Annotated in this window: 87 protein-coding genes and 4 pseudogenes; 43 read left to right on the forward strand and 48 right to left on the reverse strand. The window is 58.5% G+C overall.

The window, feature by feature from the left end; translation table 11 throughout:
• Positions 1-571 precede the first annotated feature (571 nt).
• The 11 genes and pseudogenes from FH08_RS0109425 (at position 572) to FH08_RS48265 (ending at position 12,202) form a co-directional block, all read left to right on the forward strand.
• On the forward strand, positions 572-1,321 hold the full coding sequence (locus FH08_RS0109425; RefSeq protein WP_031358087.1) for an electron transfer flavoprotein subunit beta/FixA family protein: 750 nt from the start codon (positions 572-574) through the stop codon (positions 1,319-1,321).
• Positions 1,322-1,334: 13 nt separating this feature from the next.
• On the forward strand, positions 1,335-2,267 hold the full coding sequence (locus FH08_RS0109430) for an electron transfer flavoprotein subunit alpha/FixB family protein (RefSeq protein WP_031358088.1): 933 nt from the start codon (positions 1,335-1,337) through the stop codon (positions 2,265-2,267).
• Positions 2,268-2,284: 17 nt separating this feature from the next.
• Positions 2,285-2,431, forward strand: coding sequence for a hypothetical protein (locus tag FH08_RS52505; protein WP_160172449.1), 147 nt, complete (start codon positions 2,285-2,287; stop codon positions 2,429-2,431).
• 25 nt (positions 2,432-2,456) lie between these two features.
• Positions 2,457-3,476 carry a biotin synthase BioB gene (bioB, locus tag FH08_RS0109440; protein WP_031358089.1) on the forward strand — a complete coding sequence of 340 codons (1,020 nt, stop codon included), beginning with the start codon at positions 2,457-2,459 and terminating at the stop codon, positions 3,474-3,476.
• Positions 3,476-4,771, forward strand: a complete 1,296-nt coding sequence (locus tag FH08_RS0109445; RefSeq protein ID WP_051888015.1) for a cytochrome P450 — start codon at positions 3,476-3,478, stop codon at positions 4,769-4,771. Before bioB ends, FH08_RS0109445 begins: the two co-directional genes overlap by 1 nt.
• 286 nt (positions 4,772-5,057) lie before the next feature.
• Positions 5,058-5,891 carry a pantoate--beta-alanine ligase gene (gene panC, locus FH08_RS0109455; RefSeq protein WP_031358092.1) on the forward strand — a complete coding sequence of 278 codons (834 nt, stop codon included), beginning with the start codon at positions 5,058-5,060 and terminating at the stop codon, positions 5,889-5,891.
• Positions 5,892-6,339: 448 nt separating this feature from the next.
• Complete coding sequence (locus FH08_RS0109460; RefSeq protein WP_031358093.1) at positions 6,340-7,353, forward strand: DUF2889 domain-containing protein; 1,014 nt, start codon at positions 6,340-6,342, stop codon at positions 7,351-7,353.
• Positions 7,354-8,414: 1,061 nt separating this feature from the next.
• A pseudogene (locus FH08_RS0109475) lies at positions 8,415-8,651 on the forward strand (3-oxoadipyl-CoA thiolase); the annotation flags it as partial.
• Between the two features lie 7 nt (positions 8,652-8,658).
• Complete coding sequence (locus tag FH08_RS0109480) at positions 8,659-10,185, forward strand: 3-hydroxyacyl-CoA dehydrogenase (protein WP_031358096.1); 1,527 nt, start codon at positions 8,659-8,661, stop codon at positions 10,183-10,185.
• A 601-nt stretch (positions 10,186-10,786) separates the two neighbouring features.
• Positions 10,787-11,722: a LysR family transcriptional regulator gene (locus FH08_RS0109490; RefSeq protein ID WP_326928946.1), complete on the forward strand. Its 936-nt coding sequence runs from the start codon at positions 10,787-10,789 to the stop codon at positions 11,720-11,722.
• Positions 11,723-12,202 (forward strand): DUF2889 domain-containing protein, encoded by a 480-nt coding sequence (locus tag FH08_RS48265; RefSeq protein ID WP_152602774.1) that lies wholly within the window; start codon positions 11,723-11,725, stop codon positions 12,200-12,202. It abuts the gene before it with no gap.
• Here FH08_RS48265 and FH08_RS0109500 read toward each other — a convergent pair.
• Positions 12,193-13,038 carry an SDR family NAD(P)-dependent oxidoreductase gene (locus FH08_RS0109500; protein ID WP_160172450.1) on the reverse strand — a complete coding sequence of 282 codons (846 nt, stop codon included), beginning with the start codon at positions 13,036-13,038 and terminating at the stop codon, positions 12,193-12,195. The two genes, FH08_RS48265 and FH08_RS0109500, sit on opposite strands and share 10 nt — an antisense overlap.
• Before the next feature lie 653 nt (positions 13,039-13,691).
• On the opposite strand from FH08_RS0109500, the gene bioA reads away from it, so the two are divergent.
• Positions 13,692-14,849 (forward strand): adenosylmethionine--8-amino-7-oxononanoate transaminase, encoded by a 1,158-nt coding sequence (bioA, locus tag FH08_RS0109505; protein WP_081889417.1) that lies wholly within the window; start codon positions 13,692-13,694, stop codon positions 14,847-14,849.
• A gap of 31 nt (positions 14,850-14,880) precedes the next feature.
• Here bioA and FH08_RS49365 read toward each other — a convergent pair whose 3' ends face one another.
• Complete coding sequence (locus tag FH08_RS49365; protein WP_051888025.1) at positions 14,881-16,341, reverse strand: ISKra4 family transposase; 1,461 nt, start codon at positions 16,339-16,341, stop codon at positions 14,881-14,883.
• 80 nt (positions 16,342-16,421) lie between these two features.
• Between FH08_RS49365 and FH08_RS0109515 the strand changes: the two genes are divergently transcribed.
• The 3 genes from FH08_RS0109515 to FH08_RS0109525 all read left to right on the forward strand — a co-directional run bounded on the left by FH08_RS0109515 (position 16,422) and on the right by FH08_RS0109525 (position 19,220).
• Entirely contained in the window at positions 16,422-17,258 is an 837-nt protein-coding gene (locus FH08_RS0109515) for an Ldh family oxidoreductase (RefSeq protein WP_268810823.1), read from the forward strand.
• 55 nt (positions 17,259-17,313) lie between these two features.
• Positions 17,314-18,522, forward strand: coding sequence for an MFS transporter (locus FH08_RS0109520; protein WP_051888027.1), 1,209 nt, complete (start codon positions 17,314-17,316; stop codon positions 18,520-18,522).
• A 284-nt stretch (positions 18,523-18,806) separates the two neighbouring features.
• The gene (locus FH08_RS0109525) at positions 18,807-19,220 is read left to right on the forward strand and encodes a VOC family protein (protein WP_031358104.1); all 414 of its coding nucleotides are present in this window, start codon (positions 18,807-18,809) and stop codon (positions 19,218-19,220) included.
• Between the two features lie 40 nt (positions 19,221-19,260).
• Here the strand turns inward: FH08_RS0109525 and FH08_RS0109530 are convergent, their stop codons facing one another.
• The 10 genes from FH08_RS0109530 to FH08_RS0109585 all read right to left on the reverse strand — a co-directional run bounded on the left by FH08_RS0109530 (position 19,261) and on the right by FH08_RS0109585 (position 30,312).
• On the reverse strand, positions 19,261-20,436 hold the full coding sequence (locus FH08_RS0109530) for a porin (RefSeq protein WP_031358105.1): 1,176 nt from the start codon (positions 20,434-20,436) through the stop codon (positions 19,261-19,263).
• A 636-nt stretch (positions 20,437-21,072) separates the two neighbouring features.
• Complete coding sequence (locus tag FH08_RS49370; protein WP_051888029.1) at positions 21,073-22,173, reverse strand: nuclear transport factor 2 family protein; 1,101 nt, start codon at positions 22,171-22,173, stop codon at positions 21,073-21,075.
• Positions 22,170-23,414, reverse strand: a complete 1,245-nt coding sequence (locus FH08_RS0109540) for an MFS transporter (RefSeq protein WP_031358107.1) — start codon at positions 23,412-23,414, stop codon at positions 22,170-22,172. Before FH08_RS0109540 ends, FH08_RS49370 begins: the two co-directional genes overlap by 4 nt.
• An 83-nt stretch (positions 23,415-23,497) precedes the next feature.
• Positions 23,498-24,502 (reverse strand): VOC family protein, encoded by a 1,005-nt coding sequence (locus tag FH08_RS0109545; RefSeq protein ID WP_235210317.1) that lies wholly within the window; start codon positions 24,500-24,502, stop codon positions 23,498-23,500.
• Between the two features lie 18 nt (positions 24,503-24,520).
• Positions 24,521-25,108, reverse strand: coding sequence for a cupin domain-containing protein (locus tag FH08_RS0109550; RefSeq protein ID WP_031358109.1), 588 nt, complete (start codon positions 25,106-25,108; stop codon positions 24,521-24,523).
• Positions 25,105-25,659 (reverse strand): nuclear transport factor 2 family protein, encoded by a 555-nt coding sequence (locus tag FH08_RS0109555; RefSeq protein WP_051888030.1) that lies wholly within the window; start codon positions 25,657-25,659, stop codon positions 25,105-25,107. Before FH08_RS0109555 ends, FH08_RS0109550 begins: the two co-directional genes overlap by 4 nt.
• 136 nt (positions 25,660-25,795) lie before the next feature.
• Positions 25,796-26,500, reverse strand: coding sequence for a porin (locus tag FH08_RS49375; protein WP_051888032.1), 705 nt, complete (start codon positions 26,498-26,500; stop codon positions 25,796-25,798).
• Between the two features lie 71 nt (positions 26,501-26,571).
• Positions 26,572-27,429, reverse strand: coding sequence for a fumarylacetoacetate hydrolase family protein (locus FH08_RS0109570; protein ID WP_031358112.1), 858 nt, complete (start codon positions 27,427-27,429; stop codon positions 26,572-26,574).
• A gap of 5 nt (positions 27,430-27,434) precedes the next feature.
• Positions 27,435-28,745 carry an alpha/beta hydrolase gene (locus FH08_RS0109575; RefSeq protein WP_235210318.1) on the reverse strand — a complete coding sequence of 437 codons (1,311 nt, stop codon included), beginning with the start codon at positions 28,743-28,745 and terminating at the stop codon, positions 27,435-27,437.
• 4 nt (positions 28,746-28,749) lie between these two features.
• The gene (locus tag FH08_RS0109585; protein ID WP_268810824.1) at positions 28,750-30,312 is read right to left on the reverse strand and encodes an FAD-dependent oxidoreductase; all 1,563 of its coding nucleotides are present in this window, start codon (positions 30,310-30,312) and stop codon (positions 28,750-28,752) included.
• Positions 30,313-31,051: 739 nt separating this feature from the next.
• Between FH08_RS0109585 and FH08_RS0109590 the strand changes: the two genes are divergently transcribed.
• Entirely contained in the window at positions 31,052-32,026 is a 975-nt protein-coding gene (locus FH08_RS0109590; protein ID WP_031358116.1) for a LysR family transcriptional regulator, read from the forward strand.
• Positions 32,027-32,206: 180 nt separating this feature from the next.
• Here FH08_RS0109590 and FH08_RS51740 read toward each other — a convergent pair whose 3' ends face one another.
• From FH08_RS51740 to FH08_RS0109655, 13 genes are all read right to left on the reverse strand, one after another.
• Positions 32,207-32,512, reverse strand: a complete 306-nt coding sequence (locus tag FH08_RS51740) for an FAD-dependent oxidoreductase (protein ID WP_075583311.1) — start codon at positions 32,510-32,512, stop codon at positions 32,207-32,209.
• Positions 32,484-33,332: an oxidoreductase gene (locus FH08_RS0109600; RefSeq protein ID WP_031358117.1), complete on the reverse strand. Its 849-nt coding sequence runs from the start codon at positions 33,330-33,332 to the stop codon at positions 32,484-32,486. Before FH08_RS0109600 ends, FH08_RS51740 begins: the two co-directional genes overlap by 29 nt.
• A gap of 111 nt (positions 33,333-33,443) precedes the next feature.
• The gene (locus FH08_RS0109605) at positions 33,444-34,142 is read right to left on the reverse strand and encodes a dienelactone hydrolase family protein (RefSeq protein WP_031358118.1); all 699 of its coding nucleotides are present in this window, start codon (positions 34,140-34,142) and stop codon (positions 33,444-33,446) included.
• A 245-nt stretch (positions 34,143-34,387) separates the two neighbouring features.
• Complete coding sequence (locus FH08_RS0109610) at positions 34,388-35,518, reverse strand: porin (RefSeq protein ID WP_031358119.1); 1,131 nt, start codon at positions 35,516-35,518, stop codon at positions 34,388-34,390.
• A 185-nt stretch (positions 35,519-35,703) separates the two neighbouring features.
• Positions 35,704-36,849 (reverse strand): branched-chain amino acid ABC transporter substrate-binding protein, encoded by a 1,146-nt coding sequence (locus FH08_RS0109615; protein WP_031358120.1) that lies wholly within the window; start codon positions 36,847-36,849, stop codon positions 35,704-35,706.
• A gap of 106 nt (positions 36,850-36,955) precedes the next feature.
• Complete coding sequence (locus tag FH08_RS0109620) at positions 36,956-37,609, reverse strand: glutathione S-transferase family protein (RefSeq protein WP_031358121.1); 654 nt, start codon at positions 37,607-37,609, stop codon at positions 36,956-36,958.
• Between the two features lie 139 nt (positions 37,610-37,748).
• Positions 37,749-38,129: a RidA family protein gene (locus FH08_RS0109625; RefSeq protein WP_035565803.1), complete on the reverse strand. Its 381-nt coding sequence runs from the start codon at positions 38,127-38,129 to the stop codon at positions 37,749-37,751.
• A gap of 31 nt (positions 38,130-38,160) precedes the next feature.
• Entirely contained in the window at positions 38,161-38,508 is a 348-nt protein-coding gene (locus FH08_RS0109630; RefSeq protein ID WP_031358123.1) for a RidA family protein, read from the reverse strand.
• A 90-nt stretch (positions 38,509-38,598) separates the two neighbouring features.
• Complete coding sequence (locus tag FH08_RS0109635) at positions 38,599-39,951, reverse strand: NAD(P)/FAD-dependent oxidoreductase (protein ID WP_031358124.1); 1,353 nt, start codon at positions 39,949-39,951, stop codon at positions 38,599-38,601.
• On the reverse strand, positions 39,948-41,162 hold the full coding sequence (locus FH08_RS0109640) for a pyridoxal phosphate-dependent aminotransferase (RefSeq protein ID WP_031358125.1): 1,215 nt from the start codon (positions 41,160-41,162) through the stop codon (positions 39,948-39,950). The genes FH08_RS0109635 and FH08_RS0109640 overlap by 4 nt, the downstream gene beginning before the upstream one ends.
• 21 nt (positions 41,163-41,183) lie before the next feature.
• Complete coding sequence (locus tag FH08_RS48270) at positions 41,184-42,122, reverse strand: fumarylacetoacetate hydrolase family protein (protein WP_051888036.1); 939 nt, start codon at positions 42,120-42,122, stop codon at positions 41,184-41,186.
• 23 nt (positions 42,123-42,145) lie between these two features.
• The gene (locus FH08_RS0109650) at positions 42,146-43,831 is read right to left on the reverse strand and encodes a hydantoinase B/oxoprolinase family protein (RefSeq protein WP_031358127.1); all 1,686 of its coding nucleotides are present in this window, start codon (positions 43,829-43,831) and stop codon (positions 42,146-42,148) included.
• A gap of 1 nt (position 43,832) precedes the next feature.
• The gene (locus tag FH08_RS0109655) at positions 43,833-45,899 is read right to left on the reverse strand and encodes a hydantoinase/oxoprolinase family protein (RefSeq protein WP_035565853.1); all 2,067 of its coding nucleotides are present in this window, start codon (positions 45,897-45,899) and stop codon (positions 43,833-43,835) included.
• Between the two features lie 227 nt (positions 45,900-46,126).
• On the opposite strand from FH08_RS0109655, the gene FH08_RS0109660 reads away from it, so the two are divergent.
• The 3 genes from FH08_RS0109660 to FH08_RS0109670 all read left to right on the forward strand — a co-directional run bounded on the left by FH08_RS0109660 (position 46,127) and on the right by FH08_RS0109670 (position 49,226).
• Positions 46,127-46,897, forward strand: coding sequence for an SDR family NAD(P)-dependent oxidoreductase (locus tag FH08_RS0109660; protein WP_031358129.1), 771 nt, complete (start codon positions 46,127-46,129; stop codon positions 46,895-46,897).
• Positions 46,898-47,179: 282 nt separating this feature from the next.
• Complete coding sequence (locus tag FH08_RS0109665; protein WP_031358130.1) at positions 47,180-47,941, forward strand: IclR family transcriptional regulator; 762 nt, start codon at positions 47,180-47,182, stop codon at positions 47,939-47,941.
• Positions 47,942-48,011: 70 nt separating this feature from the next.
• Positions 48,012-49,226: a diaminopropionate ammonia-lyase gene (locus tag FH08_RS0109670; RefSeq protein WP_031358131.1), complete on the forward strand. Its 1,215-nt coding sequence runs from the start codon at positions 48,012-48,014 to the stop codon at positions 49,224-49,226.
• Between the two features lie 47 nt (positions 49,227-49,273).
• On the opposite strand, the gene FH08_RS0109675 is transcribed toward FH08_RS0109670, so the two are convergent.
• The 4 genes from FH08_RS0109675 to FH08_RS0109695 form a co-directional block, all read right to left on the reverse strand.
• The gene (locus tag FH08_RS0109675) at positions 49,274-50,248 is read right to left on the reverse strand and encodes a PDR/VanB family oxidoreductase (RefSeq protein ID WP_051888038.1); all 975 of its coding nucleotides are present in this window, start codon (positions 50,246-50,248) and stop codon (positions 49,274-49,276) included.
• A 210-nt stretch (positions 50,249-50,458) separates the two neighbouring features.
• Complete coding sequence (locus FH08_RS0109680; RefSeq protein ID WP_051888040.1) at positions 50,459-51,820, reverse strand: Rieske 2Fe-2S domain-containing protein; 1,362 nt, start codon at positions 51,818-51,820, stop codon at positions 50,459-50,461.
• Between the two features lie 116 nt (positions 51,821-51,936).
• A complete protein-coding gene (locus FH08_RS0109685; RefSeq protein ID WP_031358134.1) occupies positions 51,937-53,112 on the reverse strand; it encodes a Gfo/Idh/MocA family protein in 1,176 nt (391 codons plus the stop codon).
• A gap of 680 nt (positions 53,113-53,792) precedes the next feature.
• Positions 53,793-54,518: a GntR family transcriptional regulator gene (locus tag FH08_RS0109695; RefSeq protein WP_031358136.1), complete on the reverse strand. Its 726-nt coding sequence runs from the start codon at positions 54,516-54,518 to the stop codon at positions 53,793-53,795.
• A 468-nt stretch (positions 54,519-54,986) separates the two neighbouring features.
• Here FH08_RS0109695 and FH08_RS0109700 point away from each other — a divergent pair, with 468 nt between their 5' ends.
• The 7 genes from FH08_RS0109700 (at position 54,987) to FH08_RS0109735 (ending at position 62,576) form a co-directional block, all read left to right on the forward strand.
• Positions 54,987-56,099, forward strand: a complete 1,113-nt coding sequence (locus tag FH08_RS0109700) for a hypothetical protein (protein WP_031358137.1) — start codon at positions 54,987-54,989, stop codon at positions 56,097-56,099.
• A 40-nt stretch (positions 56,100-56,139) separates the two neighbouring features.
• Positions 56,140-56,631 (forward strand): RidA family protein, encoded by a 492-nt coding sequence (locus FH08_RS0109705; protein WP_051888041.1) that lies wholly within the window; start codon positions 56,140-56,142, stop codon positions 56,629-56,631.
• 113 nt (positions 56,632-56,744) lie between these two features.
• Positions 56,745-58,448: a gamma-glutamyltransferase family protein gene (locus FH08_RS0109710; RefSeq protein ID WP_031358139.1), complete on the forward strand. Its 1,704-nt coding sequence runs from the start codon at positions 56,745-56,747 to the stop codon at positions 58,446-58,448.
• A 308-nt stretch (positions 58,449-58,756) separates the two neighbouring features.
• Positions 58,757-59,584 (forward strand): transporter substrate-binding domain-containing protein, encoded by an 828-nt coding sequence (locus tag FH08_RS0109720; protein WP_051888042.1) that lies wholly within the window; start codon positions 58,757-58,759, stop codon positions 59,582-59,584.
• A gap of 51 nt (positions 59,585-59,635) precedes the next feature.
• A complete protein-coding gene (locus FH08_RS0109725) occupies positions 59,636-61,231 on the forward strand; it encodes an amino acid ABC transporter permease/ATP-binding protein (protein ID WP_063771184.1) in 1,596 nt (531 codons plus the stop codon).
• A 36-nt stretch (positions 61,232-61,267) separates the two neighbouring features.
• On the forward strand, positions 61,268-62,122 hold the full coding sequence (locus FH08_RS0109730; RefSeq protein WP_031358142.1) for a fumarylacetoacetate hydrolase family protein: 855 nt from the start codon (positions 61,268-61,270) through the stop codon (positions 62,120-62,122).
• 115 nt (positions 62,123-62,237) lie between these two features.
• The gene (locus FH08_RS0109735) at positions 62,238-62,576 is read left to right on the forward strand and encodes an EamA family transporter (RefSeq protein WP_031358143.1); all 339 of its coding nucleotides are present in this window, start codon (positions 62,238-62,240) and stop codon (positions 62,574-62,576) included.
• Between the two features lie 40 nt (positions 62,577-62,616).
• Here the strand turns inward: FH08_RS0109735 and FH08_RS0109740 are convergent, their stop codons facing one another.
• Positions 62,617-63,522, reverse strand: coding sequence for a LysR family transcriptional regulator (locus FH08_RS0109740; RefSeq protein ID WP_031358144.1), 906 nt, complete (start codon positions 63,520-63,522; stop codon positions 62,617-62,619).
• Positions 63,523-63,856: 334 nt separating this feature from the next.
• Between FH08_RS0109740 and FH08_RS0109745 the strand changes: the two genes are divergently transcribed.
• From FH08_RS0109745 to FH08_RS0109755, 3 genes are all read left to right on the forward strand, one after another.
• Positions 63,857-64,990, forward strand: a complete 1,134-nt coding sequence (locus FH08_RS0109745; protein ID WP_031358145.1) for a C45 family autoproteolytic acyltransferase/hydolase — start codon at positions 63,857-63,859, stop codon at positions 64,988-64,990.
• 41 nt (positions 64,991-65,031) lie between these two features.
• A complete protein-coding gene (locus FH08_RS0109750; RefSeq protein ID WP_063771185.1) occupies positions 65,032-66,426 on the forward strand; it encodes an MFS transporter in 1,395 nt (464 codons plus the stop codon).
• Between the two features lie 102 nt (positions 66,427-66,528).
• The gene (locus tag FH08_RS0109755) at positions 66,529-67,674 is read left to right on the forward strand and encodes a trans-sulfuration enzyme family protein (protein ID WP_031358147.1); all 1,146 of its coding nucleotides are present in this window, start codon (positions 66,529-66,531) and stop codon (positions 67,672-67,674) included.
• 376 nt (positions 67,675-68,050) lie between these two features.
• On the opposite strand, the pseudogene FH08_RS48275 reads toward FH08_RS0109755, so the two are convergent.
• Positions 68,051-68,719 (reverse strand): annotated as a pseudogene (locus tag FH08_RS48275) (tyrosine-type recombinase/integrase); the annotation flags it as partial.
• Between the two features lie 504 nt (positions 68,720-69,223).
• On the opposite strand from FH08_RS48275, the gene FH08_RS48280 reads away from it, so the two are divergent.
• The 3 genes from FH08_RS48280 to FH08_RS0109775 are packed head-to-tail and all read left to right on the forward strand — an operon-like array spanning position 69,224 to position 72,469.
• Positions 69,224-70,489: a site-specific integrase gene (locus FH08_RS48280; protein ID WP_035565806.1), complete on the forward strand. Its 1,266-nt coding sequence runs from the start codon at positions 69,224-69,226 to the stop codon at positions 70,487-70,489.
• A 40-nt stretch (positions 70,490-70,529) separates the two neighbouring features.
• Positions 70,530-71,462 carry a tyrosine-type recombinase/integrase gene (locus FH08_RS0109770; protein ID WP_235210319.1) on the forward strand — a complete coding sequence of 311 codons (933 nt, stop codon included), beginning with the start codon at positions 70,530-70,532 and terminating at the stop codon, positions 71,460-71,462.
• The gene (locus FH08_RS0109775) at positions 71,459-72,469 is read left to right on the forward strand and encodes a site-specific integrase (RefSeq protein WP_031358150.1); all 1,011 of its coding nucleotides are present in this window, start codon (positions 71,459-71,461) and stop codon (positions 72,467-72,469) included. The genes FH08_RS0109770 and FH08_RS0109775 overlap by 4 nt, the downstream gene beginning before the upstream one ends.
• Positions 72,470-72,562: 93 nt before the next feature.
• On the opposite strand, the gene FH08_RS0109780 is transcribed toward FH08_RS0109775, so the two are convergent.
• Positions 72,563-73,750 (reverse strand): tyrosine-type recombinase/integrase, encoded by a 1,188-nt coding sequence (locus FH08_RS0109780; RefSeq protein WP_081889421.1) that lies wholly within the window; start codon positions 73,748-73,750, stop codon positions 72,563-72,565.
• 453 nt (positions 73,751-74,203) lie between these two features.
• Here FH08_RS0109780 and FH08_RS0109785 point away from each other — a divergent pair, with 453 nt between their 5' ends.
• Positions 74,204-75,238: a DNA-binding protein gene (locus FH08_RS0109785; RefSeq protein WP_051888051.1), complete on the forward strand. Its 1,035-nt coding sequence runs from the start codon at positions 74,204-74,206 to the stop codon at positions 75,236-75,238.
• Positions 75,239-75,867: 629 nt separating this feature from the next.
• On the forward strand, positions 75,868-81,000 hold the full coding sequence (locus FH08_RS51295; RefSeq protein WP_235210320.1) for an ATP-binding protein: 5,133 nt from the start codon (positions 75,868-75,870) through the stop codon (positions 80,998-81,000).
• 321 nt (positions 81,001-81,321) lie between these two features.
• Here the strand turns inward: FH08_RS51295 and FH08_RS49380 are convergent, their stop codons facing one another.
• From FH08_RS49380 to FH08_RS0109805, 3 genes are all read right to left on the reverse strand, one after another.
• Positions 81,322-85,065, reverse strand: coding sequence for a DEAD/DEAH box helicase (locus FH08_RS49380; protein ID WP_031358154.1), 3,744 nt, complete (start codon positions 85,063-85,065; stop codon positions 81,322-81,324).
• A 230-nt stretch (positions 85,066-85,295) separates the two neighbouring features.
• Positions 85,296-85,505, reverse strand: coding sequence for a hypothetical protein (locus FH08_RS53280; RefSeq protein ID WP_051888053.1), 210 nt, complete (start codon positions 85,503-85,505; stop codon positions 85,296-85,298).
• Positions 85,506-85,700: 195 nt separating this feature from the next.
• Positions 85,701-89,807 (reverse strand): hypothetical protein, encoded by a 4,107-nt coding sequence (locus FH08_RS0109805; protein WP_031358156.1) that lies wholly within the window; start codon positions 89,805-89,807, stop codon positions 85,701-85,703.
• A gap of 396 nt (positions 89,808-90,203) precedes the next feature.
• Between FH08_RS0109805 and FH08_RS51745 the strand changes: the two genes are divergently transcribed.
• The gene (locus tag FH08_RS51745) at positions 90,204-90,566 is read left to right on the forward strand and encodes a hypothetical protein (protein ID WP_152602777.1); all 363 of its coding nucleotides are present in this window, start codon (positions 90,204-90,206) and stop codon (positions 90,564-90,566) included.
• A gap of 910 nt (positions 90,567-91,476) precedes the next feature.
• Here the strand turns inward: FH08_RS51745 and FH08_RS48290 are convergent.
• Positions 91,477-93,987, reverse strand: a complete 2,511-nt coding sequence (locus tag FH08_RS48290; protein ID WP_235210321.1) for a Tn3 family transposase — start codon at positions 93,985-93,987, stop codon at positions 91,477-91,479.
• The gene (locus FH08_RS53285) at positions 93,942-94,400 is read right to left on the reverse strand and encodes a DUF4158 domain-containing protein (protein WP_235210322.1); all 459 of its coding nucleotides are present in this window, start codon (positions 94,398-94,400) and stop codon (positions 93,942-93,944) included. The genes FH08_RS48290 and FH08_RS53285 overlap by 46 nt, the downstream gene beginning before the upstream one ends.
• Positions 94,401-95,195: 795 nt before the next feature.
• Between FH08_RS53285 and FH08_RS0109830 the strand changes: the two genes are divergently transcribed.
• From FH08_RS0109830 to FH08_RS0109855, 3 genes are all read left to right on the forward strand, one after another.
• On the forward strand, positions 95,196-95,591 hold the full coding sequence (locus FH08_RS0109830; RefSeq protein ID WP_031358159.1) for a hypothetical protein: 396 nt from the start codon (positions 95,196-95,198) through the stop codon (positions 95,589-95,591).
• Positions 95,592-97,144 (forward strand): IS3 family transposase gene (locus FH08_RS0109840; RefSeq protein ID WP_235210323.1). Its coding sequence is split into 2 segments (ribosomal slippage): positions 95,592-96,054 and positions 96,054-97,144, totalling 1,554 coding nucleotides; the frame shifts between segments, so codons are not numbered across the junction. It begins immediately after the preceding gene.
• Between the two features lie 689 nt (positions 97,145-97,833).
• The gene (locus tag FH08_RS0109855; RefSeq protein WP_152602778.1) at positions 97,834-98,874 is read left to right on the forward strand and encodes a glycoside hydrolase family 75 protein; all 1,041 of its coding nucleotides are present in this window, start codon (positions 97,834-97,836) and stop codon (positions 98,872-98,874) included.
• A gap of 531 nt (positions 98,875-99,405) precedes the next feature.
• Here FH08_RS0109855 and FH08_RS0109860 read toward each other — a convergent pair.
• The 8 genes and pseudogenes from FH08_RS0109860 to FH08_RS50330 form a co-directional block, all read right to left on the reverse strand.
• A complete protein-coding gene (locus FH08_RS0109860) occupies positions 99,406-100,599 on the reverse strand; it encodes a hypothetical protein (RefSeq protein ID WP_031358165.1) in 1,194 nt (397 codons plus the stop codon).
• Between the two features lie 569 nt (positions 100,600-101,168).
• Positions 101,169-102,305 (reverse strand): hypothetical protein, encoded by a 1,137-nt coding sequence (locus FH08_RS0109870; RefSeq protein WP_152602779.1) that lies wholly within the window; start codon positions 102,303-102,305, stop codon positions 101,169-101,171.
• Positions 102,302-103,294, reverse strand: coding sequence for a hypothetical protein (locus FH08_RS0109875; protein ID WP_152602780.1), 993 nt, complete (start codon positions 103,292-103,294; stop codon positions 102,302-102,304). The genes FH08_RS0109870 and FH08_RS0109875 overlap by 4 nt, the downstream gene beginning before the upstream one ends.
• Entirely contained in the window at positions 103,270-103,611 is a 342-nt protein-coding gene (locus FH08_RS0109880) for a hypothetical protein (RefSeq protein WP_031358168.1), read from the reverse strand. The genes FH08_RS0109875 and FH08_RS0109880 overlap by 25 nt, the downstream gene beginning before the upstream one ends.
• A 61-nt stretch (positions 103,612-103,672) precedes the next feature.
• Positions 103,673-105,118: a hypothetical protein gene (locus tag FH08_RS0109885; RefSeq protein WP_031358169.1), complete on the reverse strand. Its 1,446-nt coding sequence runs from the start codon at positions 105,116-105,118 to the stop codon at positions 103,673-103,675.
• A 664-nt stretch (positions 105,119-105,782) separates the two neighbouring features.
• Positions 105,783-106,700 (reverse strand): hypothetical protein, encoded by a 918-nt coding sequence (locus FH08_RS0109895; protein WP_152602781.1) that lies wholly within the window; start codon positions 106,698-106,700, stop codon positions 105,783-105,785.
• A gap of 32 nt (positions 106,701-106,732) precedes the next feature.
• Entirely contained in the window at positions 106,733-107,578 is an 846-nt protein-coding gene (locus FH08_RS0109900; RefSeq protein ID WP_031358171.1) for a glucosaminidase domain-containing protein, read from the reverse strand.
• 169 nt (positions 107,579-107,747) lie between these two features.
• Positions 107,748-108,086: pseudogene (locus tag FH08_RS50330) on the reverse strand (transposase); the annotation flags it as partial.
• 1,105 nt (positions 108,087-109,191) lie between these two features.
• Here FH08_RS50330 and FH08_RS51300 point away from each other — a divergent pair.
• Both FH08_RS51300 and FH08_RS0109920 read left to right on the forward strand, forming a co-directional pair.
• Positions 109,192-109,533, forward strand: a complete 342-nt coding sequence (locus FH08_RS51300) for a hypothetical protein (RefSeq protein ID WP_031358172.1) — start codon at positions 109,192-109,194, stop codon at positions 109,531-109,533.
• Position 109,534: 1 nt separating this feature from the next.
• Entirely contained in the window at positions 109,535-110,188 is a 654-nt protein-coding gene (locus FH08_RS0109920; RefSeq protein ID WP_051888055.1) for a hypothetical protein, read from the forward strand.
• Positions 110,189-110,407: 219 nt separating this feature from the next.
• Here FH08_RS0109920 and FH08_RS51750 read toward each other — a convergent pair whose 3' ends face one another.
• The 3 genes and pseudogenes from FH08_RS51750 to FH08_RS0109935 all read right to left on the reverse strand — a co-directional run bounded on the left by FH08_RS51750 (position 110,408) and on the right by FH08_RS0109935 (position 112,247).
• Positions 110,408-110,788 carry a hypothetical protein gene (locus FH08_RS51750; protein ID WP_152602782.1) on the reverse strand — a complete coding sequence of 127 codons (381 nt, stop codon included), beginning with the start codon at positions 110,786-110,788 and terminating at the stop codon, positions 110,408-110,410.
• A 74-nt stretch (positions 110,789-110,862) separates the two neighbouring features.
• Positions 110,863-111,078 (reverse strand): annotated as a pseudogene (locus tag FH08_RS0109930) (IS5/IS1182 family transposase); the annotation flags it as partial.
• A gap of 425 nt (positions 111,079-111,503) precedes the next feature.
• The gene (locus FH08_RS0109935; RefSeq protein WP_031358175.1) at positions 111,504-112,247 is read right to left on the reverse strand and encodes a helix-turn-helix domain-containing protein; all 744 of its coding nucleotides are present in this window, start codon (positions 112,245-112,247) and stop codon (positions 111,504-111,506) included.
• 54 nt (positions 112,248-112,301) lie between these two features.
• Here FH08_RS0109935 and FH08_RS0109940 point away from each other — a divergent pair, with 54 nt between their 5' ends.
• From FH08_RS0109940 to FH08_RS0109950, 3 genes are all read left to right on the forward strand, one after another.
• A complete protein-coding gene (locus tag FH08_RS0109940) occupies positions 112,302-113,069 on the forward strand; it encodes a YebB family permuted papain-like enzyme (protein ID WP_235210324.1) in 768 nt (255 codons plus the stop codon).
• A gap of 23 nt (positions 113,070-113,092) precedes the next feature.
• Positions 113,093-113,842: a sterol desaturase family protein gene (locus FH08_RS0109945; protein WP_031358177.1), complete on the forward strand. Its 750-nt coding sequence runs from the start codon at positions 113,093-113,095 to the stop codon at positions 113,840-113,842.
• Positions 113,843-114,665: 823 nt separating this feature from the next.
• Complete coding sequence (locus tag FH08_RS0109950; protein ID WP_152602783.1) at positions 114,666-115,322, forward strand: hypothetical protein; 657 nt, start codon at positions 114,666-114,668, stop codon at positions 115,320-115,322.
• Positions 115,323-115,343 lie beyond the last annotated feature (21 nt).

Genomic DNA, 115,343 nt, shown 5'->3' on the forward strand with positions numbered 1-115,343 from the left:
CCACGAAATGGGCATCGAGACAGGCATCGATCTCGACGCTCTGCTCGAGGCGGCACAAGTCGCGGAGCGCGTGTTTGACCGGCCGCTTGCGGGCAAACTCATGCATGCGGGGCGCCCGAATCGGCACTGAATTGAGAGAGCCTCATGATCTCAGCTCATACGGTGCGAGCGCAAACTGTTATCAAGTGTACCCATGCATCTGCCTCCCTCCCGCCTATAAACGAATTGGGTTATGTCTCAGTAACGTCTCAGTAACCCGGAAGAGGTGAAATTCAAAGCTGACTAACGCTCCGGACTCCAGTTCCAGGAAGTCCACTTCTGAATGGCGTCGGGTTGATGTACGTGATCAAAAATGGGCTGGGAAAGGTGCCGGCAGAAATGCGATATCTGCACAACCACCGTTTTCACTCATTGATGACATAAGTAATCCCAACCATACGATCTTTTCCAGGGTCGCCATATTGCTATAGAACCGCTGGCAGTCGGTGCCCAGCTTGGGATGATTGCAATCACTATCGCCGAACCCTGATGATTCGTCGGTTCGAGTCCGTTTTAGAGTCAAGGAGAAAATGTGAAGATATTGGTCCCGGTCAAACGCGTGGTCGACTACAACGTCAAAATTCAGGTCAAGTCAGACCGCACAGGCGTGGACATCGCCAACGTTAAGATGAGCATGAATCCCTTTGACGAGATTGCCGTCGAAGAGGCTGTGCGCCTGAAGGAAAAGGGTGTGGCGACGGAAGTCGTAGTCGTTTCCTGCGGGCTCGTCCAGTGTGAGGAAACGCTGCGCACCGCGCTGGCAATTGGCGCCGATCGCGGCATCCTGGTCGAATCCACCGGGGAACTCCAGCCGCTGGCGGTGGCGAAACTGCTTAAGGTTCTGGTGGATCGGGAGCAGCCAGGCCTTGTCATCCTCGGCAAGCAGGCGATTGACGACGATTGCAACCAGACCGGTCAGATGCTTGCCGCGCTCGCCGATCTGCCGCAGGCTACCTTCGCCTCCAAGGTCGAGCTCGTCGACGGCAAGGCTCAAGTCACGCGCGAAGTCGATGGTGGCCTGGAAACGCTGTCCTTCACTCTACCGGCGGTCGTCACTACCGACTTGCGCCTCAACGAGCCGCGCTACGTGACGCTGCCCAACATCATGAAGGCCAAGAAGAAGCCGCTGGAACGTCTGAGGCCGGAAGACCTTGGTATCGACATTACCCCGCGCATCAAGACCCTGAAAGTCTCCGAACCACCGAAGCGCGGAGCCGGCATCAAGGTTCCGGATGTGGCCGCGTTGGTGGACAAGCTCAAAAACGAAGCGAAAGTGATCTGAGGAGTTGCATCGTATGGTTGCACTTGTTATCGCGGAACACGACCACAAGGTCGTCAAGGTGGCCACGCTCAATGCAGTCACCGCTGCTCTGGCGTGTGGTGGCGAAGTCCATGTTCTTGTGGCCGGCGCCGATGCCGGGGAGGTCGCCCAAGCCGCAGCCCAAATTGCGGGCGTGACCAGAGTGATCCACGCCGACAGCGAAAGCTTCGCGCACGGGCTTGCTGAAAACGTGGCGGCGCAGGTGCTCGACATCGCCCACAACTACAGCCACATCCTCTTTGCCGCCACGGCCAGCGGCAAGAATATCGCGCCGCGCGTGGCGGCCAGTCTGGACGTGGCCCAGATCAGCGAGATCATTCGAGTCGAGAGCGACGACGTGTTCGACCGTCCTATCTATGTCGGGAATGCGGTTGCAACGGTGCAAAGTGGCGATGCTACGAAAGTGATCACCGTACGTACCACCGGCTTCGCCGCGGCCGCGGCCTCCGGTGGTTGTGCCGTGGTCGAAGCAGTCACCCCGGCGCGTGACAGTGGCAAATCGCACTTCGTTGGCAGCCAGATCGTCAAGAGCGACCGTCCGGAACTAGCTGCGGCGAAGATCGTCGTCTCAGGCGGCCGTGCTCTAGGCAGCGCCAACAAATTCGATGAAGTAATCAAGCCGCTGGCTGACAAACTGGGTGCCGCGGTGGGGGCGAGCCGGGCGGCCGTGGATGCGGGCTATGCACCGAACGACCCGCAAGTCGGGCAGACCGGCAAGATCGTGGCCCCTGAGTTGTACATCGCTATTGGCATATCGGGGGCGATCCAGCATCTCGCCGGAATGAAGGATTCGAAGGTGATCGTGGCGATCAATAAGGATGCCGAAGCGCCAATTTTTAGCGTGGCCGACTATGGCCTGGAGGCTGATCTTTTTGTCGCTGTGCCAGAACTGGTCGCGGCGCTTTAAGTAATCGGGAGGCGCAGATGAAGCCATTGATCCTTTCCGAGCAGAAGTTCGATATCCGGAGGCTCTTTCGCAGTAAGGCAAGCGGCCGCTGCTACGACTTGGTGGCGCTTACTGCGACTGCAGCTAACTATCTCAATCTCGCTGTCATCCAGGCGGCGCTGTGACTTCTCACCTAGCAAGCGAGCGATAATGAATACTACTGCCGTTATCTCAGTTGCATCATTACGTGGTGAGAGACCGCGTGCCCAATCGAGCACAGCCAACCAACCAGCACGGTGGCAAACGGAAGCGATCGAAGCGCTCTACGCGCTGCCCTTCATGGATCTGCTGTTTCGCGCTCAAGAGGTCCATCGCAGTCATTTTGATGTGAATGAAGTCCAATTGTCGACGCTCCTTTCTATCAAGACAGGCGGGTGTGCGGAGAATTGCGGCTACTGTCCGCAATCAGCGCATTTTGATACAGGCGTCGAGGCGAGCAAACTCATGCCCCTCGGCGAAGTTGTAGAAGCTGCTCAGGCGGCGAAGGAACGAGGAGCCACGCGCTTTTGCATGGGCGCCGCGTGGCGTAGTCCGAAGGATCGCGATATTGAACGCGTCGCAGCCATGATTCGCGAAGTGAAAGCGATTGGGTTGGAGACGTGCGTAACGCTGGGCATGCTCGAGGTGAATCAGGCTTATTCCCTAAAAAAGGCAGGGTTAGACTACTACAATCATAACCTCGACACTTCGCCCGAGCACTATGCCAAAATTGTCAGCACACGGACTTATCAAGATCGTCTCGATACGCTGTCGAACGTTCGCGACGCAGGCATTAAGGTCTGTTGCGGCGGCATCGTGGGTTTAGGCGAATCGCGTAGTGAGCGGGCTGGCTTGATCGCACAACTTGCGAATCTGGATCCCTACCCGGAATCGGTTCCGATTAATAACCTTGTGCCCGTCGTGGGCACGCCGCTCGCCAATACCGATCCCATCGATCCTTTTGAATTTGTGCGCACAATTGCCGTCGCCCGAATCACCATGCCACGAACCATGGTGCGCCTGTCGGCCGGCCGTGAAGACATGGACGAAGCCTTGCAGGCCCTGTGTTTCCTGGCTGGCGCGAACTCAATTTTCTACGGCGACAAGCTGTTGACCACTAGCAATCCGCAGATCGAGCGCGACCAGTTGTTGTTCGTCCGCTTGGGATTGCGCGCGCAGGGACGGATGTGATGAGTGCCGTGCTCGCGCCGACAAAGGGTTTGCCGCTTGGTCGACCGATGGTCGACGCTGCCTTCCTGCAGGATCCCTATCCCACCTACCGGGTGCTTCGGGAGGCGGGCCCAATCCACTGGGCCGATGAATTCTTCGGCGGCGCCTGGATCTTGACGCGTCACGAGGACGTTGCCGCCGTGCTGCGTGATCCTTCCTACTCGGCGCGCCGTACCGGTGGCTGGGTGATGCGTGGTCGAGAAGGGGAGCGCGAGGAGCTTTGCCCGTTCCAACGGCTCTTTAGCCGTGCCCTACTATTTCTCGATGCCCCGGATCACACGCGCTTGCGTCAGGTGCTCAATGCGGGGTTCCGCCCGCAGGCGTTGAGTTTGTACGCAGTACATATCAAAAAGTATGTGACCGATCTGATTGAGTCGCTCGACAATTTGTCCGAGTTCGATTTTATCGAGAAAGTCGCGAAACCCCTGCCAGCGCGAGTTATCGCTAAAATCCTTGGTATGGATGGCGATGAGCGGTCAGAATTCATTGAGTGGTCTGATGACCTGGCAGCTTTTATTGGCGCACCGCAGCCGACTCATGAACTGACCCGACGTGCGCAGATCAGCCTGCTGAAAATGAGCGCCTGCTTTGAACAATTGTTGGCAACCCGCCGGCGCGGCGAGGCGGGAAATGATCTGATCGGTCAACTCCTGGAGGCGGAACGTGCTGGCAAAATCGGAACCGGAGAGGAGCTGCTGGCGCAATGCGCAATGTTGTTGTTCGCCGGCCAGGAGACGACAAGAAATTTACTGGGTAACGGCCTGTATGCATTGCTCAGCCATCCGGCACAATGGCGTCGCTTACAGGAAGAGCCGGCATTGTTGCCGAACGCCCTACGTGAGTTGCTCCGCTATGACAGTCCCGTTCAGTATACGGGGCGCCGCGTGGCAACAGACCGAGTGCTTCATGGACGTAAGCTTGAGCGCGGTCAGCTGGTTATCGCGTTGATCGGAGCGGCCAATCGTGACCCAACGCGTTATAGCGATCCAGATCAATTGGACGTTACACGACAGCAAGGCTCGCATCTCTCATTTGGCCACGGACCGCACGTCTGCATTGGGGCAGCGCTGACATTGATGGAAGCGGCGATCACCTTTCGCGCATTGTTGGAAAGGTCGCCCCGACTCACACTTGCCGAAGCTGCGCCGGTATGGAGCGGCAACCCTGTTTATCGCGGGCTGCGTACGCTGCCAGTCAGAAACGCGTCGAAGAAACCAACCGGAACGGTGGCAACTCCAGTTCATGTAGAGGTATAGATGGAAGCTGTGCGAACGTCGCTACGTGTTGTCGCCGAAACCTGGTTCGTTCCGAATCGAGCCATTCCGGTCCGAGTCCGGTCATTCAGGAAAGCGGGGTCGAGAAACGGGCGTTATGTGCAGGTCGAAGCGTCGGCTCCGACCGGTTGCGTAAAGATCTATTTCTTCCGCCACGACGATGGCGCGTGGCGCGTATTTCCTCCTGCTGCGATGTCCGGCGATGAATCTTGCGTAATTCGTTAAGTGGTTTTGAGAATCGAATTGCAGCAGCTAGATCTGGCAAACCATGAAAATTGTCCGTTCAATCCATGAACTGCGTGACCAGTTGCGCGGCCAGAACAGAACCGCCTTCGTCCCGACGATGGGCAACCTGCACGAAGGGCATTTCTCGCTGATGCGGCTGGCGAGCCAGCACGGCGATCCGGTGGTCGCGAGCATTTTCGTGAACCGGCTGCAGTTCGGGCCGAACGAAGACTTTGACAAATATCCGCGTACGCTGCAGCACGACATCGAGAAGTTGCAGAAAGAAAACGTATACGTGCTGTTCGCGCCGACGGAAACGGATCTGTACCCTCAGCCGCAGGAGTACCGCGTGGATCCGCCGCAGGATCTCGGCGGCATTCTTGAAGGCGAGTTCCGGCCGGATTTTTTCCAGGGAGTATGCACGGTCGTGATGAAGCTGATGTCGTGCGTGCAGCCGCGCGTCGTAGTGTTCGGCAAGAAAGACTACCAGCAGTTGATGATCGTGCGGCAAATGTGTAACCAGTTCGCGCTGCCGACGGAAGTAGTCGCTGCCAAGACCGTACGCGACACTGACGGCCTCGCACTCAGCTCGCGCAACCGGTTTCTCTCTGCCGCCGAGCGCGCTGAAGCGCCCATGCTTGCCAGGACCTTGAATCGCGTGCGCGGTGCGGTGCTAGCCGGCAACCGAGACCTCGCGTCGATCGAAAAGGAGGCGCTGGACTCACTCGTCCAGCGCGGCTGGAAACCCGACTACGTGGCCGTTCGGAGGCGCTCAAACCTGCTTCCACCCGACCTTGCCGGCACCGACGTGCCGCTCGTCGTGCTCGCCGCGGCCAGGCTCGGCACTACGCGCCTCATCGACAACCTCGAGATTTGAGAGACGAAGGACATGCAGCGAACCATGCTGAAATCGAAGAGATCAAGGCTGCCGAGCAGCAGTCGCTGCAATCTTTTCATCGTATGCGGAAGTGGCTCATTCACGAGCGGAGATCGAAATGGAAGCAGATGAGACGCAGGTTTGCAGAAGAGGGTTTCATCTTTCCGGTGGGACCTTATAGAGTTAAGATGGGGAATCGTTGCTCTAGACAACAACTCCGAAGTACCGATCACCCTCATACTCGGAGGGTTCGAATCAGCGTACCTCGGACAGCTAACAGCCACCGCGTCGAGAAGTCCGAATTGCAAAAACGGGGGTGGTCATAGATTGAATCTGGCCTCTACATGTTTCTTGGCTTTCTTCCTCAAGACTGTACGATCAAAGTGACGGACGTTAGCGCTGAGATCGCCTGAGGCGAGCGGTCATTTACAACGACAGGATTTCCCCGATGCCCACCTTCCTCCCTCCTGCCCCGCGCGCTTCGACCGGGCACGCTCCGTTGCGCCGCGCAGGTTCTGTGCGCCGCACCTCGACCATCGACGTCAGCTGGCCCTTCGGTCGAGGACAGATGAGCTTCGACGCCCGTGCCCGCGATCTGCTGACACCCGCGAACGCAGACGCCGCACGCGTGCTGGTCTGGGACCAGGTCCAAGCGAGGCTGTCCGCCGACCGCACTGTTGAGGCGATTACATGCCAGCCCGTGCGGCCCGGACTTCAGCAACTCGTGGGCGCGCGTGGCGGAGGTCATCTTCGCAGAGCGCTCGACGATGCGCTGCCTGAAGAGCGCGCAGCCGGCAGCCCCCTCTACCTTCTGGTTGACGACTTTGCCGGCGTGAGCCTCGTCGCGCCTTGGGCATGGCAGCACTGGCCTGAACTAACGAACGACGCCGCCGGGCCGCCGCTCGACCCCGAGCGTGTTGTGCGGGCACAGCGTGACGGGCCGGTGGAGGGTGTCTGCATCGGCTTTCGACCGGGCTCTTCAGCTCTGCAAAGCAATCCTCGTGCGCTACAGAATTGCGCCGACGTGCTGCCGCTTCCTAATCCCGCGGATTCCTTCAGTTGGCACGAACTGCCGCTGTTTGAAGGCATGTCGATGCGTCGCTCGCGACGTATCGACGTGTGGCGCGACGGCGATCAAATCTGCGTCGATGCGATGTTCCAGGACAGCGCCAGCACACCGGCTGGCACGCGCAAAGCCGTCCACGAGTACAGCCTCGAAGTCAGCGCCAATGCGCACTCGCTGAGACTCACTCGCGTGCATGCCACGCCGCGCATCCTGCCATTCCCGGAATGCCCCTCGGCCGTGCAAAACACCGACCGGCTAATTGGCGTGCCGCTACGCGAGCTTCGCGCAGCTGTGCTCGAACATCTGCCGAAGACGCTCGGCTGTACTCACTTGAACGACGCATTACGCGCGCTGGCCGAGGTGCCGATGATGTTCGATGCACTAAACGCAGCGTGAACTGAAATCCAAGCATCTACGCAGGGCACCGCTGCTCACGGCGCTTCGCGCTGCGACTATGCTCCATGCCGCTCAGACAAGGAGGGCGATTGGTAAAGTGCTAGAGAAATACCGATCGTTGGAATGGGGTTGGTTCCCGATCTCGCCGCTGCCCGGCTCAATCTAATGAACCTGCATCACGGTCTTCGCGATAGCTGACCATTGGGAGGGATCGGTCGTCAGGCTGAGCAGCTCCGCGATCGCAATCCTGTGAAACGGAAAAGTCAGTTTGCGATGCTGTTGCTCTTTCCGCGCTTGAATGAACATGGAACTAAGCAGGAGAAGAACAAGCCCTCGGCCGGTCGCGGTGCCGAGGAGAGCGGCAGTCGCTGCCTTAATGCTTCCGCTGCCGTCACGCTTCGCCGGCCGCTGACTTGGGGCCAAAGTGCGGGATGTCTCAGCAAGCCCAACTGTGGGGCTTTTGAGGGACCGGCCCGGAACTAGTCTGCGGCCCTTAGGAGGCAGCCTCGCTCACTTGCAAACCATACCCAGAACCTTCGGAGCCAGATATGTCGACGACTAATCATGAACAATTGCGCCTTCAGGCTGCCAGACGTGCCAACGAGGAAGACGCCTCTCTGTGGCGCTGGTTTTGCGAGCTATACGATGAGGGCCGAATAAGATGGTGCAAGGCGGCTAAGGGTTGGCTGGTGAGCGTGGACCACAAGCACCTTTCGACGGAACAGGAATTCGATGCTGCTATCAGAGTCGCGCGGCAACGTTACTTCTCCGGAGGTCGGCAACGATTGTCAAATTCCTCTCGCTTTCTCAACGGTGACATGGCTCCCGAGTTGGCCACTGAGAGCCACGAGAAACGCCGATGCACGGACTAGGGCGACGGTCTCAGGAATATAGCCGCATCCACGCGAGATCAGACTAGCCGAACTTGTTCTTGCTGCGCATCTCATCCGCTTTTCGAACTGATTATTGAGGATAACATGGTCAATGTTTTCATTTGCGACGCGATTCGTACCTCGATCGGCCGCCATGCCGGCGCGCTCTCGGCAGTCCGCGCCGACGAGGAAGCCTACGCGGCGCAAGGTCTCGCGGTGCGGCGCCTGCTCGGCGTCCCCGACGATGATCCTCCCGTGAATCCAAACGGCGGCGCGATCGCGCTCGGGCACCCGCTCGGTATGAGCGGCGCGCCTCTTGTCACCGCAGCCAGCTACCAGCTCCGGCGCAGCGGCGGCCGCTTTGCGCCCGGCACGATGTGCATCGGCGTGGGGCACGGTATCGCGATCGCGATCGAACGAGTCTGAGGTCAAAATGAAGAACGTCCAAGCCGCAAAGATTGGAATCGTAGGGGCTGGAGCCATGGGGCAGGGCATTGCCCAGATCGCTGCGGTTGCGGGCCTGGAAGTCCGGCTGATGGACATCGATACCGCAGCATCAGCACGCGCGATTACCGCGATCAGCACCATACTCGACAAGCTTGTAGCCAAAGGCAAACTCAGCCCGGAGCAGGTGCAAACAGCACTGCGACGCATTCATCCGGAGAGTTCCGTCGGCGGACTCGCCGATTGTGATCTGGTGATCGAGGCGATTGTCGAGAAGCTGGAAGTGAAGCAGGCGCTGTTTTCTCAACTTGAGGAAGTCGTGCGCGATGACGCGGTGCTCGCGTCGAACACGTCGTCATTGTCTATCACGGCGATTGCCGTGAATTGTCGTCATCCGGAGCGGGTTGCAGGCTATCACTTCTTCAACCCGGTGCCACTTATGAAAGTCGTGGAAGTGGTGCGCGGACTGCGTAGCAGCGATGCCACGATCGACTGGCTTGCCTCGCTCGCGGCGCAACTGGGACATAAGGCGGTCCGCTGCCGCGATATGCCGGGGTTCATCGTGAATCATGCAGGGCGTGCGCTCAACACCGAAGGGTTGCGCATCGTTCAGGAAGGTGTGACCGACGAGCCCACCGTGGACGCCATCGTGCGTGAGCAAATGGGTTTTCGAATGGGACCCTTTGAACTGCTGGATCTGACCGGGCTAGACGTGTCGCATCCCGTGATGGAGTCGATCTATCGACAGTTCTATGACGAACCGCGGTTTCGGCCGTCTCCAATTACAGCCATCCGTCTTGCCGGGGGGATGCTGGGGCGCAAGAGCGGCACGGGCTTCTATGAGTATGAGGGTGGAACGAGGGTGTCGAAGCCGGTCGTCGCTCAGGAGAGGGCTGCATGGCAGCCCGCGGCAGTTTGGGTGAGTTCTCGTCATCGGGAGGAAACGAAGCGTGTGCTGGACTTGCTGCAAGCGTTGGATGTCAAAGTAGAGACGAGCATTGCGCCCAGTGACGAGGCCTTGATCATCGTCACGCCGCTCGGCGAGGACGCGACAACGTGTGCGATTGCAGAATCGCTTGACGCCACACGCGTGGTGGCCGTGGATACATTTTTTGGATTCGCCAGATCCCTACGGCGTGTGATCATGCCCAGTCCCGCTACACGTGTGGACGTGCTTGCGCGTGCTCAGGCGCTTTTCGCGATTGACGGCGTACGCGTGTCCACGATCCGCGACTCGGGCGGTTTCGTAGGTCAACGGATGATTGCCAGTATTGTTAACACGGCCTGCGAAATCGCGCAGCAGCGGATTGCGACGCCAGAAGACATTGATGCTGCTGTGCGGCTTGGACTCGGTTATCCGCTAGGGCCGCTGGCGTTGGGCGATCGCTTCGGCGCGAAGCGAATTGCTGCAGTGCTGAAGGGGATGGTTGATGTTTACGGCGATCCGCGCTACCGCACCGGGGTTTGGTTGGCTCGCCGGGCTGCCCTGGGTCTGCCGTTAGGTGTTCCGGACTGATGGGAGCAGCAACATCGCCGACTGCACGGCAGCTATCGTCTCAAGTAGGCGGAGATAGCGCTTTGCCGCAGTTGCTTTTACCGCGAGCTTTTACCGCGAGGCAGTCTGCACGGCACTCGGAATCAGTAAGACGACGCCATGGGGAAAATTGAACGGGGCTGCAAGTCGCAAGTAAAAGTGAAAAGACACGGGGATTTCCGGGCAACTTCCGGCGGCGCGAGTTCACGTCGGGACGACATCGACGGCGTGATCGTGCAGATCGCGCAGCGAGATCAACAGGCAAAGAAACGGCAGCGCAAACCTCGCCAGCGGTCTGTGATAGTCAGTTAAACGAACGGACATCCAGTGCCGGTTCGCCGCGTTCGCGCAGGTCGATGAGGCGGGGTGGGAGGCGGACCTCGCGTTCGTCGATGAAAAAGGCAGTTCGCGGATTACGTGTCGACCCAGACCCGGGCTTTGATTGCTGCAGGGGCAGCGGTCAGGGCGTCAATGCGGATCGCCTTGTCTACAGGCAGTTGGCGCGGCTTATTCGGGCAGGCAGGCTTTGTAAAACAGCAGTAACTGAGGCCATATCTGGCTATACATGGACACATTGGATTGCATGCAACTGTTCGTTCGGGTCGTGGAGACCGGCAGTTTCACCAAGGCAGCAGAGCGCGCGTCGGTCACCACTCCACAGGTGTCGCGGGCGGTCGGCGAACTGGAGTCCCGGCTGCGCACGCGGCTTTTAAACCGAACAACACGGCGCGTTTCATTGACCGAAGCAGGACAACGCTACTTCGAACGCTCAGTCGCGATTCTGTCTTATGTGGAAGAGGCCGAAGCGGAGGCGGCCGACGCCCGGACAAAACCTTGGGGAAAGCTACGGATTCACGCGACGTTAAGCTTCGGCCAGCACTATTTGCCACCGCTGATCGCCGAATATCATCAGCGGTTCCCGGACGTGGCGACACAGCTCGTCCTCGCGCAACGGACACCCGACATCGTCGAAGAAGGCTACGACATCTCAGTAGCGGTCACGCGGCAATTGCCGGATTCATCGCTGATCGCGAACCGCATCGGCACCACTCATATTATTCTTTGCGCTTCGCCGGAATACCTCGCGCAGCGCGGGGCGCCTGGTGGTGTCGAGGACCTGCGGCAGCATACGTGCTTGCACCTGACGTTGCCGGACGTTCCGGCCAGCCATTGGCCGCTGGAAGGACCTGACGGCATTGTCGTTCACCAGTTCGAACAGACGCCGTTCCAGGTCAATGCAGCAGAAGCACTCGAGGGCGCGATTGGCGCCGGCATGGGCATCGGCCCGCTGCCGGTGGCAGTTGCATTGCCCGGCCTGCGTGGAGGAACGCTCAGGCAGGTTCTGCCTGATTATCGGTTGTCAGGCAATCATATCTATGCGATTTTCGCGTCGAGACACTACGTGGATGCGAAGATCCGGACGCTGGTCGAACTTCTCAAAGAGGCTGTCCCGCTTGCACTGAAGAAGCATGATCTCGAAGTGAAAATGCTGAGCGAGAAGAACGGCATAAATCGGTAAGTGTCGGAGTACGACCACACCCTGATCGAGTGCGCGGGCCGATTAGAAGCTACGCCTTTTGCCCTCGGCGTCCTCACACGTTACCGAATTGCGCCGAAGTGCTGCCGCTTACTAATCCCTCAGATCCCTTTTGGCTGGTACGAACTGCCGCTGTATGGAGGCATGTCGATGCGTCGCTCGCGACGTATCGACGTGTGGCGCGACGGCGATCAAATCTGCGTCGATGCGATGTTCCAGCACAGCGCCATCACACCGGCTGGCACGCGCAAAGCCGTCCACGGGTACAGCCTTGAGGTCAGCGCGGATGCGCACTCGTTGAATCTCACTCTCGTGCTCGCAACACCGCGCATCCTACTATTCCCGGAATGCCCTTCAGCTGTGGAAAATACCAACCGGCTAATTGGCGTGCCGCTACGCGAGTTTCGCGCAGCCGAGCTCGAACATCTGCCGAAAACATTCGGACTTAATCGTTATGCCTGAAGCATTCCGCCATCGACGGTGATCGCTTGGCCAGTCAATCCTCCGGCCTGTGACGAAACCAAGTATGCCGCCATCGCGGCGATCTCGTCTGGTTCAATCAAGCGGCCAATAGGGATGCGTTTTAGCATCCCGGACTTGACCGCGTCAATCGATGTGCCAGCCAGCGCAGCCTGGGTTTCCCAGAGCCCTGCCAGCATCTCCGTCCGCACAGGCCCAGGACAAATGGCGTTCACTGTAACTCCAGTTTTAGCAAACTCCATTGCGACACAGCGGGTAACGCCAATCACCGCGTGTTTCGACACGCTATATGCGCTCTGATTGGCGCCCCCTCTTTTACCTGCGGTGGATGCAAGGTTTACTATACGTCCGTACTGGCGCGCGAGCATTCCGGGTAACGCCGCTTGCATAAGATTCACGGTGCCAAATAGGTTCACGTCCAGCAGCCGCTGGAAATCCTCAGTGCATAGCGTCAAAAAAGGGGCGGACATATAGAGTCCTGCCGCGTTTACTACGATATCCGTCTTCCCAAACTCTGAGTTCACGCGTTCGATAGCAGCGAAGCACTGCTCACTGCTGGTCACATCAAGAGAGAGCGTAGCTGATCCCGAGCCAACCTCGGCCAGTTTGCCTAAAGTATCACCCAAAGCCGCTGCGTCACGATCGGTCGCCATCACGCGTGCCCCTTGGCGGCCCAATTCGATTGCAATCGCGGCTCCAATGCCCCGCGCGGCTCCGGTTACGAGTGCAGTCATGCCAAGTAGGGGGCTTGCGATGCTGCTCGGCGAAGTTTCGGACCGCGGATGCGTTTCGGCATCTGACTTTTTAACATTGTTCATGTAATCGTCCTCTCGTTCAAAGCGCCACATAGTTAATAGCGCTAGCGCGGCAAGGCCACACTTTCGATAAATCTTCCTTAGCTTCACAGTCGTCCATAAGAACTCGACCGGGACATCACCATCTTCCGGGATGGTAGCGGAACTCAACTGGTTGGAGCGCTCAAGAAGCGATATGCAAACACCAGCTCGTACCAGGTTGCGATCGGGGGCGCCACGTACAAGTTTGGCTCTGTACCTACCAGAGTATCTTACGCTAGTGTGGAGTACGGCAGCGTAAGTGCGTTAGCAGGTGCGACGGCACGGTTCAGCAATGTCAATGGCGGCGCTTGATGGTTGTTGACGACAAAGACACTCGTCGGCGCGGCTTATGATATGCAAAAAAGGAAGCAGCGTGACGACTGAAAATGGATCCAGCATTTAGTACTTCATTTAGATTAGTCTTATTGTGGACTACATCCTTCGAAAGCGCACCGACTTATACGTCGACGGTGCGTTCCAGGAGGGCGGGTACTTCGCAGTGGGCGCTATGGTTCGACGCAGTGCGTGGCCGCAGTCGCGACGAGCCCGCGTATATCTTTTTGTGGAGAAACGCAAGCTTTTGCGGCTTGCGTGAGGTCGTCGGCATTCGCGTGTGCGCACGTCAAGGAATTGTTATGAACGCAAGAGCTAATGAAGACTGGGTCGCGCGATCACTCGCCGCCATATGGCACCCATGTACTCAGATGAAACATCACGAGCGCGTGCCGCTCGTGCCCATCGCGCGTGGCAAGGGCGCATGGCTGTATGACCATGAAGGACGCCGCTATCTCGACGGGATCAGTTCGTGGTGGGTCAACCTGTTCGGCCACTCGAATCCAAGTATCAATGCGGCGCTCAAGGATCAGCTCGACACACTCGAACATGCGATGCTCGCCGGCTGCACCCATGAACCGGCGGTGCTGCTTGCGGAGCGTCTCTCCGCGTTGACCAGGCATACGCTGGGCAATGCATTTTATGCGTCCGATGGCGCGTCGGCAGTCGAGATCGCGCTGAAGATGAGCTTTCACTATTGGCGCAATCGCTGGCAGTCTGATAAGAGCGAGTTCGTGTGCCTCGCGAACAGCTATCACGGAGAAACGATCGGCGCGCTCGGCGTGACCGATGTCGCATTGTTCAAGGACGCCTACGATCCGCTGATTCGTCACGCGCATGTGGTCACGTCGCCGGATGCAAGGAAGAGTGCCGATGCCGTGCAACAGGCGCTCGCGGACATGCGCGCGCTCTTCGAAGTGCGATCGCAACATCTCGCGGCGGTGATCGTCGAGCCGCTGGTGCAGTGCGCGGCCGGCATGGCGATGCACGATCCGTCGTATCTGACGGGACTTCGCACACTCTGCGACGAGTTCAGCGTGCATCTGATCGCCGATGAAATCGCCGTCGGCGGTGGTCGGACCGGCACTTTCTTCGCGTGCGAGCAGGCTGCGATCTGGCCGGACTTCGTCTGCCTGTCGAAGGGCATCAGCGGAGGCTACCTGCCGCTGTCGATCGTGCTCACGCGCAACGAAATCTACGGCGCGTTCTACGACGATGACCTCACGCGCGGCTTCCTGCATTCGCATTCGTACACGGGCAATCCGCTCGCGTGCCGCGCGGCGCTCGCGACGCTCGATCTTTTCAAAAGCGCGGATGTATTCAACGAGAACCGCCGCAAAGCATCGCTGCTACGCACCGCGTTGCATCCCTTGACCGATCATCCGAACGTGCGGAACCTGCGCGAGCGCGGCACTATCTTCGCCTTTGATGCGGTGATCGACAACCCCGCGCAAGCGTAAACGAGAGTGAACCAAACCGTGGGAGGTCAATTCATGCCGCGCGGCGTGCACTCGGCGAGTTTTCAGCTGCAGAAGTCTTGTTCAACACGGCAAGTTTCTCAACCGAGAATTCTTCGTTGAGAACAGCAACTCTGACCTGTGCCAGGCAGTGCGCTCCCTCGTCGGTCCATCGCATTTGTTGCTTCTTCGCCATGCGATGGCTGACCATTAGGTTCACTGCGGACTCTGCAATGCTGCTGCTGATCGGTAGCCCCTTGTGATAGCGCATTCGATAGTTCACCAGCGTACCGGCGTTGTTCTCGATGTAGAAGTATAGGCGGCCCAGGTTCCAGTACAACGTCGAGTGCTCATAGCCTTCCTTCTCCAACAGTGTGGCATCCAGGGACTTGATGCGGGACGCCGATCGCCGGCTCTTTCCATGCCAAACCAGCCACTTGGCGTGATCGATCTCTGTCTCTACAGCGATTCGCTCTTCGGGCTCAATCGCCCGGCTTCCTAACACCGAGTTCTTGGCAGCCTTGAACTTCATCGCGATGTGAAACCAGTCCAGGATCCTTCCCCGAGCGAGCTGGCTGCCGTCCACAGCCTTGCCAAATTCGCCAGCGTCATCGCTGATCACGGTGACTCGCTCGTCTGGAGCCACGCCGCTTGCAAAGAGAAATTGGTCCAGCCGCGCGGGCGCCGATGGCACCAGCTTATGCACGTACGCGAAGAGACGCGGGGTGCGATCAGCAAGAGTTGCACGGCCCGCAACGATGCTGACATGTCGATCCCGCGGCAAGTTTTGCGCCCAAGGCGATTTCAGCTCCGCAAGGTCGCGCGCCGCTTTGCGGCTCTTGGGGCTGCTGCTGAAGCTCAGCCACGCCGAGTCGACGCTCACGCAGCCGACGGTGGTCGATTCGCGAAGCTGCTCTGCGCTGACCGCTTTTGGTCCAGAGGCGATATCGCGCTCGATCTGCGCGTCCAGCGCCCTACCGATGGCGAGGATCCGACGGCGAGTACTACCGAAGGAAATCCCTTTGTCCAGCGGAAGGACCTCTCGAAGCAGCTCAGTGGCCTGACGGTAGGGTAGATGGGCGGCCCATTTGGCCTGCAGGTACTCCAATTCCGGGGTCACACGCCGGTGAACGGCCTTGCACAGCGGACTCACGGAGCGGCGCGGTTGCCCTTGCTTTGCTGCGCAGCTACACGCCCACAGCCTCGGACTCGGCACGTCGACCTTGCCAAACACGGTTCGCACCACGATTGAGCGGGCATCCTTGTGCGCCAGCATCGAGCCACAACGATCGCAAGCCAATTGACGTTCCATCCACCCAGCAGTCTGCTCTGACACCAGTAACGATTGAACCTCAGCGAGCAAGGCGCGACCTTCGGCAAGTGTGAGTCCCAGGTCGGCGACGCTCCGGTCCTTTCGTTCCACAACAGCAACGGTCGTCGCTTCAGTCCCACTCGTTTCCCCACCTTCCAGGCGGGCCTCGATGATCAGTCGCATGGCAACTCCGATCGTTTGGCAACGTCGGCAGCATAGCTGATACAGCGAGCGTACCGGGCGGCCTTGCTGGGCTCTTCTCGTTGGAAACTTCGCAGACTCCAAGCGGCGTATCCCATCGGGTACGGCGTCGTCTCGTCGTCTATGACGGCGGTCAAGTCGACGGAAATAGCCTCCCACGGTTTGGTTCACTCTCTTCGGACTGTAAGCAAAAATGTCACTGCAACGGCGCATCGGCCCGATATTTCGAGGCTCCGTCGGTGACACATTTAATTTGGTCTACGTCCGGCGCGCATACGAAAGCGGTCGCGCCATTTGGCGGCAAACAAGGGCTTTTTAGTCCAAACCCGTTCGCCTTTGCGTTCCCGACCACGCAGTTCCCTGTGCTTGTCGATACCTGCGCGTCCATCACGACGGTATCAATGACCCGACAAAAGACTGCCGCCGGCGAGCTTTTTGATCACCCCTGGCTGCTTGATGCCGATGGCAGGCCTACGCGCGACCCGAGCGTCATGGAGAGACCGACCGAGCGGGGCAGCCTGATGTTGCTCGGCGGCGCCGAGTCGGGTCACAAAGGGTTTGGGCTGGCGCTGATGGTTGAGGCGCTGACGCAGGGACTGTCCGGCTTTGGCCGACGCGATGCGCCAACGCGCTGGGGCGCAAATGTTTATCTGCAACTCATCGATCCCGATGCGTTTGCGGGTCGTGCCGCCGCGCTCGAACAGATGGACTTTCTCGCAGAACAATGTCACGCGAACGAGCCAATCGACCCGAGTAATCCGGTGAGGCTTCCCGGTGAGCAGGCTTCGCGCAATATAGAGAGGCATCGCCGCGACGGGGTTCCTGTTTCTGCCTCGACAGTCGCGACGTTGCGACACTGGGCCGAAAAACTTGGCGTATCAGATAGTTTGTTATCCTGAATAAATATAATTGTATCGGAAGAGACGAAGAGCCATAAATAATAGGAGACGCGTCGTGAAGGAGAATCTAATCGTCAGTGCGATACCGATTGGCATTGCTGCGACAAAACGAAAGACCAACGTGCGTTGGTTGATGCTTGGGTTGGTGTTTGTCGGGACGATCGTGAATTACCTCGACCGCACGAATATGTCCATTGTCGCGCCACTCATTTCGAAAGAGTTTGCGATTAGTCCCGTGGCGATGGGTTTCCTCTTCTCCGCGTTCTCCTGGGCATTCGCTGTCGCGACGTTGCCTGGCGGCTACTTCCTCGATCGTTTTGGCACAAAAATAACCTACGGCGTGTGCCTGGCTGGCTGGTCGCTCATGACTGCCGTCCTGTCTCTTGCGGGCGGGTTCACGTCGCTCTTCGGCCTGCGCCTGGGCGTCGGCGCCGCGGAGGCGCCGGCATTCCCCGCCAACAACAAGCTTGTTACGGCGTGGTTCCCGCAGAAGGAACGCGGGGTGGCGGGCAGTGTCTGCTCGATGGGTGTCTACCTGGGCTCGGCTTTCCTTACGCCCGTCGAGTTCATCGTCGCATCGTCGTTCGGGTGGCGCGCCGTGTTTTTGCTGTCCGGCGCACTGGGTCTTGTCTGGGCGATCGTCTGGTTTATTGCTTATCGGGAACCGAGTGGTAGCCGGCGGGCAAACAAGGAGGAGCTTGCCTACATTCGCGAGGGGGGCGGTGTTGTCAGCAGTCCCGCGAAGGGCGAGCCGTTTCGCTGGGACCATTTTCGCAAGCTGGTCACTTTTCGTCAGATATGGGGCGTATGCATTGGGAAGTTTGCGGCGACCACCACGCTCTATTTCTTTCTGACCTGGTTTCCGACTTACCTGATTCAGGCACGAGGCATGACCATGCTGCACGCGGGTGCTGCATCGATCGGCCCCTATCTAGCCGCAGCTGTCGGCGTGATGTTTGGCGGCTGGTGGGGCGACTGGATGATCGGGCGTGGCATCAGCGTGAATTTTGCGCGCAAGGCGCCGATGGTCATCGGGCTGCTGCTGACCGGTGCAATCGTGCTGGCGAATTTCACCAGTTCGAACCTCCTGGTGATTGTTATATTGTGCTTCGCATTTTTTGCACAGGGGATGTCATCGACAAACTGGGTGGTGGTGTCGGAAATTGCCCCACACAATCTCGTCGGGATGACCGGGAGCGTAGTGAGTTTCGCAGGCAATCTCGCCGGCATCATCACACCGATCACAATCGGGTACATCGTGTAAAAGACCGGCTCGTTCGAATCGTCGAACGAAAGTAACGTACTTAGGGCGATGCGACTTGTTTTCGATGAGTTCCGCGTCGTCGTTGAACCAGGAGGAGCGGTCGGGCTGGCAAGTCTGCTGGCTAACCCTGAAATGTTACGAGGCAGAAGCGCCGTAGTAATAGCGTCAGGCGGAAACGTTGACCCGCAGCTATTCATCCGTGCGCTTCAGGAAACCTAGTGTGTTTTGCCGAACGGTCTGAAGTAGCCAAAACCTGAGTTAATCATCCAGATAGGGGGGCACTAATGCCATTGCCATTTCATTTCGCATTTCACGTGGTCGATCTCAACGCGTCACGAGAATTTTACTGCAACGTCATTGGATGCACCGAAGGGCGAAGCACAGCGACCTGGGTTGACATAGATTTTTTTGGACACCAATTGTCACTTCATCTTGGTCAGCCGTTTCAAACCTCGAATACAGGGGAGGTCGGTTCGCATAGGGTGCCGATGCCTCACTTCGGGGCGATTCTTCCCATGCAGGAGTGGCACGTTCTCGCGGAGCGGCTAAGGAAGCATCATGTTTCGTTCGTTCTTGAACCGAGCATTCGTTTCGCGGGAGAGCCCGGGGAGCAAGCCACCATGTTCTTCCTGGACCCGTCCGGAAATCCGATCGAGCTTAAGGGGTTCAACGAAATGGGCTCGGTCTTCTCGGTTTGAGTTGGGACGTTGCCCTGCCTCCTTAGCGCGACAGAACCCTCTAGAACCGGTGACGTATCCCGACCACCGCGAGCGCCTGCTCGCGACTCGTACCGTAGAAGCCTTCGTCACTCACCGAGGCCGTTGCCGGCACCAGATTGTCCTGGTTACTGAGCGTGTTGCCGCTGGCTCTCTGATAGACCGCGCTTAGGTAGATATCGGTTCTCTTGGAGAGGAGGTAATCCGCCCCGAGGGATACCTGGTTGTAGCTTGCCGATGCGCCTTCGCCCGTTGCTTTCGTATAGTTGTAGCCGGCGGCCAGGAAGAGCGCCGGATTCACCGCGTAGTGGAGAAATCCCGAGCCGCTATTAAACGTTAGGGTCGCGTTGGAACCGAACTGATGGAACTTCGAGTTGCTATATGCTGCACCTACGATCCAGGAACCAAACACGTAGTTCGCGCCGATCCGTCCAATCTCATTGGACGTAATGCCTTCAAACTGGACCACAGGGTTGTTATATAGAAGATTGTCAGCGCTGGTCGACGCAGTCATCGAGGGAGCGCCGTTGACCAGCGCTGCGGTGTTCTCGACTTTGCTGATAGAGTAACCGCCGGCCACAGAGAACCCACCGTTCGTGTAAGAGGCGGCAAGACCGTAGAACCCGCCTGCCGAAACCGATCCGGCTATGCCGTTGAGCGCGGCCATTGCTTGGAACTGAAGGCCTGCGAAAGTCGGACTGACGTACTTTATCGAGTTGTTGATACGCAGGACGGCGTCATAGTTATCGACATTGCCGACTGTTGCGAAAAACGCGCCGAAGTAGATATCGGCGGTCAGCGGTCCCAGTAATTCCGTGACGGGGTCGTATTGTCGACCGACCGTCAGCGTTCCATACCGAGCGCTGGACAGTCCTACGTAGGCTTGATGGCCAAACTCGACGCCCGACGGGGACATGCTCCCCGTGCTCGGGTTGATGCTACTCTGAAGATTGAATATGGCACTCAGATCTCCGCCAAGCGCTTCTGTCCCCTTCACGCCCCAGCCACTTGTTTGAATATTGTTATTGAGAAACCCCACCCGGTTGGTGCTCGTGGTCCCACCAGCGTTGGTCACAAAACCTATGGCCGTATCGATGACGCCATAGAGCGTCACGCTGCTTTGCGCGTGGCAGACACCCGGCACGATGGTTGTCGAAAGAACAACGCAGGGCAAGACTGCGGCTTTAAAATTCTTCATGACTAGTCTCCTTGAGTGGATATTGATTTATTGAGATTTACTAAAAAACATTTCATGCAACGAGGTGTGCATGAGAAGCGGACACGATAGGCACGAGCTTCCATCAGAAGAATCGCACTACTAAAAGTAATCGTTTTTCATACACGAGCCGTACAGCTACTGCACTATCTTCGATCGCTTCGGGTTTCACCGGGGACGTCGGATAACGTCTCCAGATAGCATCGTCGCGACGTCAGAATCGTTTCGGTATCCAAAATTACCGCGGACTGTGAAAAATCCGAATAATCCGGCAAATCTATACAACGCTGCGGCTTATGATAGAAATTCGCGCTTACCGAGTCCGCTGTCCATACTCCGCTCAAACCTGCGCCAGTTTTCTTTCTGCACGACAGCCAAGTACAACTTCGTCCCGCCGGGTGGCAGAAAGTCGGCCGAAGCCGTCGTTCATAGTGCAATTCGAGAACGACAGAAAAACTGTGCAAAAGCCGCCAATCGGAAACAAAATGCGAAGGTCACATTTGAATACGCTTGTGCTCACCTTGCATCAAGCGACTCGACGAATTCGCGACCTCCAACTGACTTACCTTACCAAAACATTGGACCCATACGCATGCGCGTCGACGGGTTTATGACATATCAGCCGCCCCGGCCGATATAACCATAGAGCGGATCATTTGCGCCGCGTTGACCACGCAGGAACTTCGCGGCCGGATACTTTTCCCAGTACTTGAAGGTTTCCGGATCCATACGGCTCGCATCGAAGATCACGTCGCGATGAACGATGGCCCAGCGGCCTTCGCGCTTCTCGAACTTGTCCAGATACCGGCCAACGATGGTGGCGTCCATGCCGTCCGTCATCTGACACCAGGCGATGTGATACGTCTCGACGAAGGCGTGTTCGGCATCGCCAAACTCGCACAGGATGTTGCTGATGAAGTGCATCATGCCCTTGATCGGCGAGCCGGGTTTCGGGCGCGTGAACGAGACGACGTCGATGAACTCGGTGGCGAGGCCATCGAACATCCCGTGCCTCTCGGTCGCACCCGGGTGATAGCAGCCGTGAGCCAGTTCCGCATCCGCACGGTCGCCGGCGCGGGCGCGGCGGTACAGGACTTCTGCTATTTCCTGCTTGTCGAGCAGTTGCTGGACAGCTTCCGTACTCGATCTATCCGACGGATCCGGCACACCGGCCACACTCGGCAAGCGGCCGCGCACAGCGCCGCCGAGCACATAGAGCGGGTCTCCCGGCGTGCGGTTGCCCATCAGTGCAACCGGCTGGGTCTGCGAGTCCCCAAACGGCTGCGTGGCGGGCATCACGCGCGACCAGTCATAGACGATGTCCCGGTGCTGTATCAGCCAGCGCCCGTCGCAACAGCGGAAGGTGTCGAGATAGCGTCCGCCGATGTGGAAGAAGACGCGTCCATCGCCTTCTGCATAGGTCTCGTGAGCCACGTGGTAGCTCTCGACAAAGACATCGCCATTGTCGAGAAATTCGAACAGCGCATTCCCAATGATGTGGAGCTTGCCGAAGCATTCGGGGCCTTTGAGCCGGGCGACTTCAAGGCCGTCGATGAAACCGTGCATGGGCCCCTGGTAAGTGCCGTGATTGTCCGTGCCGTCCTCGGGATGGCAGCCCTTCATCAGAACGGAATCGTAGCGATCGGCACCACGCGCCCGCGCATGGAGCAAGTCGATGATTTCCCGCTTTACCAGATAGTGTTCGAGTGCTTCGTTCATTTGCGCGGCTCCGCGAGGACTTTGATTTCAGTCAGGGTTTCGGTTTGTGCTTTCGCGTAGCGACGCGGGTCCGGCATCATGAGCAGGATCGCTGCGCCAGCAAGGGTTCCGACGGTGGATACCCCCAGGGCGGTGGAATAGCTGCCTCCATCGGCAATCCGGCTGATCATCACGGGGCTCGCACCGGCCGAGAGAACGAGGCAGCCGTAGGCTAGGCCGTAGAGTTTCCCAAAGCTCGCCAGGCCAAAGTAACGCGAGATGCAATAGGCCATGATGTCCAGTTCGGCTCCGATCGTCAGGCCGATACCGAAGGCCGCAATCGCTATCAATGCCGGATTGGACTGAATCAGCAACGCACAGCCCATGCCGGAAATCGCAAAGGCGAATGCAGCAACACGGGGTGCGGCGAAGCGGTCCAACGCAACACCCGAGCCGAGACGACCGGTGAGTACCGCCAGACCGATCAGGGACTGGACTTGTGCTGCACCTGCGGGTGTGAAACCCCGCTCACGCAACAGAATGATCAGGTGAAGCAGATAGCCGCCGCTGAAGAAGGGAGGCATAAGAAAACCGAGCAACATGATCCAGAAGAGCGGGCGGCGAAACGCCGAGAAGTCACCGCCGGCCCTTCTGGAGCCGCCTTGGGCCGCCCCTGAGTCGCCACGATCACTGCGGATGAGCAACAGGCCGCTGCCACCAAGGATGACGACCAGCGCGGCCATCACCCGATAGCCACCACGCCATCCCAGATACCCGATCGCCCATGTGGCCCAGATCGGCCCGGTGATCGCCATCAGGCCGAGCCCGCTGATCATGATGCCCAGGGCCAGGCCACGAGCGCGATCGAAACGCGCCGTCACCATCCGTGCAAATCCCGGCGGCGTCGTACCGACACCGAGAACTGCGAGCAGCGCGATGCACCCGGCGTAGACACTGTAATCAACCGGTACGGTGCTAAGGAGCGCGAACGCGAGTGCCTCCCCGAATATCGAGAAGGCGACGACGCGAAACGCGCCGAAACGATCCATCATGGCACCTGCGATCGGTGCACAAACCGCGACGCTGGCCGACAGGATCAAAGTGGCTTGTGCCAGCTGATCCCGCGTGAAACCCACGTCGGTCAGCGTGTGAACAAATGCGCCACTCGTGTAGGCATAGAGGCCGATCGTGCCGGTCGCGGCGGCGATGGTGCATCCGGCCAGGGTCCGCCAATGATGGCGAAACTCATGTAGGGTGGTCATTCATTTGTCTCCTGTGTCGATTGGAGTTAGCGCTTTAGCGAATACTCCGATCCCATGCAAGATGGTTGCTGTAGATTATTTATTTAAACGTCGTGCCCGTGACGTTGACGATCAGATGAAAGCATCGGCGTAGCCTGTTCGAAGTTCGTAACGAAGTCATTGGGGACTTCCGGCCCCCAGACGTAAAACGAATCCTCCGGGGGGTGGTCGGCCGCGGGCCATTCAAGGTCATGCGGTATGAAGTCGATATCGAACGAGTACTCGGCGTAGCTGCCCCACGGGTCCCGGACGTAAAAGAAATAGTTCGACCCCAGCACGTGGCGCCCCACACCCCACCCACGGGCATAGCCTGCGGTGCGCATTTGCTCGCTACCGCTTCCGACTTCGTCGACGCTACCCACGTCCCAACTGGTGTGGTGCAGCCCGGGCGCGTCCGACCTGGCGAAAGCGATGAGATGATGGTCGCTGCCGTGCGGTCCGTGTATGAATGCGATGCCATCGCCGGACCGGTCGGAGAGCCGCAGGCCCAGGACCTCCTCCGAGAACCTGAGCATGCGCACGACGTCGGGGGTGAAGAGCAGCACATGAGACAGCGTGCGCGGCCGAACCTGCGGCACCTGACTCCGGGCCGGCGCCGCGCCTTGGCATGGGCTGACCTGACGGGCTGCAAGCGGCCGGCACTTCTCGCTCGGCGATACCTTGTCGGCGACGACGATCTGCAGGGGTACGCCGTCTGGCGTGCAAAGCCAGAGCCCGCCGCCATCCGACAGGTGGTGCGCCGCGGTGCCGATGCCTCGTGATGCGATACGCTCCTGCATCGCATCGAGATCGCTGGCGTAGATGCCCATACGCAGGTATTGCAACTGCTTGGGCTGCCTCGACGCGTAGACCGACATCCAGCAGTGCTGACCGCCGTGCGTGTACACGTCCAACCGCTCGCCGACGCGCCGCACGTCGAGCCCGAAGGCCGTATAGAAGCGTTCTGCCTCGCCCAGTTCCGGCACCGTGAAGACGACGCAGTCGACGGAATGCACACCGACGGCATTCTCTCGGCGCGTCTGCAGATTGATCACACTTTGATGATTCACGACAGCCTCCGAAGCGGCTCAGCGCCGACCTATGGCGGCGGCGATGGCCGGATCCAGCGCACCGTCCGTCAGCACGAAGAGGAGGCGGCACGGCCGGCCGGATCGATTGGCCCACGCGTGATTCGTGCCCCGCTGAATCACGACGCTGCCAGCGGCCAACGTCACGTCCGAATCGTCGAGGATGAGCGTGATCTCGCCTTCGATGACCACGCCGTAGTCGACCGTTTGCGTTCGGTGCATGAGCGGGTGCGGAGAGTCGGCCGTGACGGTCGACGCCGACGCATCGCCGGTCTGGCCGAAGGCGGCGCTCATCTTCTTCGCGCCGTGGGCAAGAAATTCCGGCGTGTCGACCGGCACATCGACAAAGCGAAATCGCGTCCCCATGCGGGGCGGCGCAAGCAGCAATGGTCCGATGGTGGGATCGCTGCCGTTGTCGATAGGCGCTGGCGCACCGCTCGTGCTCCAGACCTCGTGGAACAGCGTGCCCGGAATTGCTGCCAGTTCGACGACGGTGGTCAGCGGTCCGTCGGAACTGACGATTGCCTTGCCATTTTCATCGTGTCCGGTGACTACGCGGCGAATATCAGGGAATTGCGAAGTGTTCATGATGCGATCTTCCCGGGTGAGTGCGTGCCCTCAGGGCCACGATGGGTGTAGATGTAGAGGGGGTCGCTTTCGCCGAGCTTTCCATACAGGTGCGGGGCGGCCGGATGTTCCTCCCAGAACTTGGCTGTTTCCGGCTCCGCCCGGCTCCAGTCGAAGATCACGTCCCGGTGTACGATCGCCCAACGGCCATCGCGCTTCTCGAACTTGTCGAGATAGCGGCCACCGATCGTCGCGTCGACGCCGTCCGTCATCTGGCACCAGGCCACGTAATAGGACTCGACGAACGCATGCAAGTCATCGTCGAACTCCGTGAGGATGTTGGTCACGGCGTGGACCATGCCTTCGGTCGGTGATCCGGGCTTGGGCCGGGTGGACGACAACGCGTCGATGACCTTGGCAGCCAGCCCATCGAATTCGCCATGTCGCTCGGTCGCGCCGGCGTGATAGCACGCGTGCGCCAGTTCGGCATCGGACCGATCGCCTGCGCGCGCGTGGCGATATAGCACTTCGGCAATCTCCTGCTTGGCAAGCAGTTGTTGAATGGGATCCATGCATTTACCTCGATTGATGATGAACAGAATTCGAGAAAATCGTCCGGCGATCGCTTGCCCACGCGTGCCTCTCAGAGGTGATGTGCCATGCCGAAGTCGTAGGCGGTCGTCGCAGCGGAATCGATAAAGCGCGTGATCATGCCGCCCGCCGGCAACGCATCGGTTCTTGCCTGTGAAACGGCCACCTGAAAACGCTCCTCTTGTAGACAAGGCGCACCAATGTCTGTTGTGCAGCACCGGATGTCGTCGTGTTGCCCTCACGGACGGAGATGCTGACCGCGCCCGAGAAGCCGCCTGTCGCGGGGGTGAAGTACTTCACCATATTACGGGTGTAGATGGCCGTGGTTTCGTTCTTGCCGACCGTGCCGAAGGCCGTTCGCAAGGGACCGTTTTGCGAAGTATCGTACAGGACCCCTGAGCTGCCCATGCCAATGTTCAACCACGGATCGTTTTCGAACCACGCCACGTAGGTCGGATTCAGGTCGTAACCCATGCGCAGCGTGCCGTAGTCCTTATGGCCCAATTCTAGATAGGCGTCTCGGCTCCAAAACTGGCCGGGCACCGTCGCCGACCGTGCCGCTCCCGTATTGGGGAACATGACAGTCTCGAGCTTGAGGCCCGCGGACATGCTACCCCCGAGATCCTCACGGCCGCGCAATCCTAACCGGCTGGTCCGGACACCGCCGCTGCTGAGGCTCGTGACGGACCCGAGACCTTGGTTGTCGACGTAGCGCACTCCGAGGTCGATGATGCTGTATAGCGTGACTGAGGATTGCGCGTAGGCAGCCGAAGTACAAAGGGTTGTGCAGGCCATTGCGCCTAACAAGATCTCTTTCAACACACACGTCTCCTGGATTTTTTTATTTTGAATCTACTTTTGCGTCGCTGGCTCGGCGGGATGGTGCTCGGGGATCAGGTCTCGTCGACGACGCGGTTGCTCAGCACACCGACGCCCTCGAGCTCGATTTCGCAGAGGTCCCCGGCCTTCATCCAGATCGGTGGCTTGCGCGCGAGGCCGACGCCTGAAGGCGTGCCGGTGATGATGATGTCGCCGGGCACGAGGGCCATCCCCTCGGAACAAGCAGCGACGAGCGTGGCCACGTCGAAGATCATGTCGCGGGTGTTGGCGTCCTGCATGACTTCGCCGTTTAAGCGGCACTGCAGCCTCAAGCCCGTGGCGCCAGAGGGCAGTTCGTCTGCCGTGACGAACTCGGGGCCGAAGCTTCCGCTCCGGTCGAAGTTCTTGCCCCACAGCCACTGGCCCGAACGAAACTGGAAGTCGCGTATCGAGCCGTCGTTGAACAGCGAATAGCCCGCGACGTGCTCGAGCGCCTTGTCCTTCGAGATGTAGCGGCCACCTTTGCCGATCACCGCCACGAACTCGGCCTCATAGTCGAACTGGGTCGACACCTTGGGCCGCACGATCGCCTCACCGTGTGCGACCCACGAGCTGGGAAAGCGCTGAAAAATGACCGGATGACTGGGCGGCTCGAACTTGCTCTCCTTCGCGTGGTCAGCGTAGTTCAGCCCGATGGCGAAGGCCTTGGAGGGATTCTGGACCGGTGGCAGCAGGCGTAAGCCTGCGAGAGGACGGCGCACCGTGGCGGCTGCCGAAGCTTCCACGGCAGCACGCATTCCGCTCTCGCCACGGCACAGCAACTCATCCAGCGTGGACGGTAAACCGAGTGCCGTGATGTCCACGACTTCATCGTGGATGCGCACACCCAACGCGGGCTTGCCGTCGTCGGCGATGAAAGCGATCAGTCTCATTGCGTTTACTCCTCAGAAGATTTCAATGAATCCAGCGCCGCTGGCCGACGCTGCAACAACGCGGCAAAGGCACGGCAGATCTCGTCGTTGGCTCGACGGGCCGACACCGATACCTCGAAGAAACCCAGGAACGGATGGAACATGTCTTCGAACCGGAGCACCTCCACGGGAACGCCAGCGGCGTCGAGGCGTGCCGCATAGGCCAGTCCCTCTTCGCAGAGCGGGTCTTGTCCGGCAATCGCCAACACCGCAGGCGGCAATCCGCTGAAAGCCGTGGCGTGCAAAGGGGAGGGCGGAAACATGCCGGCTTGCGCTGAGTTCGATCCCATGTAGAGCCGCGAGATATCACGCAGATCCGCGGGCGACAGCATCGGGAAGTCGCTCCGTTTCGCTTCGATCCGTAAGGTGTCCCGAGCCAGGTCGACGCCAGGCACCACCAGCAGTTGTGCCGCGAGACGCTCCTTGCGGTCCCGCAGGGTCAGGGCGGTCGAGGCGGCGAGGTTGCCACCTGCACTTTCGCCTGCCACCGCCACGCGTGATTCATCGCCTCCCAGCACCGACACGTTGCGGATGGCCCATAGCGTGGCCGTCAACGCGTCATCGTGCGCGGCGGGAAACGGATGTTCGGGCGCCAGCCGATAGTCGACAGATACGACGACAGCGTGCATGTCGCGACAGAGCTTGCGCGCGATGTCATCCATCAGTTCGACGCTACCGAGGACGAATCCACCACCGTGGAAGAACACTACCGTCGGCAACCCCGTTTGTGCCTCTTGCGGGCGATAGACCCGCACCGGAACATGAGCGCCGTCGAACACGGCGAGGGCATCTTCGACAGCGCCAACGATGGGCAACGGAAAACGTTCCCGCGCTGCCATGATGGCGCATCGCATTCGCTCGCGGGCTTGCGCGGGGGTGCCGGAAAATGGCGGCGGTGCGTTAGCGACGCGCATGGCCGACACAACGGCGGCCAGTTCGGGATCGAGTGGGAGTGGTGTCGCAGCGTTGCTCATTGCAGTTCGGGAATGTACTGTTGGGAAGCAAGCGCGTTGCCGCAGCCCGTGCACATCGACATTGAGAATGCGGCCATGGCGCTTGATGGCGCGTCCAGCAACAAAGACCGTATCCGCGTTGTCCGGACGGGCTCGCAGGACCCCGGTGCCGATCGCATCGACACGCCTGGCATCGTGGGCGGCGATAGGCGGCGCCGCGATGCCTTTGCCCTCGACCAGGATGTCGCCCTTGGGAAGGTCGCCGATGGCCGTATCCGTGCTTAGAACCCGGCCGCCAGTCAGGAGAATGCGTCGCTCGCTCACAATGTCATCCCTTCAGCCATTTGCCGATTTGCGCCCGGGCTTCGCCGGCACCCGTCACCGTCGTACTGGCCCACGCCACGTAGCCGTCCGGTCGCACCAGTAGTGCCTTCACGCTGTCCATCGATGCGGGAACATGTGCGGCGCGAGCCTGCAACACCGTGACGGGCAGTCCGGACACATCGAGTGCCTCGAACTGGCGGCTGAAGCCCTCGAGATCGATCAGTACGAAGTGCCGGCACCGAAGGGTTTCCGTCACCGCGACGGAACGCCCGTCGAGCAACAGCAGATCGAAGTCGGGACAGCGCAGACCGGTCAGCGGGTGGCTATCGGCATCGCGCGGGTAGGGCGCTTCCAGGCCGCATAGTTCCAGCACCAGCCTGCGTTGCACATCGGGCTGCGCAACGATGTGCTCCTGCATCCGGCGCTTGAGGGTCACTGCCTCCGGCTCGAAATTGAACTGCAACGCACACTGCGCCTTCACGCTGTCGAGCAGCGCGCGCATGACCGGGAGACGTTCCGTGTCATACGTGTCGAGAGTGGCCGCGTCGGCCACGCCGTTAATGACGTTGGCGAGTTTCCAGCCGAGATTGAAGGCGTCCTGCAGACAGAAATTCATTCCCACGCCGCTCGCAGGGTAATGAATACGCGAGGATTCGCCGACCAGGAAAGCACGTCCTTGGCGCAGGCTTGGGACCGCACGCATCTGGTCGTCGAAACGCGATGCCCAACGGTATCCCTCAATGCCATAGTCGGTCCCGTGCACGTCGCGAATACACTGGAGCGCCTCCTCCAGTGTGACGGGCTCGTCCTTCGGCGCATGGCGACGATCACGGTGCACAATATTGAACCGGGTAATCCCTTCGCCAAACGTGTAACCGCGTACCCAGCCCATTCCGTTATCGATGTTGATCCGTCCACCGGGCCAGGGCGCCTTCAGTTCAGCATCGATCACGATGCCGCGAAAGGTGCCCGAGCGGCCGTCGAACGGCAGACCGATTTTCGAGCGTACGGTACTGCGGCCTCCGTCGGCGCCGATCAGGTAAAGCGCGCGCAGCGTCGAGATAGCACCGGAGGTATCGACCACGTCGACCTCGACACTGTCTGCATGTTGACGGACCTCCCGAGCTTCGGCGCCGCGTTGCACCTCAACGCCGCATTCCGCCGCCCAGTCCCACAGAATTTCTTCGGTCATGTTCTGTGGTAGGCCCAGCGTGAAACCAAAGCGCGTTTCCAGATACTTCCATTCGATCGGATGGAACCCGGCCCAGATGTGGGACGGACGAAACGGGTAATCGGCGATCTTGCGCGTCTTTTCAATGAACCTGTTCGCGATGCCGCGTGCATCGAACAACTCCAGCACGCGCGGCAGGATTGTGCCGGCGCGCGACTGGACTCCTTCGGTACGACGCTCGAGCACCAGCGTCCTGACGCCTCTTCCTGCCAGTTCCGCGGCGACCGTGAGGCCTGACGGTCCACCACCGACAACTATCACATCCCACTGCATCGTGTTTCTCCATCTACTTTGTGGACAGGAATTCTGTACCGCGATCCCGGAAACTCCGAGCACGGTGGAACCTCATTGGCGGCGGTGAGTTGCCGACGGTTCGCTCCGGTGTTGCGTTCGGACGTGAAAGGAACAAGATCAGCAAGCAGGTCATACTTGGACCACAGCGTGAGCGTATTCACCCTGTCTGACTTCAGGATACGAATCTTGCGAACGACGTACTTCTACCGTTGTTCGGAATTGCATTTTGGCTAGGTCGAAAGAACGCGGACATATCCGTATCAAGCGTTTGCCTGTCCGATATCGTCCAGAACGGCACCGCGTAGGACAGGTGATCTGATACGAGCTGCCGCTCCTGCCAGCGTTGGTTCTATAGCCAGTGCCCGTCCCGAGCAGACCGGAGCGAGTCAAACTCGACTGGGTAAAGGTGCTTCCTTAAATAGATATATATAGTTATCCTGACAAATGATCTTGTTTTCATCGAAGAAAATTGCGGCAAAGCATCATGGCGGTCCAGAATGCGATCGCGCATGTGCCAGCTAATACCGACGCCAGCGCGCTTCAATACGCTTCGTGGGCACGACAGGCGCTCCGAGGGGTCAATCGAAGCCTGCTGGGAAGCCGCCGATCCGCGTGATGACCGAAGCGGATCTCGTGAGAGGAAGGGGCATGGCACGTCTCCGGAAATGTTTTGAGCGCCTCGAACGGCTGCTATTTGTTGAGTCGATTATAGATTTCGCGAGACATTTACAAAATTTATTGTTTAAATGTATGTCATTTATTCTGTAAAGGTCACACGAAAATGCGCTTCAACAAACTGGATCTCAATCAACTCGTTGTGCTCGACGCCATCCTGTCCACACGCAGCGTCGGCCGCGCGGCCGAGCGGCTATTTCTCAGTCAGCCCGCAACGAGCTGCTCTCTGGCCCGCTTGCGCGAGTATTTCGAAGATGAACTGCTGGTGCCGGTAGGGAAGACCCAGATTCTGACGCCGCTGGCAACAGAACTGATCAAGCCCGTCAGGGACGTGTTGTTGCAGGTTCAGACCATCACGAGGGCAAGACCGACATTCGATCCGGCAACCTCTACACGGCGATTCACGATAGAGTCGTCCGATTACGTGATCAGCGTCTTTCTTTCCGAAGTGGTGAGACAGGCGGCGAAGCTCGCCCCACTGATGCAGTTCGATCTCCGCGCCCTCAGTCCACAGTCGCCGGAACATCTGGAGGGTGGTGAGGTCGAGCTACTCATTGCCCCTGAATTCAATACGGTTCCCGGACACCCAGCGGAGCGGTTATTTGAAGATACGTTCTCGTGTCTGGTGTGTGCCGACCATCCGATGAAAGGCAGCACGGTCACCGTCGACCAGTATTTTGAATCGGCGCATGTGGGCGTGGAATGGGCAGGCGGCCGGCGAGTGACCTATGATGCGCTAATGATCTCCACCGGGACGCGAGTCCGTCGCCAGGACGTCATCTCGCCGACCTTCACGCTAGTCCCGGAACTCCTCGTCGGTACATCGAGAATTGCCACGCTGCCGACGCGACTCGCCTTGAAAATGGCGCAACGATTGCCGCTACGAATCCTGGCGTGTCCAATCAAAATACCGAAGTTCGTGGAAAAGGTTCAGTGGCACAAATATCAAGAACGTGATCCCGCGATCTCTTGGTTGCGCACGTTACTGCGTGACACAGCACGCGCTCTTCCAGCAGTTGAACTCACTGGGACCGGCACAGCTTCTGCTAAACGAGCGAGCCGACGCGGTGCAACGGGATAGTCCGTGTTGGGGGGGTACCGACCTCTCCGGCCCGTAGGACCCGTTGACAGAATGTCGACGATATTTCCTGCTGGGACGGGTTTCTGTCCCAGAGACGCGATATCGGATTTGAGTATGCAAGCCTAAATACACCGTCCGCCGAAAGGGCGCACCTCCCGACGACACGACAATCCAATCACGTCAGCGATAGGTCAAACCCGTTATGTCGATTTCCATTGGATTTCCTAGCATTATGCCAGTGGCTAGCCGTGCGGTGCCGCAGCACCATGTCCAACCGAGGTGTCCATGGCCAAGGTTAAAGAAGAAATTGCGATGCAGAGACTTGCCGACGATTGGCGTACCATTGGGTGTCATCGGACGTAGTCTCATTGGATTCCGCGCTGTCCGCTTCGATCGCCGTCGCGAGCATCGTGTCAGGCAAGAAGGAACGCATGATCTACCAGCAAGCCAGAGTGTTCTACGTTCCCGGATAGTCTGCGGATTCACTGACTTCGGCCCAGGTTTCCAGGTCGGCCCGTAGCAAGTCGATTTTGCCTCGAACCGCGGACACTGCGGTCTTTCCTAGCAGCAGCCGCATTGGTGGCGCCGGTGATTCAACAGCGTGGACGATAGCCGCCGCTGCGCGTGCAGGGTCCCCCACCTGCCGGCCACTGCCGGCCCGAATCTGTTCTCGGCGAGCGCCGGCTGTGCCGGCGTAGTCCTCGATTATGCTCGCGGCTTCGCTAGCTGATCTCCCGGCCCAGTCGGTACGAAAGCCACTTGGCTCTACCAGGAGGACTTTGATGCCAAGTGGAGTGACCTCATGACTCAACGCCTCCGAAAAGCCTTCGACGGCGAACTTCGTTGCGTTGTAGTAGCCCACTCCCGCGGCGCCGCGTACGCCACCCATTGATGACATGTTGACTATGTATCCTCGCCTGCGTTGGCGCATGGCGGGCAAAACCGCCCGCGTCACATTCGCCAAGCCCCAGAAATTTGTCTCGAACATGCGACGCACCTCATCGTGATCGCTTTCCTCGATGGCGCCGAAATAACCAATTCCCGCGTTGTTCACCAGCACATCGATCTGTCCAAACTGTGCTTCGGCAGTTCTTACAGCGGTCGCAATTTGAGCGGGGTCGGTCACATCCAACGAAAGCAAAAGCACACGCCCTTCATGGCCTGCAGCGATGTCCTCTATGTGAGTCAGATCTCGGGCGGTGACGATGGCACGGTAGCCGAGATTGAGCACGCAATGCGCAATGGCTCTGCCGAAGCCGGTAGAACATCCGGTGATGAACCAGACAGGGCGGTCTTGAGTGGACATGCTATGTCTCAATGAAAAGGATAAAGGGGGCAGGTCCGGGCAACTCGTGCTATTCGGACCACACGAGCGCTTGGTCGCTTAGCCGCAGACGGACCTGGCGGCAAAGCGCTCTCACCGATGCTCACTAAGGAATGTCAATGCGCGCCCGTGAGCGAGCGCTGATGCCGGCTGACAGTATGTCTCCCGTTCTGCGCAATTGAAGCCGTGGTCCGCTTCAGGATACGTATGGATTTCCGCATCGCGTCCAGCGAATCTCTTCCGAAGGTCGTGGGCAAGTGAAATTGGAACGTGCTGGTCGCGTTCGCCGAAATGGAACTGCATGGGCGCGGTGATGGTCCCGGCAAGATCGAGTGCGCCGAGAATGCCGCCGCCGTAATAGGACACTCCGATATCAATCGTCCCTTGCGCGGCGGCCGCATAAGTCAGCCAGCCGCCCAGGCAGAAGCCGACTGCCGCGACCTTGCCAATCATCTCGGGCATGGTCCGCAATGCGGCTGCGGTCGAACCGACGTCCGCCACCGCTTTTTTCATATCGAGCTGGTCATAAAGTGCGTTCGCCCTGACTCGCTCGGCGCCTTCATAGCCGATCTCCATGCGAGGTTGAATGCGCCAGAACAAATCCGGCGCGAGCGCGATGTAGCCATCGGCTGCGTACTGGTCTGCGACGGCGCGGATGTGCGCGTTTACGCCAAAGATTTCCTGAATGATGATGACGGCGGGCCCGGTGCACTTCCGGGGCAGGGAGAGATAGCCCTGGAAGCTGCCGCCGTCATCGGCCGGAATGTCGATCCACCTGGAAGTCACTGACACGTTGATGCTCCTTTTGCCTGGCACGAATGCCACGATGATGAGGATGCAATATCCGGATACTGCGGTTTCACGCCGAGGGTTGCAAATCGCTAAAAGATTCGCAGCCACTTGAGCTAACGAGATCCTGATTCCTGCTCGCGAGGCATGCGCTCCGAACACGCAGGTTCGGAGCGTATGAGGCCAGCCGACACGGGGGCGCTGGACCGGGATAGGCAAATGCCGCCCGCTCCCGGTCTTGCATCGGCTTAGAACTTATGTCGCATCCCGATGCGGGCTACCACTTGCGTCGTCGTGCTTGACTCGTTGCCCGCAAACCCTTGGTACACGTCGGCGTCGGCACCACCGGATGCCTTCTGATAGACCCCCATCAGGTACACGTCGGTACGCTTTGACAGCGCATAGTCAGCCATCAGATTGACCTGGTTGTACTTCGGCTTTGCGCCGTTGAAGTCGACCTTGCCCTCCGTAAATGTGTAGCCGGCACCCAACGTTGCTGCGGGCGTCAGGTGATAGTTGGCCCAGGCTTCGTAGTTATTGAACGTGACCGTATTTCCCGCGATACCGGTGGAGTCGTCGAACCGGGTATTCGTGAATGCCAGGCCCAGTTGCGCCGGCCCAATGGTATACGTACCACCTGCGCCGATCACTTGCATGTTGCGCGGCGCGCCGACGTAGCCAAACGCACCTTCACCATTCGATACGCCCGGGGTTCCGTTGGACTGGAAGTTGCCATCGGCAAATTGCTGGGCCGGATTGCGCGCGTAGAAGTAGGCTGCGCCGAGATATAGAGGGCCGTTAGCGTACGAAACACCACCGGCAATGGTGCTGTTCTGCCGGAAGTTGCCGGCAACGCCACCGAACGCGTACATCGCTTCGGCAGTGACCCCGGCCCACGTAGGCGTCACGTATTTGACTGTGTTGTTCACGCGAAAGCCGTTATCCGAGTTATCGATGTCGCTTGGGTGCGAGAACAACGCGCCCCACTGACCATTGAAGGTCGTTGGTTGCACGATGTCTACGCTCGCGTCGTACTGGCGGCCCAATGTCAGCTGACCCCAGGCGTTGTTGGTCACGCCAACGTACGCCTGCCGCCCGAACTCGAGACCACCCTGGCCCAGACGTCCGTTGAAGACGTTAAAACCATTCTCCAACTGGAAGATCACCTTGGTTCCACCACCGAGATCCTCGCTACCCCTCAGGCCCCAACGGCTGCCTTGGGCGACGCCGCTTTGTGCCTGCACAAGGCTGTGACCGGCCGAGTTGTTCGTGTAGGTGATACCTGCATCGATGATGCCATACAGCGTGACGCTATTTTGGGCGAACGCTGGCGCGGCAAAGGTGCCGGCGAATGCACAGGCCATTAGCGACTTCTTCATTTAATGATCTCCAATAACAATGAGGGAAACCCGTAGCGGGTAGGTTTGCTTCGCATACGCGGGACTTGCGACAGAATCAACGACTGTGAAAGCGCCAAGGCTAGTTAGTTAGCACATTATTTTAGTTAGGTATCCAAATCTAGCGATTTTTAAAATGGAGTAATGCCCTGGCCGCCCACTCGAACTTACAGCTTGACCATGTCCAGCAGGGTCTTCCTGCCACCCTTGTAGTCGTACATCGAAATCACACCGTGCTGGAGGTCCCCGTGCGGATCGAATGTCGTTTCGCCAATCACGCCGTGGTACTTGGTGCTCGGCATGACTGCCAGTATCTTTGCCGGATCGGTAGAGTCAGCGCGTTTCATGGCATCTACGACGATGTACACAGCGTCATACGAGAACGGCGCGACGATCTGGACGGGCAAACCGAAGCGTTTCTGATACTTGGCCGAGAACACTTCGCCTCCTACCATCTTCTCGAGCGCCACTCCACCTGCGGAGCAGACGATGTTGTCGCTTGCGTCGCCAGCCAAGTCGGCTAACTTTTCGGTACACAGTCCGTCACCGCCCAGCACCTTGGCGCGAAGACCGAGTTGCTTGGCCTGCTTCGTGAACGGGCCGCCGGTGGCGTCCATGCCGCCGTACATGATCGCGTCAGGATTTTCGCCCTTGATCTTCGTCAGAATGGCGCGAAAATCCACGGCGTGGTCGTTGGTTGCATCGTGCGAGACCACGTTCAGGCCGAGTGACTTCGCCGTCTTTTCGAATTCGTTTGCGAGACCTTGGCCATAGGCCGTCGAGTCGTCGACAATCGCGACGTTCTTTACCTTCAGCGTCTTGGCCGCGAAGTTCGCCAATGCCGGGCCTTGCTGTGCATCGGTTGCGATAACGCGGTACGCTGTCTTGAAGCCTTGTAGCGTGTAGGCCGGATTCGTCGCGCCCGGTGAAATCTGAACGATGCCCGAATCGCTATAGATCTTCGATGCCGGGATCGAGGCGCCGGACGTCAAGTGACCGACTACGGCGACAACATGGTCGTCGACCAGAGTTTGCGCCACCTGAGTCGCTGTACGCGGGTCACCCGCATCGTCCTGTGCGTCGAGTTCGAGCGTGACTTGCTGGCCGCCGATTTTTAGTCCTTTCGCGTTGATTTCTTCCATGGCCAGGCGCGCGCCGTTTTCACTATCCTTGCCCAAGTGCGCGATGCCACCGGTCAACGGTGCGACGTGACCGATCTTGACTACCTCATCGGCGCTGGCGCTCGTTGCCATCGAAATGAACCACAGCGCTGCGGCGCTGAAAGTCAACAACCTTTGAGGCTTGATGTTCATGTAAGTCTCCAAACGAGTTAGTAATACTAAGTTAATAGTTAATTTAAAAATGAATTGCTTCGCAAACGAGAATCATCGACCTCGCAAGGATGTCGAAATCCCGATTTCAGGGAAGTTCGATACCCTCGCGTTTCAACGCGCGCCTTACCGCTGCGCGCTTGCCCATCTGTAGAGCATGCTGGGTCCAGCACGGAAAGTCTGTCGGCATGTCATATTTGAGCTTGTCGGCCCGCCCCCAGATCCAGAATGTAAAGAGGCTGGCATCAGCAACTGAGTAATGCTCGCCTGCGGCCCATTCGAAGGGCGATGCCGCAAGTTTCCTTTCGACCTGCTCCCACACTTGACGGGTGCTCGCTCTACCTTGCTCGGATACTTCCTGCTTCGCGTGAGCGCTGTGTGCATAACGCTCGGGTCGACGCATGTGCGCAAATGCTTCGTGCAATCCCGATGAGCACCAGGCAAGCCATTCAGCACACCTCGCTTCCTCGCGGGGATCGTCGGGCCACAATTTCGCGTCGGGGTACCGTCGCGCGATATACAACAGCACCGCGGGACACTCGGTCACGACGAAACCATCGTCTATCAATGTGGGGACGCGTCCTTTCGGGTTGATCGCAAGATACTCATTCGCGCGTTGTGCACCGGCTGCGAGCGACACGAGGCACGGCTCGAATGCTTGGCCCGCCTCTTCCAGCGCAATATGCGGCGCCAGAGAACATGCCTGCGGGGAATAAAACAGTTTTGGAACAGATACGTTCACGCTGACAGCTCCATAACATGCAATGCAGAAGTAGCAACCGAATCAATCTTTCAAGTGCGCCGCGCCGCTGATCGTGAGGTGGTCCGTACAATGCGTGGCTTAAGCCGCCTGTATGCCTCGTGATCTCCGGTTGGCATTGTCAACGGTCCACGACAGCGATTCCGTCGATCTCGATCAGCACGCCAGGCGCAAGCCTTGCCACTTCAACGGCGGTGCTGGCTGGCATTGGCGGTTTCAGGAAGCGGCTGCGCGCTTCCCTTACGTCGGACATCGCACCGAGATCGGTGACGTGAATCGTCAGCTTGACGATGTCGGTGAGCGACGCGGCCGCCGCTTCAAGCGTCAGTTTCAGATTCTCGAACGCTTGTGCGGTCTGCGCGGCCATACCGCCGGACACAACCTCGCCGTTTGAATTGCGGCCGACATGGCCCGCCAGATAAATCACGTTGCCGGCCTTGACCGCGTGCGAGTAGGTCGGCGCGGGGTGGACGCCGTGCGGGACAATGAATTCTCTCGTCATGATGGCTCCTGGTGAGCGCTTGGGTAGATGCTTAAGCTGCTGCTACGACGATCAATTCGACCGATAGCCCTTTCGATGCGAGCTGTGCCTGCAACGTCGAGCGTGCAGGCGCGTGCTCCTTAGCGACCCACTGGTCCCATACCGCATTGACGTTGTCGTAATCGGCCAGATCGGTCAGGATCAGTGTGGTGCTGAGGATGCGGGTCTTGTCGGTGCCGGCCTCGGCCAGCAACGCATCGACTTTCTGCAGGACCTCCATCATTTGCTCTGCGGCGGGCTTGCCCGCAGTTCCAACCTGGCCTGTGAGCCATACCGTGCCCTGATGGACGACGCCCATGTGTATGCGTTTGCGAAAGTCGAAGCGATGGATGTCGTTCATATCTGTTTTCCTCTGTTGATACATGTGTCGCCCGGAAAATCCCGGGTAGGTTCATGGAGTGGTGATTCAATAAGTCTTGCGCCTACGTGGTCAAATAGCGCGGGCGAGACCCTTTGGGCGGTCGGCCCATGCGTAGTAACCCATCATCAACGGCATCATCCAGCGGCTGCGTGCCGGCGCGGGTACGACCGGAAAGCGCGCGCTGTCGAACAGCGTGTGGGCCTCATCCCGGTTGCCAAGGATGAGCGCCGCCGCCTTGCGGGCCAGATACGGGCCCATTGCATTGCCGGAAAAACAGTACCCCAGTGCATAGTGCAGCCCGGCCGGATTCACACCAACATGCGGAAAGAGGTCACGTGTCGCCGCACAACGCCCGGTCCACGCATGACTGATGCGGACGTCATCGAGCGCGGGAAACAGGTATCGCAGATCCGCATGCAGACGTTTCGCGATACCCCGCAGCGATGCCGGATCGCTGCCCGTGCGACCGCCGAACAATAGTCGCGTTCCATCGGGCGAGAATGTCATGAAGTGAGCGCGCCGCCGGTTGTCGTGGTAGGTGCGCCGCTTGGGCAGAATGTCCTGCCAGACGGCTTCGGGTAATGGCTCGGTCGCGATCATGTAGGAGTTGATCGGCGCGAGACGATGCTTGAACCATGCGAACTCGTCGCCCGTATAACCGTTCGTGGCAATCAGAACGTTGCGGCAGCGTATCCGTCCCCGCGAAGTTGTTACTTCGAACCGATCGCCTTCCGGTGTGACTGCCTGCACCGGCGTATTGCCGACAACGCGGGCGCCCGCGGCGAGTGTGCGGTCATGCATGAACTCGTAATACATTCCGGGATGAATCGCGCCGTTTTCGATGATGCGCACGCCGCCCTTATAGAGTGGCGAGCCAAGCTCCTGGGTGATCTGAGACGCGTCGAGAAACTCGACTTCTTCTCCAAGCGACAACGCGCGCTTTTCGTACTCGACGTGCAGTCGCGCAAGATGCTCCGCGCTCATGGCCGCTATCACGCGACTGCATTTGCGCCACCCGATGGCACTACCGGCCTGAGCGCCGAGTGCGGCGAGCGAATCGTAAGCCGCGCGCAGTTCGGTGAAATAGCTTTTGGCGGTATCGATGCCAAGTGTTTCGCTCAGATCTCCGAACGAGTGCTTGAAGTTGCGTCCGACTTGCCCGGCGTTTCGCGTGCTCGCACCGTCGCCGGGTCGACCGGCGTCGATGATCAGCACGTCGCGGCCTGCATCGGCGAGCACGCGGGCGGCCTCGACGCCGGTCAGACCCGCGCCGACCACTACCACATCAGCCTCGCGTGGCAACGCACGCCCGGCGTCCGCGAACGACGGCACGGCAGGGCGGGCATCCGCCCAATACGGCTGGAGCAGGACATCGGCGCCGCGTTGACCAGGGTCGCGGAACAGGGTGGGCACGTGATTCATCGGACGGCTTCGCAGAACAGATGGATACGCTTACATGCATCCGCCAGGACGTCGGTGGACGCAGCGTACGAGACGCGGAAATGCCCGGCGCTGCCGAACGCGGAACCATGCACGACCGCCACACCGGTATGGTCGAGCAGTTCGCGCACGAAATCCTCGTCGCTGTGGATCACGTTGCCCGACGGCGCCTTGCGGCCGATAAAGCTGGCGCACGAGGGGAATACATAGAAGGCGCCATCGGGCTTGGCGCACGTCATACCCGGAACGCGTTCGAGTGCGTCGACCACGCGGTCGCAGCGCGCGCGAAACGATTCGCGGCACATGGCGACGAATTCCTGCGGACCACTGAGCGCAGCGGCCGCCGCCCATTGCGCGATCGAGCAGGCGCCACCCGTCAACTGGCTCTGCACGAGTTCGATTGCCTTGATGAGCGGCGCGGGGCCGCCCGCATAGCCGATCCGCCAGCCGGTCATCGCATACGCTTTCGATACACCGTTGACGGTCAGCACGCGCTCACGCAATTCCGGCCGCACCTGCGCGAGGGTCACGTAGGGGGTGTCGCCGTAGGTCAGATGCTCATAGATATCGTCGGACAGCACCCACACGTGCGGATGGCGCAGCAGCACGTCGCCGATCGCGGCAAGCGAGGCAGCATCGATCACAGCGCCTGAAGGGTTAGACGGCGAGTTGAGAAAGAGCCATCGGGTGCGTGGCGTGATCGCACGTTCCAGCGCTTCGGGTTGAAGCAGGAATCCATCCTTTGCATGCGTTTCGACGAACACCGGCGTCGCCCCGCACAGTTGTGTCAGTTGCGGATACGACACCCAGTAGGGCGTCGGGATCAGCACTTCGTCTCCCGGATTGAGTGTCGCGAGCATCGCATTGGCGATGACCTGCTTCGCCCCCGAGCCGACCACCACTTCGGAGAGGCTGTAGCGCAGCCCGTTTTCGCGGCTGAACTTCGCCGCGATCGCTTCCTTCAATGCGGGCACGCCCGACACCGGGGGATACTTCGTCTGGCCCGCGGCCATGGCCCCGCGCGCCGCTTCGCACACATGCTCGGGCGTGTTGAAGTCGGGCTCGCCGATGCTCAGTGACAGGATGTCGCTGCGCCCGGCGGCCCGCAGGTCACGCGCTTTTTGCGTGATCGCGATGGTGGCCGACGGGCTGATGCGTGACAGCGCAGCGGAGCGTTTGAATTCGTTCGACATGAACCTATTCCTCGGCGCGCGTCAGACTGCGCGGATCGGGTTGCTCAGGCGGCCGAGGCCGGCGATGCTCGCGTCGATCGTGCCGCCGAAGCGGCGCAGGTCGATGGTCGACATCTTCCAGGGTTCGACTGCGGGCACGGTGCCGATCGAAAGGATGTCGCCTACTTCAAGCGTATGCGCAGCGGACAGATATTCGATCAGCTCAGGAATGCGGTACACCACATCCGAAGAATCACCTTGCTGCACGAGCTCGCCGTTCAAATGCGCGTCGAGGGCGAGGTTGTGCGGATCGGGCACCTCGTCCGCCGTAACGAGGAACGGCCCCATCGGCGAAAACGTATCGAAGTTCTTCCAGCGACCCGGATACGTCAGTCGCTCCTCGCTGCCATCCTTGCGACGAAGGTTGATCCATTCCGATTTTGCACGCAGGTCGTGAGCGGTCAGATCGTTGTGCACCGTATAACCAAAAATGTGGCGGTGGGCGTCCGCGGCGGCGATATGCTTACCGCCGCGCCCGATCACCAGCGCAAGCTCGACTTCGGGACCCACCGAGCCAATATCAGGAATTTCTATCGGATCGTAGGGCCCTGTAATGCAGGTTCGAAGCTTGATGAAGTATTGAGGGCGCGGATTGTCAGGCTTGATGGAACGTTCGAAGTTGGCCTTGCCATTGATTGCGATAGCAAAGAACTTGGGCGGTTCGGTGACAGGCGCACGCAAATGAATCTGGTCAGGCGAGCGGGCGCCGAGTTGTAGCGCGGCAGCTTCATCAAGCCCGTCGATCCGTGAACGCAAGTCAGCCAGGTCGATTGCACCGTCATGCGCGAGCGCGATGAAATCGACCATCGAGGCGACCGGGCGGTCGAGCAATACAGCGACGTCTACGATCTGACCCGATGCAAGCTGGACGCCGACCCTGCAACGGGTATTGCCGGGGGTATCGAATTGACAAAAACGCATAGAATATCCTTTAGTTATGCAGATCAGGCGGCGCGCACCAGCTCGCCGTGAGCATTACGGCTGACGCCGTATGCGGTGACCGCGGCGTCCCACGTGATCAGGCTGCGTTGCAGATCCGCTTCGATGAGCGCGAGCGGACGTTGCGATGGTGCGCCGAATCCTCCGCCGCCGGGCATGTCCAGAATGACGCGCTCGCCGGCCGGGATCACCTGACGTCCCTTCGGTTGCAGATGCTTGCCTGACGAAAGCCGCAGCACACCGTTCGCTCCATCGCCGCCGGCATCGCGTCCGCGCGGTGCATTGTTGATGCGGTCAAAGGTCGCGAGAATGGCGAATGGTGCGTCCTCGCGGCTGCCCACCACCATTGTTTGACCGAGGCCGCCGCGGTACTGGCCTATGCCGCCGGAGTCCTGCCGCAGTTCCTTCTTCCAGATCACAAGCGGCGTGATGGCTTCGGTGACTTCCACCGGGATGTTTTTGACGCCGCTGGGGAAGGGCGTTGCCGATAACCCGTCGCACGACGAACGCGCTCCCATGCCGCCGCTATGCAAGCTCATCATCATGAAGCTCGTTTGGACGCCGGAAGATACCGGCGTTAGCCCATGGCCCGCGCCCGCTTTGACGCCCCATAGCGAACCCGCACCTTCGGCCGGCGCACGTCCCGGCAGCAGAGCATGCATGCAACCGAACACGACGTCGGGGACCAGATGGCCGACCACGCTTCGCACCGCGACCGCGCACGGGAACGGCGCATTGACGATGGTGTTTTCCGGGGCAGTCACCACGATCATGTCAAGCGAAGCCGAGTTGTTCGGCACTTTGGGGGCAACTACGCACTTCACCGCGAACGAGGCATACGCCGCCGTGTAGCAAAGCGGGCAGTTGATGCCAAAGTCTGACACCGGCGAGGTGCCGTCGAAATCGACAACAATGCGCTCATCTTCAATGCTTACACTGCACGCGAGGTCGACCGGTTTGTCGAAGCCGTCGGTGCGCATGGTGTTGCTCGCGCGTGCCTTGGGCAGCGGGGCGAAAGCATCGAGCATCGCCTGGCGCGTGTTTTCAAAGATGTACTCCCGCACCGCGTCCAGGCCATCAATTTTGTACTCGTTCATCAAGCCGGCAAGCGACTTCACCGCGTTGCCATTACACGCCGCAAGCGCATACATGTCGCCGACTACCTGAGTACTTTCGCGTACGTTGTTACGCACGATCTCGATCAGCCATTCGTTGGTCTTGCCCTGGTCGGCAAAGCGCATGATCGGCAGACGCAACCCTTCATGGTAGACGCTGCGGCCTTCGGGCGAGAACCCGACCCCGCCGATATCGACCACATGGCTGGTACACGCGAAAAACGCGACGACCTTGCCGTTCAGGAACGTAGGCGTGACGAAAGTGAAGTCGTGGAGATGGCCGGTTCCTTGCCACGGATCATTGGTGAGGAACACGTCGCCCTCGCGCATCTCGGTGACCGGGAAGCGTTTGACGAAGTGCGGCACCGCCATTGCCATCGAGTTGATGTGACCCGGCGTACCGGTAACGGCCTGAGCGAGCATCCGGCCTTCGGCATCAAATACGCCAGCTGATACATCGCCGCCTTCGCGGGTAGATACGCTGAATGCCGTGCGGATCAGCGTCTGCGCCTGTTCTTCAACAATGGCGAGCAGGCGGGTCCACATCACCTGGAGATGGATCAGATCAGACTTCATATCAGAGTTTCCTTTCGAGCTGGATGTAACCGGATTGCAGGATCAGCGCGTCGAAGTTGCGCCCGACGAGCGTTGAGGTTTCGTCCTCTACGATGACCGCCGGACCAACGACCACCATGCCGGGCGCGAGCGCGCCGCGCAGGTGAATGCCGTGAACAAGGTCGCGCATCAGTTCGGGATCGAAGATGTCGCGTTGTTGCGAAGGCATCGCGGGCTGACCGCGGTTCGTTGCATCCCAACGCGGCGGAGGTGCCACGGGAATTTGCGCGGCGAGACTCCACGTCATGACTTCGACGCCGAGGTTCGGAATGGTGCGGCCGAAAAGCGCTTCGTAACGCGTGGCGAACAGCTCCTCCATCATGGTTTTGTCGTTGTGCGTGAGGGCGCGTGCTGGCAACGCAACGTCGATCTCGTGTCCCTGACCCCGGTAGCGCATGTAAGCAACGCGCTGCTCTTCAATCGCACCGTTGTTGCTGGCACGGCGGATCGCGGATTCGGCCTCCGCGCTCATCGATGCAAACAGTTCGTTCACCGCGGTCGGATCAAATTCGTCCAGATTTACATAGCGAGAACGCGTCACGTGATAGCCGACAGGCGCCTGCAGAAAGCCGATGGCGGAGCCCACGCCGGCGCCGGTTGGAATGATGACCTTGCGGATTCCGCACTTGTCCGCGAGGCGGGCTGCGTGCAGCGGTGCGGCGCCGCCGAACGCGATCATCGTGCGATCCGATAAATTCTTGCCCCATTCGATTGCATGCACGCGCGCCGCGTTCGCCATGTTTTCATCGACGATCTCGGAGATGCCGGCCGCTGCGGCTTTCTCATCGATGCCCAGGCGTTTGCCCACGCGTTCGTACAAGACGGTCGCTGCGGCGTCGGTATCGAGACGGATCTGGCCGCCCGCGAAACGCTCAGGATCAAGCCGTCCGAGCACCAGATCCGCGTCGGTGACGGTCGCCTGGCTGCCACCGCGGCCGTAACATGCCGGGCCGGGCGAGGACGAGGCGCTTTCGGGACCGACCGTGATCCGGCGCATTTCATCGACGCCGGCAATCGAACCGCCGCCTGCGCCAATTTCCACCATTTCGATCACCGGGATCCGCAGCGGATAGCCGCTGCCTTTGAGAAAGCGATACGCACGGGCGACTTCGAATGTGCGTGAGTGCAACGGCTCGTGATCGTCGACCAGGCATATCTTCGCCGTCGTCCCACCCATGTCGAAGGACACGACACGATCTTCGTTGAGTTCCTTTGCGAGGTTGCTCGCGAGCACTGCGCCGCCGGCGGGGCCTGATTCCACGAGCCTGATCGGAAACTCGCAGGCGGTCTGCAGGGTGGTCATCGAACCGCTAGACGTGATCATCAGGAGTCCGCACTTGAAGCCGCGCTCTGCCAGATCGCGCTCCAGCCGCTGCAAATAGCCCTCCATCTGCGGTCGGACATAGGCGTTCGCAACCGTTGTCGACACCCGGTCGTACTCCCTGATTTCCGGGCTGACCTGACTTGACATCGACACGGGCACGCCCGGTAGCCATTGGACGAGCGCTGCAACTGCGCGCTGCTCATGCGCGGCATTCGCGTAGCTGTGCAGGAAACACACTGCGACAGCTTCAATACCTGCATCCTTCATCTGAGCGGCGACCTGCTTGAGCGCGGCCTCATCGAGATCGATCAGCACGCTGCCGTCTGCCGCAAGGCGCTCTTCGACGCCCCACCGATGCTCGCGCGGCACCAGCGGCTCGGGCCGGACCATGTAGATATCGGACTGTTCGAAACGATGTTCATAGGCAATTTCGAGCGAATCGCGAAAACCTTCAGTAGTCACGAGGCCGACCCGCGCGCCTTTGCGCTCGATGATCGCGTTGGTTGCGAGCGTGGTGCCGTGGACGATTGCATCGACTTCGCCAGGCTTGACGCCCGCTTTCGCGAGCACGGCGAGCGCACCTTCCATGAATCCTTGTTCGGGCTCGCTCGGGGTGGTGAGTACTTTGGTTGTGTGGCGGACTCCGGCTACGTCCAGAACCACGTCGGTAAATGTGCCACCTATGTCTACAGCCAGTCGAATCACAACTTTCTCCTTCGTGATCCAGAAACCGCGCAAGGTACTCCTGCGAAATGGTTCCTGTGTTGATGTATCGATATATAGTTCCTTGGTTCGAATAGTAGGTCAACATTTTTAAAAAGAATATTTGGGGTAAATACCGATCTATAGTCCTACTATTTGGACCATACGTTTGTATAATGGTCCAAATCCGGTGAAAAGGAGCCGGCAACTAGCGATCAGGAAAAACTCTTATGGAACGATTCAAAGATAAGGTGGCTCTCGTGACAGGCGCGGCGCAGGGGATCGGCCTCGCGTCGGCACAGCGGCTCGCGGAAGAAGGCGCGATAGTGATCGGTTCTGATTTGCAGGACTCGGTGATCGACGCAATGCGCGCATTGGGCGGCCTTGGCGTTGTTGCCGACATGGGCTCGCAGGCAGATATCCAGCGCCTGTTCGACACTGCTATCGAAACGTATGGCCGGATCGACGTTCTTGTGAACAACGTGGCGGTGACAAGCCCGGCAAGCTTCCTCGACTACCCGCTCGACGAGTTCGAGCGCGTGCTGCGCATCAACCTTGTGTCGGCGTTTTCGGCCTCCCAACGGTTCGCGCGCGAGCTTGTAAAGCGGGGCTCGGGCGGGGCGATCGTCAACATGTCTTCGATCAACGGTCAGGTCGCGCTACCTAACCAGACTGCCTATGTCACGTCGAAGGGCGGTCTGAACCAATTGACCAAGGTGATGGCCATTTCGCTGGCGCAATACAACATTCGCGCGAACGCGATCGGGCCGGGCACGATCCTGACGGAGATGTCGAAGGCGCGGGTGCTGGCGACCGAGGAATCGCGCAACCGGATCCTGTCGCGCACGCCGCTAGGACGCCCGGGCGAGGTGAGTGAAATTGCGTCGGTGGTCGCGTTCCTCGCAAGCGAAGATGCTTCGTACATGACCGGGCAGGTGGTGTACGTAGAAGGTGGCCGACTTGCGCTGAACTACGTCGTGGACGTGCCCGCTGCCGCTTGAAGGCGATCGGTTATTGATCGGTTATTGACCGGATACTGACGGGCGTCGCGATGGGCGCCATCCGTCAACGACGGTTCTGGACGTGATTGGCCCCGCAAGCTCATCGCGTTGCAGGTGACTTTCCGCGTCGGGCACGTCGGGCGGCGCGGGAGAGCGGCGGCGGGTGGGCATCGCGAAAGGGTTTGACGTTATAATTTGCGCCTGTCCTCGAAGGTAATGCGCCGTGTTTTGTGAGGCCCTTACGGTTTCAAGTTTGTCTCTGGCACTTATGTCTGGCACCTTATGGATACCACGATTTTAAAAGGCTTGACCGTCCTGGAACGGTTGGCGGAAAGCGACCAGCCGCGAGGCGTGACGGAACTTAGTCGTCAGATGAACTTGACCAAGAGTAACGTCCAACGCTTGTTGAGCACGCTCGTCGAGTTGGGTTACGCGCAAAGGGATCCCGTGACCGGCCGCTATGGACCGACGTTGCGTATGTGGGAGTTCGGTTACAAGACTCTGTCGCGCGATCGGGTAAGACTGGCAGCCGTGTCGCATTTGCGTCGGTTGTTCGAACAGTGCGACGAAACCGTGTTTCTCTGTGTTGGCGACGGGCTCGACATCGTCTATGTGGACAAAATCGAGGGCAACGATCCGAGCCGCGTCTTCTGCATGGTAGGCATGCGCGTACCGGCTTTGCGGACTGCTGCGGGGCGCGCGATTCTAGCGTTTCAGGACGAAGACACCATCGCTCACGCGATCGAGGCAGCAACTGTTGCCAGCGGCAATGGCGCGACGCCGGACCTCGCTGACGCTGATACGGAGCGGGAGCGGCTGGCGCAGATTCGGCGTGATGGTTACGCACTGTCGTTCGGCGAGTTTCGGCCGGGCGTAAACAGCCTTGCAGCCCCGGTGTGGGGTGCTGACGGGAAGGCCGTTGCTTCGGTTGTTATCAATGGATCGAGCGATCGCCTTACGCCCGAGCGACTTCAAACCCTTGCCGCCAATGTAACCGCTGCGGCCGCGCGTACATCCGAGACACTTGGGTATAGGGTCGAGTAGCAGGATCGAATAACAGTCCCAGACAGAAGTTGTTTTCGCACAAAAGACTCCAGGTCAAAACCGGAAATACATGCTGTTCAAAAATTCACGCGCCATTCGTGACGATTATCGCTCGCATCTTCTTGCAGTCCTAAATATTAAAACGGCAGATGAAAGCCATGCGTGGCTCAAAAGCTGGTCGTGTATGACGTCGATCGCAACGCCACGATGGCATTTACCCGACCTCGCGAAAAAGCTGGGCGTGGCGGCTCTGAGCGTCAAGGACGAATCGAAGCGTTCCAGTTTGCAAAGTGTCGAAGCACTTGGCGCACCGGTCGGGTTAGTACGTCTCGTCATGCGCGAATTTCCGGGCGCAGAGTTCACCGCGCAGGGTCTTTTCAGTGGGGCTCATGCGGACGCGCTTAAAGGATTCACGGTGATCAGTGCGACCGATGGCAATCATGGTCTAGCGCTTGCCGCGGGCGCGAAAAGCCTGGGATGTCGCTGCGTTATTCTTATCCATCGAAGTGTCAGCGAAGAGCGGAAAGTAGCCATCGAAAACTTCGGTGCGCACGTCATTCGCATTGACGGAAGCTATAGCCAGTCAGTGCAGGAAATCGCGCGAATGGCTGAGAGGAACGCGTGGCATGTCGTCTCCGATACCTCTTACGAAGGCTATGAAACGACCCCGCGGGACGTGATGCAGGGTTATGGCGCTATTGCCGCGGAACTCATTGCGAGTGAAGGCGCCTGCCCGAATGCACCTTCGCCTTATTCACACGTGGTAATTCAGGGTGGGGTCGGCGGCTTGGCGGCCGGTGTGATCAGCTACATGACCGAGTATTTTGGCCCGCGCCGTCCAGCCTTTTTAATAGTCGAACCGGAACGAGCGGATTGTCTTTATCAAAGCCGGCTACGGAGCGTTGATACACAAGCTTCCGGGGCGGCCGATTCCTTGATTGACGGACTTGCGTGTCGCGACGTGTCACCCCTTGCTTGGCGATTTCTGGAAAGTACCGTTGACTACTTCATCACTATCAAGAACGAGCTGGCAATCAATGCGATGAGGATCCTCGCGAAAGGGTCTGCACGGGACATTCCGGTTGTGTCGGGGGAGTCAGGCGCGGCTGGCTTGGCGGCCGTCCTGGCAATCGCTGCGTCAGCGGACGATCGGGCGCTAGCGGGATTCAACCGTTCGTCGCGCATACTCGTCATCAATACGGAAGGGGCCACGGCACCCGCACATTTCACCGAGTTGGTCGGCTGTTCACCAGCCGACGTTTTGGCTGCGCAGACATGCTGGTAAAACAGGCTATGAGTGAAGATGAATAGCGACGGAGTGGTGATCGATTGCTACAGGTCGAGAACGAGTTTCGCAGACTTCGAACCCGAGCAGCAAATCAACATCCGGTCGTTCATTTCACGCTCTTCCTTGCTCAGGATGAGGTCGCGATGATCGGGAGTGCCTTCGATCACGCCGACCTGACAGCTACCGCAAACGCCTTCCATGCATGAATAGGGTACATCGATCTCGAGCCTGATCAGTGCGTCGAGGATTGTCTCGCCCGCTTGAATGGTCACGCGCTGGTCCGAACGCTGAAGAACGACTTCGAATCCTCCTTCGAGCGCAGGTTGATCGCGCGCAGTGAAGTATTCGGCGTGCACGCGATCCGGTGGAATCGATGCCGTTGCCGTTTCGAAATCCAGCAACATACGAGTCGGGCCACAACAATAGAAATCGGCGTCCAGGCGGCTCTCCTTGACTATCTGCCGGAGGTCCAGCGCTCCATGATCCGACCTGAAGTAGAAATGCGTCTTCGGCCTCAATATCTCGAGCTGCTCGACGAACGCCGCCCGCTCGCGATGGGCCGCAGCATAGTGCAGCTCCCATGACCGGTTGAGTCGTTCCAACCGCTGAATCATGCTGTAAAGCGGCGTGATCCCGATGCCGCCCGCGATAAGGACGGAATGAGAAGACGCCTCCCGCAGACGGAAATTGTTGCGTGGCCTCCCAATGGTAAGGTTCTGACCCACGCGAAACTCAGAGTGAATGAAGCGAGACCCACCGCGGCCGGGTACCTCGTTTTTCACCGCGATCAGATAGCGGTCACGGTCATCCTGCGAGTTGACGATGGAATAGCTCCGGCTCAGTCCGTTGGCGAGGTGCAGATCGATATGTGCGCCCGCTTCAACCTCAGGAAAATATTGGCCACGGGTCGGACGAATCTCGAAGATAAAGATGCCCTCGGCCTCTTGAGTGATCGAGTGGAGTTTAGCCTCGAGAAGCGAATTGGACCCTCCGATTCCTGGAGCTTCGCCGGTTTTCATAAAGTGGTCTCTCCCTTCTGCCTTGCTCAAGGTCTCTCCAAAGTGGTGCATGTGATTCGCTGTTTTATCGGTTGAAAACGGGGCGGCACTCAAGCGAGCATGTGTCTTGTCAAGCGACCAAAGCGCCGTGCGGATTCAGGTTGCTGCGTAAAAGCGACATCCGACCATCGGCCGACACGGATTTTGGACTTCTTCTGTGAAAAAACACGCCTACAGGGAAGCCAGGTTGCTTGATCGTTCATCCCCTGCCGATGGCTCGACCGCCCTCATGGAGTTCGCGTGGGCGTGCATGAATTCATCGAAGTCGGCAATCGGCGACAGCTTGGCGATACCTCGCACACCATATTGGTCCGCGCTCGAAACGGCCTTGGGCTCGCTCCCTTGAGCAAGATCTTTGGCCAGTCTCGTGAGCACGCGCCGCGCTATCATGATCGGAAGATCTGATTTGACGAGACGCTCATTCGAGCGATCGACTATGCCTGCATGCCCCGGAATACTCAGCATTGATTCCTGTAAAGCACGGTCTTGCTCGTTGACGCCAAAAATGCCGGTAAAACTGCTTGTTGCTTGCAAATCACGGTCGATGAGGAAGTCGTTTCCGATATTCGCATCGGGAAGGTACGTGTCGATGACATAGCCATGCGCAAACCTGAATGTTCCCTTCTGCGAGCGCGGTGGAAAACGTTCACCAGACGCGACTTCCTCCAGATCCCTGGTAGAAAGCGGCCTCTCGGTTGTGTACACGTAGCCGAAGCCAGTCGTTGTGTAGTCATCGATGGGAACCCACGCGCGGCCGGCCAGGATAGGGTCGTCAATGGACCGCGGAACCGCGCTCCACATGGGCAACATCCACTGTGTGACCCGCCAGAAATACTGCCCTTCGAAGTTTCGTCGCGATCCATAGACGAAGCCGTAGTCCGTTTCCCTCAACGTGATTTGCGGAGCGCCGTCCTGAGCAAGACGCTGCCAGTCGGGGGAGTCTTTTCCAACGTTTACCTTGCTGTGCAAAAAGCTGATATGCGATGTATCGATCTCGCCTTCCGCTGCCTGTAGCCAGTTGCTCCGATGCAGCCACCGTGAGCACTTGACCTGCTTTTCATGGAGCTCAACCCATTCCATGCCGGGCAATTCCGGCATGAGCTCTTTCGGTCCCATGTAGACCCAGACAATCCCGCCACTTTCCTGAACGGAATAGCTCTTGATGCTTGCCTTTTGCTTGAGCGCCGCAAAATTGTCCGGCGGAACGATATTCGGAATGTCGACACACTCGCCGTTTACGTCGAATTTCCATCCGTGATAAACGCAGCGCAGGCCGCACTGTTCGTTGCGGCCGAAAAATAGTGGCGCTCTCCTGTGCGGGCAATAAGCGTCGACAATCCCGATGCGGCCGTTGCTGTCGCGAAATGCGACCAGATCTTCGCAGAGGATTCTGATCCGAATGGGCGGGCAATCGGCCTTTGGCAATTCTTCGCTCAACAGTGCGGGTAGCCAGAACCGGCGGAACAGATTGCCCATCGGTGTTCCCGGACCGACTGCCGTCAGGATGCGGTACGGATCGTCGCGATCAGTCATGATGTTTTTCCTATGTCTTTATCAACGCTTGATAAGGTCGTGCTGGCTTGCGGGTATGGTGTGGTCTTATCTTTTTACCGGGCTGTCTGTGCCTGAGCCAGCCAGGTTCCCGAGTGCTAAGGGAGCACGGGCACCTCGCGGCCGGTCTTCGAGGATTGCAGAACGGCCAGACACGCAAGGACGGTGTTTCGTCCAAATGCGGCGTCACGCAACGTTGGCTGAGTTCCAACCAATGCGTCGTAGAGTTCGTCGATCGTGTCACCCTGGCCATATGCACCACGACCGACGTGGGCAGGCACCGTCCGCGGCCCGTCGTCGCCATAGATCAGAACGCCATCAGGACACGGACGAAGATCGCCGCGCTCGCACGTCGCAATGACGATTCCAAAATGCGGCTGTTTTCGGTTGGCTTCGGTCGCCGCATAGTTCCGTGCGACAGGTCCGCCGTAACCCAGACGTTGCGTTTTGAATGACGCCTCTTCTGCCGGAGTCAGCTCCACAAGCAGTTTGCGGGCGCCGCCATGGTTGGGTCGTTTCTCACGGCCGCTTTCGGCGATCCAGAACTGCAGTTCGTCGCTATCGAAGTGGTCGTATCCGCTATAGGCAAGCGTGGCGAACACGCCATTCGACAGCGTAACGAACGCTGCACAGTGGCCTTCGGTTGGCCGCTGCGGATCGAGCTTTCCCGACCCTGCGCGAACCGAGACAATGGGTGCGTTGGCGATGGTCTTGATGACATCGAGTTGGTGCGGCAACTGGCTGAAGAGAATACCTCCGCCTTTCGAAGTGTCGAGCTCTTCCGGACGACGCGGCCGATACAGATAGTCGGTGTAGTTCCACGCATTGATCATCGCCAGTCGACCCAGCTCGCCGCTGCGGACGATGTCGCGCATGGTTTTGACGACGGGGTCGTGACTTCGCGACGTACCGACAACGATCTGGACTTTGTGACGCTCCACGGCATCGACCATCCTTTGAGCGTCGTCCTCGCTCAAGGTGAGCGGCTTCTCGACGATGATGTGCTTGCCGCGCTCTGCGGCGAGGACGACCTGCTCGCAGTGGTACTGGTGAGGAGACGCGATATACACCGCGTCCAAATCGGTGTTGTCCAGCATCGGGAGCAGACTGTCGTAAGTCGCGATGCCGTAGTCCCGCCCGAAAGCCGCACGAGTCTCGGCATTCGGGTCGCAGGCGGCCACAATTTCTGCGCTCGGATGGCGCTTCATCGCCGGCGCCATCAGAACGGAGCCGGCGAAACCCAACCCACAAATACCAAAGCGCAATCGGTCCATTACTTGTGTGCTCCAACGCAAGGTTTACGTTTGTCTAAAGCAACCATCGGATTTCTGGTCGTATCCATGTCGAAATAAAAGCAGATACCATCACCACAAAGTATACTTAAGTCGTTATTAGGATACCCAATCCCAAAAAATCGTCAACCTCAAATTCAAAAAAAGGGGGTTTGTCGCGTGCAAGCGCGGAGCGGCCGAGCTTTCAAAGCCGGGAGACGCTCGGAAAATTCCGCGTGGATGGGTGGCTGCGATGAGGACTTGGTGGAGATCTCGCCCTCCGCGACCCGTCTGGTCACGCGCAGCGAGATTTGAAAACGATATGCCGAATCGCTGGCACCGGCGAGCAGGGGCACGGCGCTCACGAGACATGTGGCGGGCGGTTGACGGTGAAGAGATTGCGATCGCCGACGATCACGGCGGTATGAAAACCTGCCGCGCTGAGGCGATGGGTCCGCTCGTGGGAGCGCTACATTGCGGCGGTACTGTCCGCCTGAAATGGCGAACAGTACCGCCGCGGGCATGGGTGCACTTGCGCCTGTCTTGCGCTTTGCGCGGGCCATGGCCGTCCCGCCGCGCTTGCACGCTATGCGAATTTGCCGCCGGCGATGTCTTCAGCGAGCTGCGCGCGGACTCTTGCTACGAGGGGGGCATTGACGGCGGTGGCGACGAAAGACGGTTCGCTATTTGCCTAGCGGCCGCGCGGGCGAATTGATTTTCAGGTTCGACTTGCCATCCTTCATCGAGCGGGCCGCCATGGCTTCGGTGTGGCGCAGATGGTTGCGCGTGATCGTCGCGGCGTCGCCGGCACGCTGGTCGCGGATCGCCTCGTAGATTGCGAGGTGCTCGTGCGCGGTTTCTGAGCGCTCGTTCCATTCCGATTCAAAGAAGTAGCGCGCAAGGCGAAGCTCGAGATCGTGGATGACGTCATACGCGAGGCGGTTGCCGGCCGCTTCCGCAATCAGCGAATGGAACTCGAGATTTACGCGCGAGCTGGTGACGAAGTCGTTGATCTTGATCGCCGCTTCGCCTTCCTCGATCAGCGCCGCAAGCTGCTGCAGATGGACGGTGCGCCTGCGATGCGCGGCAAGGGCGGTGGTTTCCGGCTCGATGATCATGCGCAGCTCAAACAGCTCGTGCAGCTCGCTGAGGGATAGCGCTCGTACATAAGTGCCGCGGCGCGGCGCCGATTCAACCCAGCCCTTTGCTTCGAGCGCCTTCAGCGCCTCACGCACCGGGATCTTGCTGACACCGAAGCGCTCGGCGATGTCGTCGATCATCAGCCGCTCGCCGCCGGCCAACTTGCCAGTGACGATCTCGCGAAAGAGCGCCTCGTACACGCCTTCCTGCGGCACGTCGAGCGGGCTCGCGACGTCCGCTGCTTCGTCGGGGGATTGCAGCGCTGCCATGTTTTTCCTCGCGTGTCGGTCGCCGTGATGGTGATTGGATGGTATCTGCTAAGCGGACAAAGTATACCGGGGGATCTTAGTCGTCGTACCGCTGACGGAGCGGCTACAGCCCGGAGTACCGGACTTACCCGAATACGCTGGGATAAAACGGCACCCAGCCGGAATATTCGCTTGACGTTGATTTTGTATTGGGTATTCTATAAATCAACAAAGTATACCAGATATGTATTAAGGCTACTAAATGTAGATTTCGCACATCGGCGTCGATCCAACCCCGTGCCCGCACGATGAAGTCGTGACCGCGCAGCGCCCAAGCCACGGCGGTGAAATCGAAGCGAACGCAACGATAACCCGCCACCTGCTTAGCGAGCACGAGCTTCGCACTCGCACGGCCGGCCACCTAGGTCGTTGTATGGGGTATCGGGGCTCTGCCGCGGCCATTTCCGAAACGATGAAGAAGGATGCGTCATGACCCTGCAGCAACACACCCGTGATTCGATCGATCGCGCGGGCATTGTCGGCGTGGCCGCCGTGCCACACGCGCCGCAGTTCCTGTCGATGCCGGAGACCGAGGACCACGGGCAGGTCGCACGCGTGCGCGCCGCGATGGCTGCTCTCGGCGCTCGGCTGCGCGCGCTCAAACCGGACTGCGTGATCGTGTTGTCGAACGATCACGGCGACCACTTCGTCACGCACTCGGTTGCGCCGTTCTGCGTGCACGCGGCCGAGCGCGCCGACGGCATGCACAAGCATCGCGGCGCCTGGGCGCTCGATGCGTCGTGCGCATATCCGCTGGTGCGTGCGATGGGAGACGAGTCCTTCGATCTCGCGTTCACGCTCGACGCGAAAATCCCGACGTCGTTCACGATCCCGTACGAGTTCATGGGCTTCGACCGTGATACGCCGATGACGGCGATCTTCGTCAACGCGTATGTGCCGCCGCAGCCGTCGCCGCTGCGCTGCCACGCTTTCGGTCAGGCGCTTGCGCGCGCGGTCAAGAGAATGGGGCGGCGCGCGGTGCTGATCGCGAGCGGCGGGCTGTCGCATTACCCCGGCACCGTCCACTACCCGAAGCCTGATGTCGATACCGACCGCGTACTGTTCGAGCAGATGAAAGCCGGCAATCTCGCGCATCTGCTCGCGTACGACGAAGCAGCGCTCGATGCGACCGGCAACGTCGAATTGCGGATGACGCTGGTCGCGGCCGGCGCGATCGCGTCGGCCGGACAACGCAAACCGTTCATCGCCGAGTTCGAGCCGTCGTGGCATCACACGTATGCGGTGCTTGGCTGGAACCTGAGCCTGCCCGTCGAGCGCGCGTCGTTGATCTATCCAGCGCTGCCGCCGACGCGCGTTGGGCTGGTGCGTGCTGTGCAGACGCTGCGCGTCGATGGCGCCGCCGCACGCCGCTTTGTCAAGGATCCCTCCGCTTATTGCGACAGCTTCGCGCTCGCCGCTGACGAACGCGCGGCGCTGATCGCAGCTGACTTCGACGCGTTGCGCGACCGCTTCGACATCCATGCGCTGCTGACGGCCGGTGCGCTCGCGCAACTGCGCATCCAGCGCGGCAACGGCCGCTGATTTTTTAAACGAACCTCATCCATACAACCAAGGAATCCAGATGACGATTGCTGTATCCGAAACACTCAAGGGCGCGACGCCCGAAGCTCGCCTCGCCGAACTCGGTTATACGCTGCCGGAACTCCGCAAGCCTGCCGGCAACTACTGCGGCGCGGTGACGGCCGGCAAGCTCGTATTCGTCGCGGGTCACGGCACCTTCAACGGACCGACGCAGACGCACAAGGGCAAGCTTGGCGCCGACGTGTCGGTCGATGAGGGCTATGCGGGCGCGCGCAACGCGGCGATCAGCGCGCTCGCGTCGCTGAAAGCGGAGATCGGCGAGCTGTCGCGCGTCAGGCGAATCGTGCGCTTGTTCGGCATGGTCGCATCTACGTCGAATTTTCATCGGCAGCCGGAAGTGATCGACGGCGCGTCCGACGTGCTGACTTCTGTGTTCGGCAAGGACGGTGTACATGCGCGCTGCGCGGTCGGCTTCGTCGCGCTGCCGTTCGACATGCCGATCGAACTGGAAATGGTTGTCGAGATCGACTGAGGACGACATGACTCCGACTGCGGAAATCGTCCGTGACGGGATCGCCGGACTGAGCGTGGGGCGCTCCTCGCCCAACAAGGTTTTTCGTCTACTCCACGTTCTTCGACAACCGGATGCGAGCCGCCGATCAAGGTCTGCGGCAAGCCGCCTCGATATCCGCAAGGAACTGGCATCGTGCTGAACAAGGGAAGCAAGACGCCGCCGCCAGGTTGCGCGACCGTGCTGGACGCAATCGCGCTCACGCGGCCGGCCGGCAGGGTGGCGCGATGAACGCTACGGCAAAGCCCCGCGCACGCGCGCGGCAGTTCGGCACACGCCACGCAGCGGTGACCGGCCATCACCTCGCGAGCCGCGTGGCGATGACAACGCTCGCGCGCGGCGGCTCGCTCGCCGACGCGATGATCGCTGCGTCGGCGATGCTTACCGTCGTGCTGCCGCACGCGACGTCGCTCGGCGGCTGCGCAATGATGCTCGCGTTCGATGCGAGGTCAGGCCAGGTGAGTGCGCTCAACGGCAGCGGCACCGCGCCCGCGGCTGCCGATCGTTCGGAGTTCGCCGGGCGAGGCAACGCTGCGATCGATCCGCGTGGCCCGCGCAGTTGGGTCGTGCCGGGCCTCGTCGCGCTGTGGGCCAAAGCGCATGCGCGCAGCGGTCGCCTCGCGTGGCACACCCTGTTCGCCGACGCGGCCGCGGCCGCACGCGATGGCATTGGTTTTTCGAGCGAGCTCGCGCGCAATCTCGCGCTCGCACAGCCCGACGTGCGCCGGCAGCCTGGCTTTGCCGAAGCGTTCCAGCTCGACGGGCGCGATCGCGTCGCCGGCGAACGGCACCGGCAACCCGCCTTGGCCGACACCTTGCACCAGATCGCCGCGCATGGCGCGCAGGCGTTCTATCGCGGACCGATCGCTAAGGCGTTGGCCGCGTTTTCACAGGCGCACGGCGGCCTCTTGTGCGAAGACGACTTCGCCGGCTTCGACGCGCCATGGAGCGAGCCGGTGCGGCAGCGCTATGGTGCAAACGAGGTTTGCGTGATGCCGCCGAACTCGGTCGGCGTGCTGATGCTCGCGCAACTGGCAAGCCTGCATGCGATGCCGCAGGCGACGCGCGACGACGCGCTCGCCGCGCAGATCACCGTCGCGCGTGAACTGCTCGGGCCACTGCGCGACCGCGTCGCCGATTCATCCGCGCGATGGCCGCTCGAGATCGACCGCAATGCTCGCGCGGAGTCTCGCGCGCATGCGACGCCAGGCATCAGTGAGCCGGGCGACACCGCTGGCATTGTGCTCGCCGATGCGCACGGCAACGCGCTCGTGATGCTGCAAAGTGTCTTCCAGCCGTTTGGCAGCGGTTGCGTCGACCCGTCGACCGGCATTTTGATGAACAACCGCCTGCATGAGTTCAGCCTCGATCCGGCCGAGCACAACGTGCTCGCACCGGGCAAGCGGCCGGTGCATACGCTGAACCCTTACATCGTGCTGCGCGACGGCCGCCCCGCATGGTGCGCAGTGTCGCCGGGCGGCGTGAGCCAGACGACCACCGGCGTGCAGTTCCTCGCCAACGTGCTGGACGAACGGATGACGCTGCCAGATGCGATCGATGCGCCGCGCTGGAGCCAGTCGCGCGACGGCGATCTACTGTGCGAGCCCGGTTTTCCGGCGGCCGTGATCGACCGGCTTGAAGCGCAGGGGATCGCGGTCACGCGCGATTCGCTACACCCGTTCTATTTCGGATCGCTGAAGGCGGTCCACGTGCATGGCGACGGCATGCTCGAGGCGTCGGCGGATTTGCGCCGCGAGGCCAACGCGATGGTCGAGTAACCGCGCGCCGTGCGCTACACGCAGTCAGCACACGCAATCGGCAATACGTGTTTGGCAATACGCGGTTCAGGCAACACCACACGCAAGCGCAGCGGCACAACCGGCTCGCCCATCCGTGTCGATCAGCAACGAAGGCCGTCTTCGAAAACCCACGTTCAGGAAAAGCAGATGCGTCCTTATCAGATCACCTTATTGTGCCTTTGCAGAAGCAGCGCAATGTAGCTCGCCTCGTTTCTGTGTGCTTTCAAAATCGACCTGCGACACGCTGGGTTCAGCGTCGCAACCTTCATTGCAGAGCGGAGTTCAGCATGTCTTACTTCTCGCACATGTTCAGTCGTTTGGCCGGGGCCGTGCTGGCCGCAGGCATCGCGTTCGCCACACCGGCATGGGCCGAATCGGCCGATGCCGGTACGATTTCGAGCGGTCATATGAAAGTGGCCATGGCCGCGACTTATCCGCCCTTCGAATCGGTGCAGGACGGCAAGATCGTCGGTTCGGATCCCGACTTCGGTAATCTGCTCGCAAAACAGCTCGGCATGACCGTGTCATTCGAAGACGCGAAGTTTTCGATGCTGATCCTCGGCCTGTCGGCGCGCCGCTATGACGCGATCATCTCCGGCATGTACGTTACGCCGGAGCGAACCGCGCAGGCGGCGGCGATTCCCTATGCGCAGACATCGAGCGCGATTCTCGCGACCGCGGCGAGCGGGCTCAAGCCCAAAACGCCCGAAGATCTCTGCGGCATGCGCGTCGGCATCGTGTCGGGCACGGCCTATCTGCCGAAGCTGCATGAGCTGTCCGCCCGCTATTGCAAGACCTCCGGCAAGGGCGAGATTGATATCGCCGAGTACCCGACGACTGCGGAAGCCATTCAGGCGATGCTGGCGAACAATGTGCAGGCGGGCATCCAGGTGGCGAACACGGCATACGCGCTGGCCGCGAAGTCGAATGGCCGGATTCTCGTGTCGTCGACCGATCTGATCTATCCGCAGGTGATCGGCATTTACGTGCGCAAGGACAACGCCGCGCTTATCCAGGCGATCACGAAGGGCATTCAGGGACTGAAACAAAGTGGCGAGCTCGACAAGTGGCTCAAGGACAACCACCTGTACATGGCGCCGGGCAGCGCGAGCTGAATGCGACGGCCGGCCCGCTTTATTGGTTTTTGCGCGTGACGAGAGAAGCTCATGAAATTCGACCTGCCTTACATGCTGTCGCTGTTCGCGATGCCGGAGTTGTGGCGCGCGGCGCTGACGGTGATAGAACTTAGCGCCGTATCGTGGATCCTCGCGGTGGTGCTGGGCTTTCCTCTTGCCTGCGCGAGGCTGTCACGCCGTGCGTGGCTGTCGATGCCGGCCGGCATCTACATCTGGTTCTTCCGCAGCGTACCGCTACTGGTCGCGGCGATCGTGATCTATAACCTGCCGCAGATGTTCCCGGCGACCGGTCCGTGGTTCTCTCATCCGTTTTTTTCTGGCATGGTGGCGCTGGTGCTGACGGAGACCGCGTATATGGCCGAAATCCATCGTGGCGGACTGAATTCGGTCGCGCGTGGCCAGCGTGAAGCGGCCTTCGCCCTCGGCCTGCAGGGGGTTGGCATCCAGCGGCTGGTGATCATTCCGCAGGCGCTGCGCATCGCGCTGCCGACGCTTGCGAATCAGTACATTGCCTGCGTCAAGCTCACGTCGCTGATTTCGGTGATCTCGCTCGGCGAACTGCTGCTGGTCGGGCAGCAGCTCTATGCGCAGAACCTGCTGGTGATGGAGACGCTGTGCGCGATTACGGTCTACTACGTTGGAATTGTCACGGTCTTCGGCTGGATCGTTCGCTATCTGGAGAACCGCTTCGATCTGCCAGCGCGGCAGCCCGGGGCACTCGATGCGCTGCAGGTCAACGCGCTGCGCGCGCGACTTGCGCCCGAGACGTTCGGGCCCCGAGCCACGGTGCGCGACGCGACGCCCGCGCTGATCCTGCAACGACTTCATAAGCGTTATGGTGCGCATCACGTACTCAAAGGCATCGATCTGCAGGTGCGCCGCGGTGAAGTGGTCTCGATAATCGGGCCGTCGGGTTCGGGCAAGACTTCGCTGATACGCACAATTAACGCGCTCGAACCGCTTGACGACGGCGAGATCGTGCTTTACGGAAAACCGTTCATCGCGGCTCGTGCCAAAGGCTTGAACCGCGCGCGCCGTGAGGGTTTGCTAACCGTCGGCATGGTGTTCCAGAGCTTCAATCTGTTCCCGCATCGCACAATTGCCGAAAACGTGATGCTCGCACCACGCTATCACCGTCGCCGTAACGCCGCCGACGCGCGTACGCAGGCGCTCGGTTTGCTCGACAAGGTCGGTCTCCTCGCGCATGCGGACAAGTATCCCCACCAGTTATCGGGCGGGCAGCAGCAGCGTGTCGCCATCGCGCGAGCACTCGCGATGGAACCCGCGATCATGCTTTTCGACGAGCCGACCTCGGCGCTCGACCCGGAACTGGTGGGTGAAGTGCTGAAGGTGATTTCCGCACTCGCCGACGAAGGAATGACCATGCTGATCGTCACGCACGAAATGGATTTTGCGATGTCGATTTCCGATCGCATCGTGTTCATGGAGGACGGCGTGATCCAGTTGGCTGCATCGCCGAACGAAATTCGCCAAAGGGCGGACGCGGACCGAATTCGCCGCTTCATCGGCGTGGAACAGGGGCAGGGCAATCGGCAGGCGGAGCGTGCGGCGCGGGTCGTGAGCCCGGTTTCGCTGGTCAACCAGGGCGCGCTTGGTAGCGCCTGATCTTTCAATCCACTCGCAGCACAGGACCTCAATCACATGAAGCTCGTCAGTTTTCTCGCTTCGGGACGCGCGTCGTACGGCGTAGCGACCGATAACGGTATCGTCGATGCCGCGCCGTTTGCAGCGGATCTGGGCGCGACACTCAAGGAGGCGCTCGCGCGCGATTCGCTCGGTGCGCTCGCCGATCGCGCATCGGGTACGCCCCAGATGCTCGCGTGGTCCGATGTCGAACTGCTGCCGGTCATCCCGGATCCGCAGAAGATTTTGTGCGTCGGCATCAACTATCTGTCGCACGTCAAGGAGACGGGGCGCGAAGTGCCGGACAAGCCTATGCTGTTCGCCCGTTTCGCCGATTCGCAAACTGCGCATGACGGGCCGATCGTGAGGCCCCGGGCGTCGGAGCGGCTCGACTTCGAAGGCGAGCTCGCGGTCGTGATAGGCAAGCGTGCGCGACACGTGAAGGCAGCCGATGCGTTCGACGTGATCGCGGGCTATGCGTGCTACAACGACGGAAGCATTCGCGACTGGCAGCGCCATACGTCGCAGTTCACGCCGGGCAAGAACTTCTCGCAAACGGGCGGATTCGGACCGTGGCTCGTGACCCCCGACGAAGTGGGCGATCCGTCGGCGCTGTCGCTGACCACGAGACTCAACGGCGAAATCATGCAGCAGGCCATCAACGACGACCTGATTTTCCCGGTACCGAACCTGATCGAATATTGCTCGACGTTCTGCACGCTGCTGCCCGGCGACGTGATCATCACCGGCACGACCGGCGGTGTCGGCGCATTCCGCGAACCGCCTCTGTGGATGAAGGCGGGAGACGTCGTCGAGGTGGAGCTTTCCCGGATCGGGACTCTGCGCAACTTTGTAATTGATGAGGAGTCTTGATCTGGCCGGTGGTGGCCGAGAACGTGCATGGTAGACGATGGCCCGGGGCGTGGAACGATTAGGCACGGCGACAACTTCCTCGTGCGGACGCGCGAGCTATGGGCGCAGCGCGATTATGGCGTGGTTGTCGTGGATTCGATCGGCCATCAGTCGTTGCGCGGGCACCTTCCAACTGCCTACCATATCTGTGCTCAGCCAACTGCTGGTCGCAGCGTGTTTTTACCCGCTCATTCCTTACGCATTGGAAATGAAGGCATTGAAGACAATGTTTCACTATCAGTTTGGTATTTTGATGAGTGCCGAGCCCTTGGTCGCGGTCGTGATTGGGTGGACGATGCTGGGTCAGGGAATCAGTCGCTGGCAGATCGTGGGGCTTGCGATGATTACCTTTTCCAATGCACTGTCGGCAAGTCGTCGAGGCGTCTCGGAGTCTGTGTCTGAAACCACTCGATAAGCGACCAGATTTGATCTGTGCTGTATCGTCACCCCGTCTGCTAGGTTCGAGACATCGAGTCGGGCGCTCGGTCTTCGAGAGATTGAACAAGCTGTGCCCGCACTGCGGAGGTGATGTGAGGTTGTCGTTCTCCCTCAATCATGCCGATCACGCGTTGCCATTTTGCGTTTGGCAAGGCTAGGGTTTCCAACAATGAATCATGAGACCATCCAACGTGTTTGAGCTTAGGTACCACTGAGATCCCGACGTTCTGCCGGACCAACTCGATGATGGCCGCGATTGAGTTGACTTCAAGGATTTCGTTTGGCTTCACATGCATCCTGCGAAGCGCGCGTTCGACATTTGCGCCAGTCAACGAGCGCCGGTCAAACCGAATGAAGGGCTGTGAATTCAGCAGATCCGCAGGATCTGCGCCGGGTGCCGCAATCTGAGTGCTTGCCAGAAGAACGAGAGGTTCCTCGTAAAGAGGTGTCCATCGTTCTACTGCGGGCGTATCGCGTAAGACGTCGATGATCAACGCCGCATCTATCTCCGCGCTGCGCACTTGCCGTACAAGCTCGAAAGAGTTTCCAAGAACAAGCCGAACGCTTAGGGCAGGAAATCGGGCTTTCAAGGCAAGCACATTGTTCGACAAGAATCCCATGGCCGAAACAGTAGCGCCAATTGTAATCGCACCCGCAAGTCCTTGATCGAGGCCAGTACCTATCAGCAATGAGTCGTAATCTGCGACCACTCGTCGCGCGTGAGGCACCAACGCACGCCCAGCCTCATTCAACTGGATCATCCGGCGCGATCGATCAAACAGCGGTCGGCGGCATTCTTCCTCGAGCGCTCTCATTTGTTGGCCAACAGCGGCTTGGGTCAACGCCATCCGATTCGCGGCTGCGGCTAAAGAGCCGTACCTTTCAACTGCAAGAAATGTTCGCAGCGTTCGTATTTCACTCATCTCACCACCCGCGTTCAGCGCATGATCTCACGATACTAAATTTTATCTTTAGCAAAATTATAAAAAAATGCGTTTTTGTTTTTATTTAGTGCGGTTCACAATCGGGTCACCGGTCGGGCGTGCCACTGAACTACGAAGCGAGCGGTCATGGATCTGCCGGAGTCCGGGAGAAGGATGGCTGTTGTCGTTATTTTGTAAGTTTGCGCAGCGTTCGTCGAGAACGTGATTGCTATCCCGATAGCGCGGGTACCAATCAGGTAACAAGGAATCCTACAGAAATACTTGTACGACTATTTTGAGCCCTCGTAGTGGGGTCTCGATTGCCGAGAAAACCATGCAAACCATCAATCAGTTCCCGTTCGTTTCAGTTGCAGGAAATCCCTTTGACCGCGGTCGCCAATATGGCGTCCAGGTAGCGCAACGAGTACGTGCAAGTGCTGCGATGTACACGCAAACGCTCGCAGACCTTGGCTACAGCAATGGATCGCGAGAGGCGCTCATCCGCTCAATGGAACGTAGCATTGGCGAGTTTGGCGCCCATTACCTCGACGAGATGCGAGGGATTGCAGAAGGCTCCGGCGTGGCTTTCCAGGACATCGTGATGATCAACGCGCGAACCGAGGTGCTGGCGAAAGCGCGGGCAGAAAAAATAGCGGCAGTGAATGAAGATGCCGGCGATGGATGTACCGGCGCACTGGTCCTGCCCGATCGATCGGCGACAGGGCGCCTGATTCATGGCCAGAACTGGGACTGGCGTGCCGATTGCGCCGAAACAGGCATTGTCCTGAGAGTGCGCAACGACGATGGCCCTGATTTTTTGACGTTCGTCGAAGCGGGGGGACTTGCGCGAAGCGGCCTCAACAGCGCCGGCGTGTCGATCACGGCCAACTACCTCGAATCCGAGCGCGACTTCAAGCAGGTAGGGGTTCCGTTGTCGCTGCTGCGCCGCAGTGTGCTTGAGCAGTCGGTCTTCGCAAACGCGTTGAAGGTGGTCGCAACGACGCCCAAGTCGTGCTCGAACAACGTCATGCTGGGTATGGCGGAGGGGTTTGGCATCGATCTGGAGTGCGCGCCGGATGAAGCCTTTCCCCTCTATCCGGGCGATGATCAACTCATCGTGCATGCGAATCACTGGGTAAGCCCGATTGCGCGAAGCAAGTTGATCGATATGGGCTGCGAGAACTCTTCTGACAGCCACTACCGTGACTGGCGCGTAAGAAAGATCCTCAACCAGTCGGCGTTGATAGGCCGCCAGGAATTGAAAGATGCGCTATTCGACTCGTTCGGAACGCCGTTTTCCGTCTGCCGGCCTCCCCGGCCTGGTACGCGTCACGCGATGACCGCGACGGTGGCTATGGTCATTATGGAACCCGCGCTTGGGGAGATGGAGGTTGCTCCTATGCCAGCGCTGAACCGCACGTTCACTCGTTATAGCCTCACCGGCGAACCAGTCGTTCTTGCCGACTGAGTATCAAAAAAATTATTTCATCAATGGGTCGGAGGAACGACATGAGAATTCCTGTAGATACTGAAGCGGCTGAGCCAAAGCGACCCAGTCCGCGACAGATCCGTAGAGCTATCACAACATCCGTAGTTGCGAATGGCCTGGAATGGTTTGACTTCTTTGCCTACGCCTATTTCTCGAAATCGATTGCCCAAGTGTTTTTTCCCAGCGACAGCGCTGTCGTTTCATTGTCTTTGACGTTCGGAACCTTCGCGTTAGGTTTCGTCGTGCGCCCGTTTGGTGGTGTGCTGCTTGGAATGTACGCGGATCGAGTGGGCCGGGCGCGGGCGCTGTCATTCCTGATGATGATGATGGTGGTCGCTACGCTTCTAATCGGGCTCGCCCCGGGCTACGCGACGATAGGCGTCACCGCGCCGTTGCTTGTCGTTCTGGCGCGCCTCCTTCAAGGTCTTTCGGTCGGAGGTCAATATAGTATGACCTCGGTCATCTTGGTCGAGATGGCACCGGCCGGCAAGAAGATGTTCTACGGCAGTTTCAACAATGTTGCGCAATCCGTAGCGGGTCTGCTTTCGTCCGGCGGAGGTTACTTGCTGACTACGCATCTGCCCGCCGCAAGTCTGGTTAGCTGGGGATGGCGCGTTCCCTTTCTCGTGGGAGCCCTTGCCGGCCCGCTGGGTCTTTACATCCGTCATCGCGTTGCCGAGTCGCCCGATTTTCAGGAAAGTCGGCGGCACGCCGGGCCAGACCGATCGATCGCGACGAAATTTACGAGCTTCCTGAGGGAGCAGGGCGACGCCGTCTTGTGTGCGATCGGCGTCATGATCATTGGTACCGCTTCGAGTTATGTATGGACTTCGTATTTACCAATTTACGTCGAACGTCAGCTGCATCTGCCCCTCTCCAGCGCACTGATCGGGATCTTCATTGGAGGTTTGATCAATGTGGTCTTACTACCAGTCTCAGGCAAGCTTGCCGATCGATTCGGCGCGTACCGGCTGTTCTATCCGACGGTGATCGCGGCGGCCGTGTGTACATTCCCGCTCTTCTGGTTCATTAACACACAGCCGTCCGTGACTCGCCTGATTACCGGCCAGATCATTGCATCCGTGCTCCAGGCCATGATATCGGGCCCGCACTCAGGAATGTTGGCAATGATCTTTCCAGCACGGACTCGCTCCACCGGCGTCGCGCTGTCCTATAACCTGGCGGTGACGGTTTTTGGCGGCATGGCACCGTTGACTATTAGTTTGCTGATCCATTTCACGGGGAACAATCAGATCCCCGCGTTCTACGTGATATTTGCTGCGTTGTTATCGCTCGCGCTGGTGCGCTTTACCCGGACCGGCCAGATGGCCACTATCGCGGAGCGTGAGCGACGTCCGATCGGACCGATCGGCGAGATCGACGCGCATCGCATGAGCATGGCTGCGGAAGAGTGAGCATCTTCGGAAAGCGATATCCGAGTAACGCCGGCTGTGTGACGAGAACTAGCGCATAGATTGATGTACTAAATGCAGAGCCTTTTGGACAATTAGAGATCGATGAAAACAGACAAGAATTGCAGGATCCAGACCTTGGCCGTGCATGCCGGCCACGACGTTGACGCGGCAACGGGTGCGGTGACCGAAGGGATTCATTTGTCCACCACCTACGAGCGTGATCCGGACGGAGGTTACGAACGCGGTTATATGTATGGAAGAAATAGCAATCCGAATCGGTTCGGTCTTGAAACCGCCCTGTCAGCGTTGGACGGCGGTGCCGTCGCCGCGGCGTTCAGTTCGGGCGTCGCAGCAGCGGCGGCAATTTTCCAGGGTTTGATGCCCGGCGACCATGTCATTGCGCCGATCGATTGCTACTACGGTACGGCGAGACTATTGAAGCAGCTGTTCGCCAAGTGGAATGTGTCAGCGTCGTTTGTCGATATGACCCGGCTCGATACGGTGAGGAGCAACTTAACGCCTGATACTAAAATAATCTGGATTGAAACGCCCTCGAATCCGCTTCTACGCTGCGTGGACATCGTTGCACTGGTCGAACTTGCGCACTCGCACGGCGCTCGTGCAGTGGCGGATAACACGTTCGCCAGTCCCATTGTTCAACGCCCACTAGAACTTGGGTGCGATGTTGTGACATATTCGACAACGAAATTCCTCGGCGGGCGCGGGGATGTCTTGGGCGGTGTCGTGGTATCAAAAGACGACGACGAGCATTTCGCTCAGGTACGCGCCGCTCAAGCATTCGGCGGCGCGGTGCCGTCGCCGTTTGATTGCTGGCTTCTGATGCGCAGCCTGCCTACGTTGCCATACAGAATGCAGGCACATTGCGACAATGCGCAGCGGCTAGCGGAGTTCCTGCATAGTCATCCCAAAGTGAGTGCTGTCCATTACCCTGGACTTGAAGGCGACAGCTCCCACGCTATTGCGAAACAGCAAATGTCGCACTTCGGCGGCATGCTCTCTTTTGAAATGGAGGGGGGGAAGCCAGCCGCGATGGCCGTTGCGGCGAAGGTCCAGTTGTTCACCCGCGCCACAAGTTTTGGTGGCGTTGAAAGCCTGATAGAACATCATGCATCGATGTCAGGGCCGGACAGCACCGTGCCGGAGGCACTGCTCCGTATCTCAGCGGGGTTGGAACATATCGACGACCTGATTGACGACATATCGAATGCGCTGGCCGACAGTGTTTAAGGGTAAGCAGTTCACTATCCAAGAAAACCCCGTTGATTCGAGCGTCGTCTCTGTGCTTAACGTTGCTCGAAGCGCGGTGAAGTTCTAAGATCCGACGCTGGTACATGGAGCGGCTCGCGAACGCAACCATGACGGGCGTCAGAGATCGAGTCGTGATGCGGTATGGGGTCCCCTTGATTTCGTTGCATTTTACAGGGATAGCAGCACCTAGGCGTCATGAGGCTTTGCGAAACGGCCCCATTAAAAAATCTCATTAAATCAAGTACTTCCTCTCTGGTCTCTTTCCGGCAGCGGGAACGCCTTGATGGCGACGACTCGAAGCTAGGGGTATGGCGAATAACGGACCACCAAATCCGGCCAAGCATTTCAGCGCAGTTCACCTGGCAGCGAACGCTTCGCGGATCTGTTTGGCACGTTTCACTTCGTCGCTATGCAAGTAGATCGACGTCGTCGAGATCGAAGCGTGACGGAGATTGTCGCGTACCGTTGTCAGATCGGCACCGCGTGCGAGCGCGTGAGTCGCATGCGTATGTAGAGTCCAGTGCGGGCTCGCGCGACGCAGCTTTTCCGCGAGTACCGGGTTGTCCGCTTCGATGACCTCGGCCGCTTTCGAAAAGAACCGCCGTGTGATCTCCCATAGCCGTACACCGCTGATGCCTGCCGCACTGTCCTGCTCGAGGCTGCCGATGAGTGGCGTATTGGGATGCCATCGGGTCGGCGTGACCGGCAGCCTTCGCTCCACCAGATAGCGGTCCAGCGCAGTACGGGCCAGTGGAGGCAGCGCAACCTAACCCGCCTTGTGGCCTTTCCCGATAAGGCTCACCCAATGATCGCCGCGGGCATCGGTTTCGATGTTGCTGAGACGGGCACCGACCAGCTCGCTCGCACGCAGGCCGGTCGCATACGCAAAGTCCAGCACGAAACGCAGGCGTTGCGCCGCGGGCGCGTCCCAGCCATACGACCACTCAAGTCCGTCAGCAATGGCACGCACGAGCATCCACTCGCCTTCGGTAAAGGCGTGGGAGGTATCGAGGACATTCGCGAGATTTTCAAGGGTCGTTTGACCCTCAACATATGCTTCCGAGTGGCTTGTAGGCCGATCTGAGAGGTCGATTTTCCTGCCTATAGTGCGGTGTGGCAACAGCGGGCGGCGACTTTTTCAACATCATCCCTAGAAGCTGCCGATTAGGTGGCGCCCGGTCCACCTTCTATAGAGGGTCGACTTGAGGCATTCGCTGTGCGCAATAGCGGCTGCTTGGTTCAGAAGCGGTCACGGACCTGCTTTTGCACACCTTGGATCGATAGTCATCTTGCTACCAGTTGAGTTTCAGCCCGGCCTCGGTTGCGCGATGCCGATCGTCGTCGTCCGCATGCAGGTATTGGAAATGTGCTGCAGCACATTTCCAATATTACCGACAGAAAGGTTTTATGCGCAGTAGCCAAGGTAAAGGCTTTGTAGGCAAGCCCCCAGCGTTGGTTTTCTGCACATAAAAGTTTCATGATGGGTGTCTTGGCGGCCATCGGGGCCGCCGTTGTGAGGAGCTCGATCATGGAGCATTCCACCCATCAAGTTTCAAGCCGCCTTTCGTTGGAGCAGGTCATTGCCGGTGCCGTGGGCGAACTCGAGAGGCTTCAATACAGCAGACGATCGCTGGGGCGCTATCGCGTAGTCTGGCGACATCTCATCGTTTTTGGTCACGAGATGAGCCTAGGAGACGAGTACTCACAGAAGCTGGCGAAACAGTTTTGCACCGCGTATCAGATGCGTGAGGGTGAACGCCTGAACTCACGCCAGGCGTGGCGACGGCATATCGTGTTTGCCCTTAAAGTTCTGGAGGACTTTGCACATGACGGGCGCATTGAGCGCACCGTCACCGATATGCAGAAGATACAAGTCCCGGCGCCCATGAACAGGACATTGCGTGACTATGAACTGTACTGTCGGGATCGCCTTCATCTTCGCCCAACAACCCTTCGCGAGCGGATGCGTGAGATCGCGATATTCGCGGATTTCCTTGGTTCAAGGAACATCACGTTTTTTGATCAGATACAGCCGGCCGATCTCTGCGCATTTGTGACCTCGCAACATCGCCTGGTGGCCAAGTCCGTCTCGCGAATCGTTTCCGATGTGCGCGGTTTTCTGCGGTTTCTTCTGCTGCGAGGACTTCTGCAGCGGGATCTCAGTCATGTATTGCCAGTAGTCCACGTTCCCCGAGATGCGACTGTTCCATCGGTCTGGGACCCAGAACTCGTGACCAGGTTGCTCGAAGTCGTTGATAGAACCTCGCCCAAAGGCAAGCGCGATTACGCGATCCTTCTGCTGGCCTGTCGCCTCGGATTGCGAGTGAGCGACATTCGGACACTATGCCTCGACGATCTGAAGTGGGAAACGGCCACCATAGAGATTAAGCAGTCGAAGACCCTTGCACCTCTTTGCTTGCCACTAACGGAAGAAGTTGGCGAAGCACTGATTGAGTATCTGAGATTGGGCCGTCCTCAATCGGTTCATCGAGAAGTGTTCCTCACATTGAATGCGCCTTTCCAACCCTTCTGTGAGACCGCTAACCTGTATCACATCGTCGAGAATTGGAAGGCCCGCGCCGGTATTCGCTTCCGGACTCCACAACGTCACGGTTTGCACTCGCTACGCCACACACTCGCGACGCGACTGCTCCATGAACAGACGCCGTTTCAAGTCATCAGCGACATCTTGGGGCATGCGTCGACGGCATCGACGCTGATCTACGCGAAGGCCGACGTGGAAGCGCTGCGCACGGCCGCGCTGAACACCGAGGTGATGCGCCATGACGAGTAGAGCATTCAAGGGACGGTTCCGAAGCGCTGTTGGCTCGCTCATGGAACAGTTTGTCCAGGAGAGACGGGCGTGTGGTTACCGATATGATGAGGCCGCCCGATTGCTGGCGCGCTTTGATCGCTTTCTGTGCGATGAAGCGCTATCGCAATGCGAGCTGCCGCGCTCGATCAGTCGCAAGTGGCTCGCCAAGCAGCCCCACGAGTGTAAGGGCACCCACTATGATCGCATCTGTGCGGTTCGCCAATTCGCCCTATTCATGTGCCGGCAGGGATATTCCGCGGATGTGCCGGATCGATTCTTTACAGAAAGGAGTGCCGATGATTTCTCGCCACGCATTCTGACCCACGCCGAGATCAACCGGTTGTTACACGCGGCCGACCGGCTCACACCGACTGCGCGATCGCCAATGCGGCATCTCATCATGCCGGAAGTATTCCGGCTACTGTATGGCTGTGGGCTGCGTCTTGGCGAGGTGCTGCACCTTCGTGTCGCCGATGTGGATCTCGACCGGGGGATCCTGACGGTGCGTGAGGCCAAATTCGGGAAGGACCGCCTCGTGCCTCCAGCCTTGCCGCTGGTGCAGCGCCTTCGAAGGTATGCGGCAATCATGGGGGACCGGTCGCCCGAAGCGTACTTCTTTCCTTCACCATCCGACGGACCGTACAGTCTCGAAGCGGTCTATTGGGTATTCCGGGACCTCCTGTTGCGATCCGGAATCACGCACGGCGGTAGAGGCAAGGGGCCTCGCGTACATGATGTGAGGCACACATTTGCCGCACATGCCTTGCTGCGCTGGTGCCGCGAGGGGGCTGACCTCGATGCAAAGCTTCCGGTGCTGGCGACCTACATGGGACATCGGTCTCTTGCCGGAACGCAGCGCTATCTGCATCTGATAGCTGAACTGTTTCCGGAGATCACGGCGCGCACCAGCGCCGCCTTCGGTGATGTCATCCCGCGGAGGAATGGATCATGAAACCAACGGATTTCTCCATGCTCGTGACCGGTTTCCTGACGCACCATCTGGCCGCACAGCGCAACCTAAGCCCCAACACGATCAAGGCTTATCGCGACGTCTTCACCCTGCTGCTGCGATTCTGTCGAGACGTGCAAGGAATCGCACTGGAGCGTCTGTCTCTGGCACAGATCGACGTACCCCTGGTTGAGGCATTCCTTGATCATCTGGCAAACGACCGGCACGTTTCTGTCAGCACGCAGAATCATCGCCTCGCGGCCTTACACGCGTTTTTCCGCTACGTACAGTCGGAAGTGCCCGAGCAACTGTTGCAATGCCAGCAGGTCCTCGCCATTCCGCTGCGGCGACAGCCGCGCCCCAGCGTCGATTACCTCTCCAGGGAATACCTTGCACAGCTTCTCGCTCAACCGGACCTACGAACGTCTGAGGGCCGCCGAGATGCAGTAATGTTAAGCGTACTCTATGACACCGGCTCCCGGGTACAGGAGTTGATTGACCTGAACGCTGGCGACGTGCGCCTGGATCCTCCGTCGCAGGTACGGCTCATGGGAAAGGGTCGAAAGGTACGCGCCGTACCCCTGATGGACTCGACAGTCGAACTACTGCGCCAGTATCGACGCGATAACAACCTCGATCACCCCGAACTGGCCGACAAGCCACTCTTCCAGAACCGGCAAGGCACACGGTTATCGCGCTCGGGTGTGCGATATCTCCTGCAAAAGTATGTGATTCCTGTACGGCGAAGTCACCCCGAGTTCACGCAGCGAGTGAGTCCCCACAGCCTGCGGCATACAAAGGGAATGCACCTGCTGCAAAGTGGCGTCCCGCTCGAGATCATCCGCGACTTCCTGGGTCACGTCGATGTGAAGACAACCGAGATCTATGCTCGCGCAAATCTTGAGATGAAGCGCAAGGCGCTCGAGAAAGCCACCGACGGTGCGCCGCTTCCAAAGTTCCCATCGTGGCAGCAGAACAAAACGCTGCTCGAATGGCTCCATTCGCTGTAGGACCGCGGAGGTTACGCACGCCGTTTGTTGGCTGCGGGCCTCCACATCCTGCCCAAACTTTTATGTACAGTTCCTTAGACCCAAAACCCTTTGCTATCGCGAGCGGGATCCGAGACTGCACATAACAACTTTCGGCCGATAATATTGGCTGGTCGTCGAGATCGATTCGTGCCCCAGGTTGTCCCGCACGTATCGGAGGTCAACTTGCCCATCCATCATGTGTGAGCCCGCTGTGTGACGCAGCCAATGGGCGGACGCCTGGCGCAATCGGTCGGATGCGCGCTCGTGCGCTTCGCCCGTGGACTGCAAGTGCCCGATCGCGTTGTCGAACACCTGTTTAATGATCAGATGCACAGCACCGCGGGTCAGCGTCCGCGGTGTGCCACCAATCGGCAGCAGCAGCGGTGTCGTTTCACCGCCATAGGGGAGGGCAGCCAGACCGTAGTGTCGGCGGTAGCGAGTCAGCTCTGCCATCAGTTCGGTCGTCGCTGGCAGCAAACGTTCCTTGTCGCCCTTGCCGGTGATCGCCAGCCACCAGCGGTCCTGGCCGTCGCGATCGCGACGCCTAAAAAAGCCCCCCATCGGATTGCTCACGACTTCCGAGATGCGCAGGCCCATCAAATACAAGAGCGAGATCAACCAGCGCACCCGTGCATAGTGTTCCTGCTCGCGTGCAGTCTCACGTGGCATCGTGTCGATTGAGGTTTTGACAGCCTGCCAGAGGTCGTCCTCGAGAAAGCGCGTCACCCGTGGCTTGGCCTTGCGTGCGCGCTGGCGCGAGAGAGACAGGGGATTGCCAGCCAGGTAGCCGGCGTTGACCAACCAAGCGAACAGGGTATTCAAAATCACAAACGCTTGTCGTTCGCTGCTGGGAGAGAGCGGACCGGCGAACGGCCGCCAAGACGGGTCCGCGCGGGCCACTTTGCGACCGGCCATGACCCAGCGCTGTGCGGGTTGTGGATCCGCCAGAAACCGCCGGTAGATGAGCAAGTCTTCGTGCGTGAGCGAGGAGAGCGGTTTGCGCAGTTCGGTCGTCGACCACAGCAACAGGCGTTCGGACTCCTTGCGATAGGTGTCGAAGGTTGCTTTTGTCTCGACGAAGCGCGCGAGCCACGCCCGGATCGCGTCGACGTCGCTCTGTGCGGCAATCTGGGATTGAGCGCCGAGCGCGCGGTTCGTGCCGAGGCCACCGTCCAGTTCGGACGGCAGAGATAGCTGTTCGAGTGGCTTAGGCGACAAAAGGGCGCCGTCGGATATTGGGAGGGGCTCAGGAAACGGCATGGCGACGAAGACGTCGGTTTAAGTAATTTTGTTCCCGTCAGGTAGTGGCAAGTTGGCGGCAACGTCAATCATTGGGAACAAAATTGCTTTAAAAAGTTTTAACCAAAATTGTTCCTTAGGCCGACGCTTTAAGCAATGTTGTATGGTTGCCGGCGTCCCGGACGCGAAAGCCGCTGGTTCGTGCCCATCAATGTTCCTCGTCGCTGATCGGCGGTTGAGCCCAACACCTGCTGCCGGGTGCATCAGCACGACGATTTCGGCGAAGGGGCTGGGAACAAAATTACTTTAAGAAAAGGTACAAATTTGCTTTAACCAACGAGACGTGGTCGATTTACGCAATGCGTCATTTTACTTGACATTATCGTCATAATGTCTAAATGTTCTATTTAATATCAAGGTAATTTACGTTATACGTTATATTATCAACACATTCATTCTACGGAGCGGCCCGCCATGGATGCCTCACTCGCCCTGGAAGCACAGCTGCACGCGGAAATCGACCAGTTGCGCGCACAGTTTCCGCGCACCCAGGAGCTGTATCGCGAGGTCTGCGTGCTGCTGTTTTTCCGGCACGGCATTGCGCCCACCGCGAACCGGCTCTATCAACTGGTGAAGAAGGGCAGCATGAGCGCGCCGGCTGAGGCGCTGACGCGCTTTTGGGCTACTCTGCGTGAAAAGAGCCGGGTGCGCATCGAACACCCCGACCTGCCGACGGAGCTGCAGTCCGCGACCGGAGAATTGGCCGCGGCGCTCTGGACGCGTGCGGTCGATATGGCGCAGGACCAACTGGCCGCCGCGCAGCTCGAGGCGCAACGCTCGGTTGCGGATGCGCATTCTCAGCAGACTCGGGCCGAAGCCGAGCGCGACCTGTTGCGCCAGGAACTGACGGGCAGTGCGGCCGCGCTGGACGGAGCGCAGACCCGCGTCAAGGAACTGGACCAGGCGCTGGCCATCTCCGTCGCCGCTGCATCAGCGCTGCGGGACCATCTGGGCCTTGCGCAACAGGACGAGCAGCAGTTGCAGCGGGCGCTGGAAACCGCCCGACATGACTTCGCTTCTGAACTGGACAAGCTGCGTGCTGACAGCAAGGGGGCGCAGGAGCGGCTCAAAGCCGCCGAAACCCGGGCGCTGCTGGAAATCGATCGCGAGCGGCAGGCGGCCGCACGTTTGCAGAAGGACCTTGATACGGTTACCCGTAAAGCGGAGCAGGGCAGTACCCGGCAACGGGATGAGGTGCAGAAACTGCAGGGGCAACTCGGTGATCTGCGTCAGCAGGTCGGTGTTCTAGAGGGTAATTTGGACGCGCTGCGCACCGCGAACTCGCGTTATATCGATGAAGCGGCGCAGGCGCGTGAGCAACGAGACCAACTGGCGTTGTCGCTGACGCATGCCGCTTCCAAGCAGAAGCCACCCGCAGCGAAGCCGACAGCGGGCCTGCGCAAGAGCATCGGCCCGGTGCGCAAATCGCAGCGAACACGACAATCTTGATTGCGTCGGGTCCGTATCCGACGTTGGTGTCTCATTCGCAATTCTTATTCGACGCGTATGGCGAATAAACCCGGAAAATGCAAACGCGGCTGGATATTCAGAAGCGCCGTCAAATGGGCTATTGAACCGCCCCGGAGCCGCGTTAGCGGGATGTTGCGAAAGCGGTGTGCAGTCAGATGACGCGCTGTCGGCCGAACGGCTTACGGCGCGTCGCTTCTGCCGCGCTGGAACGTAGCGCGCGAATGGATATACATCTTACGAACGCACCTCGTTATCAGGCGGAGCGCCGTTCTCCCAGTGAACATTGAGAGAGTTGGATTACGTTGGGGAGAAGCAAGTGCTTTAGGGGGACGCTTGTAAACTCTCCCGGCGTGAGGATACTGGTGCGGATGAACTGTGACGGCAGGCGCTTTTTCATTTTGAGCCGGCGGCGCGTTTACCCCCTTGCTTCCACGTAAGCGGAACTGATTGCTGCTAGTCTTTGTTCCTTGTCCATTGTTGGACCGACATAAGCGATGCCGAAGACGCCAGCCAGGAAGAAGCGCGCACCCGCGACCCTGCGGTCGACGAGTGGTGCCGGATTTGAGTTTGAGGATCTGATTAACGCCTGGCTTCTGGTGAAAATGCTGATGGGCGAGCAGGCGCCTGCAATCGGCGGGGCAGGAATACAGCTTCAGGCGCAGGTCTCAGCATTAGGGTGGCAAATCGACGACCTTTTGTTGACGATCCTGCATAACACAGGAGCGCGCGGGCAGCTTGCCATCTCCGCGAAGGGCAACCTGCAGGTCAACGCATCGGGGCTGCCCGCAGACTTCGTGAAGCGTGCGTGGGAGCAGTGGCGCGCACCGCAAAGTCCGATGAGCCGATCGGCAGACGGCATGGCACTCATAACACAGGGCGTGCATCGCGTCTTCGACCCGAACTGGCGGGAAGTGAAGAATGCATGTACCGGCTCCGACATAGCGCTCACGATGGGTCGGATCCGGAGCAATCCCGGGCAGGCCAAAGTATTCAACAGTGTACGGAAGCCGGACAAGAATGGCCCGGAGGCGTCTGAGGAAGAGACGATTGAACTCATCCGGCGCCTGCATGTGCTGCCTGTCGACTTGCAACTCCCGCACTCGGAAACCAGGAATCAGGCAATCGCGCAATGCCGGCAGCTCCTGGCAAGTGGCGACGCGCCGGAAGCAGAGAAACTTTGGCAGTGGCTCGTCAACGTTGCAACGGAGATACGCCTCCGCCGTGGAACCATTAACCTTCTGGACCTCTGGTCGATGCTCCGCATGGAGTTCGACCTTCACCCCCATCCTGATTACAAGCGCGATTGGGAAACCCTCTCGAATATCACTTCCGATTACAAGGCGCGGATAGAGACAGAGCTACCTTCGGGCTATAGCGTTCCGCGAACTGCAGAGAAGTCGAAACTTGGAAGTGAGATTTCCGGGAATGCTGTCACAGTGGTATTCGGTGAGTCGGGCTCTGGTAAGTCAGCGCTCGTCAAGAACGTGCTCGACGTGCAGTTTGGGGCATGGACGCAACTCTGGTTCGGTCCAGACGATCTTGAGACGGCGCTCAGCGCTACGCGGCGCGGCATGCTTCCGCTCAGGCATGAACTGGCGCTGGTTCTTAACGCAACGGTCAATCCGAAAAACGTTCTGGTCATCGACTCGGCCGAACGTATCGACCCCGCAGAGCTCGGCATCATCCGGCGGCTCCTCCAGGCTATCCTCGCGCCGGCGGAACAGGCTGGCGGCGTATGGCGTATTGTCGTCATCACTCAGACCCAGAACTGGGTCGAAGGTGCCGGGGACATGCTCGGCGACCGCCGAGCCGCGCTGGTCGAACTTGAGCTCGTCGCGAACCTGGATGTGATGCTAGCGCTGTGGGCGTCGCCCTCCCTTAGCTGGCTGCCCGCCCACGACGATACCGTTTCAGCGCTGACCAACCTCAGAACCTTGGGCTGGGTGGTCCAGGCCGGCTCTGCGCTTGGCTCAAGTGCGAGTGGCCTTGCGTCACATACCGCTATTTCTGATCGTCTGTGGGACTACTGGACCGGAAACCGCCCAGACGTTCAGGCACTCGTGATGCGCCTCGCAAAGCGTGAAGCGTCCTTCGAGAGAAGCTTCCCGCTTAGCGACCTCGAGCAGGCCGACGCTGCGACGTTCACGCAGAGCCCTGCTGAACTGCCTCTTCACCTGAACCGCCGAACCAACCGTATTGAGTTCGAGCACGACCTCGCCGCCGATTGGGCTCGCTTCCAGTTCCTCAAGCAGATATCGACTGATGTGGCTGAGTGGGCGGCGCTCGCGGTGAACCCTCTCTGGACCAACTCGCTTCGGATGCTGGGCCAGTTTCTGCTGCGACAGCCTGCGGAGACTGGAACGGCTTGGGACACCGCATTCGCTTCTGCTCAGGCGACTGAGCTTCGTCCCGCGGGAGACATTCTTCTTGACGCTCTTTGTCTCGACCCTGAAGCCGAGATGTTTCTGTCAGAGCGCGTTGATTTGCTGCTTGCGAACAACGCCGAGCACCTCACCAGACTGCTCATCCGGTTCCACCACATCGGAACCGTGCCGACAGGCGGCGTTCCAGGCAACATGTCGTCGCTTGGCTTGTACATGGACGCGCAGCTTCGCTCGATTATCATCGGCCGCTGGCCGCGAGTGCTTCGATTCCTCATAGCGCAACGGGAAAAACTGAGAGGGGCCGTATCGTCCGCGATCGCCAGGAGTATTCAGACCTGGCTAACTGGAACTCCGCGTGAGCTGTCAAACGGAACGCTGATGCCGTTTCGGCGCGAGCTTACTGAAATGGCTTTGGCCATGGCGCGGACGGTTCAGGTCGCGAAGGGGCATGGCGTTATCTATGTCGACCGAGAGCCACTTCTCATTACGGCCGCGCTCGCCGGGGCTGCGGACATGCCAGAGGACGTAGGCGCCTGGGCTCTCGAGCTCGCGGGCCGGCGAGAAATCTCCAACGAGGTCAGCGCGCGGATTGCCGACGTTGTTCGTCAACAAGCCGAGCAGCGCGCGGAGCGGATTCGGACTGATGTGGCGTACCGGGAAAAGCATGAGGCGAAGCGCCGAATGTCGCCTGTCTTTGGCTCAAGCCGCGAGAAGCTACCTTCCTGGCCCCTGGGCGCACGACGGCGGATAGACAGGGACTTCCGGGAGGCGTGCCTCAAGGGCAATGCCATGCAACCGCTGATGCGTGCGCGTCCGGACATCGCGGCCGAGGTGTTACTCGCTCTCATTGTCGAAGACCAGCCCGAGCGAGAGTACGGTTCGAGCCGGCACGAAATCGAGTTGGGCCTCGACTACGCGCGGGATGGCTACCCGACAGCGTTCTGGAAGAGCCCGTTCTTTTCGTTTCTGCAGATTGCACCTGATGTAGCACTCAAGGCACTGGTGGCACTGGTCAATTTCTGCACCGAACGATGGGTCGCCGAAGTGATGAGGGGGCGTGAGGGTTCTCCACCAGGCCTGACGCTACAGCTAGCGGACGGTGAGGAGAAGACCTTCGATGGTGGATGGAGCGTCTTCGACTGGACCCAGACCCATTCGCTCCGCAACGGCAATCTGTTCTGCGCGCTGGATGCGCTCGAGCGCTGGCTTACGCTTCAACTCGACGCCGGCGCGGATGTGGCGCCGTATATCGAGCGGATACTTTCCGACGGCACATCAGCAGCGCTTATCGGCCTGCTTGTCAATGTTGGAAAACACTGTCCTTCATTGTTCACTGGGGTTCTTTTACCGCTGCTGACAGACCCGTGTGCATTTTATTGGGACAGTGCCCGCGTCGAACACGTTGAGCTCAAATTTATGGCGTGGAGCGGGCCCCAGTCTGGTGACGTCCTGTTCGAGTTCGCGCGTAGCTGGGCGCTGGCACCTCACCGACAGAAGACGCTGGTGGACGTCGTCGTAGGTCTCTTGAAATCCGATGCTGCGATGGCGGTGCGACTTCAGGCATTGATTCCGACCTGGCCGATTCCGAACGGTCCCAAGGAGTCTCTGGAGTTCAGACTGATCTTCGCGATGCTCGATCGTGAAAACTACCGGCCAATGCCTGATGCCGAGACGGGTACTGAGGCTCTGGTTTTTTCATGTCCCGACGATCTCCGCCTCGAAGTCGAATCATGGCAGGACGAAAATGCAAAGCCACTCCAATACCTGCTGCTGCCGAAACAATGCGAGAAGCTCCTGCGGGCGCAGGGAGCAGTCGGCGATGACGAAGCCGCGGGCTTGTATACGCTTCTGCGGGAATGCCAGAGCGACGTTACGAGCGACTTAACCGCCAGAGCCAAATGTGAACTTGCGCTCGCTACGACCCTCATCGTCTCAGGTGACAGTTGGCTGGCGAAGTCGCCGGAGGCTAACGAGCATGCCGCCTCAATCGTTCAGACAACCGTTGCCGCGATAGGGTCCACGGCAGAAGCTATCCGCGATAGCCGGATGGGGCATCACCACGACGAACTGAAGTTCGTGGCCTACGCCGCCATGCATCTCTGGATGAAGAACAACGACCGGTCGGCGGAATGGGAAGGGGCGGTGCTTCGGATTCTCACGAGCGGTAATTCCGGAGCCGCGGCCACGATTGTCGACATCGCGTACACATACCGCGATCGGCTTGGCTCCACGTGGTGGAGGCTTCTGCAAGCAGGCGTGCTGTGGTCTGGGCTGGTCATGCTGTCGCCCCACCATGGAGACGATGATAACGCTCACCGGGTGTGGGGAGTGTGGCTTGCACGACTGAGACGCATGCCGCTGCGAGGAAAGGACGCCAGCGCCGACGACCTCCGATTGACGCGCGTCGTCGACGGCTGCGAGCGACTGGACTTCAACCGACGGATGCGTGCTTTTATGTCAGGCGAAAATCGGTGGCAGGGGAACCCTGAACGTCAGACCGGGATGGGGCTGGACTGGCATTTTCTCGGAGTTCTATTTCACTGGCTCGTCAGGGGGACCGGCACAAGTGACGGCAATGTAGACGCTAGGCTTGTCGCGCGTCTTTGGACCTATGAGGCGGAGCGTGCAAAGCAGCGTGCCAGGGACGATGATGGCGAGTATGACCTTCCGAGCCACTTCGGCTACGACGTGCTCCTGAAGCTCGGCGAACTCTCGATCACGACGCACGAACCCGAAGCCCGGATACTCTGGGAGTCCGTGTTGGCGCACGGACCTGAAGCGCACTATGCACTTCATCATTTCATCGATGGCATCTTCCTTCGTTTATCGAAGGGAGATGATCCAGAGGCATTCGAGCGCGTTTGGCGGGCGATGGTCGAGTATGGACTCGCGGCGAATTGGGGCAAGGGGCGCTTCTGGTTCTATGGCGAGCGACTTATTTGCGATTTGCTCGGATTCGGTCACGCGGACACGCTTCAGCGACTGGGGGCAGGCGCGCTCTTGCGGATGCGCGACGTCTACGAGCGCTGGGCGCAGCTTCATATGGGGCGCGACGAAGATTGCGTCACACGCTTTTGCTATTTTCTCGCGGCGGATTTTGGTGCACCGCTTCGACTCGATGGATTAAGGTGGATTGCTGCGTTGCTCAAGGCCCAAAATCCGTCCAGCCGCTGGTATCGCGACAATGCGGGCGAGGCCATCATCGAGCTTCTCAATACATTACTGAATCAGAACGCGCAGGCCTTGGTCAAGGACCACGAAGCTCGACAGGCACTTGTCGAAATTGCCGCGGCGCTGGTAGCGAAAAACAGCCCGACCGCACTGGCTCTTCAGGAGCGAATCAAGCTGCTGCGATGAAAATCGGTGATCAAGGTGAACGGTCCGTGGCGGATCGACATCCAGCCCTTCGTCTCGAGGCGCTAACTTCGCCGCCTCGCCTAGGGTCTCAAGACTATCCCACAGTCCAGGGGTATCCCGCGGCCGCTGCCGTTGCCTGCCCGACCAGCCACGCGGCAATCCCAGAAAGCGGACTGCCCCGCGTATAGAGTTCATGGGATCTCGGCGTGACGGAGCAAGCGGATTATTTCGGCGGCGAACTTCTTATGCAGAAAGTAACGCTCATTCGTGACTACATCCTAGGATGCAAGCCTGGCGATCTAGCAATCTACGTTGCATCCGTCACACGACGGTCTCGACTTCATCCACCACATCATCCAGGTGCTCTGCCATGCGGTTGAAGATGCGGTGCACGTCGGATGAACCGGTCCAGAAGCGACGGTCGCCGACCACATACAACCGGCGCTTGGCGCGCGTCACCGCAACGTTGACGAGGTTTGGCTTCGCGCCGGCAAAACTCGAAATCACACCCGGGCTGGACGGATTACCACCGAGCAAGAAAACCACGTGCTCGGCCTCCTTCCCCTGGAAGGTGTGGACGGTTCCCGCCATCCCTTTGCTTTCTTCGCCATAGCGGCGATGGAGTCGCTGTCGGATCTTGGCGGCAACCGCGCGGAAAGGCGTGATGACGTAGACCTTGAACTGCCCATTTTCTTTGAGCACGCCGCCCGAGAGTCTTTCGACCAACTCCATTGCGCGTAACGCCTGGGCTTCAACCCAATGACCGTCAGAATGCTCCGCCGGAACCTGGACCCAGCAACTCGACCCGATCCCGTCTGGACCGGTATCCTCGCCTGTGCCGTAAACCATCTTGTCGTTGTACGCGATGCTGTTGGCGATGCGGAACATGGGATCGAGACAGCGACGGTGGACAAGCAACGGGGACCCGAGCCATTTCCGCTCATCTGTGTCCGGCTCCCCGATATACATCCCGAAGCGGTTGGCGCGATCAGCCAGCGTCTGCGCAGACGCAAGCGGCGGCGCCCAGTGGGGTTCAGCCGAGCAGCGGCGAAGCAACGGCGCCATCATTTCCTGCGGCACACCGACAACCGGCTCCAGTTGCAGCGGATCGCCCACGATGACCGACCGTTTGCTGCGCCAGATAGCGCCTGCCGCCTGTTGAGGCGTGGCCTGGCCTGCCTCGTCGATCATTAGCCATGCGAGTTGCTCGCTGCCCACTCCGCGAAATAGCCGCGGAAAAGACGCAAAGGTCGTGGAGACCACGGGCACCACCAGAAAGAACGCGTCCCAGAGATGGATCGGCCCTTTCGTGATCTGAGTGACGTTGAGGTTACCTTGAAGCAGGTTCACGAACGCGCTGAGGGCGCCGGAAAGTGGTTTCCAGGCCGCCACGACGAAAGCCTGATGGAGATTCATCGCCGCGATGAAAACGTCGCGCCGAGCCTCAAACAGCTCCGGAAAATCGTAGGGGGCCGCGCGATGCAATGTCTCGCGTTCCAGCTTTGACAGATCCCATTGCCGTATCTTTTCGGCGGGAACCTGAGAGGCGGACAGTACACACTGCGCCTGATTCAGGTCAGCCTCGGCCCGCAACACGTGAGCCTGAGCTTCAGTAATGCGCCGCTGTGTTGCATCGACGAGGGCTTGCGCCTCGCTCACCGTGTCGCGTGACTGGAGAACGACGCTGGCTGCGTGATTGCGTGCCTGAATCAGCCGTTCGAGCAGCCCGTCAATGTCCGCACGGCTCGGCTGGTCGTCGATAGGGACTCCTGCACGTTGGGCCTCTGTCCTGCACGTTGCCGCTTGTTCCTGGGCCGCCGTCAGGACCTCCGCCTGTGTGTCGAGTTTTCGCGCGCGGCCTTCCTTGTTGGCGATTCGATCCGAAGCAATGGCTTCTTTTGCGCGCGCCATGCGGAGCTGCTCATCGAGCTCAACACCGCGGGCATTCCAGCGGCGGCTGTACTGCGTGCGAAAGAGCTCCGAAAAGAATCCTGGCTTGCCCCGATAGTGGAATTCGATGTCCGACTGAACGCCTCGTATCGCCGCTAGCGAGCGCTCATGTGCGTCACCGGCGTCGGCCACAGCTCCCGGCACCACGTCTTCCCGAAGCAGATCGTAGGCTCTCTGCTCCGTTCTCGCCTGGGCTTCGGCGTCGCTCCACTTTGTGCAGGCCAAAACGTGTCGCGTAGCCCGTTCGCTCGCGGCGAGCGCGGTGTCCAGGAACGCCTGTGCTTTATGCAGGCGCTCCTTGTGACGTGAGACGGCATGCTGATTCTCCGTCAGCGCAGTCAAGGCAACGTTCCTTGCTGTCGTTGCGCGCGCGCTCTGCTGAATTGCGTCGGCGACCTCGGATGCCACGCGCGTCAACGCATCCACTTTCTTGCGCGCCTCACGGTATTGTCTGCAGGCTTCGTCCCATGGCAGCGCTCCGTGCTCTCCCGTCTTCACGAGATCCTGCAGAGATCTCAAGCGCAGCGGATCGGGTTCGGGCGGTTTCCCTTCGTTTTTCTTCTGCGGCAGGCCCGAGAGCCAGAACCGGGTCGCAAATTGGCTCCGATTCGTCTTGTTCCCCAGGACGGCCGTGACGAGGCCCCAACGCTCGCGTTTCGGAGCGCGTTGTTTCGCCTTCGGCGGCGCGGCCGCTGAATCGGCCACCATAGAGAAATAATCTATGTCGATTCCCGGCGCGATCGCAGCCAGCCCCGGGAGTTCCTTCGTGATGTTCTCCACCGCGCCGTTATTGGCCGACGACACCACAATCCCAAAGCCCCGCAGACGAGCATCGAGCTCATACACCGGGTACTGGTATTGTTCGATGCCAAGGCGCTTCGGGAAAGCCGAGGCGGGCGTATCGAATTCCATTAGAACATCTGCTCGGTCCACAACGACTGCGGCGATGATGTCCTTAAGCATGGTCGTCTTGCCGGTACCGGGCGGGCCGTTGACCGAAAAAAGGCCTGAGCTTGCAGAAAGGTCGCTCATTACAGTATTGACGGCGAACTGCTGTGCTGTCACGAGCGGGAATTTGGCTGGCCAGCAGCCGGCAGGTAGCCTCGACGGGTGTACCCCCTCGATTAGCTGGTCGACCTGCGACTCAAGATCGACGCGCCCAATCGAATCCTCCCCCTTCAGATAGGCTCGCAAACCAGCGCCGATTTTCTGACTCGCAACCGCATCACCCACGGCTTCCAGATCTTCTGCATAGAAGCTGTTCAGCGGGTCGTCCTGGGACGCCGCGTTATCGCCCGTGTCTTTCTCGGGTGCCCATTGCGCCTGGATGCGCCACATCTCCTGTTGCTCGGGATACCAACCCGATAGCTCAAACACAAGGTCGGTGATGGCGCGGACGTCTTCTGACGTTACCGGTCGGAGGGGAGGAGGTTCGGGGCGGGATTCCGGTAATACGGCTGCAGGCGTCTCGTCGCCAGCAACAGCGGTCGGAGGTGTCGCGGTAGTCGCAACAACTGGCGGCGTAGACTCAACGCTGGGGTCTTCGCCCGGAACTCTAGCAAGGAGCCGACGCGCGACCATCAGGTCTTCGACCTTCTTGCGGACGTCCTCTTCCAACCCTTCAATTCCAAAGAAGCCTCGAAAGTTGAGCGCCGTAGCGTGGTCCGATGTGCTGGAAATCTGCGCCATTGCCCACGGCACGGTGCTGACAAACACCTGCCCGCTCGCCATGCCCCTTCCATTGACGTTCAGGACAACGCATGCGGCAGGCGACGCCGGCCTCAGTTCGGACTGATCGATCGGGTCTGCGCCTAGGTACCGGCGCGCGGATTCGATGAAGTAGTTCCCTCCGAGAATGCCAGCGAACAGCTGAAACTTTCTGTTAGGCCCAATCTGCCGGTCCAGGATAGTCCGTTTCTTCGCGTCGCTCCACGGCATTTCGGCTTCCGGCGCATCGGCGGGGAACTCCCATACGGAATCTTCCAGCTTCACGGCCGGAGGAGATTGAGGAGCAAGATACTCAAGAGCCTGCCAGAAATTGATGGCGGCTTCTGCCTCCTTCCAAACGTCGCGAACCCCGTTCTTACTCGCTACCGTCGTTGATTCCTTGCCCATCGCGATCTACAGCTCCCCGTTTCATATGTTGTCGATATTTTGCCCGCAAACATACTATCCGACTTGGGTATTCGACAACCTTCAATCCGGCATAGGGCAAGCTGTTTCTGGCGCTTACAGCTAAATGCGTTTTCAGACCATGTTGTGAGGCGTTGCTCAAAATTTTTGTTTTCGAAATGCACCTGCTCTTTAGCAGAGCTTTTGAAAGGACGGATTCGAAACAGAAGTTTTTATGACATACGCATAGCGAGATACCATCCTGCCGGATCAGCGCCGGCGTCCTCGCCCCTCAAGGCAGCCACTTGTCGAACTAAATCCAGAGTTATGTCCCACCCTGTGGGGATCTTGGCTGCACGCGACACGCCGGAACCAAGTAAAAGTGCAAACATACCCTTGCCAGCCTGCATTTCAAACGCAAGTGAGCTCACAGAATCAAGCATGAAATTCTCCAGAATCGGTTTGATAGTTTGCTGCTTGCACAGTGCCGCGCGGGAAAAACCAGCCTAATCAAATTCAGCCAAAAATCCGGCCAGTCCAACTAATTCGGTGCCGCGAGTGCCGACGCGCCGACCGAAAAAGTTAGCAAGTCATTGATTCATAGGGAGGCGCAGTCTAATGAATTCGGTTTCCCCGCACTACCATGGCAAGCGCGCTCGATGCAGCGTAGCCGCGCTGTTCAGTTGATCAAACAGTTGTTGTGGGAGCTGCACGCTCGTTGCTAGCGAGGCGGCCCTGAGCAGTTGCGCAAGCTGCTCAGGGGCATTTCCTTCTTCGCAAATCGCTTCTCGCAGCAATGGGACCGAGAGGCTTGGCGATCGCAGCAACGCCGGAGTGCGCGCGTGCTCTCGCCACATGTTCGAGAAAGCTTTGGCGAGGGGTTTGAACGCCGAGTCGAGGAAAACTTTGCTCGGCAAGGTCGATAGCCAATTTAGAGCTCGAATTTGGCACCGCGCCGTTGTCTCGGGGCTGCGTCGGCTTTCCATGAGAAGTCGGAAAACGGCTCCCAATCTATCGATCGGGTTTGCGTCGGAGGTCGTAGCTAGCTTCCCCGCGTCGACGGGGTCGACGGAGATCGCACGTAACGCCTCGCGCGCTTCGCCGAGAAGCACCGCGCTGTGGGCTAGACCACCGAGGTCGGCGATCCAGGCAGCGGCGAGCTCCTCGACTGAGCCGCCCGAGAGGGCTCGGATGAACAGAGCAAGGCAGAACACCGATTCCACGCCCATCGGAACGGATCGATCGGCATCCAGCACCTCGCCCTCAAAGGGCAACAAAGCCCTCGGCAATGAATGGCTTTGGTTTCTTTTTTGCGCCCAGTATTGCCAATAGTATTCGCTCTGATGGTAAAGACAATCTGACAATTGTTCGAATTGGCCTCGGTCGAATAGCTCGTCGCAGCAGAGGTTCCAAAATAGGGATCCGGCCGTCACCAACCTTGAATTGGACAGGGTGGCCCGAAGCGCCTCGACACCTTCGCCTTCGACACGCAGCAGCGAAGCGATTTCGACCACAAACATCGCTGCCATCTCCGACGGCAGTTTGGGCAATTCTGCGATGGATTTGTCGCGGTGCGGGTTGCTGCACTGGCCGAGTTGAGGTTCGCCAACCGGTTCGGATTCGAACTTGCCGCGAAGCTGTTCCAAAATCCAGCGGAGCACATGGCCGCCGAGCTTTTTGGCGGCAAACAGGTCGAACTGTTTGCCCGGGTCAAAGTCTCGCTCGAACGCCGACAGTCCCGCAACGACAAGCCCAACCACACGGGAGCGCGCCCCGTCTTTGAACGCGCAATATGCGGCATCGAAGAGCGCGCCTCCGGTCATCGCCGGCATCGCGCTTTCGCTCGCGCTTTGCGACGCGATTTCGAACCATTCCGACGCTGCGCCAAAATCTCCCGAGGTTCCCGCTGCGTAGGCCGCTTTGCGCAAAACATGGGGGTCGCGTTCGAGATCGGCGTCAGAGGACGTGGGGCGCCATAGCGACCCTTTCCACAAGTTTAATGCTTGCTTGAAATCGTTTCTTCCAAAGTAGACGGCGGCTTCCTGCGCTATTAAGACGGGCGCGTCGCCGAAGCTCTCGGTGGCCGTTCGGAGGCATGCAAGGGAGTCTGCGCCGCGAGACAGGTGGTCTTCGTAGAGAACCGACAGCAATCTGGCGGCGGAAACTCCCATCGCTTTCGCGTTCCATTGCTCCGCTAGGGAAAGCATTCTGAGCAGCGTCTCTTCGGCAAGCTGCCAGCGAGGCGCTTCTCGATTCGCCTCGTTTTTCCAAGGCCCTTGGACGAATAGATGGTTTCTGCTGAACATCGGGATGGTGAACGCCTTCAGCATCCGATCGCGAGCCGCAGGAGTTGTCGCCTCAAGCGCGCCAATGAATTCTCGCAACTGGTCCAAATCTTTGCAGCGTGCGAAATTGAAGCCAAAGAGGGCGGCGATCAGATCGGCGTCTGCCGTTATGCCACGTGGGCATAACTCAGTGGTCATCCCTTCGCTGATCGGCGCCTCGGGAATAGCAGGTTCCAAGCGATTGATTTCTTCGAGAGCGTGAACAATGGTTCTCGCCCCAAACGACTGATCCGGTGAATCAGCCACCGACATGGCCCACATGAACTGGCTCGCGTCTCGCTGCTTCGCATTTTGGATGCGCGCTACGGAGTCTTCCCACTCCGTGGCTAGGAGCGAGAGTTCGGCTGTGGCCCGCAGCTTTGCGATTCGAAATTGTGTCAGCCGCAAGAGAGCGATCGTGTGAGCGCTAAACCGCGCCGTATTTGCGCTGTCGCCACGCCCTACAAAGACAATGGGGGTTACCAAATCCGCGGCGGCACCGTGCAGCGCCCGCTTCTCGTCAATCAGGGAGGACAAAATAGCCGAAAGGCGACTGTCGTCTCCGCTTTCCCACGCGTGCATGAAGAGCGCGAAAGCCTTGTCCATTGAAATAGAGCGACGGCGCACGAGCGCATCGAAGATGCACTCGTGCGCTTGTGCGACCTTCTTGGGGGACCACACCAGCTTGGCCTGTTGAGTGAGGAGCGCAGTGATTTTGTATTCGTGAGATGACTGTGTTTCGATCCATCGGCCGACCATGCGATCAAGCGCATCTCCGGGCGAGCGCAGTCCAACGAACTCCTCTCCAATTAACAAGACCGCCTCGCGGTCTAAAGTGCTCAGAGCGAGACTGAGCGAGTAAAGAAGGTCAAGGTCTGTGTCGGGAAGCGTTCTCGCCGCCTCACGTCGAGCGAACGCACGCGCCTGCTCGATGCTTGCTGGCGGATTTTCCATCAATGTGGCGGGTGGATTGTGCCAATCCGCGCCCTGCAATTCGAGTCCCAGCAGATGCACGAGCTTCGGATGTCCGCCGCCGCTTCGCGCAAGAATTGCCGCGGCGAATTGTAAGCTCTGGTCGCTAGGGCAGCCTAGGGCAGACACGAACTCGCCGATCTCTTCCCGCGAAAGGTCGGGCACTGCATGAATATGGATGCCAGCCGTCCGCAGCCGAGGGTCGACTGCCTCAGGATGAACTCCCTTCGCCGTCAGAATCAAAAATTGTTCGCGGCGCGCGCACTGCTCGGCCACCACGCCGAATCGCGTCCATACCGCTTGCGTGATCGTGGTTGCGACCGGAAAGTCGTCCACAACAACCACTGCTCGGGACGGCAGGTCACGAGTTGTCAGGAGCAGATGGTCGAATGCAGAAGCTAGCGCGGACGCGTCAAATGCCGACAAGTCGACCCAGCAATCGACGCCGCCAAGTTCTTTTCCGACCAAGCTGGCGACAGTTGTCTTCCCTCTCCCCTCGGAGCCGACAATCAGCGCGGGGAAGCCTCGTCGAACGATCGCTTCGATAAGCGGTCGACGAGGCAAGCAGAACCGCGGAAGCGTAGGTTCGACCCCCAGTGTGGCGGATGAGAAAGAGACCGAGGGCAGTTGCCCCGGCGTCGCGCCTCTCCCAGCAGCCAACGCTCGGCCCATTAGAGAGACGAGGTCGCGTGTCAAAGGGAGCATCACGCTCGTTTTGGCCTCAAACACTTTGAGCAGATCTGCTTTGGTCAGGGAGCGTAAGTTGACGTCGCGATGCTTGATCGTTTCGACGCAATGAGCGAGAAGTCCGTCGACAGCTTTCAGCGACTCGTTGTGGTCGATGTTCCGCTTGTCGCCCAAATCGATTGCCTCCCGTTCCACGGCAAGCCGAACCGCATCCGTCGAGGGTTCTTTTGTCGCCCAATCGATGCGCTCGAAGAGCTTTGAACGCAGTTCCACCGGGGTGGCAGAGTCAAGGAACCGCCGTAAGGTTGGGGGCTGCAGGGTTGAATTCAGATGGCGAGCAACGCGTGATGCGGCATCGTCGTCCCCTTCGGCCGCCATTCGCCAAAGGTCTATTCCTTTCACGCCTTGGAACGGATCGCCTTTCTCCGAGCCAACGTCCCCTCGCGTGACGAAGCGCATTCTGATCGGCCGGCTTGGGTTGCGTTCGAGGTGAGCCCAGAAATTCTCGATAGCTTCGCGGACATCACCGGACCCGAGCGAGATGTTCTTGCCGGAGTTTTTGATCTGAGATGTGCTGGTTTCGCCGTTTTCGTCTACGAGGTCAAAGTCTTCCGCGCCTTCCAGGTAAAGCAATTGACCAGCGCCGAGCTGCATCCAAGCCTCGATTGATCGCCAAATTTGATAGTCGTAGCCCCGCAGCGAATCGATTGCCTGCCGACGGGTGTCGGCTGTGACCGGAGTGGAACGCGTATCGGAAATCACTGAATGCCCATTCCTGCGAAGGACGCGTCCCGTTCACGAATCGGTAGCCCAAGCGCCATCGTGTGGGCACACGAGGTCGCCAGCGCAATGTCTTGTGGAAGAGACGCGGCGATAACTCGTGTCGGTTGGTCAGCCTCAGGGTGTGACATCGGCGTTATTGTTGCCTCGGGATTTGTATCGCATTTTACGGGCAAGAGTGCCTGATTTGCTGAATTACCTTTCCATCGCCGGATAAAAATTTTCGTGGAAGGTGATCGTTGTGGCGAGTTTCAGCATCGATCTGATCCCGGAGAATTCAGCCCAGATTCCATGATTCTTTGTGGCCAATTTTGGCAATATGATGCAATCCGAGGATCTAATGCTATCTGAAAATCTTCATCCCGAGTTACCGCGTAATTGAGCGCCATTCGTTACAAAATACGTTCGTGTACTGCAGTATTAAGGCAAACCAGTTGGAGTCAAGTCGAACGAACAGAGCTATGGCAAGTCGAGGAGCTAAGCATTCTCGAAGCGCGGGAGCGGAAGGGCACCAATGCGTTAGATATCGGCCAGAGAAGGATCGCAGCCCGTGACGCGATGAAGAGCGAGTTGACACTCGGAGTATTTGAAAGTGAAGCTGACTTTTTCGCGATCATCGGGTCGCTGTCGCGCACCGGCCTGATCTCAACCGTCGCGGCATACGGTGGCACCTTCTATGAGTCTTCGCCGCTTTTCGAGCGCTTGGTCCACATGGTTGACTTTGACGCGGCTGCAGCATAGAGAGGAGATAGGGGCGAGAGTTGCGAGAAGGGAGAAATTGGTTCGAGATGCGCTGCTCGCAGTCCTTGGAGATGCTTCAACGACAATGAGACATGTAGAGGGTAGGGGCGCTGCAACTGATCAGTCTTACGGTGCGCTAAAATATATATCGTATTCCTACACAATTTTACATAAGCAAAGTTGTCAACGAGAAAGCCTGTGGAAGCAGGGGACTCACTGAGCAGAGAAACTGGAGGGCAACAACTACGCTGCGGTCAACTGCAAAACGCCGTCTCGATCACCAACTTGGTCGCCGTAAAAAAGAGGCGTGCGTAGCAAATACCGCAAGTTCGAGTACCGGTTAGTACGCGACAATTGACCGCTCACGTGCAGCCGCACTCAGACCCAATTGCGCCAGCCCAGTCCGATCCAAACTCAGGCGGCTCTCTTCGAGCTCCCAGTGTTAAGACGCAAGAGAACTCGAAGGGCCTGCACGAAAGCGTGAGTGAGGTAAGTGGGTTTGATTTGCACTGAATTCTGACCCGCCTGAAGCAGTATCCCAAGTCAGGATTTAGTGCAAACAACGCTGCCATGGTTCTCCTCAGCCTGCTAGTTGGATTGAGGCCACTGCTGCTGACGCGCTGGTAGGGGTATTCGTCCTTTTCGTGCTAAATCTGGCGGTTTGATTTGATTTTTCTTTTAAAAACAATGGGATGCGAATTCCCCATTTTGCTGGAGCGCACCCTTTTTGATGCAAAATCTGGCGCTTGTGTTCGACCGCGTCCGATCGGCAAGCGCGTGATTGAGTGCAGCTAGCCAATCCGCACCATGCGCTTGGTGGTTGCGCGCACGTTTCGTCGCAGCTACTGCTTCTGTGACGAGAGGCGCGTTGTCCCGTTCAACTCCGTCGTTACAGCTTTACAGAACCGCTTCACGATCCGGCCACGCGTCGCCACGGGGCTGCGTCGAGCAGCACCTCGCGATAGCGGTCGATCGGAAAGTTCAACGTCCCGCGGAAATTGACATGTGCGAAGTGCGCCGGCCCCATCCGCCGCAGCCAGTCGTCGTCAACCCCTTGACCCTTGCTTCGCCAACGATCAAGGGTTGCCTGGATACGCCGCGTATTCCACGCAATGACCAGATTTGTCAGCAGCGTCAAAGAGCCGGATATCGCGATCATTTCGTCGCGGCGCCGTCCGCGCTCCGGCGCAATCTTGCCGGTGTAGATCGCGCGCTGCAACTGATGGACCGATTCGCCGCGGTTGAGCAGCGCATGCATTTCTCGCCTGAATTCAATGTTGCTGAAGTAGTCGCACAGGAAAAGCGTGCGCAGCATTCTGCCAAGGTGGTCCGCTGCCCGGTACACCGGGTCGCCCTGCGCCGCGCTGCCGAACCGCTGCAATGCGACCATTGCGCTCACGCGTCCCGCATGAATCGATGCGACGAGCCGCAGCAGTTCCGTCCAGCCAGCGCGAATCGCCTTGATGGAGATCTCGTAGGCGACGACCGCTGCCAGTCCCTCGGGAGCAGCCACGCCTTTCGGCAGATGCAGTTTGCGTTCCGAGAGGTTGCGCAGACGCGGGCAGAGATCAAAACCGAGCAGCTTCGACACTGTCATGCCTACGTTCGTGTATCCATGCGTGTCTACTGAAAGTCGCAACAGTCCACCGTCGTCGCGGTTCTCGTTGTGGCGGATCACGCCCTCGATCGCCACTCCAGCCTGGCGTTCATTCAGCACGATAAGCTGGTTATAGACAGTACCGTGCTGATCCAGCACGTGCGTGTACATACCCACCGCATGGGTGCGACGTCGCGGATCGACCCGCGCATAAAAGAGGTGCGGTGACGTATCCAGGCTCATTGAGTCGCTCGATGCCTGCCGTCCGGTACCCCAGAGTTCCGTAATCGGATGCGTACGCTGGAACTGCACCACGCGATCGTTTGCACGCCACAGCCGACCCGGCATCTCAAGGAAGCGCATTGCCGTCGAAATGTGCGCCGGGTCCAATTGCGGGATCATGGCGGCAACGCTTTTCGCGTCCAGTTCCGTGCCATGGGCGATCAACGCAACGTACAGCGAGACGAGTTCGTTCGCATCGCGCGCCTTGCGTGACCGGAGCACTTCACTGAAGCCAGTGTAGGCATCCATCTCCATGATCATGTCGGCGAACTGTGCGGTGCCGATCTCCCTGAATATCAGATCCCGCGTGCGTTTCGGTATGCCATCGGTCGGCAACGCTTCGATCGCCGACAGATCCAGCGCGCCGTCGGTGCCGATCGTCACGCGGTCTGCCTCGCGCGCTTCCTCAAGCGCGGCCAGGCCTGCCTTGAGGTGTTCCGTCAACCGTTCGATGAACGGCTCCGCTGTTCCCGGCAATCCGAGCGACGACAGGTAGCGGTCGCGTTCGCTTTCCCATTGCGCGGGTGGAATCAGCAACTGGTCGCGCTCCCGGAACGACAGGCTGTGGTTGATCCAGACTGAGCCGCGGCGAAGCCCCTTGCGCAGACCCGTGATTGCCGATGCCTCCAGTGCCCGCATCGCGCGCGTCCGATCGTCACCCTGGACGAGATCGCGCCAGGCGGCGCTGACCGGCACATCGCAGTCGGGTGGCAATTCGGTCGCGCCGCTGTCATGCAGTGTGCCGATAAGTTCGAGCTGTCGCAGGCTCGGTTCCGCTTCGCGGCCCACGAAGCCTAGCTCACGTAACGGCCCCAGCAGATTGCGGATGCGGTGATGATCGTCGGTGAGCGTTTCGCGTACGCTGGCTGCGTGACTTGCTGGTGGCCTGTCCCCGAGATCCTCGAGCAACTTGCCAATATCGTCGAGACGCTCTTGCGCCGTACGCTTGCCACTCTGAACCAGCGCCTTGATCGCGTCCAGTTGCTGCCGGTATTCGATAGCAGAGCGTGCCTGCCGGACCGTCGTGCGATCGTAAGCCTGCCGTACGAGGTCGGAGACCCGGCGCCCCGCTTGATAGAGTAGCGCGTCCGTCAGCTCGAGCAGCGTGATGCGTAGGAAAAAGATCAGCTCGATGGTGCGGGTCCAGTGCTTGAGTTCGCGGACCTTCGCAGGACGGCGAGCCTGGATGCGCTGCGCGTATGCGTGCTGCTTTGCGATTGGCACGGCGTCCAGTTCCCACGTATGCGCGCCGAGCTCTTTGAGGAATCGAACCTTCTCCAGGGTTTCGGTGAGCGTCGTGGGGCTGTGTCGCGCCGGCGGTGTCTTCAGCCATTCGAGCACTCTCATTCCGGAGGTCCCGTGCTGGGATGAGAGGACGGCATCAGCGTGCACCAACTGCGCTTGCGTGACCGTTGCCTCGATACGTGCAAGCAGACCGCGTTCAACATCCGACCAGATCGCACGGCCGAGATCCCGCAGTTTCCGCTCGGCAGGTATCAGAATGCGATGCTCATACAGCCAGCAATGGGCATGCTGGAGCAACTCGTCGAGGGTGAGCGATTCGGTGGCATCCGCGCTTTAAGTTCCACCCAGCGGCTCGGGCTGATCGACATCATGCCGAGATATTCGCAGGTCCAGGCCTGATGCTCATACAGTGTCTTATAGCGCTGATAAAGCGTGCGAAGGGAGGCGATCGTCGGAGTGGGCAGGCCGAGCCGCTCGCCAACATAGTGCAGTAACTGGCGCGGCAGTGTGCCGACATGATCGAGTGTGTGGCCACTGGCCCGCAGAAAGATCAGTTGGATCGCCGCGCCGGCACGACGATCACGCCGAAAACGCTCGTTGACTGCGGCAACGTCGCTGTCAGTCAACGCGAAGTAGCGCTCCACGTCGAATTCGGACAATCGGGTGGGCAGGCGATCCTGTCCCACATAGCGAAATTCCAGACCTGGCATCTCCTGCCTCCCGTCAAGGTCGCGCGATCCGCAGTCGCGGGCAGGTATGTTATCGCAGGCGTTTTTTGAACCTCCTGACAACAGTCTGAGCCGATGGCAGCGCTATAAATAACGGCTCTGCGCAGGAAGCGCCAGATTTAGCACGAAAAGGACGATTACCCCTACGCGCGCTCCTGCGTTAGGACGCTACATGCGGAAGACGATGCTCGGGGAGAGTTTGGCAGCTCCAATAATCCGCTCGCGATGAGTCGGGTACGGATGCCTCACTTCATCTTCTCGGAAGCCATCGACTGGCGGATGCTGCCTAAGTCGGTTATGGCTGAATGTCGAGAGCTCGCTCGTGCATCGGAGGCTCACGAGCTGTCTATCGTCGATTGCTGGTCGACAAACGTCAGTGATTTGCTTCTCACGTTCCACAAGATGAAGAAGCTCTGCGGCCATCTTGGTTACAGAGCGTGGATTATGGCGGCAACGGTACGGTCGGCCCACGGCCTTCCGGCTGCGCTTTGACTGGACAGCGAATGGGAGTCGCTTGACCTGCTCAAAGCGATGAATGAGGCCAATTCGTTCAAGGGTGACCCCGACGACGACTTCGAGTTGGACCCGGAGAACCCCATCGGTGGCGTTTTGCGAGGTGGCCGCAGGGCCTCATTGTTGAGCACCAGTTTCGACGACCACAGTCGCATTCACTAACGGCTTGCTTACAGAAGCGCGAGGTCCTATAACTAGTCGAGGACCTCGCGTCTTAGCTCGCTCAATTGAGCGCTATAAGCAATAACAAGAAGAGAGGCTGCTATGGCAACTGGAAGGTTTATTCGCGCACTCGTCCTCGCTTTGGTCGCATCTGGAATGTCGCAATACTCCTACGCCAGTTCTTCATACGATTATCTCGGGAAAGCAACGAACTCGTTGTACGCACTCGACGACAAATCGAGTCCTCAAGAGGTGTTGCAAGCCTATCGAGACGGATGTGGCGCCCTTCGTCGGCTGGACAAAGATGAAGACTTCAAACGGCGCTTAAACGATAAGGCAGGCTCGAAATCGAAATTACAAGTGCCGGACGAGGCTCTCAAAGCGGCACAAGAGCTTGCTGACAGCTTCGTCGTGCCCGAAATAACCCCCGGCGTCAGAATAGTTGTCGTGTTATCTGATTCTTATAGACATGGTCCGGGGGCGGTAAAATCAGGGTGAATGAAAACCTACTCAGCAGAAAGAAAAGAAGCGCTGGTGCGGCGCATGATGCCACCGGAAAACGCGCTGGTTTCGGCGCTGGCCAGAGAAACGGGGATTACCGAACAGACGTTGTACACGTGGCGCCGACAGGCGAAAGGACAAGGGTTAGCCGTGCCGGGCGATGGGAAGAATCCCGAAGCATGGTTTTCGGAGGACAAGTTTGCAGTAGTGCTGGAAACCGCGCCGCTCAATGCAGCGGAGCTGGCCGAGTATTGCCGTCGAAAGGGTCTTTATCCGGAACAGATATCTGCCTGGCGAGCCGCCTGTCGAACTGCGAATGCGAATGCCACGGAGCTGGCACGCGAGCAGCGCCAGCAGTCGAAAGAGGACAGGAAGCGTATCCAGGAGCTCGAGAAGGAGTTGCAGCGCAAGGAGAAGGCGCTGGCGGAAGCGGCTGCGCTGCTGATTCTGAGAAAAAAAGCCCAGGCGATCTGGGGAGACAAAGAGGACGATTGATCAACGTCCCGGATCGCCTGTTATGTATATCGTTGATACGCGAGGCGGCGCAGTCAGGTTGCCGGCTGGAGAAGGCTTGCGACGAGCTGGGCCTGAGCCTGCGCACGTTCCAGCGCTGGGTGGGTGACGGTGACGCGGTGCACGCCGATGGCCGTACCACGACCGAACGGCCGCCGCCGGGTAACCAGCTGAGTGAGGCCGAACGGCAACAGATTCTTGAGGTAGCCAATAGTGCGGAGTTTGCCAGCTTGCCGCCCAGCCAGATCGTGCCAAGCCTGGCGGATCGCGGCGTGTATGTCGCGTCGGAATCGAGCTTTTACCGCGTGCTGCGCAGCGCCTCGCAGCAGCATCACCGGGGTCGTGCGCGCAAGCCTTCGACCCGGGTGGTGACCAGTCATTGTGCGACAGCGCCGAATCAGGTCTGGTCGTGGGACATCACGTGGCTGCCGGCGGCGGTCAAAGGACAGTACTACTACTGGTACATGATGCTGGACGTGTTCAGCCGCAAGATTGTTGCTCACGAAGTGCATGAAGCCGAATCGGCGGAACTGGCCGCGTTGCTGATGCGGCGTGCCAGTCTGGCCGAGGGCCTGGCAGGACGTCCTCTGGTGCTGCACTCGGATAACGGCAGCCCGATGAAAGGTGCGACGATGCTTGCCACTCTGGAGAACTTGGGGGTTGCGGCCTCGTTTAGCCGGCCGCGTGTGAGTAATGACAACCCGTACGCAGAGTCGCTGTTCCGCACCTGCAAGTACCGGCCCGACTATCCACGCAGGCCGTTCGGCAGCGTGGATGAGGCCCGTGCCTGGACGCAGAAGTTCGTGCGTTGGTACAACCAGGAGCACAAACACAGCGGCCTGAAATTCGTCACGCCGGCGCAGCGCCACAACGGCGTAGCCGCCGCAGTGCTCGCGCAACGTGAAGCCGTTTATGCAGAGGCCAGGCAGCGCAATCCACAGCGTTGGTCCCGATCGACGCGCAATTGGGAATTGAAGGATGAAGTCTGGCTCAATCCGGAGCGTATGCAGCCGGAAGAACTAAAGCAGTTTGCTTGAAGTGACGCGACAACTACGTTGACAACCGCCGATAACGGCGCTCACGCAAGTGGGTGTGGACGAAAAATTCGCGCACGTAATTATGAAAAGAGCGAGGCAGTTCAGTGGAGATATAACAAGCAAACCGGATGTCAAGCTCGTTGAGAGAGACATCACCGAGATGAAGAACGCTGTGTGCGACGCTAGCAACGAGGTGTCTTCAGCGATAAGTGCGTCGGACCGCCAAAAGCTTCTCTTGTATGTGCAGCTCGGCATTGGTGGCGTAAGCATCATGGTGGCAGACGCCGTAACAGAGCTCCCCACAGCGGGGCTGTCGGCTCTTTCCTTATCGCTCGGCGCTGGGATGGCGTCGGCTGCGATGTCGAAGGGGTTTCCCGGAAGTTGAACTCGGCCATAGAGAGGGTCAAAGCCATGGTAGATGTACACGTGGAAAACTTTGTTCGAATGATGTCAATTTGGGTTGACACGTCGAAGAGCTGCGTACAAATGGCATTGGCCGCGTTAGTGCTTCCGACCTTCTTTCTTCGAAAAGTACTTGGAGTTCCCGAAAGCGAAGCCCTTCGGCCTTACATTGATGGATGGCTGCTGGCGTCCTGGGGGTTTCTGAGTCTGTCTATTGGAACGGGTCTCCTTTACCAAATTACCGCAGCACGGCTGATTGGAGATGCACTCATGGGCTCACATTCTAGTTGGCAGTTCCCTTATCAACTGTTTTGGACGATGAGCGGCTCCTTCTTCGCAGGGATTCTCTTTTTTATCGCTGGAGTTGCGCTGAGGCATTAGAGCTTGCGCATGTCGGGGCGCGCACGGACGGTGTTGGATGGGCAAACACAAAAATGGCGGAGAAGAAGATGCATAGGAAACTTAGGCTTGCAGTTTGTGCGCTTCTGACGCTGGTTGCTTTGATAGCGAAAGCCGAGACCTATACGCCACCCTCGACTTCAGCTGCAGTTTTCAGCGGGATGACCTTAACGGGAGCGCCAATCGCAAGCGACTGGAGGGCAGCGATTGCTGAATGTAGTGCAACGGGAACGGTCGGTGGCCAGCACGTCCAGGGCTGCGGGCGTTGGTGCGACGACCAACTTCGCGTCAATGGCAAGCCGAATTCTAAATGCACCAAGCCTGGACAAGTGCTTTCTAAGCCGAATCCGATCAGGAACACAGTGCTCCTAAAACTTCGAGATGGAACAATCTTGTTCGATGCGAAGATGTCGCTCGACACCGACGGAGCGGGAACGCTTCAGGGTGACCAAACGCGTCAACCTGACACTTCACTGAGATACGCCGATGGCAAAAGCCTGAGTGCCGGGAAAATACCGTTCATTGTTATTCCTTCGACACTCGTAACCCAGGCCGGCATTCATCTCGGCGACTTGGCCGCAGTGGTGTCCGGGAGTCACATCGCTTATGCCGTTGTCGGTGACGGCGGACCGAAATACAGCTTGGGCGAAGGTTCGATAAAGCTGCACGAAGAGCTTGGCCACAGCGTTTGCACCGCGACTAACCCTGCGAGCGGCGATTGCACAAAGGTTCGCGACATTGATTTGCCTGCCCCAGTTATTTATCTCGTATTCCCGGGAAGTCACCGCACTCTATGCGCGGGCAGCCCCATGAAAAGTAGCGATAGGCTTTGCCCGACGATGACACCAGCTAATTTGGCAGACCAGATTGAGGCCCATGGGAAAACCCTCTTCCAGCAGTTGAAGGCGAGCGCCGGCGGCGGGGGATGAGTTGCTCACAGTGGCTGCGCGGGGGGGGGGTCGAACAACGAGAGCGAGGCTGGCCCGAGATGCCTTGGAGCCAACCTTACAAAGCTGATCGAGGACCGACCCGGGCCGACCCATGTTCACCCCAGGGGGTAGGCCTAGAACCCCCGTCGCGACTAGCGTCGCAGAGCGCCGCGAACTCAGTACGAGTTACACTCGCACGGCAAAAGGAAATCGCGGCACCGAGCGCGGGAAAATCCCTCGCGGATTCTGCGCCAAACCGGTACTGCGTTGGACCCATCGCTCGGTGCCCTCGTGGGCCGCTTACGCATGGTATGGAACAATCCAAGTTGGGTGAGGCCATAGGTGACCGGCGAGAACAGCGAGCTTACCGCTTTCAGTCGGATGACTGTTCGCGGTCAGGGCTATATCGATCTGACATAAATTAAGGTTGATCGGCCATGTCGGAGCGCGATCGGCTATATCTTGGCTGACAACCAGCCGCGTGAGTCGGTCGGAAGACGGACGAACATGATGGATCTCCATACAGAAATTTCAGTGAATTGTCACCGTAATGTGGGAAAGGTTACTGGCCGGCGCGTTATCCGGGGTGTTCAGTAATAAGTTGGGAGGCTGCTTAGGTGCTGCCGCTGCTGCTGCCGACGCCATGGTTGCAGCCGCATCTGCCGCCACCGCCGCAGAAACCGCGTCAGGGGCGGACGCCGCGATTGCGTTGGCCGCAGCGGATTGCGCGCTACTCGCCTTTACCTGTGCATCAGCGACGTATTCTTGTGCTTTCGAAAATGCAACTTCTTCTTGTCGTTGCTCCGCGATTCTTTCGTTGATAGTTTGTTCCTTACCTGCACTCAGCTTGTTGAGCTCCGAATTGATATCGGTCTTCGCGGTATCGTTTAGCATTCTGTACCAGTTTTCAGCATTCCCCTTGGTTACAGACATACTATTCAAAATGGGATAAATGAAGAGCTGCATTTCGGTAACGGTCGGTGTACCTTGGAACAACCACCAAAGTGCTGTTATCTGCCTGCCTTTAAGAGGACCAGGCGGGTTCAACGATTTTCCCAAATCGCTTGCGATCTGGATGTCCTGCGTTGTTATCGGCGAGGTTTGAGAATCCGATCCGTCCGCAGACACATGCCCAGTAGCGATAGCCTGACGAACCAGACTTGCAATTCTCATCGGCGTGCATAGGTCCTGGTTGTATTGCAATGCGAGCACGACGTCTGGATAGGTTGCAGGGGCTGCTTTCAACGCAGCCGCACGATGAACTTTCAGTGCGGTCATCGTGAGGTCGCGTACGGAACTTATGTTCTCTGCAGAGAACAGAAAGTCCTTGGAATATAGATCAAGTCCGGTAAAACCCGCTCCCGTTCCTATCGCAACTGCCGAGACGGCTGTTTTGCTCGCACTAGTCAATGAAAGAATGGAGGTCGCGAGCGTTCCCACCGCACCTACGGTATCGCGCGAAAAAATAATCCACTTTTGGTTTTGGGCGGCGCTTGCGAAAAATTCACTACAGTTCGATGCGACTAGCGCAAGGCCGCTTGCCAACATTCGCTGCGAACTATCGAGTTGGGCTCCGGCATTCGAATTGTAGTCCTGCAGAGCCTGATTGTTCATCGAGATGAAAGCAGCTGTCAAACCTGACGACGCCGGTTGGGAAATGGCACCGTCTTTATTGACGATGGGGGTGGGGCCGCTGGTTGTCGAGCAACCAAATAGAAGCAACATTGGACACGCCAGCCATGCAGAGAATCGCGAGCGCATAGAGCCTCCTTATTCTTGACTGCCAGTGCAGTAAATTAGTCCTTGATCGTGCCGTTGGCCTGTTAAAGCAAAGCGCTGCTAATAATTTCCCGTGCATCGCGATGACCTACGTCATAGATGAGAAGCACGTGCATGACGGCGCGCAGAGTTTCGGCTATAAGCCCGTCGATCTGCACTCAGATCGAGAGACGTGCCGCCCCACGATCGCCAGTCATCGGCATAAAGCGATGTTAGAGAGACAGCTGGGCGACCTACAAACATAAACCGCGATAGCAACTAAAATTTCCTCGATCACACAGAAATGATGACCGTTTAAATGTCAATTTTATAGGCTCGATTACCCCAGCCAATTCCATATCGACTAGTTCGAATATTTAGTTAAACCAATCACAAAGCCCTATCTTTCTTTTGCTTGCCAGCGTAATCCTCGTCGCGCACCTTCGCGAGATCGCCTTCACCCATTGTGCCAGCAACCGTAGAACAGCTTTTCGACGAATTTGATAGACCCAGACCATTGATTTGGGGTGGGACCTTCAACGCCATTCGATCTGCGTTACGTGGAACCGGTCGAGGTCTATCTCGGCCGGGTCTTTTTTTATCTTGCGTGTATCTTTAACCGCGACTGTCGCTCGACTGGTGTATTGATGAAACAGGCACCGGTCAGTGGGGCTGCTCTCCCCGAAGCAGAGGTCACGCGTCATTTGTCTTGTGCGAGGATTGGATGCATCGTCGGCCGGATGTCCACCGTGCGTGGTGTCATTGGCAACCCATATGGGCACGTTATGTAGACAATTCCCGCCTCTAAACCCGACGTCGAGCAAGCTGTATTCGTTGTTAATACTGGGCATGGTATAGAGCAGGGTGGTTGCTTTCGGATACTTCGCCTTTACCGTGTTAATCCATTCGCACGCCATCTTGTAGTATTCAAGTCCATACTGAAGTCTGGCTTTTGGGTCATTTGCTCCGGCCGCGTCAGACAGGCGCTGTTCGATGTCGATAGCGATGTAGCTTGGGAATCCCAGTTGAGAGCTGGGCTGAGCGGCGGGATTGGTTGCCTCATATCCGTCGAGAAAAGTCTGCGCCTGATGCCGAGCATCTTGCATTAGTTGTGCGTCAACGAGTGTGAGATCGCTATCTGAGTACGGGAAATGTTTGCCCCGCAAGAAGCTCGACGTGTCTCTTATATCGCCTTCCATACCGAGGAAATGGTACGGATACACCTCTATCCCAGAATTCTGGGCATCCTTCCAAAGCACCTTCGCTTTCGTAGTAAATATAGCTTGTTGCCCGCTCACGCGAATGAAAACAAACTCGCCCCCGCAATCTCGGGCGACGTGCATGTCGAAAGTGACCCCATCGCGGATCAGGCCATCGTACAAGTCAAACCCACCACGGACCTGAACTGGCTTTTTCCAAACCGTGAGATCGAGGAATCGATCTGAAAGAATTCCCCAATCGGAGGAGGTCTTTGGCGGCGGCGGATTTTTGAAAACCGATGTTGGCGCTGCGTACCGAGGAAGGCACCCAAGCGCTTTAGCAGTCCCAATCGTTGCTGCATTCACGTCAGCGCTCGGCACAGCGCGTTGCTGTGTTATTTCTTGCGTGAGTGCGGGATGAAGAAAACTCGCAACTAGAAGAGCGATAATGCAAATATATTGAGGGATATTCACGAACGACTCCTGATAATGAGGTCGTCCAGATTCTTCCGCGTGCCAATGAAACGGTCTAGATCCAACCCTGGTCCAACACTGCCGAGCGCATCGCCTCCAAGGTTTGTGTACTGGTGAAACAGACACCTGCGCGAACCGTCGATCGGATGGCATAGGCGCTCGACCAATCGAGTATCCACGTCGTTCCCTTCTTGAGGGATGCCCATCGCTCCGATAGAAGGATATTTCAGCCACACGATTCGGGGAACACGATGCAGACAGGAAACATCGGCGAGCTTCTGCTGATCAAATGTGCCCGCATCAGTGAATAAAACAAGAGGCTTACCACCGAGTAAGGGATCACGTTCAACCGTTTCGACAAATGAGCAAATGACGCGTTGGTACCGCTCGATGGTCATGTTTCCTGCCCATTGCGCGGTGGAGGGTACGCCGATTATTGACACAGCCGGCGGTAAATATTCAGGCGTGATCTTGTTTTCTATGTCAACTTTGACGAGTTGTCGAAAATTCTCAAGGAACAATCTTGCTTGCGTGACTCCATGATCAGAAAATGTCTGTTCGATAGCATCTTGAGTTAGCGACGCGGCGTTCTCTGGTTTAACAGGTACAAATGTAAGGGTATGGTAGGCGCCAATCACAAGCTTCACATGCTGCGCGGCTCCCCACTTGGCAGAGAACGTCGTCTCATTGGTCCAATCGCTTCCAGCCGAGACGCGGATATAGGCGAAGGTTCCACCGCACCGCGCAATCTGGATCATGTCTGCATCTGCCTGATACTTAGAAACATCCGCACCATGCAAAACCGGAACGTTACCGGGAAGATTTACGAATCCCGGCGGAGATACGCCCGCGTTAATCCCGTTGGCCACATAAGGCGCGTTAATGGGCGCCGTTGTTGTCTTACAAACGTCCACACGACCTTGCGCTAGCACATGCCAAGGTGCCGCGACCGTTGCAAGACCAATCAGCAGAATGTGGTTTGCTCGCACAGCGACCTCTTTTTTGAGGCACCCCAATGCAATGCCGTTCCGAGCGCCAGGATAATTGCCCCCCCGAGAATCCCTGCGTCCAAGCCAATTTCGATCCTTTGGAGCTGCGCCTTCGTTCCAATCATGTCATTGCGAACGACCAGAAGATAAGCCCGCCGTGTAGCGATGGTATTCAGCGTCGGAACTTCCTTCTCTTGTTTTGTAACGTCTGTTTGTGTCGGGTAAGTCCACTGGGCACAACCGACGACAACGCTGCTCACAACATAAAATATTGCGATCTTGGAAAGAGGCGAGATATAGATACGTTCTTTCTTCATTTCTTGATACCTCCGCGCGTTGTGCGCCCGTTGGCGAGTCCACCGGTCAAAAATTTCGTTTCTAGTCACACGTGCTAATGCTCGTCCCATAAGCGCTGTTGTAGGCGTTCACAATGTTGACCCAACGATCGTGCCGAACTGCACCTTTTTGCCTGTCGGGCGTTGCGTCAATAACGTCGCAGATTGAACTTGACTTGGGCGTAACCGTTATACGCGTCCCGCCGACGTTCGCTCGATCCGCCTGCAGGAGGCGAACCAGTCGCCGGTCATCATCTGGTATCTGTTTCGGAAGATTTGCGAAGGGTGTGGATTTCGCCAGCTCATGAGAGATTCCGGTGGCATAGTCCGCCACCACTACCAGTTGATTCTTTCTTCCTGTAAGTTTTGAGTCTGCAAATGGGACGAACTCGCCGTACAGTCCGGAAAGCGCGAAAATATTGAATTTTCGGATTTGATTCATATAGCCCTGTAGCCTTTGCTTCGGCCACTCCGGCGTCGAGAAAAGGAGGAAGGCCTCCGCTCGTGCCTGATCACTCACTCCGATATCCATCTGCTGCCAACCGAACGATGCACCCGAATCGTTGAAAACGGAATCAGTTATTTTGAACGCGGTAGTGCTCGCGTCGGCTTCAGATTTCCTCATTGCGGTAGCGAGTACACATAGTTCTTGCGCGCGGTTTTGCGTACAGTCAACTTCGGAGGCGGTCTGGCTCTTGATCGCTGCCCAAAGGTCTTCATCGTTAACGTAGACCACAGTCTTTTGAAGGTGAGCTTGTGCCATCCTAACGTACCTGGAACCGACTGCGAGATACGCCTCCACGATATTGGTGCGATGCACAGCATTGGCTTGCTTGAAAGATTGTGAATAAGCGTTCGAAGTTTTCTGAAGCCAATAATATAACGTTGAGGGAGTCAACACAAAAATCCTGCCGGACATCGTTGCCGGCACATCTTTGACTTCATAAAGCGTGCTGTTTCCAAGTTGATCGATTGGCGCAGTAAATGTGAATCCGCCAAATTTCAGTGTGACTATATTGGCCCGGATGCTCAAAACTTTAGCGACAAATAGCCGATGTCTTACGGCGTTGCATTTCCATCCCGTTTGCTTGTCGCTCAGGAACAGAAGCAAAACGGTGTCGTCGTCGACATATATTGACGACAATGGTGCCAATGCCGTTAGCTTGTCTGCGGTTAAGGAAATGTCCTGGTAATTGTACTTTCCCGTTCCGAGATGCACGGTTTTTTTTGTGATCGCGGCAAGATATTCGATGCGCTCGGGGTTTATCTTTGGAAAATCAATCTGCGTCGCACCCAACAGCGCAAACGCGGGGTACGTTTGATTTTCCCAGTCCGCGTTTACCTGCTCTTGTGCGGCCGGCTCGTCGTAGGTGACTTGCCCTCTGTTTGGATTACAGTCTAGGGTCGGAATTGCAAGACAACTGCCACATGTGATGCACATGGCAGCGAACAACCACATTCGGGGAATGCCGAAAATTGTGCTCGTCATGATCCACTCGACTGGCCCAATTCGAATGACGGATCGCGCGGAATATTACGACAGTGCAGTGAGGGGTGGCTGGTGGCATTCTTCGCAAACCACTGCCTGCAGCAATACCTCACCCAAATCCCGAGCCACACGTGCCGCAGTTCCTATTCAATTCAATCAAGTATCTCTCCATTCAAATCTAATGGAGAAATTGCGCTTTGGCAGTGTTTTATTTGATCTCGTAGGTGGGTTACCACACAGAGAGTATCGGAATGATTGGTGCAACTGTCCGGTTGGTGTGACAGCTGCTGCATGATGAAAGGAATCTGTCAAATGAAGAAGTACGTGCGTCGTGCACTCAGCCTTTCATTTTTCTACTGAACGTCTATTGTGCACTTGCCCGGGTTGTAGGTCGCATAGCGCGCACTACCAACTGTTTTCCCCTCGAGGTCGCCTTGGCCGATCGGAAGCACAAATACAGCGAGTGCGAGGGCCGAGAGCCGAAGAAACCGCACGCGTAACGGTCAGCATGTCCTTTAGTCGCCGCAGCGCGAAGTCACGAATGCGTCAAGCGCATCTGATTGCTGAGGACGTCGATGGCGTTGACGTTCAGTGCTGCCGTCGCGGATGCCGAGGTGTTGGCGGCTTGATGCGTCACTTGTTCCGCGCAACGCAGGGGCGCAGCCTACTTGAGAACAAGCCTGCAGGCGCCGCGGGGAGCGGCGATCGCTTGAGCCACGATGTCCATCATCGAATAGCGGTTGCTGCTCCATGCCTTGATCATCGATGACTTTATCAGGTCGCGCCACGCGTCGTCAGTCGGCGGTGCAGCGTGTGTGCACGCGCTGTAGAGGGCTCTCGTCAAACCCGCCACGCGACCGTAAATGGCTACCGTCGCCGGGTCGGTCACTATGAGCGCGGCGAGATCCTTCGGCTGATACGGCCGGCATCCGCCCTCAATGCCCGCACGGAACGATGTGCGCGGCTGTCCCTTGAGTTTGACGGTAATGCCATCCCTGAAGGAATAGAGGACCTGGGCCTTCGCGAGTTTGCTGCACGCTGCGTTAGGTGCTTCGGTAGCCGTCAGATACCCCTCGGAATTCGGCTCCGTGATGACCCCGGCGATCACAAACTGCAGGTTGTTCTGACCGTTGACATAATCCCACACATTCGTCGCGCACTTTTGCAGTAAGGCGCCGCTCAATCCCTGAGTCTCGCAGGCAGACACGATCCATTCGGCAGCCTGAGCGGCCGTGGGAAGCAGCAGCAACGCGCGTCCCGTGAGATGGCCGCCTTCCACTGTCGGCTCTTTGATCGTCGGCGAGCAGTCTTGCACCGAAAGATTCTTGTAATCGATGAGCACGCTGTTCCAGAACGGCGAATCTGCCGGAACGCCGCCTGGCACGCAGTTGCCCGCAGTGGTGCGGATCTCCTCCGGCGGCTTGCCCGTAGTGTGCTCCGCGCTCTCCTTAATCTGCGCGACGATGGTGGCGCGATCAGGCGCATGATCAGCGCGGCAAGCGATCGGGCTAACGATCAACAGCGTTAGGGCGACTGCAGCGGATGAGGCTCTCGTTCGACTAACGCGTGTGCTTCGCTGCATGCGCGCCTCCATTGCTCGTTTCGACGTGGTTGTTACTTCGGTGGAACGGTGATGGTGTTGCAGGAGCGGCTGTTGGCAGGCAAGGCGCTGACGGAAACTTGCTCTCCCTCCTTGGACGACAGACGATACAGGTTGTGGTCAACATCGATTTCGTCGCTGCCGTTCACGGGATCCCGCATCATCCTGCAGATATTTCGTGCGTAGGTCAAAGGCTGCCAGTTATAGGGCCTTGCGATTCCCGCTATCCAGTTTTGTGTGCGCACGATCACCGGGATGTCTGCGATCGTCTCCTTCTGGTAGCGAGCGTCCGCCTTGGCATAGTTCGCCGCGAAGCCGGATGCCAGGCGCCCCGCCACGTAGTCGACCGACTGTTGCTCGCTGTCGAAGATTACATAGCAGCGGTTGTCGTCCGCTTTGCCGAACTCTCCCGCCGTATCCTGACATGCGAGAACATAGTGCGGATTCGCGCCGTGCTCGGGTGCTTTCCATCCGAACAGATTGTGGGCTTGCTGAGCGGTGCGCGTAAAGCCATATCCCGCTTCGACGAGCGCCATTGCAGCAATCGCCGCCGCGGGTACGTGGTACTTGGCTTCCGCATCGGTGGCATAGCGAGAGATTCTTTCGATGTAGTCGCGCTTCTCTACCAGTGTCGGATGACCGGGCTCGGGCGCATAACAAGCCCAGCGCCCAGCTTCGGCAGCGGCAGCAGTGCGTTGCTCGTCCGTCCGCACGGCATTGAGGCGCTGCCGCAATAACGACAGACGGACGGAACAGATATCGGGCGAACGCAAGACGTCGTCCGGCGTTTGCGCCATGGCCAAAAGAATCGACAGTTCACATAGGGCATTAAAAGCGACGACGCGCAATGCCAGCTTCATCTCGGATCCCCGTTATTGAAGGTTAGACGATCATCAAGACACCGATGCAAGCTGCTTACTACCGTTTCGATGGAGATACTAGTAACGATCGCAAGTACATTCAAGTCAGATTCATGGCGAACATCTTTCTCCAAATAAGAGGTTGACGGTCGATGTCCCCGCAAGGCGGCAACCGTTCGGTCTTCACCTTTGCGATAGTGGGTTCTTGCCGATCCGCCGTGTCCATCGCCACTAGGTAACGGCCGATGCTTGCCTCAATGTCGCGCATGCGCCGCTCTAGTTTTGTGCTCGTGAAGTTGCGGTCGCGATGGTTTACCGCCTTAAACTTGCTGCCGTCGATAGCTACGAGCGCTTCGGCGAACAGGTCCTAGCGTTGGCATAGCATGACGAACTGACGACAGATGCTGCGGATCGCTTTGCCGTTGTCTTTGCGAAACCGCGCAATGGTCTTAAAGTCCGGTGCCAAGCGGCCTGTGAGCCACATCAATTCAATGTTGCGCTGGGCTTCCACTCAAATACCAGTCGGTCGAGAGTTGGTGGTGGGAGACCTCGCCTCTTCGGCCATAGCCACCGGAGGCCGCGATCGCGATCTGTCGTTTGTAGGCAGGATCGTAGTTCGGGCGGCCCTTACGATTGGAAATCTGCATCTCATCTATAGACAAAGTAGTCCCCGTCACTTATTTGGTTGGGACTACTTTGGACAGAGTCCAACTGCCTGTACATGGGCGACCTTCAGATGACGCTTACGAACTGTGCGATATCACACAGACTCAATCGGGCGAGTAATGAGACCGTTTCCTCAGAAAAGGAAATTAAGGGTTTCGCCGAAAGGGGAGTACTTTCCAGCGGAAGTTCGTGGCATTCAAAAATAAGATAATTGTAATTATCATCCGCAAAATGCGTTTGCAGTGACCATGCAGGTAGAAACGATGGGGGTGCTATGTTGCTGCTACGCTCGTTGACATATTTGGTTGCGATGCGACGCATGGAGTGGCGCGCTGACATGCCCACCGATGTACCTCAGACGTCGGGCACTGTCGACCCACTTGCGAAGGCTGGGTACATTCATTCTTTCTGCGGCAGCTATTTCGGAACATCGATGCCCACCTGGCTGAACTCCGCGATGGAAAATGTTTCCGCCGGAATAAGCCACCGTGCATTAAGTCAATTAAGAAAATCTGAAAAGTCAGGGCACGCGCGAGTCCGCCCAGACGCGCAACGATACGACGACCCTATTCAGAATACGTTTAAAGACGACTCTGTTCGTCTTAGCCTATTTTGTGGCTTAGACCGACCGAATCAATTGGTATTCGAATTCGAAACGCGGATGCCGCCCCACACAGTTAGCAGGGGACAACATGGCCCACGACGACCTCGGGAATTAAGACTCGCGTTCATAATGAAGGGCGGCGTGAGATTGGCTGTCTGGATGGGACGAGTCATCGATGAAATTCCCGTCTCATCAAGCTTCAGGAGCCGTTTTGTTCGCAACTGCAGGAGATGACGCGCAGGGCACCGAGCGATAAGTCTCAGGCACTCAACAACAGGGTAGTCTTTTTTAAATAGGCGTAAATTTTCAAGAAACCGAGCGTATCTACACCAGGAGTATAACGATGAATCTGAATTCTCCAACGGCGCGTCGGATTTTAATGACGGACATTCCGCGGGTAGTGATTGCGCTGCTCCTAGGCTGGTTATTGGTGAGGATCGCCGTCCCGATAGCGCGCGGGTTGGGTGAACCGGAATTTGCACCGTGGATTACCTTTATGGGTGGAGGATTTTGGGCCGCTGGGCTAAGTCATGTTTTGAGAAGACTCTTTTTCCATCGGATCGACATGCACGCATTTGCATCCAAAGCTTTAGAAGCGCCCACCGGCGCCGGTTTGGTTTTCCTTGGAGTGTGTTTGGTGTTAGCTGCATTCGTGTTGATGCAAGGCGCGGCAATCCGGACCTGACATGCCTCCTACCCTACCGCCCAACGCGTCACTTTATGTGCCAGTATTGATGGTTCAACAGAAGGACGTATGGCCGCAGATGACGCGGCCCGTTCTACTTGCTGGGCAGATCGAGCAAGAGACATGTGTCACTTTAACTTCGAATGGATGCTGGAACACGCACGCTGAACTGAAAACTTCACGAGAGTACGGTTTCGGTCTCGGTCAGTTAACAATCGCCTACAACGCGAACGGAACCGAACGATTTAACGCATTCACAGAAACAAAGGCCTTGGATCCCACACTACAAACATGGCAGTACAGTGATCGGTATAATGCGACAATGCAATTACGCGCACTGGTGGTTAGGAACAACCTTGCTTGCTGGAAATATCTGCATGTCGATGCGGAAACCGCGGACGACGCCTATGCGATGACCTTCGCTTGCTATAACGGCGGGTTGGGAGGGGTATACAGCGATCGCAAGGTTTGCGCAGCAACGCCAGGATGCAATCAAGGCAGGTGGTGGGGCAACGTCGAAATGACCTCCAATAAGTCGAAGACACCCGTTGCTGGATACGGACAAACGTTTTTCCAGATAAACCGCGGGTACGTTCGGAACATTATGCTGGTCCGTTCAGCGAAATATGAACCGCTCTTTGAGCATGAGAATTGACTTATTCGGACTCGGGTCCAATGCATGCACAAACGAAAGTAAATCTGTCCCGCGTTGAAAACTTCTCACGTACGCCAGCTAGTCAAAATGCCGCTCCGGCCTCAATAACGAAGGCGTTGAACGAAACTCATTTGAGAGTGGAGTAGTGGCGAATATATATGTTTCAGTATAGTCGTGAGCTAGGCGCCGGATAATTTTCTTCGCGCGGAATAATGGTCGCTAATGGTCACGAGTTGGTTGCACTGCATGCACAGTACCCGTCGTTGCTGCGGACGCAGCCGCTGCTGCTGCCGCAGCAGCGGCAGGCGTGTTTTGTCCACCACTCGCTGCCGCAGCCGCGGTTGATACTGTGTTAAGACTGTAATTTCCGTCAGAACCGACGGTAAGAACAGCGGCCTTTACCGACTGCTCGACAAGCGTTTTCAGACCTGAGAACGTGCAAAGATCGACGTATCGTTTCAGATAAATTTGTGCGGTCGGGAAATTGTCGAACTTATTCACTGTGACGCTTTTCACCATTTGACTATGAGTGTCTGCAACGAGCTTTCGAATACTTTGCAGGTTAGGAGAAAGAAAAAGTGAAGCGTCTATATTATCCATGCTAGCAGTGGTGAATCCAAAGGCCTGCTCCTACCGCGCTTGTTGCAGCCGTTCCGGCGCGAAAATACCCATTACCCGTAGATATAGATCTTGAGCATCACACCCGGATGATAGGAGGGGCGGCCCGTAAGCGCCGGCTCGGTACCGTTGAAGCTAAGTTCCGCAAGGTCCAGTTCGTCGACGAAGGCATCTATGACCCTGACCGGATTGTCCTGTCCAATGTAGTCATCGACGCATTCGGGAAGTAGTGCGACCTGCTTGCGGTCATCGCCTTCAACGAATCGCTTCATGAGTCACCTGATCTTAGTGCGTTGATTCAGTTTAGGCGATCAATGCGTTTTCACACAGGCTCGGTCAACTTCTGCCAATGGCTAACAGGCTCAATCCTGCCATGAAGCGTCATTTGTCCGCCTCTTCGTTCGGACATTCGGGCGGCGGGTCGTTAAGCAACGCCCCTCGGATTATATCTCGACGGGCGAGCGGCAGTTCAACCTCTCCGCTCTCGCGCTCGAGGACATCTCTGCGCCTCGGCCCGGAATGTCGTTTTGTTCCATCGATAAGGTATCCATATCTATAACAAACATCTCGACCACGTAACCTATTTGCACCAGATCCGTTCTGTGATCCCGGCCACAGTGTGCGAGCTTTCCGTGGTGAAAAGAAGTCTGAAAGGCTAAGCAGGTTCGCGGTCAAACGGCGCTGAACCGCATTGACCCTAGGCGACAGGCGCCCGTCGAAGCTGCTGAAACGCCGTTGGCTCCCATTCCTGGCTCGCCAGTAACAGCCCGGTTCCTCGTTTCTGGTTCAAAGGAGCGGAGGCACATTCTTTATGCAAGGCGGCGAACTTGCTACGCAGCCGCCTTAGCTCAAGCTGGAGCTGGGATAACGCAGCTTCTGTCAGCATGCCATGGGTGAACTCCAGCGTTTCATTCGGTTGGTCGAAGCGGCCCACCAGAAAGTCGCTTAGACCCTCGCGTCGGAAGAATTGACGAATCGGCCCGCTCGGCAGCCAGTCGAAGTCTCGCGCAATGCGTAGTCGAATCCGGTCTCCCGGGAGTAGCGCAATGACGCCCATACGATCGAGCACCAATAACCGTTTTAAGCATTCCGCCTTGCTCATCTGGTAGGACGCCACAATGTCGGATACTGACCAATGATTGAACGCACAGACTGCCACCAGCAATAACTTGCTGTTCGATACGAGTTGTGCCTCCTGATTTTCCGTCAGCGTGGATACCTGAGGAACAGAAGATGAGGATTCCTGCAAGATTTCGGACAGTGTAAATCCGAGGAACTGGCTGATCTGTACAAGGCGCTCCACTGTAAATCGTTCGCTCGAAAACAGACGCTTCACGCTTGGCTCTGAAAGTGACAGCGCACGTGCTACGTCGTGGTATGTCATCCCCTGGGCCTTGAGTTCGCGCTTGATGGTCGCGACAAGCTGAGCTATTTCTGTCATTTTAGGTATCGAAAAATAATACTAAGAGGTGCATTTTAGGAGACTTTGGTCGGAATGCCAGCGGAAATTAATACCCATGTGCATAGTTCCAGTCATTCCAACCGCCAGGGTCTAGTCATGCACATTGAAGCAGGTAATGACGTTGCGAGCCGTCGACCGGCGCCGCGCGAGTCCAGCCGGACAAATACCTTACCCGTGGACCCGGTCCGCGCCGCGCCTGGGCGGTTGGCCGAAACGGTCGTCTCGCTTGGCGCAACGTTACGCGTTGGAGACATCGTCTGCATTCATGTTTCGGCGAAACCGTTTCGGGAGGTTTCAGCCGCGACCGGATCGTGGATCAATCATGTCGGCGTCGTCGTCGACATCGCTGGCGAGCAACCACTGATCGGTGAAAGCACGTTTCCGATATCCCGTTTTACGAGTCTCGCTCGATTCGTCGCTCGATCGGATGGCGGACAGGTCGCTGTCGCCCGACTCACGAAGCCGCTGACGTCGACGGAAGAGCAACGGGTACGTGTGGCTGCCGGGCGTCGAACGGGTGTTCTCTATGACACAGGATTCAACCTTCATTCCAGGCGTCAATTTTGTTCGCGATACGTTCGCGAGGTACTCGACGAAGCGACTGGAGTCCGCATCGGCGATATCGAAACTTTTGCGGCGTTGTATTCACGCCGGCCTGACGCTGCACTCCGATTCTGGAAGATCTGGTATTTCGGCCGTATTCCATGGGCACGTGAAACAGTCACACCAGCAAGCCTGATGCGCAGCTCGCAATTGCGTTGGGTCTTTGATGGCATCGCAGTAGATGCAACGGAAGGATAGTTCAAACGGAAGGGAGGTTAAGAATGCTTGGCTTCGTCCTTATCTTGTTTGCATGCTGTTTTGTCGTTGAGCGCGTGGTCCCGGGCTGGTCGTTACCGAGCGTACGTAGCTGGCCACTACGCGTGTTGCTCATCAATGCAATTCAGGTTTGTGTCGTGATGCTTGCCGGCGTGACGTGGGAGCGTTGGTTGTCGTCACGATCGATCCTGGGCCTCTCCCGGTATGTCGGGCCGGTTGCAGGTGGTCTGCTCGCCTATTTCATTGCTACCTTCGTCTTCTACTGGTGGCACCGCTGGCGCCATGAGCACGATTTATTATGGCGCGCTTTCCATCAGATACATCACAGCCCCCGGCGTCTGGAGATAATCACGTCGTTTTACAAGCATCCTGGCGAGATGGTCGTGAACTCGATTATTGGGAGCCTGCTGGTCTATACGTTTCTCGGTTTGTCGGCTGAAGCCGGAGCTGTGTACACCTTCTGCACGGCTGCCGGGGAGTTTTTCTACCATACCAACGTCAGGACTCCGCGCTGGGTCGGCTTCTTCTTTCAGCGCCCCGAGATGCACCGAATTCATCACCGGTACGGCCGGCATAAGAATAACTACGGCGACATCACATGGTGGGACATGTTGTTCGGGACTTACGAGAACCCGCGTGAGTGGCGCCACACCTGTGGATTCGACGAGGAGAAGGAGCAGCAGCTACTGAAAATGCTTTGTTACCGGGATGTGCACAAATCCGGGCGCAGCCTTGGGACAGAACCAGAGAAGTGAGCACGCACGGTGCTTCGATGGACGATCGCGTACGCTTATTCAATGGCCGCTATTCGACGTCCCAACAAAGTTGCTGAGTGTCTCTTGGGGGTCGACTTGTGCCTGACGCGGACCAATCGATGGCGGTCCGCTCCGCCAGTTCAAAGTCGAACCAGGTTCAGTCAGTTTCCGATTCTCGACATCGGCGGAAACGTCATTGACATTGCACCGACGACAACGGCTCGGCTCACTTCGCCGAAGCGCGGTTAGATGCTACATCGATCGTCTAGTGACATTGAAGGTGAACATTGCTTATCAAGTTGGCGATTTTCACGCCGTTATGTACGTAACGAGCGCCTGTGAAATTCGATCTTCGCGTCCTTCGATCGGGAACTTGACGATCGATAAGCAAAGGCAACAAGTACGATGCATTATTCGGTGCACGATTGAACGTGCCCGGACGAGTCAGACGTTCGTTTAAAGGGAATTATTCATCTGCCGTTAACTCGTCGAATGACAGTCAATTTGACTCCACATGAATCGACAGAGATTTTGGATGCGATATTTCGGTGGCGGCATGCGAACGACGGCTCAGTTGGTGGTTGTCCTAGGTTTGGTAGCTTCACAGCTCTCGGTAGCGGAGGTGTCGGGCGGATATGTCGGGCCATCTTCACGGGCGGCTACTTGGATCAGTGGAAAAGGGGCCGTTCCAGAGGCAGCAAAGCTTCTGGTGGTCGCGTTTCCAAAAGCTGTACAGGGAAACCGCGACGGGGCGGTCTTTGTCGCGACCACCGACGCATACCTAGACGCGGACCAATCAGGCGACGACGCGTCCGAGATGCAAATGATCACACCGATTGCGCTGATCAAGGTTGACGAGACCAACGCGGCGCTCATAGTAGAGCGTGTCGCTGCGGACGCCACGGGCGTGGTCCGTGCCGCACATCCTAGTCAAGCCATTGTCGACGCTTACTTTTTCACGAAGCGTGACGGCACGATCACTCTCCATCATCGTCAGGTTGGTATTCTCAAAGCAGGCTTTTTTGGCTCAATTGATCGCAGCGACGTCTTTGCTCTGACACCTACGTCCCGCGCTGTGACGCTTACTTATGGGACGTGCTTTCAAGGGGAATGCGGCACTTGGGTGAGCGTGTTTGTGGTTTCGCAGGGAAAAGTTGTGGTCTGGGCCGACGCGCTGCCGCTATCCGCTGACAACCTGAGTGCCGAAGAAGTATGCTCGCGCTACCGCCTGCGCGGCGTCCCCCTGGAGCGCGGCTGTTATTCGGCAGTTGGTACGTTCGACTTCGGGCGCGGATCGTTTAGGACGAAGCCCAGCGACCTTGTCATCCGTTTCAAGAGCGCTTTGACTGGCGACCAGTCACGAGACGGTAAGATGCAAGAACCAAAAGCCGGTCGATATGTGAACACCATCGCGGTGTACCGAGTCATGAATGGCAGGTATGTGCCGCTCTGCGGCTCAAACCCCGTTCCACGATTTTAATGTCGGTTCGCAGCAACTTGG

Source organism: Caballeronia sordidicola, from assembly GCF_000729995.1.
Taxonomy (GTDB): Bacteria; Pseudomonadota; Gammaproteobacteria; order Burkholderiales; family Burkholderiaceae; genus Caballeronia; species Caballeronia sordidicola_A.

What these genes read in the sequence shown, in the direction of transcription:
- FH08_RS0109430 (WP_031358088.1), top strand. Translation starts at nt 1,335, where the DNA reads ATGGTTGCACTTGTTATCGCGGAACACGACCACAAGGTCGTCAAGGTG.
- FH08_RS52505 (WP_160172449.1), top strand. Translation starts at nt 2,285, where the DNA reads ATGAAGCCATTGATCCTTTCCGAGCAGAAGTTCGATATCCGGAGGCTC.
- bioB (WP_031358089.1), top strand. Translation starts at nt 2,457, where the DNA reads ATGAATACTACTGCCGTTATCTCAGTTGCATCATTACGTGGTGAGAGA.
- FH08_RS0109445 (WP_051888015.1), top strand. Translation starts at nt 3,476, where the DNA reads ATGAGTGCCGTGCTCGCGCCGACAAAGGGTTTGCCGCTTGGTCGACCG.
- panC (WP_031358092.1), top strand. Translation starts at nt 5,058, where the DNA reads ATGAAAATTGTCCGTTCAATCCATGAACTGCGTGACCAGTTGCGCGGC.
- FH08_RS0109460 (WP_031358093.1), top strand. Translation starts at nt 6,340, where the DNA reads ATGCCCACCTTCCTCCCTCCTGCCCCGCGCGCTTCGACCGGGCACGCT.
- FH08_RS0109480 (WP_031358096.1), top strand. Translation starts at nt 8,659, where the DNA reads ATGAAGAACGTCCAAGCCGCAAAGATTGGAATCGTAGGGGCTGGAGCC.
- FH08_RS0109490 (WP_326928946.1), top strand. Translation starts at nt 10,787, where the DNA reads ATGCAACTGTTCGTTCGGGTCGTGGAGACCGGCAGTTTCACCAAGGCA.
- FH08_RS0109500 (WP_160172450.1), bottom strand. Translation starts at nt 13,038, where the DNA reads ATGAACAATGTTAAAAAGTCAGATGCCGAAACGCATCCGCGGTCCGAA.
- bioA (WP_081889417.1), top strand. Translation starts at nt 13,692, where the DNA reads ATGAACGCAAGAGCTAATGAAGACTGGGTCGCGCGATCACTCGCCGCC.
- FH08_RS49365 (WP_051888025.1), bottom strand. Translation starts at nt 16,341, where the DNA reads ATGCGACTGATCATCGAGGCCCGCCTGGAAGGTGGGGAAACGAGTGGG.
- FH08_RS0109525 (WP_031358104.1), top strand. Translation starts at nt 18,807, where the DNA reads ATGCCATTGCCATTTCATTTCGCATTTCACGTGGTCGATCTCAACGCG.
- FH08_RS0109530 (WP_031358105.1), bottom strand. Translation starts at nt 20,436, where the DNA reads ATGAAGAATTTTAAAGCCGCAGTCTTGCCCTGCGTTGTTCTTTCGACA.
- FH08_RS49370 (WP_051888029.1), bottom strand. Translation starts at nt 22,173, where the DNA reads ATGAACGAAGCACTCGAACACTATCTGGTAAAGCGGGAAATCATCGAC.
- FH08_RS0109540 (WP_031358107.1), bottom strand. Translation starts at nt 23,414, where the DNA reads ATGACCACCCTACATGAGTTTCGCCATCATTGGCGGACCCTGGCCGGA.
- FH08_RS0109550 (WP_031358109.1), bottom strand. Translation starts at nt 25,108, where the DNA reads ATGAACACTTCGCAATTCCCTGATATTCGCCGCGTAGTCACCGGACAC.
- FH08_RS0109555 (WP_051888030.1), bottom strand. Translation starts at nt 25,659, where the DNA reads ATGGATCCCATTCAACAACTGCTTGCCAAGCAGGAGATTGCCGAAGTG.
- FH08_RS0109570 (WP_031358112.1), bottom strand. Translation starts at nt 27,429, where the DNA reads ATGAGACTGATCGCTTTCATCGCCGACGACGGCAAGCCCGCGTTGGGT.
- FH08_RS0109590 (WP_031358116.1), top strand. Translation starts at nt 31,052, where the DNA reads ATGCGCTTCAACAAACTGGATCTCAATCAACTCGTTGTGCTCGACGCC.
- FH08_RS0109600 (WP_031358117.1), bottom strand. Translation starts at nt 33,332, where the DNA reads ATGTCCACTCAAGACCGCCCTGTCTGGTTCATCACCGGATGTTCTACC.
- FH08_RS0109610 (WP_031358119.1), bottom strand. Translation starts at nt 35,518, where the DNA reads ATGAAGAAGTCGCTAATGGCCTGTGCATTCGCCGGCACCTTTGCCGCG.
- FH08_RS0109615 (WP_031358120.1), bottom strand. Translation starts at nt 36,849, where the DNA reads ATGAACATCAAGCCTCAAAGGTTGTTGACTTTCAGCGCCGCAGCGCTG.
- FH08_RS0109625 (WP_035565803.1), bottom strand. Translation starts at nt 38,129, where the DNA reads ATGACGAGAGAATTCATTGTCCCGCACGGCGTCCACCCCGCGCCGACC.
- FH08_RS0109630 (WP_031358123.1), bottom strand. Translation starts at nt 38,508, where the DNA reads ATGAACGACATCCATCGCTTCGACTTTCGCAAACGCATACACATGGGC.
- FH08_RS0109635 (WP_031358124.1), bottom strand. Translation starts at nt 39,951, where the DNA reads ATGAATCACGTGCCCACCCTGTTCCGCGACCCTGGTCAACGCGGCGCC.
- FH08_RS0109640 (WP_031358125.1), bottom strand. Translation starts at nt 41,162, where the DNA reads ATGTCGAACGAATTCAAACGCTCCGCTGCGCTGTCACGCATCAGCCCG.
- FH08_RS48270 (WP_051888036.1), bottom strand. Translation starts at nt 42,122, where the DNA reads ATGCGTTTTTGTCAATTCGATACCCCCGGCAATACCCGTTGCAGGGTC.
- FH08_RS0109650 (WP_031358127.1), bottom strand. Translation starts at nt 43,831, where the DNA reads ATGAAGTCTGATCTGATCCATCTCCAGGTGATGTGGACCCGCCTGCTC.
- FH08_RS0109660 (WP_031358129.1), top strand. Translation starts at nt 46,127, where the DNA reads ATGGAACGATTCAAAGATAAGGTGGCTCTCGTGACAGGCGCGGCGCAG.
- FH08_RS0109665 (WP_031358130.1), top strand. Translation starts at nt 47,180, where the DNA reads ATGGATACCACGATTTTAAAAGGCTTGACCGTCCTGGAACGGTTGGCG.
- FH08_RS0109670 (WP_031358131.1), top strand. Translation starts at nt 48,012, where the DNA reads ATGCTGTTCAAAAATTCACGCGCCATTCGTGACGATTATCGCTCGCAT.
- FH08_RS0109675 (WP_051888038.1), bottom strand. Translation starts at nt 50,248, where the DNA reads ATGAAAACCGGCGAAGCTCCAGGAATCGGAGGGTCCAATTCGCTTCTC.
- FH08_RS0109680 (WP_051888040.1), bottom strand. Translation starts at nt 51,820, where the DNA reads ATGACTGATCGCGACGATCCGTACCGCATCCTGACGGCAGTCGGTCCG.
- FH08_RS0109685 (WP_031358134.1), bottom strand. Translation starts at nt 53,112, where the DNA reads ATGGACCGATTGCGCTTTGGTATTTGTGGGTTGGGTTTCGCCGGCTCC.
- FH08_RS0109695 (WP_031358136.1), bottom strand. Translation starts at nt 54,518, where the DNA reads ATGGCAGCGCTGCAATCCCCCGACGAAGCAGCGGACGTCGCGAGCCCG.
- FH08_RS0109700 (WP_031358137.1), top strand. Translation starts at nt 54,987, where the DNA reads ATGACCCTGCAGCAACACACCCGTGATTCGATCGATCGCGCGGGCATT.
- FH08_RS0109705 (WP_051888041.1), top strand. Translation starts at nt 56,140, where the DNA reads ATGACGATTGCTGTATCCGAAACACTCAAGGGCGCGACGCCCGAAGCT.
- FH08_RS0109710 (WP_031358139.1), top strand. Translation starts at nt 56,745, where the DNA reads ATGCGAGCCGCCGATCAAGGTCTGCGGCAAGCCGCCTCGATATCCGCA.
- FH08_RS0109720 (WP_051888042.1), top strand. Translation starts at nt 58,757, where the DNA reads ATGTCTTACTTCTCGCACATGTTCAGTCGTTTGGCCGGGGCCGTGCTG.
- FH08_RS0109725 (WP_063771184.1), top strand. Translation starts at nt 59,636, where the DNA reads ATGAAATTCGACCTGCCTTACATGCTGTCGCTGTTCGCGATGCCGGAG.
- FH08_RS0109730 (WP_031358142.1), top strand. Translation starts at nt 61,268, where the DNA reads ATGAAGCTCGTCAGTTTTCTCGCTTCGGGACGCGCGTCGTACGGCGTA.
- FH08_RS0109735 (WP_031358143.1), top strand. Translation starts at nt 62,238, where the DNA reads ATGGCGTGGTTGTCGTGGATTCGATCGGCCATCAGTCGTTGCGCGGGC.
- FH08_RS0109740 (WP_031358144.1), bottom strand. Translation starts at nt 63,522, where the DNA reads ATGAGTGAAATACGAACGCTGCGAACATTTCTTGCAGTTGAAAGGTAC.
- FH08_RS0109745 (WP_031358145.1), top strand. Translation starts at nt 63,857, where the DNA reads ATGCAAACCATCAATCAGTTCCCGTTCGTTTCAGTTGCAGGAAATCCC.
- FH08_RS0109750 (WP_063771185.1), top strand. Translation starts at nt 65,032, where the DNA reads ATGAGAATTCCTGTAGATACTGAAGCGGCTGAGCCAAAGCGACCCAGT.
- FH08_RS0109755 (WP_031358147.1), top strand. Translation starts at nt 66,529, where the DNA reads ATGAAAACAGACAAGAATTGCAGGATCCAGACCTTGGCCGTGCATGCC.
- FH08_RS48280 (WP_035565806.1), top strand. Translation starts at nt 69,224, where the DNA reads ATGGAGCATTCCACCCATCAAGTTTCAAGCCGCCTTTCGTTGGAGCAG.
- FH08_RS0109770 (WP_235210319.1), top strand. Translation starts at nt 70,530, where the DNA reads ATGGAACAGTTTGTCCAGGAGAGACGGGCGTGTGGTTACCGATATGAT.
- FH08_RS0109775 (WP_031358150.1), top strand. Translation starts at nt 71,459, where the DNA reads ATGAAACCAACGGATTTCTCCATGCTCGTGACCGGTTTCCTGACGCAC.
- FH08_RS0109780 (WP_081889421.1), bottom strand. Translation starts at nt 73,750, where the DNA reads ATGCCGTTTCCTGAGCCCCTCCCAATATCCGACGGCGCCCTTTTGTCG.
- FH08_RS0109785 (WP_051888051.1), top strand. Translation starts at nt 74,204, where the DNA reads ATGGATGCCTCACTCGCCCTGGAAGCACAGCTGCACGCGGAAATCGAC.
- FH08_RS51295 (WP_235210320.1), top strand. Translation starts at nt 75,868, where the DNA reads ATGGGCGAGCAGGCGCCTGCAATCGGCGGGGCAGGAATACAGCTTCAG.
- FH08_RS49380 (WP_031358154.1), bottom strand. Translation starts at nt 85,065, where the DNA reads ATGGGCAAGGAATCAACGACGGTAGCGAGTAAGAACGGGGTTCGCGAC.
- FH08_RS53280 (WP_051888053.1), bottom strand. Translation starts at nt 85,505, where the DNA reads ATGCTTGATTCTGTGAGCTCACTTGCGTTTGAAATGCAGGCTGGCAAG.
- FH08_RS53285 (WP_235210322.1), bottom strand. Translation starts at nt 94,400, where the DNA reads ATGCCAGGTCTGGAATTTCGCTATGTGGGACAGGATCGCCTGCCCACC.
- FH08_RS0109830 (WP_031358159.1), top strand. Translation starts at nt 95,196, where the DNA reads ATGGCAACTGGAAGGTTTATTCGCGCACTCGTCCTCGCTTTGGTCGCA.
- FH08_RS0109860 (WP_031358165.1), bottom strand. Translation starts at nt 100,599, where the DNA reads ATGTTGCTTCTATTTGGTTGCTCGACAACCAGCGGCCCCACCCCCATC.
- FH08_RS0109880 (WP_031358168.1), bottom strand. Translation starts at nt 103,611, where the DNA reads ATGAAGAAAGAACGTATCTATATCTCGCCTCTTTCCAAGATCGCAATA.
- FH08_RS0109885 (WP_031358169.1), bottom strand. Translation starts at nt 105,118, where the DNA reads ATGACGAGCACAATTTTCGGCATTCCCCGAATGTGGTTGTTCGCTGCC.
- FH08_RS0109895 (WP_152602781.1), bottom strand. Translation starts at nt 106,700, where the DNA reads ATGCAGCGAAGCACACGCGTTAGTCGAACGAGAGCCTCATCCGCTGCA.
- FH08_RS0109900 (WP_031358171.1), bottom strand. Translation starts at nt 107,578, where the DNA reads ATGAAGCTGGCATTGCGCGTCGTCGCTTTTAATGCCCTATGTGAACTG.
- FH08_RS51300 (WP_031358172.1), top strand. Translation starts at nt 109,192, where the DNA reads ATGAATCTGAATTCTCCAACGGCGCGTCGGATTTTAATGACGGACATT.
- FH08_RS0109920 (WP_051888055.1), top strand. Translation starts at nt 109,535, where the DNA reads ATGCCTCCTACCCTACCGCCCAACGCGTCACTTTATGTGCCAGTATTG.
- FH08_RS51750 (WP_152602782.1), bottom strand. Translation starts at nt 110,788, where the DNA reads ATGGATAATATAGACGCTTCACTTTTTCTTTCTCCTAACCTGCAAAGT.
- FH08_RS0109935 (WP_031358175.1), bottom strand. Translation starts at nt 112,247, where the DNA reads ATGACAGAAATAGCTCAGCTTGTCGCGACCATCAAGCGCGAACTCAAG.
- FH08_RS0109940 (WP_235210324.1), top strand. Translation starts at nt 112,302, where the DNA reads ATGCCAGCGGAAATTAATACCCATGTGCATAGTTCCAGTCATTCCAAC.
- FH08_RS0109945 (WP_031358177.1), top strand. Translation starts at nt 113,093, where the DNA reads ATGCTTGGCTTCGTCCTTATCTTGTTTGCATGCTGTTTTGTCGTTGAG.
- FH08_RS0109950 (WP_152602783.1), top strand. Translation starts at nt 114,666, where the DNA reads ATGATCACACCGATTGCGCTGATCAAGGTTGACGAGACCAACGCGGCG.